General features: G+C 34.0%; 86 protein-coding genes, 3 pseudogenes and 5 riboswitches (1 of these 94 running past the window's edge). Of the genes and pseudogenes, 21 read left to right on the top strand and 68 right to left on the bottom strand.

Annotation, left to right across the window (positions count from 1 at the left end; genetic code table 11):
• Both BKP45_RS23050 and BKP45_RS22640 read left to right on the top strand, forming a co-directional pair.
• Window positions 1-365 (top strand): annotated as a pseudogene (locus BKP45_RS23050) (hypothetical protein); the annotation flags it as partial.
• A 538-nt stretch (window positions 366-903) separates the two neighbouring features.
• Window positions 904-2,922, top strand: a complete 2,019-nt coding sequence (locus tag BKP45_RS22640) for a methyl-accepting chemotaxis protein (RefSeq protein ID WP_071390354.1) — start codon at window positions 904-906, stop codon at window positions 2,920-2,922.
• A 153-nt stretch (window positions 2,923-3,075) separates the two neighbouring features.
• Here BKP45_RS22640 and BKP45_RS14210 read toward each other — a convergent pair whose 3' ends face one another.
• A complete protein-coding gene (locus BKP45_RS14210; RefSeq protein WP_071390353.1) occupies window positions 3,076-4,263 on the bottom strand; it encodes a glycosyl hydrolase family 18 protein in 1,188 nt (395 codons plus the stop codon).
• Between the two features lie 164 nt (window positions 4,264-4,427).
• Between BKP45_RS14210 and BKP45_RS14205 the strand changes: the two genes are divergently transcribed.
• The 3 genes from BKP45_RS14205 to BKP45_RS14200 all read left to right on the top strand — a co-directional run bounded on the left by BKP45_RS14205 (window position 4,428) and on the right by BKP45_RS14200 (window position 6,715).
• Window positions 4,428-4,937, top strand: coding sequence for a hypothetical protein (locus tag BKP45_RS14205; protein ID WP_071390352.1), 510 nt, complete (start codon window positions 4,428-4,430; stop codon window positions 4,935-4,937).
• A gap of 233 nt (window positions 4,938-5,170) precedes the next feature.
• Complete coding sequence (locus BKP45_RS22635) at window positions 5,171-5,332, top strand: hypothetical protein (RefSeq protein WP_169824130.1); 162 nt, start codon at window positions 5,171-5,173, stop codon at window positions 5,330-5,332.
• A gap of 327 nt (window positions 5,333-5,659) precedes the next feature.
• Window positions 5,660-6,715, top strand: coding sequence for an LLM class flavin-dependent oxidoreductase (locus BKP45_RS14200; protein WP_071390351.1), 1,056 nt, complete (start codon window positions 5,660-5,662; stop codon window positions 6,713-6,715).
• Window positions 6,716-6,843: 128 nt separating this feature from the next.
• Here the strand turns inward: BKP45_RS14200 and BKP45_RS22630 are convergent, their stop codons facing one another.
• Window positions 6,844-6,981 carry a hypothetical protein gene (locus tag BKP45_RS22630; protein ID WP_169824119.1) on the bottom strand — a complete coding sequence of 46 codons (138 nt, stop codon included), beginning with the start codon at window positions 6,979-6,981 and terminating at the stop codon, window positions 6,844-6,846.
• A gap of 237 nt (window positions 6,982-7,218) precedes the next feature.
• A riboswitch (ZMP/ZTP riboswitch) is annotated at window positions 7,219-7,298 on the top strand.
• Between the two features lie 332 nt (window positions 7,299-7,630).
• Between BKP45_RS22630 and BKP45_RS14195 the strand changes: the two genes are divergently transcribed.
• Both BKP45_RS14195 and BKP45_RS14190 read left to right on the top strand, forming a co-directional pair.
• Entirely contained in the window at window positions 7,631-8,830 is a 1,200-nt protein-coding gene (locus BKP45_RS14195; protein ID WP_071390350.1) for a phosphoglycerate dehydrogenase, read from the top strand.
• 523 nt (window positions 8,831-9,353) lie between these two features.
• Entirely contained in the window at window positions 9,354-10,088 is a 735-nt protein-coding gene (locus BKP45_RS14190; protein WP_071390349.1) for a sulfite exporter TauE/SafE family protein, read from the top strand.
• An 840-nt stretch (window positions 10,089-10,928) separates the two neighbouring features.
• Here BKP45_RS14190 and BKP45_RS14185 read toward each other — a convergent pair.
• From BKP45_RS14185 to BKP45_RS23580, 7 genes are all read right to left on the bottom strand, one after another.
• Window positions 10,929-12,158: an RtcB family protein gene (locus BKP45_RS14185; protein ID WP_071390348.1), complete on the bottom strand. Its 1,230-nt coding sequence runs from the start codon at window positions 12,156-12,158 to the stop codon at window positions 10,929-10,931.
• 168 nt (window positions 12,159-12,326) lie between these two features.
• Window positions 12,327-12,758 carry a DUF3139 domain-containing protein gene (locus BKP45_RS14180; protein ID WP_071390347.1) on the bottom strand — a complete coding sequence of 144 codons (432 nt, stop codon included), beginning with the start codon at window positions 12,756-12,758 and terminating at the stop codon, window positions 12,327-12,329.
• Between the two features lie 244 nt (window positions 12,759-13,002).
• The gene (locus BKP45_RS14175) at window positions 13,003-13,467 is read right to left on the bottom strand and encodes a DUF523 domain-containing protein (protein WP_071390346.1); all 465 of its coding nucleotides are present in this window, start codon (window positions 13,465-13,467) and stop codon (window positions 13,003-13,005) included.
• A 282-nt stretch (window positions 13,468-13,749) separates the two neighbouring features.
• Window positions 13,750-14,019, bottom strand: coding sequence for a colicin immunity domain-containing protein (locus BKP45_RS14170; RefSeq protein WP_071390345.1), 270 nt, complete (start codon window positions 14,017-14,019; stop codon window positions 13,750-13,752).
• Window positions 14,020-14,242: 223 nt separating this feature from the next.
• On the bottom strand, window positions 14,243-14,485 hold the full coding sequence (locus tag BKP45_RS14165; RefSeq protein WP_071390344.1) for a hypothetical protein: 243 nt from the start codon (window positions 14,483-14,485) through the stop codon (window positions 14,243-14,245).
• A gap of 328 nt (window positions 14,486-14,813) precedes the next feature.
• Window positions 14,814-16,214 carry a threonine synthase gene (gene thrC, locus BKP45_RS14160; protein WP_071390343.1) on the bottom strand — a complete coding sequence of 467 codons (1,401 nt, stop codon included), beginning with the start codon at window positions 16,212-16,214 and terminating at the stop codon, window positions 14,814-14,816.
• A gap of 191 nt (window positions 16,215-16,405) precedes the next feature.
• A complete protein-coding gene (locus BKP45_RS23580; protein ID WP_407639606.1) occupies window positions 16,406-16,537 on the bottom strand; it encodes a hypothetical protein in 132 nt (43 codons plus the stop codon).
• 324 nt (window positions 16,538-16,861) lie between these two features.
• Between BKP45_RS23580 and BKP45_RS14155 the strand changes: the two genes are divergently transcribed.
• Window positions 16,862-17,080 carry a hypothetical protein gene (locus BKP45_RS14155; protein WP_071390342.1) on the top strand — a complete coding sequence of 73 codons (219 nt, stop codon included), beginning with the start codon at window positions 16,862-16,864 and terminating at the stop codon, window positions 17,078-17,080.
• 184 nt (window positions 17,081-17,264) lie between these two features.
• On the top strand, window positions 17,265-17,831 hold the full coding sequence (locus BKP45_RS14150) for a hypothetical protein (protein ID WP_071390341.1): 567 nt from the start codon (window positions 17,265-17,267) through the stop codon (window positions 17,829-17,831).
• A 616-nt stretch (window positions 17,832-18,447) separates the two neighbouring features.
• On the opposite strand, the gene BKP45_RS23345 is transcribed toward BKP45_RS14150, so the two are convergent.
• The 6 genes and pseudogenes from BKP45_RS23345 to BKP45_RS14130 all read right to left on the bottom strand — a co-directional run bounded on the left by BKP45_RS23345 (window position 18,448) and on the right by BKP45_RS14130 (window position 22,457).
• Window positions 18,448-18,579 carry a hypothetical protein gene (locus BKP45_RS23345; RefSeq protein ID WP_281243174.1) on the bottom strand — a complete coding sequence of 44 codons (132 nt, stop codon included), beginning with the start codon at window positions 18,577-18,579 and terminating at the stop codon, window positions 18,448-18,450.
• 47 nt (window positions 18,580-18,626) lie between these two features.
• Entirely contained in the window at window positions 18,627-19,157 is a 531-nt protein-coding gene (locus BKP45_RS14140; protein WP_139193838.1) for a GNAT family N-acetyltransferase, read from the bottom strand.
• Window positions 19,158-19,557: 400 nt separating this feature from the next.
• On the bottom strand, window positions 19,558-20,646 hold the full coding sequence (tnpB, locus tag BKP45_RS14135; RefSeq protein ID WP_071390338.1) for an IS200/IS605 family element RNA-guided endonuclease TnpB: 1,089 nt from the start codon (window positions 20,644-20,646) through the stop codon (window positions 19,558-19,560).
• Between the two features lie 9 nt (window positions 20,647-20,655).
• Window positions 20,656-20,811 carry a transposase gene (locus BKP45_RS21685; RefSeq protein WP_407639604.1) on the bottom strand — a complete coding sequence of 52 codons (156 nt, stop codon included), beginning with the start codon at window positions 20,809-20,811 and terminating at the stop codon, window positions 20,656-20,658.
• A 173-nt stretch (window positions 20,812-20,984) separates the two neighbouring features.
• Window positions 20,985-21,134, bottom strand: a pseudogene (locus tag BKP45_RS21680) (transposase); the annotation flags it as partial.
• Between the two features lie 27 nt (window positions 21,135-21,161).
• Window positions 21,162-22,457, bottom strand: coding sequence for a voltage-gated chloride channel family protein (locus BKP45_RS14130; RefSeq protein WP_071390337.1), 1,296 nt, complete (start codon window positions 22,455-22,457; stop codon window positions 21,162-21,164).
• A 385-nt stretch (window positions 22,458-22,842) separates the two neighbouring features.
• Between BKP45_RS14130 and BKP45_RS22625 the strand changes: the two genes are divergently transcribed.
• Window positions 22,843-22,992: a hypothetical protein gene (locus tag BKP45_RS22625; RefSeq protein WP_169824129.1), complete on the top strand. Its 150-nt coding sequence runs from the start codon at window positions 22,843-22,845 to the stop codon at window positions 22,990-22,992.
• A gap of 84 nt (window positions 22,993-23,076) precedes the next feature.
• Window positions 23,077-23,565: a phosphatase PAP2 family protein gene (locus tag BKP45_RS14125; RefSeq protein ID WP_071390336.1), complete on the top strand. Its 489-nt coding sequence runs from the start codon at window positions 23,077-23,079 to the stop codon at window positions 23,563-23,565.
• Window positions 23,566-23,767: 202 nt separating this feature from the next.
• Here BKP45_RS14125 and BKP45_RS14120 read toward each other — a convergent pair whose 3' ends face one another.
• The 7 genes from BKP45_RS14120 to BKP45_RS14090 form a co-directional block, all read right to left on the bottom strand.
• Window positions 23,768-24,160, bottom strand: coding sequence for a thiol-disulfide oxidoreductase DCC family protein (locus tag BKP45_RS14120; protein WP_071390335.1), 393 nt, complete (start codon window positions 24,158-24,160; stop codon window positions 23,768-23,770).
• A gap of 66 nt (window positions 24,161-24,226) precedes the next feature.
• Entirely contained in the window at window positions 24,227-25,159 is a 933-nt protein-coding gene (locus BKP45_RS14115; RefSeq protein ID WP_071390334.1) for a D-2-hydroxyacid dehydrogenase, read from the bottom strand.
• Window positions 25,160-25,404: 245 nt separating this feature from the next.
• Window positions 25,405-26,253, bottom strand: coding sequence for a GHMP family kinase ATP-binding protein (locus BKP45_RS14110; protein WP_071390333.1), 849 nt, complete (start codon window positions 26,251-26,253; stop codon window positions 25,405-25,407).
• A 35-nt stretch (window positions 26,254-26,288) separates the two neighbouring features.
• Window positions 26,289-26,849 (bottom strand): cob(I)yrinic acid a,c-diamide adenosyltransferase, encoded by a 561-nt coding sequence (gene cobO, locus BKP45_RS14105; protein WP_281243172.1) that lies wholly within the window; start codon window positions 26,847-26,849, stop codon window positions 26,289-26,291.
• 11 nt (window positions 26,850-26,860) lie between these two features.
• Window positions 26,861-27,907 carry a nicotinate-nucleotide--dimethylbenzimidazole phosphoribosyltransferase gene (cobT, locus tag BKP45_RS14100; protein WP_071390331.1) on the bottom strand — a complete coding sequence of 349 codons (1,047 nt, stop codon included), beginning with the start codon at window positions 27,905-27,907 and terminating at the stop codon, window positions 26,861-26,863.
• Window positions 27,900-29,420, bottom strand: a complete 1,521-nt coding sequence (locus tag BKP45_RS14095; RefSeq protein WP_071390330.1) for a cobyric acid synthase — start codon at window positions 29,418-29,420, stop codon at window positions 27,900-27,902. The genes cobT and BKP45_RS14095 overlap by 8 nt, the downstream gene beginning before the upstream one ends.
• Window positions 29,413-30,789: a cobyrinate a,c-diamide synthase gene (locus tag BKP45_RS14090; RefSeq protein WP_071390329.1), complete on the bottom strand. Its 1,377-nt coding sequence runs from the start codon at window positions 30,787-30,789 to the stop codon at window positions 29,413-29,415. Before BKP45_RS14090 ends, BKP45_RS14095 begins: the two co-directional genes overlap by 8 nt.
• A gap of 88 nt (window positions 30,790-30,877) precedes the next feature.
• A riboswitch (cobalamin riboswitch) is annotated at window positions 30,878-31,038 on the bottom strand.
• A gap of 176 nt (window positions 31,039-31,214) precedes the next feature.
• A riboswitch (cobalamin riboswitch) is annotated at window positions 31,215-31,405 on the bottom strand.
• A gap of 164 nt (window positions 31,406-31,569) precedes the next feature.
• Here BKP45_RS14090 and shc point away from each other — a divergent pair.
• On the top strand, window positions 31,570-33,453 hold the full coding sequence (shc, locus tag BKP45_RS14085) for a squalene--hopene cyclase (protein WP_071390328.1): 1,884 nt from the start codon (window positions 31,570-31,572) through the stop codon (window positions 33,451-33,453).
• Between the two features lie 167 nt (window positions 33,454-33,620).
• On the opposite strand, the gene BKP45_RS14080 is transcribed toward shc, so the two are convergent.
• The 6 genes from BKP45_RS14080 to BKP45_RS14055 form a co-directional block, all read right to left on the bottom strand.
• Window positions 33,621-33,848 carry a hypothetical protein gene (locus BKP45_RS14080; protein ID WP_071390327.1) on the bottom strand — a complete coding sequence of 76 codons (228 nt, stop codon included), beginning with the start codon at window positions 33,846-33,848 and terminating at the stop codon, window positions 33,621-33,623.
• A gap of 207 nt (window positions 33,849-34,055) precedes the next feature.
• Window positions 34,056-34,466, bottom strand: a complete 411-nt coding sequence (locus BKP45_RS14075) for a UPF0175 family protein (protein ID WP_071390326.1) — start codon at window positions 34,464-34,466, stop codon at window positions 34,056-34,058.
• A complete protein-coding gene (locus BKP45_RS14070; RefSeq protein ID WP_071390325.1) occupies window positions 34,448-34,765 on the bottom strand; it encodes a hypothetical protein in 318 nt (105 codons plus the stop codon). The genes BKP45_RS14075 and BKP45_RS14070 overlap by 19 nt, the downstream gene beginning before the upstream one ends.
• Before the next feature lie 144 nt (window positions 34,766-34,909).
• Window positions 34,910-35,218 carry a BC1872 family protein gene (locus BKP45_RS14065; protein ID WP_322788164.1) on the bottom strand — a complete coding sequence of 103 codons (309 nt, stop codon included), beginning with the start codon at window positions 35,216-35,218 and terminating at the stop codon, window positions 34,910-34,912.
• Between the two features lie 151 nt (window positions 35,219-35,369).
• The gene (locus tag BKP45_RS14060; protein ID WP_071390324.1) at window positions 35,370-36,341 is read right to left on the bottom strand and encodes an aromatic acid exporter family protein; all 972 of its coding nucleotides are present in this window, start codon (window positions 36,339-36,341) and stop codon (window positions 35,370-35,372) included.
• 478 nt (window positions 36,342-36,819) lie between these two features.
• On the bottom strand, window positions 36,820-37,566 hold the full coding sequence (locus tag BKP45_RS14055) for a DUF2161 domain-containing phosphodiesterase (protein ID WP_071390323.1): 747 nt from the start codon (window positions 37,564-37,566) through the stop codon (window positions 36,820-36,822).
• Between the two features lie 258 nt (window positions 37,567-37,824).
• On the opposite strand from BKP45_RS14055, the gene BKP45_RS14050 reads away from it, so the two are divergent.
• Window positions 37,825-38,229 (top strand): hypothetical protein, encoded by a 405-nt coding sequence (locus BKP45_RS14050; RefSeq protein WP_071390322.1) that lies wholly within the window; start codon window positions 37,825-37,827, stop codon window positions 38,227-38,229.
• Window positions 38,230-38,302: 73 nt separating this feature from the next.
• Here BKP45_RS14050 and BKP45_RS14045 read toward each other — a convergent pair whose 3' ends face one another.
• From BKP45_RS14045 to BKP45_RS14005, 9 genes and pseudogenes are all read right to left on the bottom strand, one after another.
• Entirely contained in the window at window positions 38,303-38,899 is a 597-nt protein-coding gene (locus BKP45_RS14045; RefSeq protein WP_071390321.1) for a polysaccharide deacetylase family protein, read from the bottom strand.
• A 57-nt stretch (window positions 38,900-38,956) separates the two neighbouring features.
• The gene (locus BKP45_RS14040; RefSeq protein WP_071390320.1) at window positions 38,957-40,597 is read right to left on the bottom strand and encodes a GMC oxidoreductase; all 1,641 of its coding nucleotides are present in this window, start codon (window positions 40,595-40,597) and stop codon (window positions 38,957-38,959) included.
• A gap of 210 nt (window positions 40,598-40,807) precedes the next feature.
• Entirely contained in the window at window positions 40,808-42,751 is a 1,944-nt protein-coding gene (gene cdr / locus BKP45_RS14035) for a CoA-disulfide reductase (protein ID WP_071390319.1), read from the bottom strand.
• A gap of 69 nt (window positions 42,752-42,820) precedes the next feature.
• On the bottom strand, window positions 42,821-43,105 hold the full coding sequence (locus tag BKP45_RS14030) for a rhodanese-like domain-containing protein (RefSeq protein ID WP_071390318.1): 285 nt from the start codon (window positions 43,103-43,105) through the stop codon (window positions 42,821-42,823).
• 21 nt (window positions 43,106-43,126) lie between these two features.
• Window positions 43,127-43,490, bottom strand: a pseudogene (locus BKP45_RS14025) (rhodanese-like domain-containing protein).
• Between the two features lie 124 nt (window positions 43,491-43,614).
• Complete coding sequence (locus BKP45_RS14020; RefSeq protein WP_071390317.1) at window positions 43,615-43,875, bottom strand: metal-sensitive transcriptional regulator; 261 nt, start codon at window positions 43,873-43,875, stop codon at window positions 43,615-43,617.
• Entirely contained in the window at window positions 43,859-44,260 is a 402-nt protein-coding gene (locus tag BKP45_RS14015) for a rhodanese-like domain-containing protein (protein WP_071390316.1), read from the bottom strand. The genes BKP45_RS14020 and BKP45_RS14015 overlap by 17 nt, the downstream gene beginning before the upstream one ends.
• A 20-nt stretch (window positions 44,261-44,280) precedes the next feature.
• The gene (locus tag BKP45_RS14010; protein WP_245747496.1) at window positions 44,281-44,673 is read right to left on the bottom strand and encodes a rhodanese-like domain-containing protein; all 393 of its coding nucleotides are present in this window, start codon (window positions 44,671-44,673) and stop codon (window positions 44,281-44,283) included.
• A gap of 231 nt (window positions 44,674-44,904) precedes the next feature.
• Window positions 44,905-45,522: a hypothetical protein gene (locus tag BKP45_RS14005; protein ID WP_139193837.1), complete on the bottom strand. Its 618-nt coding sequence runs from the start codon at window positions 45,520-45,522 to the stop codon at window positions 44,905-44,907.
• Between the two features lie 417 nt (window positions 45,523-45,939).
• Here BKP45_RS14005 and BKP45_RS14000 point away from each other — a divergent pair, with 417 nt between their 5' ends.
• Window positions 45,940-47,034: a tyrosine-type recombinase/integrase gene (locus BKP45_RS14000; protein WP_071390314.1), complete on the top strand. Its 1,095-nt coding sequence runs from the start codon at window positions 45,940-45,942 to the stop codon at window positions 47,032-47,034.
• A gap of 240 nt (window positions 47,035-47,274) precedes the next feature.
• Here the strand turns inward: BKP45_RS14000 and BKP45_RS13990 are convergent, their stop codons facing one another.
• The 7 genes from BKP45_RS13990 to BKP45_RS13960 form a co-directional block, all read right to left on the bottom strand.
• A complete protein-coding gene (locus BKP45_RS13990) occupies window positions 47,275-48,051 on the bottom strand; it encodes a 3-oxoacyl-ACP reductase (RefSeq protein ID WP_071390312.1) in 777 nt (258 codons plus the stop codon).
• Between the two features lie 9 nt (window positions 48,052-48,060).
• The gene (locus BKP45_RS13985; protein WP_071390311.1) at window positions 48,061-49,110 is read right to left on the bottom strand and encodes an ABC transporter substrate-binding protein; all 1,050 of its coding nucleotides are present in this window, start codon (window positions 49,108-49,110) and stop codon (window positions 48,061-48,063) included.
• A complete protein-coding gene (locus BKP45_RS13980; RefSeq protein WP_071390310.1) occupies window positions 49,107-49,874 on the bottom strand; it encodes an ABC transporter permease in 768 nt (255 codons plus the stop codon). Before BKP45_RS13980 ends, BKP45_RS13985 begins: the two co-directional genes overlap by 4 nt.
• A gap of 9 nt (window positions 49,875-49,883) precedes the next feature.
• Window positions 49,884-50,639, bottom strand: a complete 756-nt coding sequence (locus tag BKP45_RS13975) for an ABC transporter ATP-binding protein (RefSeq protein ID WP_071390309.1) — start codon at window positions 50,637-50,639, stop codon at window positions 49,884-49,886.
• Between the two features lie 14 nt (window positions 50,640-50,653).
• Window positions 50,654-52,144: an acyl-CoA reductase gene (locus tag BKP45_RS13970; RefSeq protein ID WP_071390308.1), complete on the bottom strand. Its 1,491-nt coding sequence runs from the start codon at window positions 52,142-52,144 to the stop codon at window positions 50,654-50,656.
• Window position 52,145: 1 nt separating this feature from the next.
• Entirely contained in the window at window positions 52,146-53,264 is a 1,119-nt protein-coding gene (locus tag BKP45_RS13965; RefSeq protein WP_084787954.1) for a LuxE/PaaK family acyltransferase, read from the bottom strand.
• Window positions 53,265-53,405: 141 nt separating this feature from the next.
• Window positions 53,406-53,510, bottom strand: a riboswitch (TPP riboswitch).
• A 114-nt stretch (window positions 53,511-53,624) separates the two neighbouring features.
• Window positions 53,625-54,788: an iron-containing alcohol dehydrogenase gene (locus BKP45_RS13960; RefSeq protein ID WP_071390307.1), complete on the bottom strand. Its 1,164-nt coding sequence runs from the start codon at window positions 54,786-54,788 to the stop codon at window positions 53,625-53,627.
• A gap of 646 nt (window positions 54,789-55,434) precedes the next feature.
• Between BKP45_RS13960 and BKP45_RS13955 the strand changes: the two genes are divergently transcribed.
• A complete protein-coding gene (locus BKP45_RS13955) occupies window positions 55,435-55,692 on the top strand; it encodes a hypothetical protein (RefSeq protein ID WP_071390306.1) in 258 nt (85 codons plus the stop codon).
• A gap of 96 nt (window positions 55,693-55,788) precedes the next feature.
• Here BKP45_RS13955 and BKP45_RS13950 read toward each other — a convergent pair whose 3' ends face one another.
• The 3 genes from BKP45_RS13950 to BKP45_RS23045 all read right to left on the bottom strand — a co-directional run bounded on the left by BKP45_RS13950 (window position 55,789) and on the right by BKP45_RS23045 (window position 57,276).
• Window positions 55,789-56,655, bottom strand: coding sequence for a DUF6671 family protein (locus BKP45_RS13950; RefSeq protein WP_071390305.1), 867 nt, complete (start codon window positions 56,653-56,655; stop codon window positions 55,789-55,791).
• A 295-nt stretch (window positions 56,656-56,950) separates the two neighbouring features.
• Window positions 56,951-57,040 carry a hypothetical protein gene (locus tag BKP45_RS23575; RefSeq protein WP_407639605.1) on the bottom strand — a complete coding sequence of 30 codons (90 nt, stop codon included), beginning with the start codon at window positions 57,038-57,040 and terminating at the stop codon, window positions 56,951-56,953.
• The gene (locus BKP45_RS23045; protein ID WP_071390304.1) at window positions 57,001-57,276 is read right to left on the bottom strand and encodes a hypothetical protein; all 276 of its coding nucleotides are present in this window, start codon (window positions 57,274-57,276) and stop codon (window positions 57,001-57,003) included. Before BKP45_RS23045 ends, BKP45_RS23575 begins: the two co-directional genes overlap by 40 nt.
• 222 nt (window positions 57,277-57,498) lie before the next feature.
• Between BKP45_RS23045 and yyaC the strand changes: the two genes are divergently transcribed.
• A complete protein-coding gene (yyaC, locus tag BKP45_RS13940; RefSeq protein WP_245747494.1) occupies window positions 57,499-58,110 on the top strand; it encodes a spore protease YyaC in 612 nt (203 codons plus the stop codon).
• Between the two features lie 313 nt (window positions 58,111-58,423).
• Here yyaC and glgP read toward each other — a convergent pair whose 3' ends face one another.
• The 4 genes from glgP to BKP45_RS13920 all read right to left on the bottom strand — a co-directional run bounded on the left by glgP (window position 58,424) and on the right by BKP45_RS13920 (window position 63,602).
• Window positions 58,424-60,037, bottom strand: a complete 1,614-nt coding sequence (gene glgP, locus BKP45_RS13935; protein WP_071390303.1) for an alpha-glucan family phosphorylase — start codon at window positions 60,035-60,037, stop codon at window positions 58,424-58,426.
• Between the two features lie 241 nt (window positions 60,038-60,278).
• Complete coding sequence (gene pckA / locus BKP45_RS13930) at window positions 60,279-61,850, bottom strand: phosphoenolpyruvate carboxykinase (ATP) (RefSeq protein ID WP_071390302.1); 1,572 nt, start codon at window positions 61,848-61,850, stop codon at window positions 60,279-60,281.
• A 342-nt stretch (window positions 61,851-62,192) separates the two neighbouring features.
• Window positions 62,193-62,780: a class I SAM-dependent methyltransferase gene (locus tag BKP45_RS13925; RefSeq protein ID WP_071390301.1), complete on the bottom strand. Its 588-nt coding sequence runs from the start codon at window positions 62,778-62,780 to the stop codon at window positions 62,193-62,195.
• A gap of 330 nt (window positions 62,781-63,110) precedes the next feature.
• The gene (locus tag BKP45_RS13920; protein WP_071390300.1) at window positions 63,111-63,602 is read right to left on the bottom strand and encodes a DUF4352 domain-containing protein; all 492 of its coding nucleotides are present in this window, start codon (window positions 63,600-63,602) and stop codon (window positions 63,111-63,113) included.
• Window positions 63,603-63,984: 382 nt separating this feature from the next.
• Here BKP45_RS13920 and BKP45_RS21670 point away from each other — a divergent pair, with 382 nt between their 5' ends.
• Window positions 63,985-64,176 (top strand): DUF1657 domain-containing protein, encoded by a 192-nt coding sequence (locus tag BKP45_RS21670; protein WP_084787951.1) that lies wholly within the window; start codon window positions 63,985-63,987, stop codon window positions 64,174-64,176.
• 79 nt (window positions 64,177-64,255) lie between these two features.
• On the opposite strand, the gene BKP45_RS13915 is transcribed toward BKP45_RS21670, so the two are convergent.
• Window positions 64,256-66,175: an oxidoreductase gene (locus tag BKP45_RS13915; RefSeq protein WP_071390299.1), complete on the bottom strand. Its 1,920-nt coding sequence runs from the start codon at window positions 66,173-66,175 to the stop codon at window positions 64,256-64,258.
• Between the two features lie 162 nt (window positions 66,176-66,337).
• Between BKP45_RS13915 and BKP45_RS13910 the strand changes: the two genes are divergently transcribed.
• Window positions 66,338-67,852: a PucR family transcriptional regulator gene (locus tag BKP45_RS13910; protein WP_071390298.1), complete on the top strand. Its 1,515-nt coding sequence runs from the start codon at window positions 66,338-66,340 to the stop codon at window positions 67,850-67,852.
• Window positions 67,853-67,900: 48 nt separating this feature from the next.
• Entirely contained in the window at window positions 67,901-68,077 is a 177-nt protein-coding gene (locus tag BKP45_RS22620; protein ID WP_169824128.1) for a hypothetical protein, read from the top strand.
• 330 nt (window positions 68,078-68,407) lie between these two features.
• Here BKP45_RS22620 and BKP45_RS13905 read toward each other — a convergent pair whose 3' ends face one another.
• Window positions 68,408-70,675 (bottom strand): EAL domain-containing protein, encoded by a 2,268-nt coding sequence (locus BKP45_RS13905; protein ID WP_071390297.1) that lies wholly within the window; start codon window positions 70,673-70,675, stop codon window positions 68,408-68,410.
• 230 nt (window positions 70,676-70,905) lie between these two features.
• Here BKP45_RS13905 and BKP45_RS13900 point away from each other — a divergent pair, with 230 nt between their 5' ends.
• Together BKP45_RS13900 and dapA are read left to right on the top strand one after the other, a co-directional pair.
• Window positions 70,906-71,418 carry a DUF2062 domain-containing protein gene (locus BKP45_RS13900; protein ID WP_071390296.1) on the top strand — a complete coding sequence of 171 codons (513 nt, stop codon included), beginning with the start codon at window positions 70,906-70,908 and terminating at the stop codon, window positions 71,416-71,418.
• A gap of 94 nt (window positions 71,419-71,512) precedes the next feature.
• A riboswitch (Lysine riboswitch) is annotated at window positions 71,513-71,695 on the top strand.
• 162 nt (window positions 71,696-71,857) lie between these two features.
• Entirely contained in the window at window positions 71,858-72,745 is an 888-nt protein-coding gene (dapA, locus tag BKP45_RS13895) for a 4-hydroxy-tetrahydrodipicolinate synthase (RefSeq protein ID WP_071390295.1), read from the top strand.
• Window positions 72,746-72,937: 192 nt separating this feature from the next.
• Here dapA and BKP45_RS13890 read toward each other — a convergent pair whose 3' ends face one another.
• The 15 genes from BKP45_RS13890 to BKP45_RS13820 form a co-directional block, all read right to left on the bottom strand.
• Window positions 72,938-73,198 (bottom strand): metal-sensitive transcriptional regulator, encoded by a 261-nt coding sequence (locus BKP45_RS13890; protein WP_071310777.1) that lies wholly within the window; start codon window positions 73,196-73,198, stop codon window positions 72,938-72,940.
• Window positions 73,199-73,497: 299 nt separating this feature from the next.
• On the bottom strand, window positions 73,498-74,229 hold the full coding sequence (locus tag BKP45_RS13885; RefSeq protein ID WP_071390294.1) for an HAD family hydrolase: 732 nt from the start codon (window positions 74,227-74,229) through the stop codon (window positions 73,498-73,500).
• Window positions 74,230-74,508: 279 nt separating this feature from the next.
• Window positions 74,509-74,802, bottom strand: coding sequence for a Dabb family protein (locus tag BKP45_RS13880; RefSeq protein ID WP_071390293.1), 294 nt, complete (start codon window positions 74,800-74,802; stop codon window positions 74,509-74,511).
• A 336-nt stretch (window positions 74,803-75,138) separates the two neighbouring features.
• Entirely contained in the window at window positions 75,139-76,488 is a 1,350-nt protein-coding gene (gabT, locus tag BKP45_RS13875) for a 4-aminobutyrate--2-oxoglutarate transaminase (RefSeq protein WP_071390292.1), read from the bottom strand.
• 15 nt (window positions 76,489-76,503) lie between these two features.
• Window positions 76,504-77,784 (bottom strand): peptidase, encoded by a 1,281-nt coding sequence (locus BKP45_RS13870; RefSeq protein WP_071390291.1) that lies wholly within the window; start codon window positions 77,782-77,784, stop codon window positions 76,504-76,506.
• Between the two features lie 308 nt (window positions 77,785-78,092).
• Entirely contained in the window at window positions 78,093-78,752 is a 660-nt protein-coding gene (locus BKP45_RS13865) for a 3-oxoacid CoA-transferase subunit B (RefSeq protein WP_071390290.1), read from the bottom strand.
• Entirely contained in the window at window positions 78,737-79,411 is a 675-nt protein-coding gene (locus BKP45_RS13860) for a CoA transferase subunit A (RefSeq protein WP_407639603.1), read from the bottom strand. The genes BKP45_RS13865 and BKP45_RS13860 overlap by 16 nt, the downstream gene beginning before the upstream one ends.
• Window positions 79,412-79,426: 15 nt before the next feature.
• A complete protein-coding gene (locus BKP45_RS13855) occupies window positions 79,427-80,785 on the bottom strand; it encodes an aspartate aminotransferase family protein (RefSeq protein WP_071390288.1) in 1,359 nt (452 codons plus the stop codon).
• Between the two features lie 315 nt (window positions 80,786-81,100).
• Window positions 81,101-81,961: a putative beta-lysine N-acetyltransferase gene (gene ablB, locus BKP45_RS13850; RefSeq protein ID WP_071390287.1), complete on the bottom strand. Its 861-nt coding sequence runs from the start codon at window positions 81,959-81,961 to the stop codon at window positions 81,101-81,103.
• Between the two features lie 165 nt (window positions 81,962-82,126).
• Complete coding sequence (locus BKP45_RS13845; RefSeq protein WP_245747501.1) at window positions 82,127-82,372, bottom strand: YokU family protein; 246 nt, start codon at window positions 82,370-82,372, stop codon at window positions 82,127-82,129.
• A 31-nt stretch (window positions 82,373-82,403) separates the two neighbouring features.
• A complete protein-coding gene (kamA, locus tag BKP45_RS13840; protein ID WP_071390285.1) occupies window positions 82,404-83,807 on the bottom strand; it encodes a lysine 2,3-aminomutase in 1,404 nt (467 codons plus the stop codon).
• A 386-nt stretch (window positions 83,808-84,193) separates the two neighbouring features.
• Complete coding sequence (locus tag BKP45_RS13835; protein WP_071390284.1) at window positions 84,194-85,603, bottom strand: sigma-54 interaction domain-containing protein; 1,410 nt, start codon at window positions 85,601-85,603, stop codon at window positions 84,194-84,196.
• Between the two features lie 294 nt (window positions 85,604-85,897).
• The gene (gene fabF, locus BKP45_RS13830) at window positions 85,898-87,139 is read right to left on the bottom strand and encodes a beta-ketoacyl-ACP synthase II (RefSeq protein ID WP_071390283.1); all 1,242 of its coding nucleotides are present in this window, start codon (window positions 87,137-87,139) and stop codon (window positions 85,898-85,900) included.
• 28 nt (window positions 87,140-87,167) lie between these two features.
• Window positions 87,168-88,112 (bottom strand): beta-ketoacyl-ACP synthase III, encoded by a 945-nt coding sequence (locus BKP45_RS13825; protein WP_071390282.1) that lies wholly within the window; start codon window positions 88,110-88,112, stop codon window positions 87,168-87,170.
• A gap of 340 nt (window positions 88,113-88,452) precedes the next feature.
• On the bottom strand, window positions 88,453-90,439 hold the 3' portion of the coding sequence (locus BKP45_RS13820; protein WP_071390281.1) for a sensor domain-containing protein. The gene runs 269 nt beyond the window's last position; only the last 1,987 of its 2,256 coding nucleotides appear in the window; its start codon lies off the right edge, out of view — the gene reads right to left on this strand; it ends in the stop codon at window positions 88,453-88,455.

Genomic DNA, 90,439 nt, shown 5'->3' with positions numbered 1-90,439 from the left:
ACGTGGAGCCAGTCTTCGGATTTTTGAAGGCTAATTTGCGTTTCACTCGAATGTCTGTGAGGAGCAAAGAGAAAGTAGAAAATGAATTAGGCTTCGCGTTTATGGCGGTGAACTTAAGAAAGTACACCGCCATAAACGCGAACGGAACTAATGGTCATGAAAATAATCCAATCGAAAAAAGGTTCCGATCATCAAATACAATAATCGGAACCTTTTTTCTTTATTTTTGGCTAGTTATGTCCCAGCCTCATAGTTTTGTTGATTATGATTTTAAGATATCATGTTCGACGTATCGTTCACTGTTTAGGTGGGTAATAACATTAATAGGAACTTATATACCGTCACCTGTTGTAATGATCGTATGAACACTAACACCAGCTATTGTTCCAGCTTCCCAAATTCTTTCAATGTTCGCTTTTTCTTCGTTATCAACCACAATGACCTTTTTATTTGAAAGGTAAATTCTCTTACATTGTCTTAAAAAATAGTTAGGTTTTTTATCGATATACAAAGTGAATTTTTAGTAAAAAATGTTTATTGATTACGCTATTTTTATCAATTTCAAAAAGGGAATTTGATATGAAGTACAGATGCACAATCTATAGATGAATATATTTTTGATTTTAGTTCGTACTTTGTTCCTTCATAAAACAAACATTTATAACTTTTATCCTTATGTACCATATTTGTTTTATCAAAAGTAAAAAAATGAGTAAAAATATACACAAATACTTAATATTAGCTAATAGAAAACTTTACAATATCGAAAATTGGTATAAAATAGAGAATGTAAGCGTCTATAATTCAACTAGGACCTTTTAACTGTAAAAAAACCAATTAGGAGGTGGTAGATTTAGAGATAGAAGTATTTTTCTCACAGTTAATATGATTAGGAGGAGGACTATGCTTAAGAAAAAAGGAAAAAACAGTACGCAATTAAGAAAGAGGAATAATAAAAATTTTATCTTTAATAATGCTACATTAAAAACGAAATTAATAGTGTCTTTTATACTACTTGGTGTGATACCAAGCATTATTATCGCTAGTTTTGTATTTTCAGTTTCCAGGAACACTATAGAAGATAAAGTAGCAGAGATGACTCATGAAATAGGCTTTCATTTAGCAAATAATATTAATACAATGATTAATGAAATCGTACAAACTACATTAATTCCTTTTGGTAACTCTGAATTGTTAGATAACCTTGTTGGAAGTGAACAAAGCTTAACAGAATATGAAATATTTCAGAAAAACAGAAATGCGACAGATGGATTAACTGCAATCACTAATACTAATAGAAATCTTGAAAATTTACAATTTGTACGGAATGATGGAGTTCGCTACGGTCCGCAAAACATTTATTTAAATATACAAGAATTCATTAATTCAGACATTGAGAAACAGGCTTATGAACTAAATGGTACTTTATTATGGCGTCATGGCTTTCAAAATGATCATGATAATATTTACCTATTTAAAAGTGCTAGAGACTATTCAGGGAGAGATCGGGGAGTATTTATTTATACAATAGGCAGCGATATCTTTAACGATGTTGTAGGATCGGATGTAACTTTAGAAAAAACAATTTATATTGTGAATGAGGAAAATCAAGTTATTGCAAGTAATAATTCTGAAGAAATTGGGAATCTATATACCGGGCATTTAAATATGAACAACAGTAGTAGTGAATTAATTTCACATAATGAATTATCAAATGGTTGGCAAGTAGTTATTTCTACACAAAAGTCTTATTTAATGAAAGAAATTAATAGTGTTGTGTATTTAGTTTATTTAATCGTTTTTATTTGTATTGTTATTTCTATTTTTGTAGGCATTAAGATTACATATAGCATAACAAAACCGTTAAGTAAGATGGTAGCATTGATGAGTAAAGCAGAACATGGAGATTTAACTGTTCAAACCGATTACCTTCGAAACAATGAAATTGGTCAATTAGGACAAAGTTTTAATAATATGCTTGCAAATATAAAGAATATTATACAAGAAAATAAAAAGGTTTCTGAAAGCGCTGTCGAAAATGCCGATCATTTAAAGAAGATTTCTAATGAATCATCCGAAGCAGCAGAACAAATTGCAACGGCCATTGAAGAAGTCGCAAAAGGGTCAGTGGAACAAGTTGATTATGCTGAAAAAACAAACCAAGAGATGAAAGGATTATCTCAAGAAATCTTAGACGTAACTAATAATGTAGAGAATGTGACAATAGCCACTGCTAAAACAAAGGATTTAAGTAGTAATTCAATTAAAAATATGAATGAATTAACTACACTTAATAAAGATGTACAAGAAAAAATTTACGAGATTGAGCAAACAATTGTAAAACTCGGTAAAGATGTTACCGGTATTCAAGGAATAATAAAAATTATTAAAGATATAAGTGACCAAACCAATTTATTATCATTAAATGCTAGTATTGAAGCTGCAAGAGCTGGAGAATCCGGAAAAGGATTTGCTGTAGTAGCTAATGAGGTTAGAAAGCTTGCAGAACAATCAAAAGTATCGACCATGAATATAGAGAAAATTATTAATCAAATTTTACGCCAAACAGAATGTTCGGTAGATTTAGTTAGGTCCTCAACAACATTATTTGATATTCAAACAAATTCAATTAATAAAACTAGAGATTCTTTCGAGCATATTTTAAATGATACAAATGTCATTATTAATGATGTTTCTAGAATCGGAAATTCTATTGCGAAAATTAATGTGAGCAAAGAAAAAGTTGAGGAAGCAATTGTAGAAATGGTTAGTGTAGCAGAACTTTCATCATCAACAACAGAAGAAGTTACAGCTACAACAGAAGAACAATTTGCTGCAGCGGAAGAACTCGGTCACTTATCAGAAAGATTGTCTAATACAATTTTAGAATTAGAGAGAATGATTAATAAATTTAAAATTTAATTTATCATACTTAATGTTTACTATTCTATAAAACTATAAAGCTGAACTTCAATCAGTGGGGATCTCACTGCCCCTTAAGAGTAGGGTAAAAAATGACCAACAGTAAAAAGCCTCTGCATTAGATAGAGGCTTTTTCTTTTGAGATTGTTTACATCACAACATCTTTTGGATTGTAAACATTTCCGAAAGTAATGCCCAATTTTCCGGGAAACTACGGCCTAGTATAAAGTAGCTAGCACCTCTGAGTGAATATTCATTAATTAGATCTAATTTTGCTTTCATACTTCTAGCGTCTTCAAACCATACGATATGTTCATTACCACCTGTGTCATAGTAAGTGAAAAATGGTGCTTGCACGTTGTAGTCATATTGGATAACGGCTCCAACTTCTCTTGCTAGATTAACCGCTTCTCTTGGTCCGATTGTTTCTGCAAAATCAACAGTTGGATCAAATGGTAACTGCCAATCGTATCCGTAAAGTGGGAGTCCTAACATTATTTTATCGTTAGGAATAACCGATGTTGCATAGTCTAGTACAGCACGCATGGTTGGTAAAGGTGAGACGGCCTTTGGCGGACCACTAAACCAACCTCCAATATCATATGTCATCAAATTAACAAAATCAACAATTTGGCCATGGGCTGCATAATCGTGATCAAGCCCTCCGAACCAAGCAACAGGTTCACTAGGCCCGACTTTTGGGGCTAACGTAGTAGAAACTAACACTCCTTGTTCTTTAATTCTCGGTGTAATCTGCCGTAGGAATTCATTATATAATTCTCGATCTTCAGGATAATTCTCTTCGAAATCAATATTTACAGCAAAATACGGCTTTTCTGCTAAAACCGCTACTAAATTAGAAACAAAGCGTTCTCTAGCTGTTTCATTCGTAAATAATTCTCTAGTGATATTAGGTGAAAATTCCTCGCCAGTAAAATTAGTTATGACAAGCATCGGTACGGCATCAGTATCTTCAATTGCATTCAAAATTTCAACGTCATCTATTCGAGTAAGCTCACCACTAAATGTTACACGGTAACTTGAAACATTGAAGTTAGTCAAATATGGTGCGTATTTATAAATAATATTCACTGCATTTGGATCATCTGCACGAACATAAGCATTTACTTCAATTGGTCGAATTCGATAATACACCGGAGTTTGATAAAAAAACGGATTGATAAAACGATTAGTTGTTGGGATAACTAATGTTTGGCCTGGAACTAAAAGGGTTTTTGGACTAATTTCATTTACATTACTTAATATTTCCAGAGGTACACCATAACTATTAGCAATCGACCAAAGTGAATCTCCACTACTTACAACAGCAATTTGAACCATATAATCACTCCTTACTTATTCAAATTAAAATATTCCGTTATTCATTTAGTTGTGCAAAGAACACGATATCTTCGTTTATTCCATAAATAAAACAAAATGGTGGTGTAACTTATTTTTTTGTTCACCGTCTAAAGAATGAATAGTAGTTTTAAGGGGGAAAAGAGATGGGGTTTAAAATTCTGATAGTGATGATTACTTTGTTTCTTTTTGGAATAGGAGTGACTGGATGTGGGATCAGTGATAACCAAGACTTAGCTTTGTCTAGTAACGTAATAAAAACTGAGAAAACATTACCAACTTCCTTTTACGAGTTAGCTGAGCAAGGTACGGTAGCGTACAAAGTAACAAGTCAAGATGCTTTTAATGAGCATTGGGATTATTTTGGGTTAACAGGAGTTCCAAAAAAAGTTGATTGGGATAGTCAAGCTATCCTGTTTCTAGGGATTATTGAATCAGGGTCATGTCCATTTGAGTTTTATACTGTTGAATTAAGTACTGATAAGTCGGAATTGATTATTCAACTTAAATTAGAAACCGAACGTGCTTGTACGGATGATGCAACTCCAAGAACATTTGTATTAGCACTTGATGCAGAAGAAGTAGCCGAAGTCTCTTATATAAACGTTCATTATTATTATGGATTAAACCCAAGAGTTAAAATTCATGAAAATTAAAAACAAAAGTTATTAATGAAAATTCATTATTTTTGCCAATAGGATACTGTAAATAACATCGTAGAAGCGATTCTATATAGTTTCATGCAAGACATTTTTGGCAAATATGAATTCACTCACATAGAAACATTATCGCTAAAAAACTTGATTAATTTCATTGGAAAAAGTAAAAAGCTACAGTTGTAAAATAGTGAAGAGATATAACTATGTTAAGTTTTGAGAGGAGGGATGAAATGGAAAATCAATTTTTTGTTGGTTGGGGTACACTGGCATTAATTAATGCTGGATTAGCACAAGGAAAGAACAGATCTGGTCTTAACTGGTTTTTAATTTCATTGTTTCTTGGTCCGTTAACTACCTTCTTGTTATTACTACAAGAAAAGTTGCCAGAATAATGTTAATCAAACAAGTTCACGAAACTTGTAATGAAGAGAGGAAAGCATCAGAATAAGGATATACTATTGGATTTATCCCACTCTTATGGGGAAAGTAAGACCCCCACCTCAAAACTTAAGGAAATCAAGAAGTTTAGGTGGGGGATAAACTGCCCCTAAAGGTCCGATATAGAATAACTTTCATCAGTGATAGCTGATGATTAGTTATTCTTATGCCTGTGGTATAAGTTGAACTAACAATCAGTGGGGGATGAAGGAAAACCCCCACTGATTGAAGTTCAGCTTTATTTAACTATTTGTTTACAAAATGTATTGGAGGAATGATAGATGGAGATTGGTGTAAGTACGTTTGTTGAAACGACACTAGATGTTCAGACTGGCGAGGTGATAAGTCATGCACAGAGATTACGTGAGGTTGTAGAAGAAATCGTGCTTGCTGATCAAGTTGGCTTAGATGTATTTGGTGTCGGCGAACACCACCGAGAAGATTTTGCAGCGTCTTCACCTGCAATCGTCTTGGCAGCAGCTGCTCCACAGACGAAACGAATAAGGTTAACTAGTGCAGTAACCGTGTTATCTTCCGCTGATCCGGTTCGTGTATTCCAAGACTTTGCAAGTCTAGATGGTATTTCAAACGGTCGTGCAGAAATTATGGCTGGCCGGGGATCTTTTATCGAATCTTTTCCGTTGTTTGGCTATGATTTACAAGATTACGATGAGCTATTCAATGAGAACTTAGAATTGTTGTTAAAAATACGTGAATCTGAAAAAGTGACATGGAGAGGTAGTCATCGTCCAGCTATTAACAACTTAGGTGTTTACCCACGCCCAGAACAAAACCCATTACCTGTGTGGATTGGTAGTGGAGGTAACCCAGAATCAGTCATCCGTGCAGGGGTACTCGGATTACCTCTAGTATTAGCGATTATTGGAGGAAATCCAGTAAATTTTGCGCCGCTTGTACAGATCTATAAGAAAGCTGCCTCAAAGGCAGGCCATGATATATCTAATTTGCCCGTGGCATCACATTCGCACGGCTTTATCGCAGAAGATACGGAGACTGCTGCAGATAAATTTTTTCCCTCGACACAATACGTAATGAACGTACTTGGGCGAGAACGAGGTTGGGGTCATTATGATCGATCGAGTTTTGATGCGGCACGTAGCTTTGAAGGTGCACTATATGTAGGAGACCCACAAACGGTTGCTAATAAAATTATACATCTACGAAAGAACGTAGGTATAACACGTTTTATGCTACATGTACCAGTCGGCTCAATGCCACATGATGATGTAATGAAAACTATCGAGCTTTTAGGAACGGAAGTGGCACCGAGAGTTCGAGAGGAAATCTCTAAATGGGAAAGCGGAGTGAATAATTAACTTGATCTAAGATGGGGTTTGTTTATGTATATTAGATACTTTATCAATCGCTCTTAAATTAGTTATAGGTTATTGGGACCCTGTTTTGGTCATTGTGAAACACTTATATAAGTAAAATATTTAAACAGCTATTCTGTTTCTTTAAGAAATCCCTTTTTCTTGCCAAGGATAATTTTTGCCTCATTATAAGATAACCCTGATTGTTTATTCAGCCGTTTAACTTCATCTATATCAGTCCCAGCAATGGTTAATTTTCTTTTATCCATGATGTTCACTCCTTTTAAAGTAGTTTTGTTTTGCTTTTTTAAAATATACTATATGTTTAACAGTAGTTTTTGTGTAGGTCTGCAAATGGCTAAAGAGATAGGAGTAACACTTGAAGAAAATATGAATGCCGTACCTGTATCTCATTATAATTTTGATCGAACAAGCTTCATCGATAAAGTATATAAAAACTTATAGTTGAAGATTTAAAAATAATTTGATAATATTAAATAAACTAAAAGGCTATGTGTAACTGGCGAAAACGGATAACCGTAAGGGAGCACATAGTATCGAACAGCCGTTCGCCTGGGCAGAGGTAAGGGAATTATTCCCTTACCTCTTTATGCATATAGGAGGAGATAGATAAACAACCAGAGAATAATTCAACATTAATTGTATGTAAAAAAATCAATATCATGTTACTATAACTTGTGCTTTAACTTAATATGTATTTTCAAATGGTTTATTAAAATGTTATTGGGCATGATATAATTGGAAATATTACGTTTTTTATTGTTGAAAAATGTTAAAAAATTTGTAGATTTTTCAAAAATTTTTAAAAAATACTATTATTTTAATAGTATCTGCTTTATGATAAAATAATAATTTAGAAAATTTTAAACTATCAAAAAGAAAGAGGCGTTAAACGGAATGAGCACAATTACTGTAGACAAAGTAAACACAATTAAAACATTAAATAATATTGCTGAAAGTGGACTTAGAATATTTAACAAGGAACAATATACTATTGATAACGATAGTCAAAATCCTGATGCTATAGTTGTTCGTAGTGCAAATATGCACTCAATTGAATTCAATAATGAATTAAAAGCAATTGCACGTGCAGGTGCAGGTGTTAACAATATACCAGTTGATCAATGTACAGAAACTGGAATTGTTGTTTTTAACACTCCAGGAGCAAATGCAAATGCTGTAAAAGAGCTTGTACTTACTTCTTTGATCGCTGCATCTCGTAACCTTTTTGATGGTGTTGCTTGGGCAAAAACATTAGGAGCTGAAGGGGAAAAAATCCCAAAGCTTGTTGAAGAGGGGAAAAAGAATTTCGTTGGAAAAGAAATTCGAGGGAAAACTTTAGGGGTTATTGGTTTAGGCGCGATCGGTGCGCTTGTAGCCAATGATGCACTTGATTTAGATATGGATGTAATTGGTTTTGACCCGTTCATCTCTGTTGATACAGCATGGAATTTATCGCGTAATGTACACCGTGCTATGTCAATTGAAGAGTTATTTGCAAAGTCTGATTATATCACTGTACACGTTCCATTAACTGCAGATACAAAAGGTATGTTTAATGAAGAAACATTTAAAATTATGAAAGAAGATGTTTATATTTTAAACTTCTCACGCGGTGGACTAGTAAATGAAAAAGATATTGCTGTTGCACTTGAAAGTGGAAAAGTTGGTAAATACATTTCAGACTTCCCTAACGAAGATGTATTAAAAATGAAAAATGCTGTGCCAATTCCTCACCTTGGTGCATCTACTGAAGAATCTGAAGAAAATTGTGCAGTTATGGCAGCTCGTCAAGTGAAGGAATTCCTTGAAACAGGAAACATTAAAAATTCAGTTAACTTCCCAAATGTTTCTCTACCATATACAGGTAAACGTCGTGTGGCTGCATTCCACAAAAACGTTCCGAACATGGTTGGTCAAATTACTTCTGCTATTTCAAACTATAATTTAAATATCGCAGACATGATTAACAGCAGCCGTGGGGATTATGCATACACAATGATTGACATTGATAACAAGGTAGACAATGACGTTATTCCTAGCCTAGAAGAGAAAATCAAACAGATCGAAGGAATTATTGGAGTTCGACTTATTTAACTCTTATAATTACAATTTTAAGAAAGACGCTCTCCCATTTTAAATGGATAGCGTCTTTCTTGTATTTAATCATCGTATATTTTTGACGTTTAGAAATTTCTGAAGAAATAATACAGGTATATCGCGACTTAGATATCTAAAACTGGATTTTTCATCTCATTTCCAACTAGTTATACATATCAGCGCTAGATTATTGAATTTATGAATTCGCTTTATTAATTTTAAAAATAAAGGTGAAAAAGAAGTAAAGCAATATCAAATTTAGGGACTGTTAAGTATAATTGGAATTATTAACAATTTATCTTAAATAGTAAAGGCGGCAGGACGGACGATAATGAATTAACAAAATAAAATTAGTTTTATTTAAAGTTTCTATAATAGAAATTACTTGAAAGAATGCACTTTTAGCAACGAAGGATACGTCCATTATAATATAAATAAGATTACATATTAATTCAAACAAGATTAGGTCACTATAAAAAAGAAAATATTAAACGTTCGACTAAAAAGAGGAGCAATCATAATGTTTACTGAACTTTTAATTATCATCATCATTATTCTTATTGGAAGCTTTATTCAAGGTGTTAGTGGGTTTGGCTTTGGATTATTTGCCATGGGCTTTATACCACTTTTTTTCTCAGTAAAAGAGAGTGCGTTGTTTGTTATGTCCTTATCATTAGTTGTTTCGGCTAGTATTATCTTTAGAAACTATAAACATATTTTCGTAAAAGCACTTCTAATTATTTTAAGTGCATCACTTACTGGACGAATAATTGCCTTTTTTATTTTAAATGCTTATGGGGAAATGGATTTTATGAAAAAGGTATTAGGATTATTCTTAATATCTATAGTTTTTTATCTGTTACTGAGTAATAAGGAACCCTCTGCAGCTATGTTAAAAACACCTATTATTCCAATAATATTTGGATTTTTCGGTGGCTTTATTGGTGGAATATTTGCTGTTGGTGGACCTTTTTTTGTTTTTTACTTTTTATTGATTTTTAAAAATAAATATCGATATAGTGCAAATTTACAAGTAGTATTTTTTGTTAATAATACCTTTTCATTAATTCTACATGGAGTAAATGGTGATTTTAATTCATCGTTTCTTTTATATTTTATAGTCGGAGTTGTCACAGTTATTATTGGAACAACACTTGGCTTGAAGATGTTCGATAGATTACCACGTGGAACGATCAAAAAGGTTGCGATGATTATTGTTTCATTAGCAGGGTTAAATTTAATTATTTTTTCATAAGGAAGTAAACAAAGTACCGTTAACATTCTCATCTATTAGTTCAAATGTTATCATAGTATGATGAAAATAGAAGCCAAGGGGATCATAAAGAATGAATGAGGCCTTTTTTTTAGAACTGTAGCATGATGGATTAAGTATTTTTAGTATCATAGCAGCTCATTGAAAAATAGATATTAGAGTGGAGACTGACTAAACCAAAATGTTTGTAAGGTAATTGAAACAAAATTAAAATAATTGGTTAAAATCTAATTTCACCAAAACGAAACAGTTACGATTTAAGGTGACGAAAATGAATAGTTATAAGTAACGGAATGTTTATTGGAAATATTAAGGCGTAATCATTTTGGTTAATAAATTTTAAAACCTAAATAATCAACAACACTTTTATAAATTTAGAATTTTATTTTAAATGAGCGAACTTTATAATTACAAAACCGAACCACTAAGATAATGATGGATTATGAAATTCGTTAGCATACAAAGTTCTTAAATTTTTTTCTGTCTCAAAATTAGAAGTTTACTTCTTATTTGAGACTTTTTTTACTTCTGTTCTTTTGGTCATCATAATATATATTATGTAAACTAGAATAAAACTTTAAGTACATCGCTTCATGTACAAAAAAATCTAAACTCCTTCTTTTATCATTGTTTTTATATAAAAATCTAAGTTATATTAAATTCTACTCAATCTGGTGCAAGGTTTAATGAATAATGAGCACTATCCTTATTACAAGAAAGCCCCCTATTGCCGAATATGTAGAACACAAATTTTTTGTCTCCTTGTTTCCTAATATAGTAACGAAAAAAAAGAGACTAAAATAAGTCTCTAAACTATTAACACTATGATCTTTTATATCTTCCAGGTGTATACTTTTCACTTGCTTTGAAGTTATAAACTGGTTTAATAAAGCATGCAATCTCAGATGTTTCTTCGATTTTTTCTAAAATTTCATTCATTGGCTTGTATGCCATTGGCGCTTCATCAAGTGTTTGTTCAGAAACTGATGTTGTCCAAACACCTTCCATCGTTTTATGAAAGTCGTTCATGTTTAAGGTTTTTATTGCTTTTGTTCGACTCAAGACGCGGCCTGCCCCATGTGGTGCTGAAAAATTCCAATCCTCATTGCCTTTACCCACCGCTAAAATTGAACCATCTCTCATGTTGATTGGAATAATAAGTCGTTCTCCTTTTTGCGCGGAAACGGCTCCTTTCCGTAAAATCAGGTTCTCGGTATCAATATAATTGTGCACCGTATCAAAACGGTCCAACTCCTCTAAGCTCGTATTTTCAATAATCGCTCTTGCAATTTCTTCACGATTTGCTTTTGCGAACGCCTGGGCTAATTTCATGTCATGCATATAATGATCAAAATCCTCACCTTCCAAATAAGCTAAATCATTCGGAATGACAGGCTTCTTTTCTTTATAGCTTTCAATGACAGTTTGAATTTCTTTTTGACGCCCTTCAGCTTTTAATTTCTCAATGATCTCTGTTAAATCTTGGCTCCGAAGATTAGAGATGGCCACTTTTGTATAATAGGTGGCAATCTTAGCTCCTACATAACGGCTGCCTGTATGAATGGTTAAAAAATGATGCCCATCAGAATCAACAGAAACTTCTATAAAATGATTACCTCCCCCAAGCGTTCCTAAGCTATAAAGGCTTTTTTTCTGGCTCAAAATGTGTTTAGCTTTAAACTCTTTAATGTTTGGAAAACTCGTGTTAATAAACCCCACAGTCTCATCAGTATGAATCTCAATTCCACTAGGTACATAGGTTCGAATGACCTGATCCAGTTTATTAAAATCAACCTTTTTATCTTGTAGCTTGATAGTTAATACTCCGCAACCAACGTCTACTCCAACCAAGTTCGGGACAACGTTATCCTTCAACTGAATGGTTGTTCCAATCACACAACCTTTACCTGCATGATAGTCTGGCATAATACTAATCTTCGTATTCTTTAAAAAAGCTTGATTACACAACTCTTGGATTTGCTCAAGCGCCGTTTCCTGAGGATAATTAGAGAATACCTTTGCTTCTGTTTGTGACCCGGTTATTTTTATCACGAGTCCTTCCTCCTTTTATAAAAATAGCTTAATATTAAGCTAGCATGGGAAATCCATTTAAGCAATGGATAATCGAACGACAATAAATTACCGTTAAATATCCTTAAGTGAATAATTAAGACCTACTCCATTTTTGTTACCTTCTATTAAAATGGTTTTATCAAAGAATTACTTTCTATTTTCTAAGTAACCTATACATTCTTTTTCGCTATGATTGGTTTTCTCTATTGTCATATCACCGTAAGTATTTTTTGCAATCAAAGTTTCTTTTTCACAAAATTGCACTACATTTTTCCCTCTTTTTGTCACACCATATAAATATTCCAACTGAGGTTCATCTTTAAAAATCACCATATAATGACCATGATAGACGGTGTTATTGATTCCGTGTTTAGGCTGTATATATGATTGTTTAATTATTTCGTCATCGGTGTACCCCATTGTTTCCAAATGAGTAGGGATATACTTATTGACAATATATTTTTCATAAGGGTTTCCATAGTTAAGAATATAAATGGTAGCAAAAGGAACCAACAAAATTATCATAAGAATAATACTTAATGTTATTTTTAAAAACTTCTTATTAGTAATAAAACTCATAATATCACTTCTTTCTTCTGAACGATTTAAAATTTTTCTTAAAATAAACTGTCCTATTGCTTAATACCAATTATTTCAAATTCAAGTGGATAACTCAATACTCTATTACATTAAAAATTGGTGTCTTTTTATCATAAAGGTCCTTCAAATGCTCCTCCTATACTAGAAGTTCTTTTCTTAAATAAGGAAGCTTACTATATATACGAGTCTTTAACAATTATTTCAAATGTCTCAACATTAAGTTCTAATTCTCTTCAAGAAAATCAGTAATTCTCTCTTCTGAAACTACTTGAATTCCATTTCTTTCAAGTAGGGCAGTTGTCACTCCATTTCCAACAATTTTCTTACCTTTAAATTCACCGTTGTAAATCATTGAACTTCCGCAGGAGGGGCTAAATTCCTTAAGAATAACTATTGTGGCACCGACCTCTTGAGCTTTTATTAGCGTTGAGTAGGCTCCTTTTATATACATTATTGTAACGTCTTTACCCGATTTTCCGATCACTTTAGCTTTACCATCAAGGACATCTTCCCCATTACCACCAACAATCTCAGCTGGTTCTCTTGGTGTTGAAAAACCACCAAGTAATTCTGGACACACAGTAATTGCTTGTTTTTTTTCAATCATTTGGCGTATCTTTTTATCTAAACAATGCGTACCATTATATCTTACCTCTAACCCTGCTAAACAAGAGCTAACTAATATCATTGTTATCACCTCAATCTAATACTATCGTATTTCCTTCTTTAACTAAATTGCATCCGTCAAATAATAATGTTTTTTACATATACAAAAGAATTCCCAGAAACCCCTGATTTAAATGTAGACCTGGGTAATGAGGTATCGAAGCCTAATATAAAAAGTAAGCCACCAAATAAAGCTGAAATTGAGGCTATAACCCAAATTATCACCCAAAAATCGAAAGCGAATTTTCTAGTTGATTAATCCATCGTATTCCGCTCCTATATTTGAATAAAATTTATGGGTTATTCAATAACTATTTAATTTGACCAGTGCTTCACTTACTTCTTTTCTTAATTGTTGTTCGGATATTTCAAAGGCAGTTTCTTGTCCAGGAAGACATTCGTGCCAATAACAATCAACTGCTTCAAAAACTCTGTTTAAGATTTCGAATAACAGGTTATCCATACTTTCTATCTCATTTTTAAATGTATTTAGATAGTCCCGTTCAAAATCCTCAACAGTAATTACTTCATTTATAAAATCCTGCATTAACCTCTTATACTTATAAACAAACATTTCTTTGCCTCCTGTTTAGTTTTCTTCAATCCGTTCTATTGATATTCCTTCATCAAGTAAAATGCTTCTTCAATAAAAAGGAGCGTATATCCTGCTGGATTATCGCTCCACATACATTTCTTCACAAGTTAAGGATAATGAATCCTTCTTAATTAATACCCCTGTTACATTTCACAATATATATATAAGCTAATATCCAAACTAAAAAAAATCAGTCCTTGTGTTAGGACTGGCTTCTCTTCTCTAAGCTATTAATTTTTGTATCGTATTTACCTGTTTTCTCACTTAAATAATCAACGTCATACATAATACCGTCAACCTTCTTAGAAATTAAATGAAGAGCACCTTTAACATCTTCCTGTTGACTTCTCTCTATTCGATCAAAACTATTTAACACTTCTTTAAACTGAAGGTCTACTTGATCAAATCGTTCTAAGAGAATCTTGAGCAACTGTTCATTCTCCATTTTATCACCACTTATATTAATCTACTGAGTTTGATTATATCATAGATGCTAGTGCTTTTCATTTATAATTCTCTAACTGGATTAACCCCTTAATTTATCCCACGCTTAAGGGGCAGTAAGACCCCCACCTCAAAACTTAAGAAAATCTAAAAGTTAAGGTGGGGGATAAACTGCCCCTAAAGGTCCGATATAGAATAACTTTCATCAGTGATAGCTGATGATTAGTTATTCTTATGCCCGTGATATAAGTTAAACTAACAATCAGTGGGGGTGAAGGAAAACCCCCACTGATTGAAGTTCAGCTTTATATGCGTAGTTTGAATGGGGATTACTTTTCGTCCTGAAAATGTCCCTTTAATTTCTGAATAATTTCATCATTGTCCGCCTCGACCACTTCTAAATATTGTGGTTGATCAAACAACTGCCTAATTTCTCCAGGGAAGGTTTGTTCAATATCACAAAGCTCGATCGATTCATTGAATTTTGCCGGATGTGCTGTTGCAAGTGTAACACATACTTCGCTAGCTTCATTACATGCTTCATATGCAGCAACTCCACAAGAAGTATGCGGATCAAGTAAATAATTAGTTTCAGTATAATATTTGCTGATGGTCTGTAGGCATTCTTTTCCTTCTACTCCATATGCAGCAAAATCGGCTTGTACTTGACGAAGCTGCTCCTCATCTACCACAATTTTTCCTTTTGCCTTGAAGTTCTCCATGACAGCAGTGACTGCATTTGGATTTTCAGCAAGCAAGTAGTAAAGATATCGCTCGAAGTTGCTGGCTACTTGAATATCCATAGATGGGCTATATGTACTGCGGAACTCGCCAGGCTCGTACACTCCATCCTTAATAAAACGTTCTAAAATATTGTTCTCGTTCGTTGCAACAATAAGTTTACCAACCGGAAGACCCATTTTCTTCGCCAGAAAACCTGCAAAAATATCCCCGAAATTTCCAGTCGGTACACTGAAGTTAAGGCTCTCTATGTCTCTTTCTTTTGCCACTTGGAAATACGCATAAAAATAATAAACAGTTTGCGCTAAAATACGAGCGAAGTTAATGGAATTAATCGCACGCAGATGATAGTTGTTTTTGAATTCCAAATCTGCGAAGATTTCTTTGATAATTTTTTGACCATCATCAAATGTTCCCTTTATCGCTAAATTCAAAACACTTTCATCATGAACAGTTGTCATTTGTAGTTCTTGGACCTTACTTACTTTTCCATGAGGATGCAAAATACAAATACGAATTCCTTCTTTTCCTCTTACACCCTCAATAGCTGACGCGCCTGTATCCCCTGAAGTTGCTCCAAGGATATTGATCGATACTTCCCTCTTCTTTGCTATATAGGAATACAAATTCCCTAGAAATTGCAGAGCAACGTCTTTAAAAGCAAAAGTTGGACCATGGAACAGTTCAAGTACATACATATCATCCTTTATTTTTTGTAAAGGTGTTACCTCAGGATCACGGAAGGTTCCATAACTTTTCTCGATTAATTCCTTGAGGTCCTTTTCTGGTATTTCACCATCAACATAATGGGAAATAATTTCGTATGCCAATTCTTGATAAGACAACTTTGAGATTGTCTTCATCTTTTCATTCGGAATTTGTGGAATTTTTTCAGGAACTAAAAGTCCTCCATCTGTAGCTAGTCCCATTAAGACTGCATCAATAAAACCAATTTCATTTACATTACCGCGTGTACTAATATATTTCATAACATCCTCCAAGAAAAAAATTATATATTCATATCCTTACCTAGATTGAGCTATCAGTCAATGTTTAATTTAAGAATAATCTAAAAAAAAGCTTTTTTTTTTAGTTTTTCCAGAAAATCATTAATTTCGTATCTAAAAAGAAAGATTAATCCAACTCCATAAATGATAAATTCTGTTTTGGACGCTTGAACTTAGGAACAATTCAAGAAATTTAAAGGAACGTCGTTTTTGTCATATATTATGAATGCCGGTGCTGATGTAAAATCACTAATAACAGCTTGTGATAGAAAGTTGACTAAAAATACTAACCGCAATACACCAATAAACGTTGTTGTCTCAATTGATTTTCAATTAAAGAAAGCTAATACTTTAGAGTATTTCCGAAGATAAATCCATTAAAACGTTTTGATCTTTTTGGGTAATAACTGGATCAGTCCAAGCGATATTTTACGTCTTCCTTCTCTTCCTATATCGCACTTAAAAACGGCTTATACCTGTCCCTCTATAATTCACTCTATTTTTTCATTTACAAATATAATTTCAATATATTTTGTCCAATTCTATGAATTATTCAATTTTATAGAGAATATATTTCTTCTATAGCAACTTTTCTAGTAAAAATTTGAATAAAAAGGAGAAATCAAACAATGACAGTTGTTCATTTTTATGAAAAGAATTCAATCGTTTTAAGTCAATTACGCCAACTTATTCCTTCAGTAGGCGAAAATATCAAGGTTAAGGGGCGTAAAGCAAAAGTTTTAAGTGTTAATAAGATTGATGATTATCTTGTTCGTATACAACTAGAAATTGAACAAGTGGCCAAAAAAGAGCCAACTAAGGAAGAGACTAAAAAGAAGAAAAAATAATTAGCAATACTAACAAGACCCACGGCTTACGGCCGTGGAGTTTGTTATCTGTGAATTCTTTTCTCCTGTGTTAAGCATCCGTATTTTCATTTCATATGATAAATATCATCCCCTTATTACGAAGAAACGTATCCAATTAGGTTTTTACAACAAAACAAGGTAATCTAGCAGAGGTGAATTTGCTATGGCTTTATCCTTTTTAGAATATAAAAATACATTACTAAAGGAATATGATTGGTTGAAAACTACTTTTCCGATAAATGGTTTTGTATTAAGAAAATTAAACATCTACAATTGCAAAGATTATAATAAAAAGTATGCAAATGACCATCAAGAAAAATATAAAGAAAAAGATATCGATGCTTTTGTAATGGAAAAGATCTCGTTTGATAAAATCGAAATGTCTATTTTTATGATACTCGATGAAGAACATGAATTAGATACCATTGATTTAATGGTTCTAGAAAAAGGCAAAATCAATCCAGACCATTTGTTTTTTTGGATGTTATATCATGAATACGGTCATATTTATCAACTTCAAAGAACGTTTCGATTAAAAGGTTATGATGGATTTTTAGACGAAAGAGATGAAAGCGAGGAATTAATTAACCAATTATATGACCAGTACTGTCGGGGTGAAATCCTAAAAAAAGACCTAGATAAAGCCTACAGAAATTTATGGTTTGAAAAAGAAGCAGATGATTTTGCTAACCATGTTTATCAACAAAGAAAGCACACACTACCAAAATAATTGTGATAGTGGTTCTTTATAAGCTTTGAGGCAGCCTATAATATTCAAGGTCAACCAAATTCTTCACGTTTGTTTGTTTTGCTTTTACTTCGGTGCAACCATTATCATAAGTACCTGTTGGTTGGAGTACGCTCCATGCCCCCTCGAAGAACAAGAATGCGTTGTTATCAGAGGCTGCACCTATTTTGATAAAACGTATCGAGAACATTTTTATGTAAATTTAGTAAGTTTTGTAAACTTGTTAACTTATTTTATCGTTAACTTATTTCTAATAAAATTAGGCTAATATATCTTTTTTGATAAAATAGCCTATTGAGAACGTGGGGGCTCTCTAATTGGTAAACTCTCTTCTGGATCAACAAATATTTTTATGTCGTCAACTCCCAAATTTTTTTGCATATATTGTTTCCATAATGTATGCAAAGATCCCCTTCCCAACATCCATTGCTTTGAATGTTGTTGTTTCCACAGTAGGTTAAATCCACAATACAATTTGTTGAGCGAATATCCCAACAAACCACATGAAATTTTACATTTCTTAAAGCCTTTATTTGTACGAATGTTCATTCTACTTTATTAAAATCCAAAAAGCACCATCCTGTTTAGGAAGTGCTTTTCAAGAGTTTTTGATGTTTTTTCTATAAAAATTTGCTTTATTTTTTGCTGATTTTTGATTTTTTTCTGATCGTTTCTTGAATTTTTTTGCATCTAATCCAGATAACTTTGGTTTCTCTCTTTTATTTATCATAAAAACACCACCTCAATAAATGTTATGTAAGGTGGTTAAATCTTAGACTATCCTGTTAATTCATCATAAAACGTTTCAACTAATTCAACATCGTACAAGTCCCTATACATGTATACCAAGCCATGTTCGTTACTAACAATATGTTCACTTTCAACCAAGGGAATAAAATTTCTATTAATATACCAATCTGCTTTTTCAATTAAGGCATCAAGAACGATATACCGATAATTAACACTTCTAGCTAAATTAACAATGTGTAAAAGCATAAAGGTACCTATACCACGCCCTTGATAACTTGAAGAAGTAGCAATTCTAGAAATTTCTAAACATATCACATGTTTAATGCCCTCTTCCTCATCTTCTACCTCTATTTTATCCGGCTTCAATGTAAAAAAACCAACTAATTCATTTTCATAAAAAACAAGACTAGTACTAGCATCCATTTCTATAGTCGATGGATAAGCCTCATTTTTAAGAAAGGCCTCGATTGAACGATTATTACATGTAAAAGATTTTAAATGGAAACAATCATTTAGACGAATTTGTCGAACAGATATTTTCTTGTGATCTATAGTCATTTCTAACACTTTTTAAATAACTCTCTTTTCTTTTTTTTATAAGTTCGTCATTTCTCTTTGACCTATTGATAAATTTACTTGCATCTTTCCCTCTAACTACAGGTATTTTCCTCATACTAACTGCCATATTTACCAACTCCTTATCAATACAGGCCCCAACATTAGTAATCTATCTAGGTTAATTATACCAATATCGCGTTAAACTTGTCCATGGTTAGCAAGTGTTAGTCAATTAACAATTATATATTTGTTTCTTTCAGTTACTGGGTGAACTACTCACCACTTATCCGACCTTACTGTCTGATTGAAGTGGGAGCTTCTTGGGAACTAGATACTTTTACTAGCTATCTATATTTACCAAGCTTTAAGGGTAGTCCCTACCCCTTTAGAAAATACCAAATTACATGGCTAGTTTTAGCAAGTTGATACTTGCGTTTATATCTCTGTCATGATGGGTTTTACATTCTGGACAAGTCCATTCACGAAGATTCAGGCTTTTTACATCTTTGTTTTTGTAGCCACAGCAAGAACATAATTGACTACTTGCATAATTCTTAGGTGCGATGATCAAGTCACGGCCTTTCCACGTTGCTTTATAGTCTAGATATTCTCTGAATTTAGACCAAGACACTTCGCTGATGGCTTTCGCTAACTTATGATTCTTTTGCATATTCTTCACTTTCAAGTTCTCAATCACAATAACTTGGTTTTCGTTTGTGATTTCGTTACTTATCTTGTGAAGAAAATCGTTACGTTGATTAGCAATCTTTTCGTGAAGTTTTGCTACTTGTAGTCGAATCTTGTTTCGATTCTTAGAACCTTTCTTTTTCCGTGACAAAGAGCGTTGCAAAAAAGCTAATCTTTTTTCAGCTTTTCGCAACCATTTTGGGTTTTCATATTTTGTGCCATTAGACAATATGGCGAAGTCTTTCAAGCCAACATCAATACCCACTCTTGTGTCGATTTTAGGAAATAGTTGTTCATTTTCCTTAACAAGAACGGAAGCAAAATATTTGTTAGTTGGTGTTTGGGATATGGTTACAGACTTAATCAAACCTTGGAATAATCGATGTTGCTTGATTCGTACCAGTGTTTTTAGTTTTGGTAGCTTGATATAGCCATTCTCAATGTAGACTGTTCCTTTTTGGTTGTTCGTTGTGTAACTACGATAATTGTCTTTTTTACTTTTGAATTTTGGAAATCCAACAGATTTGTCACGAAAGAAATTAGTGTATGCTTTGTTTAGATTCATTTGGGCATTGGCTAAAGCAAGGCTATCTACTTCTTTTAGAAACGAAAATTCAGCTTTATATTTTGCAGGTGTAGGATATTTGATAGATTTATCAATTTTTTCTTGAGATTCCTTATAAGAATCAATTCTATCAGAAAGCATTTTGTTATACACAAAACGTACACATCCAAAAGTTTTTGCGAAAAATAGTTTCTGTTCCTCATTTGGATAAATACGATATTTATATGCTTTCACCATTCTCTACACCTACTTTTTGCCTTGTTTTTCAATATATTGCTTGATTGTTTCTATGGAAGCACTGCCTGTTGTAATCAAGCAGAAACTTCTTGTCCAAAACATTTCTTTCCAAAGTTTATTGCGGATAATAGGGAAGTCACGTTTTATCCCACACTTAAGGGGCAAGTAAGACCCCCACCTCAAAACTTAAGAAAATCGAGAAGTTTAGGTGGGGGATAAACTGCCCCTAAAGGTCCGATATAGAATAACTTTCATCAGTGATAGCTGATGATTAGTTATTCTTATGCCTGTGGTATAAGTTGAACTAACAATCAGTGGGGGATGAAGGAAAACCCCCACTGATTGAAGTTCAGCTTTATCAAGCGAGAACTTGCACTTTTGTACGCATTTAGAAACTTTGACAATTCACTATTAGGATGTGCCTTGAACATTACATGAACATGGTCTTTGTCGTGCTTCCAGTCTTCAATCGTAATGTTATATGACTGTCCTTACAATATCACTCATCCGTACACTTAATGCTTTTTCTTTTTTTCTATCGTCCCAATTGATTCTCCATTTACTGTATTGTAAAGTCGGCTTTTCGGTGCAAAGACTGTTTGAGATGGCCAAAGTCCGTGGTGACCAGAGAATATATAACTAACTATACACGCGACAAAAAAATATTCTACCCCTTTTCCATTAAACATCTCAACGCTTAAAAGAAAAACTGCTAAGGGTGTGTTAGCACCGCCACAAAATACCGCTATCATACCTAATGCGGCAAGAAAGGACATTGGCATATCAAAATATGGCGATAAAGCATTCCCTAATGTTGCTCCAATAAAAAACAGTGGGATTGCTTCTCCTCCTACAAAACCACTTCCCATTGTAACCGCTGTAAAAATTAGTTTTGCAAAAAACGCAAAAGGAGGAATGGCTTCTTTAAACGATTCTTCAAGCATGTCTAAACCTCGCCCATTATAGTCTGTAGAACCTACAATAAGCGTTAAAATGACTATTACACATCCTCCGAAAAAAGCTCTTTTTATATGGTTTTTCTTAAAGTATTTTTCTGAAACAGTTTGTATACCATGCCTTAATTGGCAATAAGTAACGCTGACAAGACTAAATATAATGGCCAAAATAATAACTTTAGAAAACGACAAAATCGATAGTTCAGGGACAGATTGTATAATAAAGTTTTCGTGCCCTACTCCCCATACTTTTTCTGTTACGTAGTGTCCAACAAAACTTGCTACAAGACAAGATAGTAGTGCTTCGTACTTTAGTTTACCAATAGCAACCATTTCCATTCCAAATATAGCTCCTGTAATAGGAGTACCAAAGGCAGATCCGAACCCAGCACTTATTCCACTCATTAATAAAATCTTTGTATCGAGTATATTTACTTTGAAATATTGATTTACTGTTTCTGCAACACTTCCACCCATTTGAATTGCTGCACCTTCACGTCCTGTTGATCCCCCAAATAAGACAGTAATAAATGTTCCTAAATAGACAAATGGTCCCATTCTTCGTAACACTTTTGAAATTCCATGCACACCCTCTATTACAAGGTTATTTCCTTTTGCTATGTCATTTCCATTACTTTTTCCAAAATTCATATATATGTAACCTAAAACAATCCCACCTAAAGGAAGAAAAAAGATTAACCATGAATTTTTCTCACGTATTTCATTGCCAAGAAAGTCGTTAGTAGTTAATAAAAAAGCGGTTGTTGAACCGATAATAGCTCCAATGATTGCAGCCCAAAATCCCCATTTAAACAAAGTTGATATAAAGATTTTATATTTTAGTTTTGTATTCATAATATATTACTCCCAATTCGTAATAGACTGAAGTTGATTAAAGTATTAAAAATCTTGTTTTTTCGTATTATGCATTATAAGGGTTGGACCTATTACGTTTAAAAGTTTTCCTTAAAGCATAAGTAATTTTCCTCTTTTACTCATATCATTTTTATAATTAATTAAAATAGGAAAATTATTCAAATTCAACCAAAGTTATTACAATTTTCATACCACCATCTTATACTTTATCTTCATTATTCTTTACAAGACTAAAAGAGGACTGCATGACAGCCCTCTTTTAAGATTTAACATTTTATTTTACATAATAAAAGGATTACACTTGCATAAAAAGCTTCACCTTTTAACAAATTAAACTCAATATATAAAGAATGGGGTGATTCATTTGACAAGCGAAAACAAAGATGTACCAAATAATACAATGAAATATAGCATATGGGAAACCCAAACGGATAAAAAGCAACTTAAATCTATTGAAAAATCTCCAATAATAAAAAAAGAAGTAATACTTCTTTCAAATAAAAAAACCATTTAATAATATCTCAACCCTTTTTTCCATTTTCTCATACAAAGTAACTACAGAACATACTAACTAATACTAAAATAAGGAGATTAACTTATGGATGACCAAATATTTAAAGCAATCAATGGCTTAGCAGGACGATACCCATTAGTAGATAAGTTTATGATAGAAGTTTCCAAAAAATCTAATTTTTTATTTATATTCATTTTAATTCTTATATCTTTGCGAAGTTTACACATTAAAAAATTAACACGACAAACAATACTATCCATTGTATTTTCTTTTTCTATTTGTTCTTTCATAAACTTATTTTATTATAAACCACGTCCATTTGTTAAACGACGTATTGGGATTCTTATTCCCTCTAAGCTGACGTCATCATTCCCAAGTAGACATACTTTGTTGGCATTTGCAGTATCTACTTCAATATTCCTTCATAAACGAATAGTAGGCTCAATTCTTATGGGATTTTCAGCGCTATCGGGTATATCACGTATTTGGGTAGGACACCATTATCCTACTGATATTATTGGTAGTGCTATTACTAGCAGCTTAACTAGCTTTATTATTAATAAACGTTTATGAAAGACGTCCTATAATATAGAAACGAATAGAGTGTAAACAACAACATGATCCTTTAGATAATGTTCATTAAATTATCTGTAAGGTACACCATTTCTGTAACTAGTAGCAATTGTTTCGCGTATTTAAGGATGTTATTCCGCTAGTGAACCGAAATTTATGAATAAATATGTAATATTCATTGTAAGGCTTAATACGTAGGATTTCATGTTAAAAACCGCTTTTTCAACTCGGGCGACGGTAGTAAACAACTATCTGTTTGCCCGAACCATTTGTATCTATTTTTTGCTACTATGTGATAAAGATAATTTCGGATTGGCCTTGGAACTACTAACAAACAATATAGTAACTTCCATGCACCTTTTAAATGCTTACATATCTTTAATGCTGCTGTTGATTGATAGTAGCATTGATTATTTTCAATAAGGATTAAACTATCTATATTTGTAGGAATATTATGTTTACTTACTAATTCCCGCCCAATATTACTCTGAAGAGAAGCAAACTTATAAACGGCATTCTTGTCTCTTTTAATAATAAATCGAACACTGTGATTACAAAAGTTACATATACCATCAAATAATATGATGTTATCCATATTTATCCCTCTTTTAGGTTTTATCAAATCCATAAGAAACTAAGTCATTTAAGCTTAACAAACTTTTTAAAACCCTTTATTTGTATCAACTTTGTTCAAAAGCGGCTTATTTGCTTCGATATTTCCAAGTGTCTTAATAAAACAATCTACCCCCTCATCTGGAGTTGTTACAGCTGAGATGTGCGGTGTTATCCATACATTTGGATGACTCCATAACGGGTGCTCGTCAGGCAGTGGTTCTGTAGTAAAAACATCAAGAACAGCAAATCGAACATTTTTATGATTTAATGCGTCGAGTAATGCATGTTCATCTAGTGATAATCCTCTACCAACATTTAAAAACCCGATGTTTGATACACAAGAAAACAAAGAATTGTTAAATAGGAGTGCCGTTTTTTCTGTTAACGGTAACGTATTAATCATATAGTGTACCTCATTTAATATAGAGTAATGATCATCTATACGAAACACTTCATTAAACGGATGCTTTTGTTTTCCACTCAAGGATACTCCGTATACGGTTACCCCAAATGAAGCGAGAATCTGTGCTGTTTTCAAACCGATTTCTCCAGTTCCATAAATTAATACTTTTTGTTCACTTAATAATTTAGGAGTTTTTTGCTGCCAGTTTCTTTGTTTCTTAAAATCACGAAATAGATCATGGAATTGAACATCTTTTAGAATATAACTTAAGCAATATTCTCCTATTCGTTGCCCAAAAGAACAAATGGTTCTCGTTAATAAGACATTGCCAGGCCACTGTTTGTTAAATAAAAAGCTATCGACACCTGCCCCAAAAGAATGAACCCATTTAACTTTGCTATAATCATAAGTAGATTTTAGATTAAAAGCTACAAATGCATCGGCCCAATCTAAGTGGTCGTCATTCATTTCCTCTTCTGATAAAAATTTAACATTTTTTTGTATTTCTTTTTTGTTCATAATGTCTTCGATTTCTTGAAACTTTGGACTAACTACTAATATGTTTTCGATCTTCATCTTTTACTCCTCTTACACGTTATGATTTTCATTACTTTAAACTATGGTATAAAGTAAACACTGTATGAAAAAGGTTAAATATATCACCAGATCATATGATCTATCTATATTTAAACACCTTATGACTACTAAACTATATCATAAATATTGTAAACTAAAAAAATAAACCAACCAATTCATTCCAGAAATGGCTAGTTTAATCTAGATAATATTGAATATTGTTTTTGTGTATTCACAGATTTTTTCTATGTTAAAACTTTCATAATAAATGGAGGACTTCCTGTTATTTCTCCTATATCCATTAATAACCTTTTCAGCTTGCCATTTTGTTTGTTTGGATCCATTAAAATTCCAATAACCGTACCACTATGCGCAACTACAAGACCACCCCGATAGACTTTAGATAGACGTTCCATTTCCTCAAAATGTTTCTTTGGAAGTACTTTTTGATTAATTTTTGCACTTATCATTGAGGCCTTAAAAATACTTGAAATATGACCTTCAGTTAAACCTTTCTTAGCTAAATCATAAGCCTTTTTTAATCGTAATTTATCATCAATCGAATAATTTTTTTCTTTTAGATTAAACTGCTGTGTATCAATGAAACCACCTATATCTACTCCAAATAGTAATAGTTCTGGAAACTTACCAAATGTTTCTATTACGGTTCCGTTGAGATAATTATAGGCTACAATTTCATCATACATAATTCCATCTGTTGGTTCGATTTTTGTTGCGATTTCTGAAATAAGTTTTTCTGTTAAGGGTAAAGATAAGCAGTCGGCTACTGCACGTAAGGAAGCAACTATATCAGCGCTACTACTTGCCATTCCTTTACCGGTAGGTAGTTGAGATTGAACCACTAAATGACCACCGTGATTCAGTTGATAATAATCAAGAAGAAGTTGGCAAGCAAAGCTTGCCTTACATTTATTTTTATTTGCTTCAATTTCTTTTACGTTGTATCTTGGCAAGAAAACAGCTTTGCTATAAAGTTGTATTGGTAATGGTATTAAAAACGGATCCTTTTCATTAATGATACCCTGAACAAGCTCTCCAAATGTACCATGACAGTAGCCTATGCCTATTTTCATTTTTAATGACACCTTCTTCTCAAAGCAGTTTAACGTTAAAATTCAATTCCCTTAACAGCAGGAATGCCTTTATCATAATAATGTTTGATCGGTTTCATTTCGGTTACTAAATCAGCGATTGCTACTATTTCCTCTTTAGCGGAGCGACCCGTTATAATGAGATGTATTTTTTCATGACGATTTTGGATGATATCAACCACTTCATTTAACGATAGGACGTCATCTACTGGAAAACTATTAATAGCAAGAGCATTGTTTAATTCGTCTAAAATAATCACATCATATTGTTCTGATAAGATCTTCTCTTTTGCAAACGCCCATGCTTCTTTTAATGCGACGCGATGCTCTTCAGGCGTTTTCGTCCACGTAAAACCTATACCTAGCTGATGCATCTCGATCCCAATTTCTTCGAACATGATCTTCTCCCCGTATGTACGGTCTTTCGATTTAATAAATTGAAGCATCAACACTTTTTTTCCTTGGCCTTTTGCTCGAATGGCTAGCCCCATAGCTGCAGTTGTTTTACCTTTTCCATCACCTGTATAGACTAACGTCAATCCTTTATCACAATTTTCCATTTCCTTCTTTCCCTCCACGTTGTTTAAATTTATGCTTTATCACTAACGCCTGCTGACGTAAATGTGGCCATTTCTTTTAACATTAAGGTAGCAGATTGTAAGATCGGAAAGGCAATCGCAGCACCACTTCCTTCACCAAGACGTAAACCTAAATCAATTAATGGCTCTTTTTCTAAAAGCTTAATTGCTGTTTGATGACCTGGTTCAACGGAGCGATGACTAACGATCATATAATTTGCCACGTCAGCATTAATCAATTTCGCAACTAGTGCAGCTACGGTACAAATAAATCCATCAACTAGAATTGGGATTCGATTACTCGCTGCAGCAAGCATTGCGCCTGCCATTCCGGCAATTTCTAAACCACCAACTTTAGACAGGATATCAATGGCATCAGTAGGATTAGGCTTTCTTATTTTTAGTGCTTCTTCAATGACTTGTTGCTTATGAATGATTTTATCCTTTGGAATGCCCGTTCCAAAGCCAACGAGCGCGTGTACTTCTTTCCCACTAATAGCAGCCAAAATCGCACTGCTTGTTGTCGTGTTGCCAATCCCCATTTCACCTAAAATAAGGCATTTTATCCCTTTTTGAATAAGTTTTTCTGCCTCAACAAAACCAACTTCAATCGCTTTTTCTGCTTCCTCTCTAGTCATTGCATTTTCTTTAGAAAAATTGCCAGTTCCGTAACGAACCTTTTTTGATATTAATGCTTCGCCTTCAATATCAGCTGCAACACCAATATCGACAATTTCAAATTGAGCAGAAATTTGCTTGCTAAATACATTAATTGCCGCACCGCCAGCTAAAAAGTTTTTCACCATTTGACCTGTTACTTCCTTTGGAAATGCTGAAACGCCTTCATCAGTGATACCATGATCCGCTGCAAATACAATAACCCCAGGTGGTGTAACAATCGGAAATGGGTTTGAAGTCATTTCGGCTAAATTTCTTGCTAACTCTTCTAATCTCCCTAAGCTCCCTGGCGGCTTGGTTAGTGTATTCATATATTCGTTGACCTGATGACCAGTATCTTTATCAAGTGCGGGCATAGTATAGTTGCTATCGTTAGTCATTTGTTTTCCTCCTCAAATGAAACTCCTTCATTTTCTCATTTATTTTGTCTAATTGCACATGCTTGCGTACATGATCAGCTAGTCGATCAAAGGCTTGTTCGCGGATTTGTTGGTACGACACTCGATCATTCATTTCATGCAATCCTTTATCTGCACGTATTTGATTTAAAAGATTTTTTCTAAACTCATCATTGTGAAAAATGCCGTGAAAATACGTACCAAGAACACGTTCATCTGCATTTTTACAACCTTCTTCTCTATCTTCCATCTGAATGAACGGTTCATAATCTCCTACAAATGATGTCTTTCCCATATGAATTTCATAGCCTGATACTTTTGTAAAATACTTTCCAAATGAAAGGGTTCCTTCTGATAAAATCGTTGTTTTTTCCTTTGTTATTGTCGTTTTTAATGGCAATAAACCTAAACCAGTTTCTATTTGAAAATTTGATTCTATTTCATAAGGGTCTTCAATCGATAAGCCAAGCATTTGATAACCACCGCATACCCCAAAGATGAAAGGCTTTTGATCGTTATGTAAAGCTAAAATTTTATCCATCAATCCGGTCTTTTTCAAAAACAGTAAATCTTCAATTGTATTTTTACTTCCTGGTAAAATAATGAGATCAGGCTGCTTTAATTGATCTGCTTTTGTAATAAAACGAACATGGCAGTCTGACTCAACAAAAAAAGGATCGACATCTGTAAAGTTTGAAATTTTCGGGTATTGAATAACCGCTATATCAATGTCCTTAGATTGATCTACACCAGGTTTATATCGATCCAGAATAACAGAATCCTCGGCTTCAATATTCAAGTTTGGTAAAAAAGGAATCACTCCTAGAACGGGTTTGCCTGTATATTGTTCAAACCAAGTTAAACCAGGCTCTAAAAGCTTAATGTCTCCATGGAATTTATTGATGATCACCCCAATGACTCGATCACGATCACTAGCAGACAAAAGTTGCAGAGTTCCTACTAAACTAGCAAAAACGCCTCCTTTATCAATATCACCAACAAGAATAACCGGGGCATCTGCCATATTTGCCACACGCATATTGACAAGCTCTCGATCATTTAAGTTAATTTCAGCGGGACTACCAGCCCCTTCTATGACAATTCTTTCATATTTTTCAGATAAAGATGTAAGAGCTTCTTCGATCAGCTGTAACCCTTGATAAAAAAATTCACTACGATACTGACCTGCTTGCATATTTTTATACGGCTTTCCATGGACGACAATTTGCGACTCATTTGCTCGATTTGGCTTAATTAAAATCGGGTTCATATCGGTTGTAGCAATCACACCACTAGCTTCAGCCTGAACACCTTGAGCTCTTCCAATTTCTTTTCCATCTATAGTGATATATGAATTTAGAGCCATATTTTGTGATTTAAAGGGGGCAGTAAGATAACCATCCTGCTTAAATATCCTACAAAAAGCCGTCACAATGACACTTTTCCCCGCATCTGAATGAGTACCTTGAATCATGAGTGGTAGAGCTTTACTCATATCGTTTTGTCTCCTTACATTTTAGTATCCAATTTTCTACCATTTCAGGACAAGAAGCAAAATGAAAATGAGTGTAACCAGCAACCAAATTTTTCATCATATAACCTTCAAGTGAGACACCACGCATTCCTTTTGTTTCATATGCATAAGGGATTTCGTTTTTTGAATGAAAGGTTGAATAATGAAATTCATGTCCTTTTGCCTGTAAATCATTTGGTAAAAAGAAATTGCCACTTTTTCCAGTTATCTCACGGTATCCAAGAGCAGCTAGTCTTATTTGCATCGTTACTTTACCTGGAATGATCCCTACCATTTCATATTCTTCATTACTTGTTGTCTCAATTGCTTCTGTTAAGTACATAAATCCACCGCATTCAGCAAGAGTTGGCATGCCAGATTGGATTGCCGTTTTTATTGATTGTTTTACGTTATCATGGCTAGAAAGTTCATCAACAAATTCCTCTGGAAACCCGCCACCAAGATATAAACCGTCAATATTTTCTGGTAAAACTTCACCTGCCAAAGGTGAAAAATAAACGATTTCTGCTCCGAATGCTTCAAGAAGTTCAATATTTTCCTGATAATAAAAATTAAAAGCAGCATCTTTCGCGACAGCTATCCGACAAGCCTTCTCCTCTTTTTTATCTAAAAGTGTAAATGTCTCCTCAATTTCTAAAGGTTCCGTTTTTGAAATTTCTAGTAATTTGTCAATATCGATGTTTTCTAAAATTAAATCACCAAGTTGATTAAAAAAGTCATCAAGCTCACCGCGTTCAATGGAAGGGACTAACCCTAAATGTCTTTCAGGCATCTCAATATCTGACTCTCGCTGTAAATAACCAATGACAGGAACTTGACATTCTTGTTCAATCGCTGTTTTTACAAGACTAAAATGTCCAATACTTCCGACACGATTAGCTATCACACCGACAACGTTTACCTCTTCAGATAAACACTGAAATCCCTTTACAATTGCTGCAGCACTACGAGCCATACTAGAACAATTAACGACAAGGATAACTGGACTGTTTGTTAAGATACTAATGTCTGCTGTACTTCCTTTATCGCTCCTTGGATCTTTTCCGTCATAAAAGCCCATAACCCCTTCAATGATTGAAATGTCGGCTCCTTTACTTCCATTTACTAATATACCTTTTACGGTTTCTTCATTTAACATCCAACTATCAAGATTTCGAGAGTTTCTTCCTGTTACAGCCGTATGGTAAGTAGGGTCGATATAATCTGGTCCACATTTAAAGCCTTGAACCACATAACCCTTTTTCTGTAATGCGGCCATTAATCCAATTGTGATCGTCGTTTTTCCTACCCCACTACCCGTACCTGCAATAACTATTCGTCTTTCTGTCAATTTCTTTCCTACCTTTCTAAAAAGGGATAACGGCAACAGAAATCGTGACGTTCCCTGATTTTTCTTTGTTAGTGATAGTGACTTGCTCCACTATACAAACGAGCAGCTGGTTCACTAACTCCATAAGACCCTGTAAACTTAAATACTGTTTGAGAATCTTCCCATTACAGTGGCGGGAACCGTGACGGATTTACACCATCTTCCCTTTTAAACGTTACCTTTAAGGTCACGTACCTTTTTGTAAGATATTTAATTGTTGAAATGTCTATAAAGCTGAACTTCAATCAGTGGGGGATTTATTGCCCTTAAGAGTGCGAAATAAGAATAAAAAACCCTTAACGAGAGGTTAAGGGTTTAGAACACATAAATAGATAAAGTAAAATAACTTATATATCATATGAATTCTATCCCTCCCACCGAAGAATAAAGAAACAACTTTAAAAGCAGGTCTCCTGGCTTACGCTTCTTTCTACTCTTGCCTCCTTCCCAACTTAAACGTCAGTGGTTACAGACAATTTCATCAGCGAATACAGTAGCGGGGGCTGCATCGGACTCTAACCGATTTCCCTATTATCTTCACATTTTAATATGAAGCACTCTTAAATGAAATTATTAAATTTTCTAAATCTATTAAATAATATTTATTATCGTTTTGCAAGGAATAGATAATAAAACTAATTTTTTCTTTAAAATGTTTAGTATGTTGAGATTAATTTTTCTGTTTAAATATGCATAATAAGCGTCCTATTACTATACGTTTGTATGTAGGAGGTGTTTAATTTGAAAGCTACTATTCACCACACAATAAATTATCTAGTTGATAAATTACGCACTCACCAAAAAGCTGATGGGTCTTGGAGATTTTGCTTTGAAACTGGCGTAAAGACAGATGCCTATATGATTATATTATTAAAATCTTTAAACCATCAAGATGAGGAGCTAATAAAAAAAATAGTAAAGCGACTTCTTTCAATTCAAAGCACTAATGGTGTTTGGAAGGAATTTTATGACGAAGAAGAAGGTAATCTTTCTGCAACAATTGAAGCTTATTTCGCGTTACTTTATTCAGGCTATGTAAATGAAAAGGAAGACCGTATGCTAAAGGCGAAATCGTTTATTATGAAAAAAGGTGGTCTCGCAAGTGCCCATGATTTAACAAAGGTTATCCTATCTTTAACTGGACAAATTTCTTGGCCTAAAGCTTTCCAAGTTCCAATTGAATTTATATTGTTACCTCGCTCTGCTCCAATTAGTTTATATGACCTTGTCGGATATGCTCGGGTTCACTATGTACCGATCCTTATCGCTTCAAATATGGATTTCCATCTAAAAACGAAAGAAACTCCGAATTTATCTGAATTACTTGGAGAGCGACACCTCAATGACCGTCCACTTGATTTTTCAAAAAGCATTATTGAGACGATAAAAAGGGAAATAAAAAAACTTATCTACTTACCGAAACAGATTCGTAGTCTTGCTTTTGAACAAGCAAAACAATTTATGTTGAAGCGAATCGAACCTGATGGAACGTTATATAGTTATTTTAGTGCAACTTTCCTTATGGTATTTTCTCTACTTTCCCTTGGCTATTCAAAAACGGATCCAGTAATTGTAAATGCTATCAACGGCCTAAAAGGTCTTATTTGCAGAACAAAACATGGGTATCATACTGAAAATTCTACTTCAACCGTATGGGACACCGCCTTAATTAGTCATTCGTTACAAAAAGCTGGCGTTGAACCATTTGATCCGATGATTGTAAAAGCAGGTAACTATCTTTTATCAAGACAGCACACGAAATACGGGGACTGGGCATTTAACAATCCGAATACACTTCCGGGGGGGTGGGGTTTTTCAGATATTAATACCATTAATCCTGATGTTGATGATACAACAGCAGCTTTGAGAGCAATAAATGAACTTGCGAGTAACTATGTAAATTTTTCAAATAGTTGGTCTAGAGGTGTTCATTGGGTATTATCGATGCAAAATAATGATGGTGGATGGGCTGCATTTGAAAGAAACACTGATAACTTCATGGTTACCTTCATACCAATTGATGAGGCGGAACGAACATTTATTGATCCTTCAACAACGGACTTAACTGGAAGAACGTTAGAGTTTTTAGGTAATGATGTGAATTTACATGTGATTTATCCACAAATACGAATGGGCGCTCGTTGGTTAGTTCGAAATCAAGAAGAAAACGGTTCATGGTATGGTCGTTGGGGCATTTGTTATATTTATGGTACGTGGGCAGCTATTACAGGGTTAAGAGCTGTTGGCATTAGCCAGAATCACTCTTCCATTACGAAAGGTATAGATTGGTTACATTCCATTCAAAATAAGGACGGGGGGTGGGGAGAGTCTTGCTATAGTGACGCATACAAAAAGTATGTTCCCCTTAATGCAAGTACACCTTCGCAAACGGCATGGGCATTGGATGCGCTCATTTCCGTATTTGATCAGCCTACTACCATTATTGATAAAGGAATAGAGCGACTTATTCAAAGTGTTCAAGAAGACAGTTGGAAGACAGACTATCCAACAGGAGCTGGTCTACCAGGAGCCTTTTACATTCATTATCATAGCTATCGCTACATTTGGCCTCTACTTACGTTAAGTAATTACCGAAACAAGTTTTTATCGCAATATGAACTATAGATAGCCTTAAAATATCTATTTTAATATAGTTATTTTTCTTTAATATGAAAAAAATATCGGGGTTATAGATCGGATTTTGTATTTTAGAATAATAAATTCACTCCCCGGAAAAACTACAACTTTAAGCGTAATTTCCACAAAACCCATAAAGGATCTAGCATTTTAAACTAGATCCTCTTTCTAACGTCATCCCTTATTGCATCTATTACGCTTTCTGATAAATGAGCTGGAATGGATTTGTTTTCTTCAAAAAGCCACGTGTTGATTGTTTCAAGGTCGGATTTATTGAATGTTACACTATAATCTTTATTATTATAGGAAAAATCAGCTGTTACGTATTCTTGTCCATCAAAATGATCATCTATAATCATGTGTTTGATTTTATACTGATCCATGATTAACCACCTTTTATCTTTTTTATATAGAATTAACTATCTATTATTGTTTATACATGTTTAACTATATTCATCGATCTAACGATAGTCAGGAATTTTCTTTTTTGTTCATCAGTTAACTTTTAATAATATTGATCAAGAATACCATTTTCACGTTTTCTTGTTTATTTTTCTCCTTATCGTTCATTTATTAACCTATCTTAGCCACTACTCTTCTTTATGGTTATAACTGGCCTCCTCAAATATTAATGACTGTAAACTTGATTGATGGTCAAAATGACTGTCTTCTAAATCTGTATTCCAAGGGATATGATTTGAAGTTAATAGGTTAATAAAGTCAGTAAAGTTAAGCCCAGCTACAGTCGCTGCCTCCGATAAGGAAAGAGATTTTGAGACATACAAAGTAATAGCGATTGAATATTGAACTAAATTTTCTAGAGGTTGGTTATGATCAAGTTGCCGAATTAATTTAGTTGTGCTTTTTGGCAACTTGATCATAACCTCATTATTAAGCAAATCAGGCGGAACACGGTTCAAATTTTCCGTTTTATCCCATTCCTCGTGAGTAATCCCAATAGGCGCTCCCCCTTCAGTATAATCTACGATAAAGGCAAACATTTCGTCTGAATCAAAATCATCCTCCAAATATGGTTGATGTTTTCTTTTACGTGCTTTTTTTTTTGAGATCTTTTTTCTTCTATTTCTTTCATAATATTTTGTTTATATTCTTCACTGAAAGAGTGACCAAGCATTTCTAACTCTATTAATGCACAAAGCTTATCAACGCCATACCACTGACAATAGGATGGCAAGATATTTTTTGAAGTTATTGTTTGTGTTAGCCAATTCTTTTTAGCGTCTTTTAATCGTTGTTTTCTTTTTAGTCTTTTACGTTTTTGTTCTAAAGATCTTCCCATCTTACTCTCCTTTTGTAATCATTAGCCGTTTAAAAATAAAGCGTAATCGTCAACAAACTATGACTAGATTAATAAAAATAACCAAAACTCTCACACATTTTAAAAAAGATGCATGAGTTTTGGTTAATGTTGTTTCATGTATGATTATAGCCAATCATCAGATATTGAGCTATTTTCTGCTAGTTGATACGCTGCATTAGTGATCGCTTCTGCTAGTGTGTTTCCCGTTCCGTATATGTCGTTAAAACCAACCTCAAAATCACTTTTCTTAGTGTATGTAAATCCGAACTGTTGTAGTCTTTCTACGATAAGTATCGCTTGATCTAGATTTTGATCAGGCTTAAATTCTGAATCGCTAATGAAAGTCCGTTTTTCAAGGTCGAACCACTTACCTGAACTATTTAGACTCCATCCAAATATTCTACGTGCTATTACATCTTTTTTATTGATCATACTCTGTTCTCCCTTTGTTCTATTTTTTTTATTTTACCACTTTCATCGCTAGAAGCCTATTAATAAGCCGTAAAATCATGTGCAAAATCCATTAAAATAAGGTCCAGAGAAAATCTCTGCACCATTACTTTTAAATCATATTCCAAATAATTTAATTATATGCCAATTTTTTACGACTGGCATTCATTTTGGTTGTAATAGAAAGATAATACTCTAATTCTCTTACTATTAGTAGTAAATGTGCTCTAGCTTCAAATGTCTCCCAAGTTTCTGGTAGAGGAACTTTTTTGAAATCTTCTTCCACTCGTTTGAGTTTTTTAAGACAAATAGTCTTGTCTGTATCTGAGTGGAAATAGGAGCTAACAAATTCAATAAAGTCAGCAATAAGATATCGTTGTTCTACCATTGGGTGAATATGTTCCATATTAAGTATTAATCTCTCTATTATTTCCATTTGCTTTTCTCGAATGGTGAAATACCGATAATAATAATCATCTTTTTTAGAAAGTTGATTTTCTAAATTTCGATAAGCAAGAGATTTTGCCTCTCTAATTCCCTTTACACAATCTGTAATTTCTTGTTCTGTCCAAAGCTTTTGATTGGTCCTTAAATATTCAGCGATCTCACTAATAATATGTTGGATGTTCGTTTCAACTTCTTCTTGTTTCTTTTGTAACTGCCTTTCTAAGTTAGGCATATATAGATTTACTAACAACGCCGATCCTACTCCTATTAATACCAAGGCAATTTCATTTAATACAATTGACCAAGAAACATGCCCAGTCAGATAAATATGCAAAATAATAACCGTACTCGTTACCACTCCTTCGTTAATTTTAAGAAAAACAGTTGTAGGGATAAAAAATAGTAGTAAGAGTCCGATAACTGGAGGAGAAAAACTTATACCTTCGAAAAAAACATACGTAAAAGGTATTGCAAGCATACAGGCCATAAACCTAGCTGAGGCGCTCTCTAATGATTTTTTCTTCGATGTTTGAACGCAAAGTATCGTAATGATTGCGCTAAAAACATAAAACTGCAAATCAAAATATTGACCAATCGTAATCGCAATAGAGACTGCAGCAGCTGTTTTGATGGTTCGAAAGCCTATTTTGTATTTCATAATAGAAAGGACTCCTTTTTCTTCGATATAAATAATAAAGTGAGTGATATTTCCCTAGTACTTTTTGGGTTTCTCTTCAATTAACATTAATAAGTTAGTGCACTACTATATCTCAGTACTTTTTGTAAATCATCTAACACAACTTGTAACTTTGTTAATTGTTGAAATGATTATAGTACAAAAAAAGAAACAATAACTACATTTCCATTAGAAAATCTAACATTCTATTTCATTAGTGAGAAAAGAACAAGGTACCTATTTAGGCTTTTAGCCCTTTCACTGCAAATAATATACGAAACTAAAGACCTTTGACAGAGGCATCTCTTTGGCTACTGTGAAAAGGTAAGAAGTGGCCGAGATCGTAGCCTTCTTGCGCTAGACAGTTTCCAAGTTAGAAATTTATAGTTTGTGATTATGTAAAAAAACAGAAACACACTTTGTGTTCCTGTTCGCTCTCTCGTTAATTTATAAAACTACACTAATTTTCTCCTTTATTCACATCGGTATTATTCATTAATTCTAGATAATAAGTAACAAGCTCAGGATACTCTTTTATGTCTTGTTTCCCTTTTTCACTAATGATATATATCCCCCTTTTAATTCTTTCAAACCATTGGTAAAAGTTTTTTGTTAAAATTGAAGAAGTTTTCGCTCCCGCCCCCATTTCAATTAGTCTTTTGGGCGATAAAGGGCCGAATTTTTCTAAATAGCATGCAATTTGTATACAATTCTCTTTATAAGCGGTCATAATTTTCGTTCGATTACTCCCACCTAGATTATAATCTGCACTTCTGCCGTTAATTTCCGCTAGTAACCTTTTTCTTTTTTGTTTGTTTTGACGTGTATTTTTACTCTGATTAAATGGAGTCGGATGAAAGATAATTGCAGCTTTTTTACGATTACCTGTAAATGATACAATAATTAATCCGAGCTCAAGCCTTTTAATTAAATGACATAGATCTGTCCAACGTTTGGATCGTAAGCTGTATTTCGGTTTAGGTACTGCGACATAGACAAACTCTGTTAACCGCTGCCGTTTTGTGGCTTGGATAAGGAGATCAACATTTAAGGTAAGTTTTAATTCGATAACAATTAATTCATCTTCTTTGATAGCGGCAATGTCACAGTCATTAACTTCACCATAAACCTCATATCCTTCTTTAATAAAATACGTTTGGATTGGTTTATATAAGTCAACCTCTAATAGCTTTTTCTTCTCTTTCATAATATATAAACACCAGCCAATTCTAAAAAAATAGTTGCAGCTTCATCTCTCCATTTTATCATTAATTATTGATTATGGGTCCGGATATACCCTAATTTCGCTTTTCCAAGTATGTATTTTTCTATGTAGTAAAAACTTCTCATTCCTTTTCGGTATATTGTCCAATAAATGTTAATAAAAATCTACTAAAGAGAAGTTTAGATATTTTCTAATGATAACAAGAAAAATATGACTACTACCTATTTGGAGTGAGGGTTTATGGAGCTTGAAACTTTTATAAAACAAGTAAAACACGAAAAATCATTAATGGTCGGCGATAATAACAATTCGGTTGAACAATTACTAGTACAAAATAGTAAGGATTGTAGAAGACAAATAATTTTGGTGTTCTATTTATTATCAGATCAAAAAATGATGAGAAGCTTCTTTCATGCTTCAGAATATTTACTATCACTGAGAAGGTTACGAGATCAACTCCATTTAGCTTTGATTCGCATCAAAAGAAATCCAAATCATGGTCCTGAAGCGATAAAAATTGCTAATTTACTTTTAAAACGTGCTTTTAAAAAACAAAGTGTTTGCTTTCACCATTCCTCTAATGACATAGTCCTCGAGATGGAACATTTTCTATATCGAATTACTAATGAAAATGAAAACAGCTAAACGCCCATAAAAAAATAGAGCATTAAGCTGTTTTTTCGTTATATATATTTAGTAATACCAGAAATTTATCGGTCTATAGTAGAGAAAATTCAAACCCTTTATCTCTAATGTTATCAATAAGCTCCAGAAGAATAGAAACAGTTTGTTCTAATTCGTGAAGTAGGATTATGGAGCCATCCATTATATGTTCAATGACATTACATACAATTTTATGGGGATTTTGCTTATTTTCCCAATCATAAGAGGTAATTTCCCACATAATTGGCGTTAATTCAAATTCTTTTAAAATCTCCATTGTATCTTCGTTATATTGACCAAATGGCGGGCGGAAATATCCTACCTTTGATCCAGTCACGTTTTCTATAATCCTTATACTATTATTTATTTGACGAAATTGTTCACCTCGGGTCAATTTCACTAGATTTTTATGATTGTGAGCGTGCGAAGCAATCATATGGCCTTCATCTATCACCCGCTGCCACGGTCTCTCGTGATACAATAATTTGGATTGCCAAAAAAATATCGCTTGAACATTCTTCTCTTTTAAGATATTCAATATCGTATTTAAGTGCCTGCTCGGACCATCATCAAAAGTAAGTACAACTTTCTTATTAGCTTCTTTTACCTGTTTCAAGTTTTTTATCCAACGCTCATCTTTTAGATCGTACACGATCCCCTCAGAAACTACTCATGGATTTTTCATGATTCTAATTCCAACTCCCATTTATTAATTAGTTTGTGTAATATAATCAGCTGTACGAAGAGCTAATGCCATGGTTGTTATAACTGGGTTTGCGGCCCCAGTGTTTCGTAATACACTATTATCAGCAACAAAGAGTCCACGAACATGATGAACTTGCCCGTACTTATTTGTAACCGAAGTTTCAGGATCATCCCCCATTCTACAAGTTCCCATCTCATGATAGTCAAGCCCAGGTGGTCGTAAAGATATTTCTTCGTCTTTCTTTCCATTTATGATTTTTAGAGCGTATTCCATTTGGTTATGAATATAAGAAATTAATCGATAGTCTTTTTGGCTATATGAAAAATTAACATCAATTGTCGGGTAGCCAAATCTATCTTTTTTTGTTGAATGTAGCATAACTTTATTTTCGTACCTAGCTTCAACTTTTCCGAAACCTTGTACAAAAAAAGGAATTCTATCTTGCTCAGGCAATTGATTTTTATAATAGAAAAAAAAGCCACCTAAACCGTATAATTGAAGTTGAAATGGAATTTCCCTCGTCTGCGGAACTAAAATTCCAAGATTACCAAAATTTTCTAGGAAGTCAAAGCGATTAAAACTACCGTTAACTTCTAAAAAAGAATGATTTACTAGATAATGCCCGATTGCTTTTCCTTCAATTCCTGAATTTAATAAGATTCTTGGAGTTTCAAGTGCACTAGCTGATAAAATGATGTTTTTTGCTCGAATAATATAGGGTTGCCCCTCAGGAGTTACAACTTCTATCCCAGATATTTTGTCATTATTTACGATAACACGTACTCCTTTAGTATTAATTGAGAGATCAAATGGATTTAGTTCAAGTGACCTTGCAAGAAAATCTATCGAACTAAAGTATACATCCGATTTGATTGTACCAAACTTTGTCTTTGAAATGTCAGTGGCTATCGGTACTCCAGTAGCCTGAGGGAAACCATTTTCCCTTAGTCTTTTTAATGTAATATCTGTTATAGAAGCATCTTTAGTAAAGTCGTTAGTTACCCCCATAACCCTCTCAAGCTTATTATAATACCCAATTAAATCATCATAAGAAATTGGCCAATCATTAATTGGAAATTCTATTTTATGCATTCTTGGTGTAACGGCAGACCAAAATAAGGTTCTTCCACCTAAAGCATAAACGATTCTCGCTCCAGGAAATTCGGGAAGTTCCCAACCTACCGGGGTGCTAATATTCGGGTTTAAGAAGTACTTAGGAAATCTTTCATTTTCCAAGGTGGAAATATTATGCGCGTGTGTCGGTAGTAATAATCCACCAGCTTCTATCATTCCAATTTTCTTCCCTTTTTTACTCCATTGTTCACATACACGGTATAGTGCTGCTGACCCACCAGCTCCACTACCTACGATAAGAACGTCATATTCTTCAAGTACCATTTTTTCAATTGAAGTCGTTGGTATCCAATGATTGATAAATTCTTCTGGCATTTTCGGATAGCCAAATGGAGGAATTTTGAAATGATTATTTAATTCAGGGGGAATATACACTTTCATATTCGTGATATCTCCATCAGGATCATCAATATGAGCATTAACTCTTAATAATGAATGCATATCTATATTTTGTGAATGAGCAATTTTCCTCAATGTATCAGTACTTTTAGCAATTATTATTTTCAACATTATTCCCCCCCCACTTTACGGACTCTTTTAATATTTATTTTAAAAAAACCAAAATATACATATTATAAATACTTTAATTTAGTATTAAGTCTAATTACCTAACAAACAAAAAAACGCTAAAGTATAGCGTTTTCTTAGTATTATATAATTAGACTACATTTGGTCCCATTTTCTGTTGTTCTTCCTATTTTCGGACACCATTCTGTAATATTAATCTATTTTTTGAATATACGTTTTCACCATCTTTTTTTCATTTAATTGCTTGAAAATTATATAACCATTGCACTCACACCAAGTAGATAAATCTTTTATAAAGTTGACATCACTAGCTGTTATTTCCAAAACTTGTCCATCCATCATTTCATTCATTGCTTTCGATACACTCATAATCGCGCCTGGGCACTGAATACCTGTAACATCTATTGAAACATCTATTTCCTCTAATTCTTTTTGTCTAATAGCTACACCTTCATCGTTCGTTATAGTAACATGATTGTCAACATTAGTATGACTGAAAACTGAAGAATAAGTTTTCCATCCACCGTCCAAGTTTTTCACGTTAAAACCATTTTCCTGTAGTATTCGAGTAGCTAAATAACCACGTAATCCAACCTGACAGCTGACATAAATCGTTTCATTTTTTTGTAGTTCAGCTAACCGATCACGTAAATCATCAAGCGGTATATTTTTTGAACCTTTGATATACCCCATTTCTAGCTCTATTGGATTACGAACATCTATTAAAGTTCCACCATTAGTAACAATTTCATCGATCTCATTCCATTGAACTGTTTCAAGTACTCCTTCAACGATATTGGTCGCTACATAACCAGCCATATTAACTGGATCTTTCGCAGACGAATACGGAGGTGCATAGGCTAACTCTATATCGACAAGATCCATTACTGATAAATTTCCTTTGATGGCAGTAGCAATTACGTCAATTCGTTTATCAACTCCGTCTTTTCCAACTGCTTGTGCTCCATAAATTTTCCCCGTTTCTTTATCAAAGATGAGTTTTAAGGCAATTGGACTTGCTCCAGGATAGTAGCCTGCATGTGAGCCAGGGTGTAGATGGACCACTTGATAAGGAATCCCTAGACGTTTTAACGTTTTTTCATTATTTCCAGTCGTGGCTACCGTATAATCGAGAACTTTTGCTATCGAGCTGCCTAGCGTCCCATTATAACGAACATTTTTCCCATAAATATTATCAGCAACGATTCTTCCTTGACGATTAGCTGGCCAAGCCAGTGGGATCATCGTTGGTTGTTCGTTAATATAATCTTTCACTTCAATCACATCACCAATTGCATAAATCGTAGGATCACTTGTTTGTAAATATTCATTCACTTGAATACCACCACGTTCACCAACATTCAAGCCTGCCCGAACTGCAAGTTCATTTTCAGGACGTACACCTATAGAAAGGATGATCATGTCTGTTTCAATTTCCTTTCCGATTTGTGTCACGACCTTTTTCCCTTCATCTTCAAAAGACTTTACCCCATCACTTAATATAAGATTAATTCCTTTATCCTTAAGGTGTGTGTGTATGATCGAGGCCATTTCATAATCAAGAGGCGCCATCACTTGATCGGCCATTTCGATAATCGTCACATATAGGCCACGCTCATATAAATTTTCAGCCATTTCTAAGCCAATAAAACCACCACCTACTATGACAGCACGTTTCGGATTTTTATGATCAACGTACGATTTAATTCGATCAGTATCTGGGATATTTCGTAACGTAAAAATGGCATTTGCTTCTTTTAACCCTGGTATAGGTGGGACAATCGGGCGAGCTCCTGGTGATAGAACTAATTGATCGTAGCCCTCTTCATATTGCTCTCCTGTACGTAAATCTTTGACAGTTACAGTATTGTTATTACGGTTAATATCAATAACTTCACTTAAGTTTCGAATATCTAATTTAAATTTATTAGACATTCCTTCAACAGTTTGAACTAATAACTTTTCTCGATCGGTAATCGTTTCACCAATGTAATAGGGTAAACCACAGTTAGCAAAAGAAATATGTTCCCCTTTTTCAAACATAACAATCTTAGAAGTTTCATCTAATCTTCTTAAGCGAGCAGCAGCCGTTGCACCACCTGCAACACCACCAACAATCACTATTTTTTTACTCATTTATACTTCCTCCCTTATATTTTAACTTCAATTAGTTATACGCGTATAGGTATTTAATCTTAAAAAAAATTAAACCACTATCCCTTTCCAATCTAGCATTCCGCCAACCATATTGATGACATTGTACCCATGATTTAAGAGAAAACGTGTAGCTAATATACTTCTGGCACCTGAATGGCAAACAATGATATATTCTTTAGCCTTGTCTAAATCGTACATTTTAAACTCAAGGATACTAAGTGGTATGTTAATGCTCCCCGGTATTTTACCTGTTCGTACTTCGTCGTCCTCACGAACATCAATAATAATTGGATTTTTTAACTTTCCGACTTCTGTTGATCTGATTTCCCTCATGAAACCACGCCCTTTATAAAATTAGTACCATGAACTCATACCGCCCTTAACATTTGTAATCTGTTGAAAACCCATTTTCTTTAACAATTTTGCTGCTTTATTACTTCGCATACCACTTTGGCAGATAACAACAACTCTTTATCTTTCGTTAATTTTTCGGACTTTATAGTTAATTCATGAAGTGGAATGTTATTAAAGCTTTTTATGTGGTTGCTAGTAAATTCTCCTAAAGTTCGAACATCAACAAATTGAATGTCTTTTCTTTTTAGTTTCGTTTTTAATTCTTCCGTTGTAATTTGATTAACACCCTTAACCGGTACGAATCGATTGAATAAAAATATATACCAGCAATAACAACGAGTACTACGTTTATAATTACATCCATTTATTTCACACCTTCTCATTCGTTTTCTTTAACCTATACTCGTATAGGTAATAGGTAGACAAAAAAATTTTAGTTTAGTAAATTAGTTACATTACTAATCCACTTTCCAAGAAACCGCTAAACTTTATCTACTTTTTACGAGTAGGTTAACGGCTTCTTGAATAAATGCTTCAGTCTCTTCACCTTTCTCAACATGCTGTCTGACGCAGTGCTCCAAATTTGAACTAACGACTAAACCTATCGTTCGATCTAAAGCACTTCTAGCTGCAGATATTTGTATGACTAGTTCTTTACAGTCTTTCCCTTCTTCCATCATTCTTGAAATCGCTTTTACTTGTCCCTCAATACGTTTGATTCTATTTTTCATTTTATCCGTGTACTCCATGTATGACCCTCCTGTTCTTGCAATTTTGTATATTGGACTTTTTATTTGGATGATGAATTAAATAGAAGCCATTTATTTTAATCCCTTTTCTAAGTAAGAAGCGACTACTTATGTTTACATCTACAATATTTGAAGCTATAATATATACATTCTTTTCGTTTAACCCTCGATAATTTCTCTTTAAATAAGCCAATGGAATATTTATCGTTCCTTTTATTTGATGATGATGAGCCAATTCATAATCTCTAATATCAAGAATGTATGCATTGTTTGTTTTAACTATTTTATCTAATTTGATACATTCTATCCCTTTAACTGGAAAATGTCTTCTGTATAGATAGTAAACCTTAAGTAAAATAGTTACACTAATAATCGTGAAATACATCATTTAATCACCTATTTCCCTTATTTCACCACTTCACCTTTCCAATCAAGAATCCCACCCTTTACATTGACCAAATCTTTGTAACCAATATCTTTTAAAATATTAGCAGCTTGCAAACTTCTGTTTCCACTACGACAAAAGATAACAACTGTTTTCTCTTTAGGAATTATGTCATAATTATTTTCTAACTGACTTAATGGAACATTCACCATGCCGTTAATATGTCCATCCTGAAATTCATGTGGTTCACGAACATCAATATAAAATACATCATTTTGGCCATCGCTCTCTAACATTTCAGCTAATTGATCTGTATTAATTTGTTCAATTCCTTGAGCTTGGAACTGCTTATAGCCAAAAAATAACAATAATAGTAAGAATAATAAAATGAAATGAAAATATTTTTTGATCACTGAATAACTACTCCTCTCGTCATTTGATGTTTTTATTTTATACCTGAGGGGGTATAAAAGTCAATAGGGAGATTTAATCATCATTCAGAGCACCAATCAATTTATGGTTGGTGCTTGAGGTTGGTGGGTTCGTTTAAATGAAGAGAGTACGAGGAACAAAACATTTTATTAATTAGGCTTGATTTTTTTCATAAGAGTGAAATTGGTAAATAACAGTACTTACTAATAAAATTATTGAGAAGTCTCAGTCTTGACTTCAACATCAAATAATCTCTGGTTTAATACTTTTATTTGGCAATCTTTTTGATCTACTTGTTTTTTTACATGCAGTAACATGCCAACAATTGTTTCTTCCTGATGCTTTTCGATGCGGAAAACCGCTGTTTTAATTTCTTTAATATCGCCTTTCATAGTAGAGAAATCGGTCTGTAGATTCTTCATATTGCCTTTTACAGTAGAAAAATCGGTCTGTAAATTCTTCATATTGCCTTTTACAGTAGAAAGATCGGTCTGTAAATTCTTCATATCGCCTTTCATAGTAGAAAAATCGGTCTGTAAATTCTTCATATCGCCTTTCATAGTAGAAAAATCGGTCTGTAAATTCTTCATATCGCCTTTTACAGTAGAAAAATCGGTCTGTAAATTCTTCATATCGCCTTTCATAGTAGAGAAATCGGTCTGTAAATTTCTCATATCGCCTTTCATATTAAAGATTTCATCTTTAATATTGTTGATATCTCCTTTTATGTTATGGAGTTCACATTTCATTTCAGATCGTAGGCTATTTAACTGATTTTCTGTTTTTGCTTGTCCATCTAAAATCTTTAGTAGCAATTCTTCCATGTTCATTCACCTCCCTTTTAATTATATCATATCATTATTTTACCTTAAATCATGATTATAGTAATATTATCTAACCTATATAATTCTTATATTTTACAATTTGTCCCTTTTTCTAATTTGTTCTAATTCTCTTGTATCCAAATAATAGCTAGTTTAAAAAACAACTATCAATGACGATTTAAAAAGTGGATTGGAAAATGAATTTATGGGACCAAATTCAGTAGTTCCGCTATCTCCGCAAAATTGGCTGCTTTTTAAACCTTCATGGGCACAAGCTCCCCTAATTTGTTGAAACCACAGAAAAAACCAACCCACCTAATATCGCCACTTATTACATAGTTACAAACACGACCTTAACGTTCTGTGAAATAACTATTTCACAGAACGTTAATTTTACGATAAACTAGAATTGAGGTGATAATAGTGTCATTGTTTGCAAGATTAAATGCGATTCGATCAGAAGAAAAAAATACAAATAATTTCCAACATGAAGCATTGAAAAATGAATATAACCGAATTGAGCATCTACCCTTTTTTATTCAAGACTATTTAATCAGCAGAATTACACTCGGATATTCTAAAGCTACCATCCAACGTTATATTTATGATTTTTGTGATTTTTTTACATATGTAATGAAACAAACGGAAAGCAAGTTAGAAGATATTATTCAGCTTCCTTTAGAAGATTTTTTAAAACTAGAAACGTCCTCTGTTCAACTTTATGTAAGTTACCTTTCATTAGAAGTTGAAAATGAAGCACGTACGATTAATCGTAAACTATCAGCCCTGCAATCCTTATTTGATTATTTCATTGAAATAGAAAAAACAACAACTAACCCAGTTACAAATGTGAACAGACCGAAAATTGGAAAGCGTGAACCTATATTTTTAACACAAAGAGAAGTGCGCCAATTACTAGACTATATTAAAACTGAACAACCTGAAAAAAATCTACGAAAACGGCTTTACCATGAAAAATTAAAACACCGTGATTACTTAGTTTTTTATTTATTAACGTCAACAGGCTTACGCATTTCTGAACTTTCTGCTTTAAAAATGAAGGATATACAGTTTGAGCGCCAAACGTTAACTGTACGAGGAAAAGGAAATAAGGAAAGAACAATTCCACTTACGAGTGAAACGATAAAGACTATTCAATTTTATTTACATTCACTTCCTCCTTCATCAAGAAGAGAAACATCACGTGCTTCACTGATCATCGGCTATGACTTTAAAACAAATTCATATACAGAATCAGTTACATTAAGTGCATTACAGAAAATGATCCAACGTACGATTGAGCGAGCAAAATCACATGTTCCTATTTTAAGAGATAAGCCAATAACTGCACACAAGTTAAGACATACATTTGCGACTGCATTAATTGAGAATGGTGTTGATGTGTTGACGGTTCAAAGTTTACTCGGCCATGAATCTGTTGCAACAACACAGGTATATGCCCATGTTCAAGATCATACACGAAAACAAGCAATTGAACGTTTAAGTTTTTCCTTATAAAGAGTTTAAAAGAACGTAAAAAAAACTTACCCTTGCTCGGTAAGTTCCTTTACTACAATTGTCTTTAATTTCATAATCATCGTCACTCTTTCTCCAAAAAGAGTGGCATGTTTTTTCTTTTACCTCCTGTCTCCTTTTTTGAGACCAACCACTCATCACAACAATTACAATGTAAAACATCATCTACCTAAAAACTAAAAAATAGGACCGTTCACAGTTGAACAGTCCCATATAAATATGTTATTTCATGACCAATCCACCGTCAACGACCATGCATTGTCCAGTAACAAACGTTGACCAGCTGCTTGCAAAAAATAATACACTACCAACAACATCATTAGGTGTAGCAATTCTATGAAGTGGGGTTTGCTGCTTTATCAATTCTTTTATTTCCTCTTTTGTTGTTCTACTTGCATCAGTCGGATAAACAAGACCCGGTGCTACGCAATTGACATTGATACCAAAAGTTCCAACATCTACCGCTAAGTTTTGAGAATACGTAAGGACGGCTGCTTTAGCAGTATTATAATCATGGTATGGTACAATTGGACGATAAACAAGGTTACTAACCATGTTTATAATCCGTCCCGCTCTCTTTTTCTTCATAATAGAGATTGCATGTTTGCATACATTATACGTCCCCTTTAATGCGCCATCGATTTGTCGTTGGTAATCTTCCCATTCAAGTTCCCAAGCGAGCTTTCGTTGTTCGGGATCGAACGCATATGCATGTAGAGCGTTGTTGACAACAATATCAATCGTATCAAATTCAGAGATAACCTCCTCAAACAAAGATTTCATATCTGCTTCATTTGTTACATCACCTTGTACTGTATAAGCATCAACATCATACTTCTCGATTAGTTCATTTGCTAGTTGCTCGGCCCTCTCTTTATTTTTCAAATAATTGATGACAACCGTTGCCCCTTGCTCTGCAAAACCTCTTGCGATCGCAGCTCCTATCCCTCTACTTGAACCTGTTATGAGGACAACTTTTTGTTGTAATTGTGTATCCATATTTATCACCTAGTTTAACTGTTCCACCAGTTCATTTGTCGTAATCGTTTCAATATAAACTCTTTCATTTAGTAACCCTAAGTTATAATACGTTTCTTCTACTTCTTTTAATATATCAAGATCCAACCAACCTAACCCTTTTTCTTTCATTTCTTCATTTATCGAAGTTTGGTTACGGATATGAATAATTCCAAGGTTTCTCTCTACGTTTTGCCCATCGATCGCATGTGAAACAGCAATTTCAGCTGCTTCTTCAGGGTTTTCCATCGTATAGGCAACACTATCACGATACACTTGTAAGAAACGGAGCAACATATCTTGTTTTTCATTGAACACTTTTTCCGTTACAACAAAAACGTCAGCCGGTGTGTTTAAAACATCTTTAACTTCTATAACATCTACCTCTCCTAACCCTTCTAGCTGCGCACTAAAAAGTCCAGTATCTGTTGCGGCTGTAGCTGCTACTTGATTGTTCATTAAAGGACCAAAATTTAAAACACCAGCATCTACGATCGTAATATCATCTTCGGTCATTCCTGCTTTGTGAAGTAAAACAAGCAGGTTATCATACGTCCCACTTGCACGGCTATACACGCCAACATTTTTCCCACGTAAATCTTCTATTGAAGTAATGTTGTTTTCTTTTAGAGATACTAGGTTAAAGACATTTTCAGGGTAAATATTATAGATGACACGTAATTTCTCTCCTTTTTCAAGCGCTAATAGAACAGCCTCTACATTAGCAAAAGCAATATCAGCATTCCCTGCAATGATATTTCGAACCGCATCTCCACCACCTTGGCCTGGGATGTATTCGAACTCAAGACCCGCTTCTTCAAACCATCCTTTTTCCTCAGCGACATACAGATTGCTTTGTTCGGCAATTGGGTTACTCCAAGAAGCCATTCTTATTTTTTCAACGGTTTGTTCTTCAACTACTTGATTGTCTCCTTGTTGTTCTTCTTGAACATCCTCATTAGCTGCACCACAAGCAGCGATAGTAAATGTTAGTGCACTAAATAAAAATGCTACACTCATTTTCTTTACAAATCGTTTCATTTTGTTTTCCCCCTAGAATAAATATATTTTTTTAAAAATAGTTTTTCAATCCAATAAATCGATTGATACAATAACATGCCTTTCATGGTTAATAAAATAAAAACAGAAAACGTTAATGTTGTATTTAACATCCCTTGTGAAGCGATAATTAAGGCCCCTAATCCTTTGCTCGCACCTATAAACTCGCTTACGACTGCACCAACAACACTAAGGACAATGGCTACACGTAAACCGGAAAAAATATATGGTATAGCTGTTGGTAAACGAAGCTTTATTAACGTTTGAAAAGAGGTTGCTTGTAACGAATGAAATAATTGTAATTTTTCTCGACTCACGTATGTTAAGCCTGTTACCGTACTTTCAAATAATGGAAAAAAACAAACAAGTGCAACAATGATAATTTTAGGTGTGTACCCAAATCCAAACCAAAGGACAAGCAGCGGTGCTAAGGCAAGCTTTGGCATTGCTTGGGAAGCAATGATGTATGGTTGTAAAATTTCTTGAGCTGTTTTCGACTGGGATACAAGAAAACCTAAGCTGATTCCAAGAAAGGATCCTAGAAAAAAACCACCAAGTACTTCAACCGTTGTTGCGTATATATGAGGGTAGAAGTACCCACTTTGAAAATTATTTATGAGATTAATGACAATATCAGAAGGAGCAGGTAAAATAATCTTTGAAATTTCTCTTACATGGACAACTAGTTCCCAAATACTTATGAACGTAATGAATAGTAAAAATGAAAGAAATTTATTTTTATTCATGCTTTATCCTCACTTTAACCCTTCGATCTCATCATAAATTTCTTTCACGATCTTTGTAAACGAAGGTTCAAACTTCCAGTCTTTCAGTCGCGGTCGTTGAAAAGGAACTGAAAATTCACGAATGACCTGGGCAGGATCTCCACCTAATAACACGACACGATCTGCTAAATAAACAGCTTCAGATAAATCGTGTGTAATAAAAATAACTGTTGTTGAAAATTGAACAGACAGTTCCACTAACTCTAACTGCATCTGCTCCTTTGTCATAGCATCTAGTGCTGAAAACGGCTCGTCCATTAATAAAATTTCCGGTTCGGTTAATAGAGCTCTTGCTAATGTAACTCTCGAGATCATTCCGCCTGAAAGTTCATGGGGGTATTTTTTTTCGTGACCGCCTAAACCAACTGTTTCAATCAAGTCTTTTGCTTTTTTTCTATCAACTTGATTTGGACGACGTTTTAATTCTATAGGTAATAATACATTCTCTAATACATTCCGCCATTCTAGTAGTACTGGCTTTTGGAACACATACGTCATTTCGTCAATTGGACTTTTGATAATTTGTCCATTTACTAAGATTTCACCTTTTGAAGGTGCAAGTAACCCACCAATCATTTGTAATAAACTCGTTTTTCCACTACCACTTTTTCCGATGATACTAACAAATTCACCTTGATTTATTTGTAGATTAATATTCTTAAGGATCGGTTTATGTTCTCCATCAAATTTCAAATCAACATCTTGGCAATCGATAATCGCTGTCATCTTTGTCCCACCTCTCACTCTCTATTAGGGTCAAATTGATCCATTTGATCTTCAAGTGAAGATTCTACATCACAAAAACGAACCAAATCTGCTAAATGGAATCTACCGTCATGGTGCCACCCTGGCTGTGGATGAGGCATAGAACCTAACGCACAAATGCGGTTAACACCGCATTGCCCTAATAGTGAAATGATTGATGAAAACTGTTTTGGAGAACAACCAACCCCTACCGTTTGAATATGACCTTCAATATTTTTACTATACTCTTTTATCTCAAATACGTTTTCAATAGGAATAATCGTAACAAAACGATTAAGTGGAGAAAAAGGAAAAAGAGTATCCCCTATAGATTTGTTTTCACCCATATCACGATAAACGACGGTCCAAGCAGTACTGTTCTCACATTTGATTAACTCTACTTTATTATTAGTAAAACTTTCAAATTCAACGTTTAAGCGATGCTTTAAAATTGCATGTTGTTCTTCTTTTGTTAATGATGCTCGTGGATGTGTCGTTTGAAAGTTTTCCATTTCATTTGCTAGCATTTGAGCAAGTTCACGAGGTGAGTATTTGCCACCACGCTCAACAAAAAACACATGAGGTGATAAGCAGCCTTGTTGATCAAACCAAGAAACATCATAAGCCGCTAATTTGGCGGTTTGCCATGCTTTCGTTGTTGCTAAACATTCTTTGGTTACAACTCCAAAACTAATTTTATGACTATGAGCATGAAAGCTTACGTGAGAAGGAACCTTTTGTTTGATGTTATTAATGGCTTTATCGCCTCCATATGCGATGACTGCATTTGAATGAGAAAAGCTTACATCCTCTAATTCACTATTGCCGCCCTTCCAAGATAATATGGCTATACTTTCAGCAAGCTCTGCATCAATTTCTCTTAACGTCTCAGCAAATAGTACAGGAAATAACGGTTCTGAAGAGGATACTTTTCCTAAAGTTGCAGATTTAAGCAATAAACCTGCTGTTAAACTCCAAAGTGGTAAAGCCGGTACATTTCCTGAAAAAATATGGGTAATAACATTTGGTCCATATGCCCTGTATAATCCGCCAGATTTTCGCGGACGAAATTCGTCTAATATTAGCGGATTAGGAAAGTCCTCATCAATCATTCTTTGTAATTTCGGTTTACGAAATTGTCTCAAGTAACGACTTAGAAACAACCGAATCATTTCATGATCATATCCAGTAATAATTGGCAATAAGTGCTCAGCATATTGCCTCCGTTCGTATTTTGGGTCTAGCCATTTTTGAATGGCTTCATCCATGATGTCGATAATTTCATTTGTCCTTAAATTTTGCATATATTCTAATTGTTGTTTTTTAATTAACTTAATAACCTGTTCGATAAGCTCTGGGTTAAGGTTAGGAACTAGTAATTCAGCTTTTTGTCCATGATTTTCAAACGTTAATGTTTTTAGTGAAACATTTCCAAACAATCGTTTACTTTGTTCCGGAACGAAATAACATGGAAAGGGTGTTGTCATTTTACAATGCCCCTTTAGCATTTTGTGATGAAGCCATAAATTGTTCAACAGCTAATGAGCAACCTTTTGCCTCCGCACCTTTTGCTCTACCTAATAAATAAAATCCACCGTCACCTTGAACACCAATATCTTCAGTAAGAATACTTGAAACCGAATTAATATTAGCAAGGTCATAATGAACAATAAGTCCCTTTTCTCCTAACGGTTGTTCTCTCATTTCTTCTATATCCATGATAACGGTTTTAACCCAATGAGGTGATACCTTAGTCGTATGAATTTCGTTTTGATGAAAATAATCAAAAAGATTTCGGTCATAAATTTGTGAGCTTAATTCCGTCATCCCATACATGTTGACACACATTTCTAAAGGGACTTCACACAGTTCACTAATCTTTTCTTTAAACTCAGTTAGTTCAATTTCACGTGAACGTCCCTTTGCACCACCTGTATCCATAATCCTACTATTTGGCGGCAATTTAAATTGAATGTTGTTCTTTTTACATTCATCTAACAAATGAATAAATGAAAATGTTGCACCAATTAGCATAATTGGCTCCCCTTTTTCTTCGGCTAATTGAAGATCGTCAATTAATGTTTTTATTTGAAAACCTTCATTAGTAAATGCATATTTACTGTCACTGGTACCAAATGTCTCTTTTGCAATATGTAAATAATGAGCTAACGAAGAGTTTGGCATCTCATCTTGTGTTGGGAAGAGAATAAACATTTTCATATTATCTAATTCAGGCATCATAAAAGACTTAAAATGGGTTTTCATCGATAAATCATAAAGTTCTAAATCAAGGTGATAGTTTTTCCCTCTTCTGTCTTGGTTCGTTGTTCCACTCGTCATAAAAACAGCGCTAGTCTCTTCTATCGGAAATGAAGATAACGTCGTCAATTTAAATGCATCAATTGGAACCGGTGGTATTTCTGTAAAGTGTTTAATTGACCTAGGTAAAACGCGACGTTTCCTACAAAATTTTCGGTAAGGCTGATTGTATTCATATTGAAACTGAAACAATTTTAACGCCATTGTATTAAATTGTTCGTCAGTTGATGAAGGTTGGCTGATAAATGCCTTCAATTCCTGTTGTAGTTGCATATATGTATGTAACAAAGTAGACCTCCTCAGAAAAAAATTATAACAAACTATTTTGAAAACCTTATGTAAAAAACAAAAAGATCACCTTCTACTTAGAAAGTGATCATCATTCGTTATTAACTAATTTTATATAGAAACTCTCATATAAATAGCTCTAATCATGATGTTCCACTTCCCTCCGCTATAATGAGATAGTTCAGGTTCAAAGGGTCTTAAAGCTAGGCTTTAATCTCAGTCAAATAGACACCCCTAGTGGTTCAATGCTGTATGTTATTAATTATATTAAATTTACCATAAACGTTCAGTATGTCAACTAAAACGATTTTTGTATTTATAAACCAAAGCCTCATATAGTTACGAGGTTTTTCTATTACTTTATTTGGCTAATTGTAAAATTTGACGAACATCTTCCTCATATAATTTCACAAAATTACCGAGGGGGCCTCTTTCAGTTCCTTTTTTGGCCATTTCATCAATATGTTCATCAAAAATATTTACTTCCGTTAACGATATCGGCATACCAATTGAACGGAAGAATTCTTCAGTTTTCTTAATACCTGCTAATGCTGTTTTTTCTAAATCAAAAGGATCAATTTCAACATTCCAAACACGATGAGCGTATTGAACAAATCGATTGATGTCATGTTTGTAAACATACTTCATCCATGCTGGGAAAACAATCGCAAGTCCTGCACCATGAGCGATATCATAAATTCCGCTAATCTCATGCTCAATGTCATGGCTAGCCCAATCACCTACTCTTCCAGTGCTTAACAAATCATTATGTGCAATTGTTCCGGACCACATAATCTCTGCTCTTGCATCATAACTTGTTGGATTTTCTAAAACTGTATGAGCATTATTAATAATCGTTTTTAAGGTAGCTTCACATAGTCGATCTGTTAACTCCACGTTTCTTTCATTTGTAAAATATCTCTCCAAAATATGTGCCATCATATCTGTAATACCGCATGCTGTTTGAAATGAAGGTAATGTATATGTAAGCACTGGATTTAAAATTGAAAACTTCGGGCGCAAGTTGTTATGCCCCATTGCTCGTTTGTAAAACCCATCTTCATTTGTAATAACAGTACCAGCACTCGTTTCACTACCTGCAGCAGGTATAGTAAGAACAACACCAATCGGTAAACAGTCTGACACACTATTTTTTCCAGTATAGAAATCCCAAACATCACCTTCGTATTTCGCTCCTGCAGCAATAGCCTTAGCTGAATCAATCACACTTCCCCCACCAACCGCAAGAATTAAATCAATATTATTTTCTTTACAAATTATGACCCCTTCTCTAACAAGGCTAACCCTAGGATTAGGCTTTACTCCAGCTAATTCAAAAATTTCAATATCTTCTTCACGTAATGAAGAAACAACTCTATCATATAAACCACTGCTCTTAATACTTCCTCCACCATAATGTAAGAGAAGTTTTTTTCCATATCTAGTAGATTCTCTTCCTACATATTGTTCCTGATCTTTTCCAAATAATATCTTCGTCCCATTTTGAAACTCAAAATCTCTCATTTAATATCCCCTCCTCTACTATTATAGTAATCTTAAAAACCTACAAAAGCAAGCGCTTGCACAAAATGAATTAATAAAGCTGAACTTCAATCAGTGGGGGGGTTCCTTCATCCCCCACTGATTGTTAGTTCAACTTATACCACAGGCATAAGAATAACTAATCATCAGCTATCACTGATGAAAGTTATTCTATATCGGACCTTTAGGGGCAGTTTATCCCCCACCTAAACTTCTCGATTTTCTTAAGTTTTGAGGTGGGGGTCTTACTTGCCCCTTAAGTGTGGGATAAATAAAAATTTGTAATTATTTGAGTGAATTTCATAATTACCTAAATTGAGATACATAAGTCTAAATGTTGTTGGAAACGGTCTTTTTCCAACACATTTAGGATCAGGGTAGCGAAAATAAACAATTATGAAATTCATTAATTTACTTACTATTAACCACTCATTTTCTCCTGATTCTGTCTCATCTAATAACGAAGTTCTATAGAACGGGATGATCATATTGCTCTGGGTAAAAAGACCATAATTAAAATAATTCTATTCATTTAGCTATGAAATTACTTTTTTTATCAAAAAATCTACATCATTTCTTCAATATTTCATTTTAATCTTACATTAGAAAATAAAAGGAGATGGTGTTAATGAAAAAAACAATCGTCGTAACTGCACTATCAATAGGATTACTAGTTTTAGGGGCAGGTAACACACTAGCGATGGAAGAAGAAACTCAAAACGGAAATGCATATGGTACATTTAACTTTGGCCAGAAATTATCGAAACATGAGAATATGACAGTACATGAAGTAAAAGAAATGTATGTAAACCACCATGGTACTGTCGGAGCTGCACCAAGTCAGAATTTCAATGAACATAAACAATGCATGATGATGGAAGAATAGGGTATCAGTCAACAGAATTAATAGATACGAACCAAATCTAAGAATCCAAAGAAAAATAGAGCCTATGCTCTTTTTTCTTTGGATTCTTTCGTTTAATCATGGATTACAAAGTGGGCATTGTGAAGGGTCTGCATATTCTTTTCCTTTAGGATAAAGTTCTTCTTCTTGATGATTACACTTTTTACATTCAAAAATGTGAGAACGAACTAACTCTGTTGGACAACCACAATATTCACACTCTAAACCTTTTTTAGATTCAGTTACTTCAAAACCAGGAGATGAACAATTCGGACATAATGAACGTATTTTTGACACAAGGTCGATTGTTGCTAGTTCAATATTTTTCATACGAGTAGGATTGTATAGAGCCCTCATATCCGTTTCAATATATAATGAATCTGCAGATTTTGAAAATAAGTTGTGTAACACATGATGTAGATGATTCACATCGGTTATCCCTTTAACCATTTCGTCCATTTTTGTCGTAGATGAATTGGTTTTTACAATAACACCATGTGTGGGAAAGCCAATTGATAAGGCAAACTCATAGGCTTCCTCAACAGTTTTTATGACTTTTTGAGCGTAATTTGTGTTGCTATTTGCAATATGTCCCACAATTTCCAGTTCCTGTTCTTGATCTACCAATAATACGAGCTCCCTATTATAAGGTAAATAAGGTATGAATGGATGTGGTCCAAATGAGCCTTCACTTGAAATTCCTATACCGACATTACTTTGTTTCATAGCTTTTTCAACTTTTTTTCGTGCAGCTTGGAGCTGGTCTCCGGCTCTTTCGACTTCGTTTGTAAATGTACCAAATAGATCTGTATTAAAATTTTTAGGTACTGTAACACAAATACCTAATTCTTTCTCTAAAATAGGGGCAATTACTTGTTCTTTTTTATGCATCGTTGCAATTACAGCTTGTCGATTTAGAAATAAATCCTTAACCGTTGTATCCATAGTCTTTAATTATTCTCCTTTTATACTATAATGGATCAATTTTTTATTTATAGTATATCATCTTTATGCGTCTCACGTTTAACTCCTAAACGTGATCTTTGTTCTAAGTAGTATCATTTTCCAATGCTTTTAATATTGAGGGGATTATAAAGCTGAACTTCAATCAGTGGGGGTTTTCCTTCATCCCCCACCTAAACTTCTCGATTTCCTTAAGTTTTGAGGTGGGGGTCTTACTTGCCCCTTAAGAGTGGGATAAAAAAAGAGAGCAACCAATTGGTACTCTAAACAAACAATGCTAATTTTGTTTTGTTTTAACGAAGGCTTTCAATTCTATTGCTGGCTTTTCTAATTTATTGTCAGGAGCGGAGAGGTAAACTTGTACCACTTCTCTACTAGACATATCTCCACTATTTTCAACTGTAACAGAAACCTTACTTTATCTTTAATTTTTTTCACTTTAACTTTAGGAAAATGAAACGTTGTGTAAGATAATCCATAACCAAATTCATAGGTTGGCTCAACATCAAGGGTTGAAAAATATCGATAACCCATAAATATATCTTCTTCATAGATAACTTTTTCTGGGTCTTCCTCAGGGATACCCGGAAAATCCTCATGCATATTGACATGATTAGCCCTTTAATGGTCTCTTCATTTAAATCCAAATAAAGGTTAAACTTTAATCATTATGGAAATAATTAATGATCTATATGTGGAAATAGACTGACATAATAATCTTTTGTTTTACTTTAAAGGATTTTTTATAAATGCGAAGAAACTAATTATAGTTAAGATAAATCAGAAAAATTTATGAAGGGCAAAAAGAAGCTACGGAGGACGAACATGGAAAAACGATTAGAGGTGAGCAACAATTTAAATAAAAATACGAAACTAAACATGTACGATAAAGTTATTCCATATAACAACAAATTGGCACCTTTATATATACGTAACAGCTTATTTACACTTTTACCTGAGGGGATAGAACATATTTATGTAATAGGAATTGGCTCGAATCTTATCAATGGAGATAGTTTAGGCCCTTTTGTTGGAACGTTATTAAAGAATTTATATCCTGGCCATTTAACCGTCCTAGGAAGTCTTCAAACACCAATAGATGCAACAAACGTTCCTGAGATTTCACGCCTTAATCTTCCAAACAATAGTTTCATTATTGCAATTGATAGTGTATTAGGGAATCCAAAGATTGTTAATTCTATAGTTGTTCGAAATGGTTCTGTGCTACCTGGAGCTGGCCTTGGGCATGATCTTCCTCCTATAGGTGACTGTAGTGTTATGGGAGTAGTTTTAGAAAATGACCCTAGTGTAGAAAATTCCCTTTTCTACACGAATTTAAATCTCATCTATACTATGGCATTACAGATTTCAAGAGGTATATCCTTGACTGTGAGGCAATATTTTAACTATCCATCTGATCAGCCCATTTTACTTTAGTTTTATCGGGAGAAGTTGTCTTAAACTATACCTTTGAAACGAAAGCCAAATGCATATAAAAGCGCTTAGATAGCCAATAATAATCTATTGTATGGAAAAGGGGCGAATCTAATTATACCGGATCGCCCCTAAATTTATTTACCAAATCATATGAAGTGTATCAACTTAAAACTTAGAGAACTCGTTCTAGCTTCGCTAGAACATCGAAAATTCAGGTGGAGTTGAGACTCCACCTGAATGGAAGTTCCCACCTACGCTTTGCTTAGAGGTGGGGTCTATGACCCTTAAGAACAAATCATTTGAGAAATCAAGCCTACTTTTTATATAACTTTTGATAATATTCTTCAAGCATTCGTTTCACATCAAACTGATCCTTTGTGCTTAGAATACTATTTTTCATCATTTTAATCCATTTAGCACGGTCCTCGTAATACGTTGGAATAACTTCTTTTAACAAAACTTTATAGAGTTCCCTTAAATCACGTTCATCTTGTTTCTTCTCATTTTCACACTGGAACCCATCTCCAAACTGCCAACCATTTTTCCCATGTACACAAGCTTCAGGCCACCAACCGTCAAGGATACTAAAGTTTAGAACACCATTCATTGCTGCTTTCATCCCCGATGTTCCGCTTGCCTCTTTTGGTCTTCTTGGATTGTTTAACCATACATCAGATCCTCTTGTTAACATTTTACCAATTTCCATATCATAGTTTTCTAGGAATACGACAGAGTTTGGATATTTTTTTGTCATTGCAACTAGATTAGCAACGATTTCTTTACCCGTGTCATCTAAAGGGTGCGCTTTTCCTGAAAAGATAATTTGAATTTTACCGCTATTTAACAATGGTCCAATTATAGTTTCATCTGTAAAAATAAAATTACTTCGTTTATAAGGGGCTGCACGTCTAGAGAATCCAATAATCATATTGTTTTCATTAAGTACTACACCATTTTTATCTTTAACAAATTGAATTAAATTTCTTTTGTTCCTCATATGGTTGCCCCATAAATCTCCATCGTTTACAGCAGCATCAATCATTTTTTCATCTACCCATGTAGGTTTATGAATACAATTAGTAATTCCAGTTATTTCTGACCGATCTTTTACGCATGCCCACATTTTATTTGCTGTTTTACTGTGAAGTTTTGCAACAGCATTTGAATGACGTGCAAGCCTCAAGGCTCCAACTGTCATATTAAATGGTGAACCACCAATCCAAACTAATTGTTCAATTGTTAATCCATTATTTGCACCCATATACATTAAACGATCTAAGTAATGTGATTCGTTTCCTTGAATCACTGGAGTATGTGTTGTAAAAACAATCTCCTCTCTCGACTTTAAGACTGCATCCTCAAAACCCATACCTTGATCGATCTTTTCTTTAATTAATTCAAAGCCAGCAAAAAGTGCGTGACCTTCGTTAAAGTGATACACATCTATATCATATCCTAGTGCTCTTAAAACTCGAACCCCGCCTATGCCAAGTACCATTTCTTGAGCAATTCGTTCCTCTCCAAACCAACCGTATAACTGACCAGTAATCCAACTATCTTCATTTCCAGGTAAATCGGTGTCTAAAAGATATAAAGGGGCATTTTGAAACTTGTCAACTTTCCACACCTTACATATAACATCTCTTTGTCTAATTTTTACCGTTACACTTATCCCAGTATCTTCTAAATACTCATATTGATGGTTCGAATAAGCATCATATGGTTGACCGTTTTCATCAATTTTTTGATCAGAATAACCTTGTTTCCATTTTATCCCGATCCCTATGATCGGATAATTGTAATCCTTCGCCCCCTTTAAATAGTCACCAGCAAGAATTCCAAGGCCACCTGCATACATTTTCATTTTTGAATCTAATCCATACTCCATACAAAAATATGCAACTTTAGGATATGATTTGTTATCCATCATCTTCCCCCCTTAAGTATTAAATCATATGGTCAAATGTGGTTTTTATACTATATAATTGTGATTAAATATGACAAAAGCTTGAATTTACTCACATTATTTATAAAAAATAATAGTAATCAAATCATTATGAACCAAATAAATATACAATTAAGGTGAAAAAGTAAAAAGCACCTTCACGTTTATGATGAAGATGCTTTTTCTTCTATTTATTTAATAATTTATGAATTTAAAATCCTTTTTAAAACTTCATGGATTTAATAGTTGGATCATTACTTTCTAGTTTCTCAAAGTTCTTATTAAAACGATCAGCTAAATCTTTAGCTTGTTTATCATAGTCCTCTTTATTTGGCCACGTGTTTCGAGGATTTAAAACATCTCTTGGAACACCAGGGCAAAACTCCGGTATTAGTAGACCAAATATCGGGTCAGGATTAAATGCAAATTTATCTAATTCTCCTTTTAAAGCTGCTGTAATCATAGCTCGTGTAAAACTTAATTTCATCCGTTTCCCTACTCCGTAAGGACCACCAGTCCAGCCGGTATTAACAAGGTAAACAGTTGTATTATATTTATCAATATTTTCACCTAGTAGTTTTGCATAAACGCTTGGATATAGTGGTAGGAAAGGTGCGCCAAAACATGTAGAGAATGTCGCTTGAGGTTTTGTTACTCCTCTTTCTGTCCCAGCAAGTTTGCTAGTGTATCCAGAAAGGAAATGGTACATAGCTTGTTCTTTTGTAAGCTTAGAAATTGGTGGTAATACTCCAAATGCATCTGCAGTTAAGAATATAATAACGTTCGGGTGTCCAGCTAAACCTGGAATAATTACATTATCAATATGGTTAATTGGGTATGCAACACGAGTATTTTCAGTTAAACTATTATCATCATAATCTGGCACTCTTGTTTTGTCATTAATAATAGCGTTTTCAAGAATGGCGCCAAAACGAACACTTTTATATATTTCTGGCTCAGTTTCCATAGAAAGATGGATTGCCTTAGCATAACAGCCACCTTCAAAGTTAAATATTCCAGCATCACACCAGCCGTGTTCATCATCTCCAATTAGATAACGATTTGGGTCGGCGGATAATGTTGTTTTTCCCGTCCCAGAAAGACCAAAGAATAGTGCTACATCATTATTTTCTCCAATATTTGCTGAACAGTGCATTGGTAGAACGTCATTATCTGGTAAGATCGTATTCATTACACTAAAAATTGACTTTTTCATTTCACCTGCATACTCAGTACCGCCAATTAAGACCATTTTCTTTTTGTAATTTACAATAATAAAAGTTTCTGTTTTTGTGCCGTGTTTCTCTGGTTTGGCTTGGAAACCTGGTGCATATACGACTGTAAATTGAGCTTTATGATGTTTTAATTCCTCGTCAGCTGGGCGTATAAATAACTGATGAGCAAATAAATTATGCCATGCATACTCATTTACAACAGTAATCGGTAAACAATACAAGTCGTCAGCACCTGCAAAGCCGTCAAACACGAATAGTTGTTTTTCATTTAAATATTGCAGAACATCTGCAAAAAGAGCTTCAAATTTTTCTTCTTCTATTGACTGATTGACAGCTCCCCACGCAATTTTTTGTTCTGTAGTAGGTTCTTTTACAATGTATTTGTCTTTAGGAGAACGTCCTGTATACTTTCCTGTAGATACTCGTAAAGCTCCAGTGTTAGTAAGCTTTCCTTCTCCTCTTTTTATCGCGACTTCTACAAGCTGGGGTACAGATAAATTGCGATAGACCTCAGTATTTGTTAAAAGTTTTTCTAATGAGATGTTACTGTTTTTACCCATAAACATCCACCTCTTTTTATAAAATTATAACCACATGTACTACTCTTTTAATTTTGCTAAATCTAGAATACTTTACATTTAAATAATATGCTGCACCTACTTGTATTTGTGAACCGTTTCACAATTTATACAAAATTATTATTGCTAGTAAATGTACATTCAGTGAATGTTTAAAATTACTAATGATAAATAATCATTCTAGTTTTTTTAATTATTAAAAAATGTAGTTTACATAATAAAATTATGAGAAACTAATTCTTTTTCTTAAAAAAGAAAGAAATAGAATTAGAGTTTCACTCATTTCATACTTAAGCTAAAATCTTATAATCAAATAACATAGATTTATTCCAGGGCATTTGAAATAGACTTGTTTTTTACTAGTATTGTTTGTCGTCCCTCTTTTTCATTTTCCTCATAATAAAGAACTTGCCAATCAGTAAAGGTAGATAGTAACTCATTAGAATGTAGCTTGTATTTATTTGATATTCCAACTTTCTTTGTTTCTTCTGATAAATAAAATGTTTCCATAAAAAAGTATCCATTATCTTTAATGATTGATTTAACATATGGAAAAATGTCGCGATCAAGGTAATAAGTAATGATTACTAGATCAAATAAATTCTTTTTAAAATTCAGATTACTTAAATTAGTTAGATCAATTGCAGTAGCAACTATATCAAGTTGCTTTTCCCTCGCCTGGTCTCTAACATATTGTGTAGCTACCTCCGAAATATCCAATGCTTGTATGTTATAGCCTAATTGAGCCAGAAAGAGACTGTTTGCTCCAAGGCCACAGGCAAGATCTAGGCCTTTCCCACCTGTAAAATATGTGGATAAGTTTTCTAACCTTTCATTCGGTTTATTTTTATTATCTATAAACTTTTTAATACGGTCTTTATATTTATCATTCCATTTAGTTCGCAAATCCAATGTATAACCTCCATTTTTAGTTGTGCGAGAACAATAATCAGAATATTAAGTATTAAGTAAAGAGCAAGCGCCTTGGTCTCGAGCAGCTGCTCCTGTGCCACTCCGTTTGCTCGTCGCAAAGCAGCTTCGAAGTAATTCGAGTAGTAGCTTCACTGGGGCGGCCTTTGACAGAAGCCGCTCTTTGGCTTCCGAAAAAGGCCTGAAGTGACCGAGCTCGTACGCGCTGAAGCTAGACAGTTTCCAAATTAGAAATTTATAAATTTTGATTATGTAAGAAAAACTACATTTACATATTCGAAAATATATGTGAATGTAGTCTAATTTCGTTTTTTATTCTGAAAGGTCAATAGACCAATACGCCTCACCCGTATAAAATGGGTTTCTAAATGTAAAATTGTAGATGCCTAAATCCTCAATTTCAAAAATGATTTGCTCATCGTGAACCTCAGCTGGATTAATGGTAATTGTTGGTACTGCCCTTTTTTCATTAGCAATAATTCTACACTGATTCTTTCCTTGATGATTTAATAATTTCATGTTGTTACCTAGAACATCAATTTCCTCTTCCGAATGATTAAAAATAGATACGTTGAGTATTAGCCTACGCCCATCACCATGGTCCTCTGTTACTGTTAGTGATTGAACAGTAACATCTAATCCACCAACATTAGCGGTTTCTCCAATTTTATGAATACGAGAACTACTTTCTTCTTCAGTAGTTTCTGAAGTCATAGTTGCAAAAGCATCGTTAGGAAATAAACTAAAACTGAAAACCATATAACTGAATAAAACTGATAATACAAGAATAATTTTTTTGTTCATTTTAACAAACCCCCTTTATGTTAATTTCCCCTATTCCATGAAAAAATACGAAAAATATAAAGCTGAACTTCAATCAGTGGGGGTCTTACTTGCCCCTTAAGAGTGGGATAAAGTTAATGAATTTCAATTTCATAATTGTGTATTTTCGCTACTATGATACTAAATATTAATGGACGAAGAGCATTTCCAACAACATTTGTTTTATGTAGCTTCATTTAGGCAATTATAAAATTCACTCAGTAAGAGAATTTTGCAAAATAAGTAACCTTTTAAAAGTATTTATTACCATGTTTATTATGATTGAGTTTTACGAATCTTATTTTTGTATCATACTTACCACTAAATTTTCATGGGGGTTTTCTAATTTACTGTACAAACTCAAATTCAACAAGCGTTATCTTCTGCTCAAAGTGTGGAGGCTAGCTTAACTCAGTTTAGCCTTGAAACTCAAAACCAACAAGCAAAACAGTTGTATGAAAGCCTATCTCAACAACAAAAAAATATTGTTCAACAACTACAAACACGCTATGACCAAGTCATTAAAGAAGAACCACAATTTAATAAAAACCAATAATTAATTCTTACTTTCCTTTTTCTTAATAGCAAAACAAAAGGAAGTACGATGTATACTAAATCGTACCTCCTTTTGTTTCTTATGAATTTTGTAAACGTATTGTGTGAAACGCTTCATGAACAGCATCTAAAATTTTACCTGGTCTTACACAATCACCTACAGAGGCCAATGGGACTTTATCTTCTAAAGCAGATACAAGATCACTTTCAGGTAGGTAGCCTGTGGCGATAACAACTGAATCGCAATCGAATAACTCTTCATTTTCATTGGTTTTCAAGGTGACATTTGTATAACATATCGATTCAACTTGTGTTTTCGTTTTAATCGTTATTCCGTTTTCTGCGAGTAAACTTCTAAGTTTCATTGTGTTATTTAAGGAATGACTGTCTTTTTGTAGTATATCATCAAGCATCTCAACTATGGTTACTTCTTTCCCTTGTTGTTTTAAGAAAAGGGCTGTTTCACAACCAACTAAACCGCCACCAATGACTACTACTTCATCACCAGTTATTTCTTTACCTAGTAATACATTATTTGCATATTTAACATGGGCCTTATCAATCCCAGGAATAGGTGGTGTTGCTTCTTTCGCCCCTAAAGCAAGTATAACAAGGTCATCTTTTCGATTGATGATATCAGTAACTGACCCTTCTTTAAGTAGTTTTAAATTAATTGGGTGCTTACTTACTTGTGTTTTTAAATAATCAGTATAATTTATAACATCTTTTTTAAATGAAGGTGCACCAGCTGCAAGTAAGTTCCCACCTAAATGGTCTTTTTTCTCCCAAAGCTCTACCTTAAAACCTCGCTTTGCAGCAGATATCGCTGCGGTCATTCCTCCTGGTCCACCACCAACGACTAAAATTGATTTTGTTTTTTTCGCTTCTTCAAGCTTGTATTCGCTTTCATAACCGCACGTAGGGTTAAGTGCACAGGTTGTGTTTTTACCTGAAAACCCACCTAAGAGACATTCATTACATCCAATACAAGGAATGATATCGTCTATTTTTCCATCAGCGACCTTATTAACCCATTCAGGATCAGCTAGTAGTTGATGACCAAGTCCAACAAAGTCTGTCTTCCCTTCTTGTAATACTTGCTCTGCAAAAGCTGGTTCACTTAACTTCCCTTGTGCGAGAACCGGTATTTTCACTGCTTTTTTAATTGAGTGAGCAAGGCTAATTTGGGCGCCTTTTTCTTCATAAACTGTTGAGATTGCATGATACCATGCTTCATAACAACCTTTATCTACATGAAGTGCCGCCACACCCGCACTCTCTAATATCTTAGCTATTTCAATACCTTCTTCAAGTTCGCGTCCATCTTCTACACCATGATATGGAGTGAATTTAAATATGATCGGAAAATCTTTTCCACATGTTTTTTGAACTTCTGTTATTAATTCACGACTAAATCGTGTTCTTCCTTCTAAGTCTCCACCGTATTCATCCGTTCGTTTGTTCCATAAAGTTGAGTGGAATTGATCTATCAAATAACCTCCATAACCATGAATTTCAATAGCATCTGCACCTGCCTGCTTGGCTAGGCTTGCTGAATATCCAAAAGCCTTTATAAGATATTGAATATCTTCAATAGTAAATGGTTTACAAGTTAAAGAGGGAAACCAAAAAGCGGGAACTGGACTAGGGGCGTATGGTGGTGTAAATGGATCCACAAATGAAACGCGACCTAAACCAGGACTTAATTGAACACATACTTTTGCACCATATTGATGCGCACGTTCTATTAAAAGATTTAATCGACCAACTTTATTGAAATGGTCAAGGAGATGACATGGACGAGGTTCATATTTATCAGTCACTGTATTTGCACCAGTAATGATGAGGCCTATTCCACCTTTTGCACGAGCGGTGAAATAATGAATATTTCGATCAGAATATCCACCATCAGGATCTGTAGTCGTTCCCATTGGTGCCATAAATACACGATTACGTAATTTCATCTTACCAATGTTCGCTTTACCTAACATCTTCAACATGACAAAACCCTCCCTCAATCTTTATTTACTTCGATTATATTAACTTGTTAAATGTTTCACAATGTCAATTTTCATAATTTAACCAATTACAATTGTGCAATTTTAACAACTGAGATAAAATATGGTTGATATAACTAATCTTTAGGCTGCGGAGGATTTTGTATGAAAATATTACAACTTATTGAACGCTTACAAGAATTAGCTCCATTGAAACAGCTTAGTTATCCAGAACGCAGTATTGCAAACATTGAACCCTTACATTCAAATTTGCAAAATTTTGAGTTAAACACACTTTATTATGGCAGCACAAAAATATTGTCCACGCTTCCCCAAAATGCAAACTTTTTATTTCAAAGTAATCTTGCTAGCGACTTGATTAACATAGACAATAATAATTTGATCTACGTAGCTGACCATAAATTTGATATTGCTATATCCATTGTAAAAATGGCCCTTGCAGAAAAGAAAGTTATACAAGACGCAAAAGAACGTCTTTTTGATGAAGTAATCAAAGAATCTAGTATCTCTTCAATCCTTTATACAGCATTTGAATTATTGGGAAACCCCATTGCATTAACAGATCCTACATATAGATTGCTAGGCTTCTATCCAGAAAAAAAATTAAATGATCCAGTATGGGATAGTCTTTATGTAAGGGGATTTTTAGAACAGGATTTTGTTATGATGTTTGAAACAGATAAAACAAAAGAAAAGTCATTAGTTAGTGATAGGCCAATTTATTTAAATTGGAGTTGGGCACAAGAAATACCAAGACTTTCTGCAACAGTTATTGATGGAAAGAAAATATATGGTTATTTAGGAATTATTGAATACAATAAACCTTTTTCACAGGCAGATTATGAAATTACCCATTTAGTATGTAAGGTTTTATGTTCGATTCTAAAAAGAAAAACAACACCAGCTAGTGAGCCATCTATTTTAAAACAAACATTTCTTGCAAATCTTTTGGACGGTGGAATTTCATCTGAAGATACACTTCAAAAAACAATGGCTCGAGCTAAACTACCGTTTAAAGCACCATATTGTATTTTCGTTGCACCTCTAAATTTCACGAAAGAAAATACATCATTACTAACTATTGCACATAACCAGCTTACGTTAAAAATCAAAAATTTCCATTTAAGTACTCACAGCGGTTATCTAGTTCTTCTATTATTTGGAATAGGGATTGAACGGTCTATAAAATTTACAGTGAACATCCTTAAAAATCTTACTATTCATTTTGGAGTTAGTAATGTCTATTACGAATTAATCGATTCTTCTATTTATTATCGACAAGCCATAGTTGCAAATAAAATTGGACGAAAAATAGATAGAAAGAAAAACTACTATAAGTATGAAGATTATGTCTACCAACACTTAATTGACTCTGCTTTAAAAAAAGAATCCTCATTAGTTTTTGTGTACCCTGGTTGTAAAACTCTTATTGAATATGACCATACAAATAAAACAGATTACGCAAAAACACTTCACTTATACCTTACAAAATATAAAAATATTAACGATACATCTAATGAATTGAACATACATCGTAACACCTTAACTTACAGACTTAAAAAGTGTGAAGAAATTGCAGGTTTCAAGTTAACTAATGAAATACATTGTAAGCATCTCCAAATTTCATTAGACATCTTGTTATATAAGGAATACTTGTAACTATTCTTTCTTTATATAGTGTATAATTTAATAGAGGAGGTGAATGATATGAAAGTTTCTTACGAAATAAAAACAGAATTTGATATAAAAGATGTAAAAGAACTATTAAAACCGTTTGGTGGTAGATGTGCAAAAGTAGATGGTACTTCATTAGTCTATCAAATTAAAGATGAAAATGAAAAAAAAGCATTTGAAGCGCTCAAGGAAAAAGGATACATAGGCTAAAAAGCTTACATGCTTTTTATAGCAAACAAAAAAGTAGTTCACCTCCATTGGTGACTACTTTTTTGTATTAAATTCAAAACTACTATACAATTATTCTAAACATAAAGCTGAACTTCAATCAGTGGGGGTTTTCCTTCATCCCCCACTGATTGTTAGTTTAACTTATACCACAGGCATAAGAATAACTAATCATCAGCTATCACTGATGAAAGTTATTCTATATCGGACCTTTAGGGGCAGTTAATCTCCCACCTAAACTTTTTGATTTTCTTAAGTTTTGAGGTGGGGGTCTTACTGCCCCTTAAGAGTGGGATAAACAGAAATTACTCTTTAGTTGGCTTGTATCATCATTTGCTTTTTTGACTCATTCGTCCATTTTCCTAAATGTAGAAATTCTAAAAACTTTTCTTGTTTTAGTGGTTTACTACATAAGTAACCTTGAAATTCCTTGCAATCTAATTTTTGAATAATTGAAAGTTGTTCATATGTTTCAATTCCTTCAACGACCACCGATTTATTTAACTTATGACACAAGCGAATCGTAGCTTCGAATATGTCATAAGTTTCATTATTACTTAAAATGTCGTTTATAAGGCTTTTATCAATCTTTATTGTGTCACATGGTAATTTTCTTAAATAATTTAAAGATGAATAGCCTGTCCCAAAGTCATCTAGTGCTAGGGCAATACCCATGCTTTTTAATTCCTTTAATGTCTTTAATACATGTTCTTCTCGATCGATTATGACACTTTCCGTTATTTCAAATTCTAAGTAACTTGAGTCGACGCCCTCTTCATTCAATATTGTCGAAACCGTTTGAACAAAGTCAGATTGGAATAATTGAAGGGAAGAGATATTGATCGATATCTTCTCAAAGTTTATGCTTTGTTCTAACCATCCTTTAATTTGACGACACACTTCCCTTAGGAGCCATTCACCCATCTTTACAATTAATCCTGATTCTTCAGCTAGTGAAATAAAATCAATTGGAGAAACAATGCCCCATTTCCGATGATTCCAGCGCATTAGCGCTTCTGCTCCAGTTAACTCAAATGTTAATGGGTTAATACGTGGTTGAAAGTAAATAAGGAACTCTTCTTTAACTAAAGCTTTTTTAAGATCATTTTTAAGAGTGAACATTTTAAAACTATTTAAATTCATGTCTGGGGAATAAATTTGAAATTGATTTTTCCCCTCTATTTTTGAATGATACACTGCAGCACCAGCATGTTTTAATAATTTTTTTATTGTATCTCCAGAAGAAGGATAGACACTAATTCCTATACTAGCTGAGATGAAAAATTCATAATCATCAATTTTAAATGGATTTTCGTCAAATAAATTTACTAATAATTTCCCAACCTGATGGATTTCATCAAAATTATTGGTATTAGGAAAAATTAAGCCATACTCATCTCCACCTAATCTACCGCAAAATAGTTTTCTGTTTAACACATTTCTTAACCGTTGTGAAACTTCTCTAAGAAGTTTATCACCTACATCATGCCCAAAAGAATCGTTAACGTACTTAAATCCATCTAAGTTTATTAATATAACAGCAAACTGTAGATTTTCTTCTTTTGAGCGAACGATTTCTTCAGCCAAACGCTTTTCAAAACTTCTGCGATTATTCAACCCAGTTAAATAATCATAATATGACAGGTGGTTCACTTTTTCGTTCACTTTCTCTTGTTCGTTAATAGTACGTAAATTGAAAACTATTCCGTTTATATAAGGATCATCAATATAATTAGTAGTATTTAATTTGCACAAAATCCACGAATTATTCTTGTGTCTTACATTAATATGAAAATCCAATGATTTTTCCTGTTTTTTTACGATATTTTTTAACTTTTTTGTTTTGGTATCGTCATTATTAAAGTAATCAAATAGATTTGTTCCTATTACATCATCAACTTTGTAGCCCATCATTTGTTCTACTGCATTATTTTGATACATTATTTTCATATCTTTATCAATAATGCCTATCACATCATTTGAATTCTTTGTAAAAAAATTTAACATTCTCTCTTTTTGTATGGCCCGAAACTCAAACTCTTTTTTTTCAGAAATATCTTCTCTAAGAGTTAAGAATTGATAAGGATTTCCTTTTGCATCTACTAACGGAAAAATCGTCATTTCATTCCAAGTTGTTGAGCCATCTTTGCGTTTAATTTTAATTTCTTCTTTCCAAATGTCACCTAATAAAATAGTGTTCCACATATCTTTAAAATATTCTTTTGAATGAAAACCAGAATTAAAAATTCGAGTGTGTTTTCCAATTATTTCGTCTTTTTCATAACCTATTACTTTGCAGCACTTTTCGTTAACAAAAAGAATAACTCCCCCGATATCGGTAATTAAAATCTTAGCCTCATTATTAATAACAGAATTTATTCTTTCGATATCAATCGTTAAATGATTCTTACTCTCATTTCTTAACATTTTTTCTATTTTGTCATATTCATTTAAAAGGTGGTCAAGCTTTTGACTAACTTTAATAGTTTCATTAGAGGATAATCCTTTCATAGATGCATGTTTAATCATAAGTTTTCTTGTATGTTCGATTTCCTTTAGCAATTCAGTATTGTTGCGCATGTTACCACCCTCTTACTTTAAATAAACCACATATTTATAACTATAATCACATTATGTCAAAAAAACATAAACTTTTGAATACGTTCGACAAAACAAGACATTATCTTCACGCCCTAAATTTTTTCTAGTACATTTTTGTACAAATAAATTAATAATTTTTACCGAAGTAGTTTGAATCATGTCATAAAAAGATATATTCTAAGACTAGATACTGTAATGGTTGGTGAACTATGTTAAATAAACAGCTAAGAAAACTTAAATATCTCTGTCTTAGGTTATTACGGATTAATGATAGAGCTCATAGTATAGCAGGAGGCTTTTCGATTGGATTTTTAATAAACTTTGTACCATCATGTGGCTTTGGCCCCTTTCTTTCCACTATAGGACCTAAATTAGTGAAAGGAAATCCTGTTGCAGGATTAATTGGATGTCTAGCTTTTATTTGGGCGTTCCCGTTATTTTTTTATTTAAATATTATCGTCGGTGAATCCTTAATACCTATACAATTTGAAAATAACATCGAAATCATAATTGAGGAAATTGAAGTCGGCCCCGTTGAACCTGAAGAGGTTCTTGAAGCAGGCTTGAAAATTGGTAAGACATTTATCGTTGGTATGTTTGTTAATATGATCATTTTTGGTATCATTCTATACTTTTTCATCTATTACATCATTAAGAAATATCGACGAGCTCTCCTTAGATTAGTGCATAAAAAATGGCGGTTGAAAAAAGGGTATTCCTAAAAGAAATCTTTTATTTTTTCTTCAAATTGTATTGCAAAAGAGGCTAGAATTTGTTAAGGTTTACAAAAGTTCATATTTTCTCTACTTCATTTTTTGAAGTGATAGAGGCGCAATGACCATTAGTACAAACTTTAAGGAGAGTGAGCTCCGTTGACGGGTTTGAAAAGGGGGAATTGCCGAAGCGACGAGTTTCTCATTGGCTTTGTTGCTGGGTCTGTCATTGAATAAATGCAGAACTGTCGTATAGTTATTTACTATATGGAGGGCTATCTTACGCTAGAATAACCGTTGATTTTTTCCTAGCAGCAGCGATTCCCTCGTTGTTGTTTTTGTTTTTTCTAAAGGTTTACGGTGATCTTTGCGATTTAGCTCTATTCAGAACTTAACATCGTCATTAATAACAATGGCGAAAAAAATCTAATGAATAGAGGTGTTCTACATGAATTTTGGGCAATTATTAACTGCGATGGTTACCCCATTCGATCAAGAAGGAAAAGTTGATTTTCAAGCAACAAACTCATTAATTAATTACTTAATAGCAACTGGAACGGAAGGTATCGTTGTTGCTGGAACAACAGGTGAATCTCCGACATTAACTACTGAAGAAAAAACTGAATTATTTAAATATGTTGTAGAAGTAGTAGACGGGCGTGTTCCGGTAATTGCAGGAACTGGATCAAATAATACAGTTGCATCTATAGAGTTAACAAAAATTGCAAGTTCTGTAGGGGTCAACGGCATTATGTTAGTCGTACCTTATTATAATAAACCAAGTCAAGAAGGACTCTATCAACACTTCAAAACAATAGCTGAATCAACAGAATTACCAGTAATGCTTTACAATATTCCTGGACGAAGTGCTGTTAATATGTTACCTGAGACAATTATACGCCTTGCTCAAATTGATAATATCGTTTGTATTAAAGAAGCTAGCGGAGACTTAGAAGCAATTGCTAATATTATTCAACACACGCCTGAAGATTTCCTAGTTTATACTGGAGATGATAGTTTAACGCTACCATTAATGTCAATTGGTGGTTACGGTGTAGTAAGTGTTGCTTCTCACGTTGTTGGTCTTGAAATGAAGCAAATGATTACCGCATTCCAAAATGGCGAATATAAACAAGCCGCCCAAATGCATCGTAATCTATTACCAATTATGAAATCAATGTTTATTGCCCCTAACCCAACTCCTGTAAAAGCTGCACTTGGAATGCTTGGTCAAAACGTTGGGTCAGTACGATTACCGTTAGTTCCACTTACTCTAGAAGAATCACAAATTGTCCATTCTGCATTAGAGCCAAAGATTTTATCTTCAGCTGTATAAATGTATATCGATAAAAGAAAAGCGCAAGGCGCCCGCCTAATGGCGACAAACACTGGCAGGTCGGCAAGAAGCGGTCTGCTCCTTGACCTAGACAGTTTCCAGGTAAGGAATTTTATCCTTTCTTACATTGTAAAAAAGAAGCTTCCAAGCTATATTAATAGCCTAGAAGCTTCTTTTTTATGGAATTACTCTTTATCTACTTTTCACTAATAGTTCCACAGCTTCTTGGATAAATTTATCCGTTCCCTCCCCCTTTTCTATTTGATCTCTGATACATTTTTCTAAGTTTTCACTTACTACAACACCAATTGCGCGATCAAGAGCATTTCGTGCAGCTGACATTTGAACAACCAATTCTTTGCAATCCTTTTCTTCTTCCATCATTCGCAAAATTCCTTTAATTTGCCCTTCAATTCTTTTTACTCTATTTTTAACCTTATCATCATATTTCATTTATTTTTCCACCCTTCATGTAATACTTATCAAATGCTAATCGCTACAAGAATAATTCTCAATCCAATTATATACCCCTTGCAGTATTAAAGCAAGGTTCTAAATAGGAATTCCTATAGGAGTTGTCAGTTTTATAATTTATTGTGGAATTCTTCAACAGTATTAGCCATAATAGAATCTAAATTGTTTCAAGGAATTTACTCATTCCCGACAGCAAATCAAAATACAAAAAGTCTGATCACCATTTCGGTAGTCAGACTTCTTTTATGTAATGTACTCTTAATTGCTTCCTTTAGTGTTTAATCTATTTCTCTAGCAAATATCCCTAATTTTCCTTTCAACTTATCGTATAATTGTTCCAGTGTCCCCTCGTCATTGATTGGATAGTTCGGTTCACCGCGATCAATGACATAACCATGAACTAGAAATGTTTTCATTCCTATTTGTGATGCGGACATATCCTCTTGCTTGTCATTTCCAACCATTATACAATCTTCTGGCTTCACTTCTAGGCGGTGACAAATATTTCGGTAATACTCAACATGTGGCTTTGTATAAACACTTTCTTCATATACAGTCACGATATCAAATGTTAATTCGTTGATACCAGCCCAACGTAAACGCTCATAAATAGCTGCTTTTGGAAATAAGGGATTAGTAGCAATGACAATTCGGTAACCTTGATTTACGGCTTCTTCAACTACTTTTTTTGCGACCGGTGTAGGTTCCGTTAAGTAATTTAAAGTAGGAAATGTTTCTTCATAAAATTTATCTAATGTCGGCCAAATTTCTTCTTTATTAAGATTCACTAATGATAGGAATGACTCCGTGAAGACTTGTTCATTTGTTTTTTCTTCCTCTAGATTACGTATCATCGCATCTGTACCAGCAAGTAGAGCTTTTGTAAATTCATGAGGATCAAGTATGTGTGATACTCTTGATCCTAATTTCTGTATATAGTTTTTCACAAATAAATCCGTGTCCATAGGAAGCAATGTACCATCTAAATCAAATAAAATTACTTTTGACATCTCTTATTCGCCTCACCTTAGTTTTTTATATAATTTATTAATTTCTAACTTGGAAACTGTCTAGCTCTAGCAGCCTATCGTTCGTGACCAAGGCGCTTGCGCTTTTCTTGTACTTTAAGAAAGTTTAACTTCGCTAAAGGATTAAAGTATAAGAAAAACTGAGGCTTTCGCTATAGGACTTGACGATACGCAGAGTTTTCCTAAACAATACCAAATATACCATACACAATTGTAAAAAGCCTAACGAAAACATTAGGCTTTATTAATCGTTAAACTTTATTAAATTTCGATGTCTACTCCGATACTGTCTACTCTTCCAACCTCTTTAATATAATTAGCAACAGCTTGGTGATTAGGGTCTGTTACATAGGCATCAAGAGCTGCACGGTCTTCAAAACGAACCATAAGAACGACTTGATATTCTTTGTTTCTTTCAGAAATATTTAGTCCAGCATGAAGTTCAGCAATACCAGTAAGGTGATCTTTCAATGCTTTAAATCGTTCAATCACTTCAAGTAATTGATCGGCAGTGGTTTCCTCGGAAAATTTAACTAAAACTATACGTTGAATCATTTGGTGCTCCTCTTTTCTTTCTAAAATTTTATCCCACTGCTCATTTTAACGATCAATTAGTAGATATGCAATTTTTTTGTTTGAAACATTAATATAAAGCTGAACTTCAATCAGTGGGGCTCCTACTGTCCCTTAAGAGTGGGATAAATATTGTAAAACGTAATAGAACCTTGTTTATTACTCTTAATCAAACTGATTTGAACTTAAGGGTCATAGACCCCCACCTCTAAGCGGAGCGTAGGTGGGAACTTCCATTCAGGTGGAGTTGAGACTCCATCTTAATTTTCGATGTTCTAGCGAGCAACAACGAGTTCTCTTGCCGTTACACAGATATTACTATTCTACTTCGCGATTAATAATTTCATCTATGACTTCTTCAATCACTTCTAGACCTTCATGGAGTTGTTCATCAGTAATAACAAGTGGACATAAAAAACGTAATACATTACTGTATAGACCAGCCCCTAAAATGACAACTCCACGTTTATTTGTTTCTTGAACAATTCTTCCAACTAACTCTTTGTTTGGTTCTTTCGTATAGGGATCCTTTACAAACTCAATTGCAGTCATAGCCCCCAACGTACGAATATCTCCAATTTGTGGGATAGCTTTCTTTAGTATTGAAAATCGATTCACAATTTGTTCACCAATAGATTGCGCCCTGTCATAAAGTTTTTCTTTCTCTATCATATCAATAACGTTCAATGCGGCGACACAGCCAAGTGGACTCCCTCCGTATGTTCCACCGATCTCACCAGAATAAGGTGCATCCATAATTTCTGCACGCCCTGTAACTGCACTAATCGGTAAACCAGCAGCAATTGATTTTGATAATGTCATTAAATCTGGAATTACATCATAGTGCTCGATTGCAAACATCTTTCCTGTACGACCAAACCCTGTTTGCACTTCATCAGCTATGAATAAAATTCCATATTTTTCACATAATTTTTTAACTCCTTGAACGAAACGAACCGATGGCACAATAAACCCACCTTCTCCTTGTACGGGCTCCATAATAACTGCAGCTACATCTTCAGCAGAAACTTCACGTAAAAAAAAGTCTTTAAACTGAGATAAAATAAGGTCATCGACATCATCGTTTGTCATTGCACTTGGCTTTCGATAGTAATACGGATAAGGCATTTTATACGTATCAGTTGCAAATGGACCAAAACCATTTTTATACGGTTTTACTTTACTCGTTATGGACATTGCCATATACGTTCTACCATGGTATCCACGCTCAAAAGAAATAATTCCTCTTCGCTTCGTGAATTTCCTAGCAATTTTAATCGCATTCTCTACTGCTTCGGCACCACTATTTAAAAAAAATGTTTTTTTATCATGTGTTCCAGGTGTAATCGAATTTATTTTTTCTGCTAATGTAATATACGGTTCGTACATCATGACATGAAAGGAAGTATGCAAATAATCGCTTATTTGATGCTTTAGTGCATCTACTACTTGTTTAGGACAATGTCCAACATTCATTGTTCCAATTGCACCGGCAAAATCTATAAATGTATTTCCATCAACATCAGTAAGTAAGGCACCACGACCTTCTTTAACAAAAGTCAGTGCTGTATTAAAGGGGCCTCTAGGAACATTTTCGTAACGACGCTCTAATAAAACCTTTGCTTTAGGTCCAGGTATTTCAGTTTTTAAATCAATGAACTTTTTCAATGGGTCACCTCACAATCATCGTTTTCTTATTTTTGCAATTTGGCACCAATCAATAATCGTTAGCGCTATAATTTCAGCTGTAAGGAAAATATCATCTAATTCAATATACTCATTTGGAAAATGGGCCTTACTGGAGATGCCTGGTCCAAAAACAATGGATGGTGTTTTCCCTACTTGTGTAAGTAAACCACCGTCTGTACCCCACGGAGATGCTTCTATGACTGCGTCGAGCCCTACGACCTCCTTATACTTTGCCTTTAAAATTGCCATTAAAGGGTGGTTTTCATCGATACATCCAGGTACCCATTGTGCTCCAAACCACTCTAATTCTACGGGGTGTTTTTTAAACCACGGATCAATATTTTCAAGTTTTTTTAACCATTCTTTGAACTCTCTTTGGACGTCCTCGATTATTTCATTTGGGGCAATCCCAATTCGACCTTCTAATAATACGAGATCTGCTACTGATGAAGGCCATTCTCCACCTTTAATTGTACCGATATTTATTGGGACTGGAATGGGGATATTAGCATAAAGTGGGTCGTTAATGCGTTGGTTACGAACGGTTTCGAGTCCTTCAATATGTTTGACAACTATTGCACTTTTTTCAATTGCACTGACTCCGTGGTATCTTGTTCCACCGTGGGCAGAGCGGCCTTTTACGCGAATTCGAAACCACTTGGAGCCTTGCTGTTTTGGAAAAATTTTCATATTTGTTGGTTCTGGGATTATCGCTGCATCTGCTGTAAACCCCTTCATTACTGCAGCTAAAGTTCCCGCACCACCACTTTCTTCTTCAACTACGCTTTGTAATATGACATCCCCTTTTAATTGAATGCCTAACTCTTTAATAGCTTTTACTGCCAAATAACTTGAAAGATTACCACCTTTCATATCAGTCGTACCACGTCCATACATTTTTCCATCTTGTACCACACCATGATAAGGATGATTTTCCCATTGCGAAAGATCCCCTGCCGGTACTACATCGACGTGTCCATTTAAAATCAATGATTTCCCATTCCCTTTCCCTTTTAAAACACCAATCACATTTGGGCTTTCTACAAAAGATTCGCGTGTAGAAAAGAAATAAGGGTGTTTTTTTAAATCCTCACCATCAAGTTCCCACATATGAACTTCTAGACCCATTTGTAAAAAATTTGTGGCAATAACCGATTGGATAAGTCCTTCATTACCTTGAGTACTTGGAAGTTTGACAAGATCTTGTAAAAATATAATCGCTTGTTCACGGTTTTCGATTAACCATTTGTGGATATTTTCTTGCGTTCGGTTCATTTCAGAGCCTCCTTCAAAAAAATACAACTGATTACAAAAGCCAATACTCTACAGCTCTATACGTAAAAAGCTAGACTTATCGTTAACAAAGTTAGATGAGGTAAGGTGACTAGTCGTTAAGGCACTGTAACTAGACAGCTTTTTAATCAAATTGATTTGTACTTAAGGGTCATAGACCCCCACCTCTAAGCGGAGCGTAGGTGGGAACTTCCATTCAGGTGGAGTTGAGACTCCATCTGAATTTTCGATGTTCTAGCGAAGCTAGAACGAGTTCTCTTTATACTCTTAATCTTTAAAAACCAATTCGACTACATTTTTTTTAAGTTAGAATTAACTGTAAAGTCACAACCAGTATGGTTGTAAACATCAGCAACGGTATAAGGTTTCATAATTTCTAGCAATAATAAACCATCTTTTGTTACTTTAAATACCGCTAAGTCTGTAATAATTAAATTGACACAGCTTTGAGCAGTTAATGGAAGACTACATGTTTGCAAGATTTTAGGACTTCCATTTTTATTTACATGGTTCATAAGCACGATTACTTTCTTCGACTTTTGTGCGAGTTCGATTGCCCCACCCATACCAGGGACTTTTTTTCCTGGGACAATCCAGTTAGCAAGATCTCCTTTTTCACTAACTTCTAACGCTCCTAAAATAGTGACATCTACTAACCCTTTCCTTATAATTCCAAACGCAGTAGCACTATCAAAGTACGAGGCTCCAGGAACAACAGTTATAGGAAATCCTCCAGCATTACACAAATTAGCGTCCTCATTACCTTTTCTGGGACTAGGACCAGTTCCTAAAATTCCGTTTTCAGCATGGAACATTACATTTACCGATTTAGGTAAGTAGTTTGCTACTAATGTGGGGATACCAATGCCTAAATTGACGATCATCCCGTCTTTTATTTCCTCAGCGGCACGCATAGCAATTCGCTCTCTTACACCTACTCCCATACCCATTTCCAATCGACTCCCTCGGTTTGTATGACGATATCGACAAATGCACCTGGTGTAATAATCTCTTCTGGCTCGAGTTGACCAACTGGTACAATTTCCTCTACTTCCGCAATCGTTAAATCACCAGCCATTGCTATAAGTGGATTTGTATTTCTTGCACTCTTGTCATAAATTAAATTGCCGTAAGTGTCTGCTTTTTTTGCAAAGACGATAGAAATATCAGCAGTTAAAGCTGCTTCAATTAAATACTGCCTTCCATCAACCTCGACTACTTTTTTATTCTCTGAGAAACTAGTATTCATTCCTATATCAACGAGAACACCACCTATTCCCATCCCACCTGAGCGAATGCGCTCTACTAATGTTCCTTGTGGTGAAAATTCTACATCTAATTTTCCATCACTCATTAATTTCCCGGCCACTGGGTTAGAACCGATATGAGAGGCGATTAAACGTTTCGCTCTCCCTTGACTTATCAACTTCCCAATCCCAATGTTAGGGAAACCAGCATCATTTCCAATTAACGTCAACTCTTTACTACCTTTAGTCAGAATTCCGTTGATTAGTGTAGGAGGATTACCGACACCACCAAAACCACCGTACATGATAGTCATGCCGTCTTTAATATTAGTTAGGGCCTCATCTAATGTAAAAACTTTCATGAGTTTCATCCCCTCTTATTTCTGTAAATCACTCTTTATTTGGTTTAATTCTTTATTTACTTCAGTTAAAGCTGATTTTAGTCTTATAATAAGTTCATCAACTTCCTTCTTTGTAATAACTAATGGTGGAGAAATAATAATCGCATCACCACCAACCCCTTCATCACCAGAATTGGCTGGGTACACTAATAAACCTTTTTCCATACATTTTTGAATAATCAGAGTTGTCACCTTAAATTGTTTTGGAAATGGACGTTTTTGTTGTTGATCTTCTACAAATTCAATACCGAGAAGTAAACCTTTCCCTCTAACATCCCCTATCATCGGATAATCCTTAGCAAGTGTGAGTAATTGAGTTCTTAAATAATCGCCAATTTGTTCAGCCTGCTTTAATAAATCTTTTTTTTCTATATAGCTAATTACTGCTAATGATACAGCTGCTGACTGTGGATTGGCACTATATGTGTGGCCACTCATGATTATTTTTGACCCTTTTAAAATCGGTGCCATAACTTTGTCACTTACTAATGTCGCTGCCATTGGCGTGTAACCGGCCGTCATACCTTTTCCGAGTGCAACAATATCAGGGGCAACATTCCAATTTTCCATTGCGAGCATTTTTCCAGTTCTGCCTATTCCGGTCATCACCTCATCAGCAATGAAAAGAACATCATTTTTTTCACAGATTTCTTTGATTTTTTCGTAATATCCCCTCGGAGGATCAATAGCGCCACCTGCTGCACCGATAATTGGTTCAGCAATAAACGCCGCGATATATTTTTTCCCAATACGTTTAATCTCTCGTTCTAGTTCAAGTGCACAAAGAAGATTGCAACTAGGATACGTATCGTTATACGGACACCGATAACAATAAGGTGCAGACACACTTGGGAAATCCTCTAATAATGGAACAAAACGCTCCCTTCGCCCGACATGTCCTGACATCGATAATGCCCCTAATGTAATTCCGTGATAACTAATCCAACGCGAAATGATCTTATTTTTCGTATATATTCCTTGTTCTTGCCAATGTTGAATTGCAATTTTCATAGCCGTTTCAGTTGCTTCAGAGCCACTATTAACAAAAAAAGCCCAATTTACATCTCCTTTTGTAATTTCACTTAATTTTTTTGCTAATAATTCGGCTGGTTCACTTGTAAATTGAGCGCGGTAAACAAACGATATTCTTTTTGCCTGTTCATAAAGAGCTTCAATTATTTCTGGAACCCCATGACCGATACTTGCAGTTACTGCACCAGAAGAACCATCTATATAATCTTTTTCATTAGTGTCAAAGAGATAGACCCCTTTACCATAAGCAATAGTAGGATAGACACCGTCTAACAGTGGTTTAATTAAATGGCTATGTTCCATTCCTTTCCTCCTCTTGCCAATACTTACTAGCAAATGTTCCAAAAAATCCTAGATAACGTAAAAACTATTAACAAAGCTGAACTTCGACCATTGGAGTTGTTCCTTTATCCCCCATTGATCGTTAGTTTAACTTATACCACAGGGATAAGAATAACTAATGATAAGCGAAAGCTATTCTATATCGTACATTTAAGGGCAGATATCTCACCTAATTTTTTCTGTTTTTTTGAGGTTTGAGTAAGGTAGGGTTCTTACTGCCCCTTTAGAATGGGATAAAAGAGATATTTGATCAAAATGTAAGATCAATTAACTAAGTTAGATTAACTTTTTTACCCAAACATTCATATTTTCATATTTATCGCTTATAGAGCAGTTATTAGTTAATCTCCCATTGTATTTATAATCAAGTTTTTTTAAACATGCATTTATGCCATAAGATCCCGCTCTTGCTAACGAATAAGAGCAGAAAATCTTTCTTTTTACTAATTCTTTTTCTAATTTTGAGATTAGTAACTTCATAAATCCATAGCTACGATATCCTGGAAGCGTTGCACAATCGGTTATTTCTGCATTTAAATACGTAGTATTTACCTCTGCACTTGCCGCACTCACAATACTTCTGTCCCATTCCACTACGTAAAAAATCGATCCTTCTCTTATAGCAGTTTGAATATACATTTCATCGTTTATAGGGGTAGGGTACGAGCTAAAAACCTGGTTATATAAGCTGGCTAATGCCGATGCATCTTCTACATTTGCTAGTCTAATTGTGTATTCAGTAGGTAATGGATCTACTGAACTTGAAGTTGGCAACTCATATACTTTTTCAATTAACTCATCTTCCTTTTTCCATTCTCGGCTTGTTCTTCTTTTATCTGACAAATAGTAGGCCATAAAGTAAGCATTTTGACCTTTAAAATAGTTATCAATAACACCTTCTAAGAAAAAACCTTTTGAAAGTAAAAAGCGCCAATCTTCAACTCGAGACTTCACAATAATTTTTGAAAAAGACGATTTCTTCGAAAGTTTTTTTAACATTGAAACCATTTCTTCCATATTTCCTTGATAATCATCGACACGTAATCGTTCGCTCACAAAGTCATAACACACTTGCATCGAATAACTTTGACCTTTTTCCCATTGGGTAATATAGGACAGATAAATTTTTTTTATCATTTTTTTCTCCTTTCTTTATTGAAGTTTAGTCTGTAATTATTGTAAGAGTATAGTTATCAAACTATTTAAGGAAATCATGTCCCTATCAAACCGTTAGAAAGTTTGACTAAAATTTAACGAAGTGTATGAACGATTACTTCCAATCGGTGAGGTAAGTACCCACTATTAAAACGTAGCTTTATAAGGCGCATTAATTAATTCCTCATAAAGAATTTCTTTTTTTCTAGTGGGTAGGTTCCGTGTATATAAAGCAAAGTCTATCTCATGATTCATTTCATCTGTTAAATAAAGACCACAGTTTTTGCATGAAAGGGCTGGTACTTGTAATATTTGAACGGAGGACAAACCATCAGGCAGGATCCAATAACAATCCTTTTTTGCTTCTTTTATCTGGTTATTTTCACACCACATACAATTCACAATCTCTCCCCCTTCTTTTTTATTATTGCGTTTCGGAATTGCCCTCCGCTTTTTTTTCTTTCGACTTTATCAACTTTTCTTTCATTTGATCTCGTTTTTCACGTCGATCCTTAAGGCTCGTGTGATTTTCTGATGAATAATACTTTTTTCGTTTATTTAAGCGCTCTAACCCATCTGGAACTAAATTAAATTGTTCATCATTGAGTAAACCAGAAATACCAACGGCTTTTTCTTTTTTCATATTGTATATTTCATTAAAATACTCATCAGCACGCCCTGCAACGTAACCTTTTGGTTCAGGATAGGAAGTAATTACACCTTCGAAATTACGAAGCACAACTTTATCGGGACTTTGTGAAATGATATAGTTTGGTTGAATGGCAATCTTTCCACCACCACCAGGAGCATCAACAACAAAGGTCGGTACAGCATATCCTGATGTATGCCCACGTAAACCTTCAATAATTTCTAACCCTTTAGAAATTGGAGCGCGAAAGTGACTAATCCCCTCCGATAAATCACATTGATAAATATAATAAGGACGAATACGATTACGAACAAGATCGTGCATAAGTTTTTTCATAATTATCGTACTATCATTAATCCCAGCTAATATGACGGCTTGATTTCCTATCGGTACACCCACCATAGACAGCATGTCACAAGCTTTTATAGCTTCTTCAGTTAATTCGAGAGAATGATTGAAATGTGTGTTTAACCAAATTGGATGATATTTCTTTAAAATATTACAAAGTTTTTCAGTAATTCGTTGAGGAAAAACAACTGGCGCTCGTGTACCAATTCGAATAACTTCTACATGAGGAATGGAGCGTAAATTTTTTAAAATATATTCGAGAATAGTGTCATTAATTAATAGTCCATCGCCACCAGAGATTAACACATCACGAATTTCTGGCGTATTACGAATATAATTAACAGCAACGTCTAATTGTTTTTTAGGAACTCCCATTCCAACTTGCCCAGAAAATCTACGACGAGTACAGTAGCGACAATACATTGAACATTGGTTCGTTACCAAAAATAAGACTCGGTCCGGGTATCGATGCGTTAGACCAGGTACTGGAGAATCTTCATCTTCAAACAAAGGGTCTTCTAAATCATATTTCGTTTTATTTATTTCTGCTGATAAAGGTACTGACTGCATACGAATAGGACAACGTGGATCTTCTGGATTCATTAATGATGCATAATAAGGAGTGATATTTAAAGGGATAGTTTGAGTTGAGATACGTACCCCTTCTTCTTCATCAGGAGTTAAATTGACAACTTTCTTTAGGTCATCTAACGTACGTATGGTATTCGTTAATTGCCACATCCAATCATTCCATTTTTCTTCTGGGACATCTTTCCATAGATCTATCTCACTGTAATGACGTCTAACAATTTTCCCACTTTTGTTTATCATACATTTACCCCCTACTTTTCAATGCAATCTACTTACCTTTTATCATTGCAAGAAACGTGCCAAGGGGTAAAACCGTATAAAGAAAAGTAGTTAAGTAGCTAATTTTTATATAATGCAAAAAAAATGGCAGCAAATGATTTTTCATTACTGCCATTTTTTTTGCATCTAAGTGAATTTTCCAATTCAATTATTCAATCGATATCCATCTAGTTAAAAACGTACTAATCCAACTAGATATAATCTAAGCCGCATAAAGCTGAACTTCAATCAGTGGGGGGGCCTTCATCCTCCACCTAATCTTATCGATTTTCTTAAGTTTTAAAGTGGGGTCTTACTGCCCCTTAAGAGTGGGATAAAGCTATATTTTGGAATTTAGAAATCTTACGTTATTTTTCTATTCCGTATTTATTTAATTTATATTGTAACGCCTGTCGTTTTATACCTAATGCTTTGGCTGTTTTCGAAATATTACGATCATTATCATTAAACATCCTGAAAATGGTTTCTCGCTCAAATTCTTCTATAATATTTGGTAGATCGATTCTTTCTTTTATTGGTGAGAATCTAGCTGTTTCAGGAATTACTTGTGATGCTGTATTAAAAATATGAGAGGGCAAGTGGTGTTTCTCTATCATTTCATAACCAAAATCAATAATATTAAATGCAGATTCGATTGCATGGTCTAACTCACGAATATTACCTGGCCAATCGTATTGACTTAAATATTGTAATGCTTCTATACTTACTTCTTTAACTTTCAACCCAAACAAATCATTACACTTTTTAATAAAATGGTCGATTAAAATAGGGATGTCTCCTTTTCTATCTTTAAGGAGAGGTAATTCTATATGGACGACATTTAATCGATAATATAAGTCAGATCTTAGTATTTTTTTCTCTAGCGCTTTTTTAGGCTTTATATTCATCGCTGAAATAATTCTGACATCGACCTTTTTTTCTTCATTTCCACCTAATCTTCTAATCCTTCCATCTTGAATAACTCGAAGTAATTTTGCTTGAAGTAAAAGATGAAGACTATTTAACTCATCAAGAAATAGCGTTCCACCATCAGCTTGTTCGAAAATACCTGGTCGATCAATTGCACCAGTAAAAGCACCTTTACTCGTACCAAATAATAAACCTTCCAACAATTCTTTTGGAACTGCTGCGCAGTTTAATGCAATAAAGGGCTTTTGGCGGCGAGCACTAGCATTATGAATGCTTTGAGCAACTAATTCTTTTCCTGTTCCAGTAGCTCCGTAAATCATAACTGGTGAAAGTGAACGGGCAGCCCTTTTTGAGATTGATACCGCCTGTTGAAAATTTGGATTTTTACCGATCAAATCACTGAAATGATAAACTGCAGATCCTTTAGATATTCGTTCTAATTTTTTCGATTGAAATAACTGCTTTCTTAACTCAAGTGTTTGGTCATACATACTTACAATTTGAGTTATCTCCTTGGCTGTTTCTACAGCTCCTATAATTAATTCACCTTCATATAAAGGATAAGTGCTATTAATCGTTGTAATTTGCTTGCCCTGCAGATTTACATAGGTTTGCATCACATCTACAGTTTCACATCCTTTACTTAAAGCTAAGTTCAAAGTGCTCGTCTCACTTGTTAAAGAGGGATAAAGTTGAAATATATTTTTACCTAACACTGTTTCTCGAACTAATCCATCTATATCAGCCATGGTTTGGTTGTAAAAAGTAGTTACACCTTGACTATCCACGACATGAACTCCAATATTAACTTTATTTAATATCCATTCATAATGTTTTGATAACTGCATGAACAAGATCCCCTCCTTATTCTAGCTTATGTTCAAGATGCGGATGGTTATAAGAATATGGTCATCAATCTATATTACATAATTATATGAAAGGATAGGGAAATGTTTCATTTATTTAAACGCTTTTCGTAAACATTGTTGTTGAACCGTTTATTGAAAAGGTTTTACGTGACCGCTTTTCATGATTTTTCCTCCCCGCGGTGACGCATCAACTCTTTACGTGACCGCAACCTTTAAGCAAACAACAAAAGGGCACGTATTGTCATAATACGTACCCGTTCTTTTATAATAAATTTAAGCTTCATACTTTTTAAATGCTAATGAAACATTATGTCCTCCAAACCCTAATGAGTTTGAAATTACGATATTTACGTCGGCTTTTTTAGCGGTATTTGGCACGTAATCTAAATCTAAATCCTCATCAGGCGTTTCGTAATTAATGGTAGGTGGGATAATACTATCTTTAATTGCTAATAGGGAGAATAGTGCTTCAATTGCTCCTGCGGCGCCTAACAAATGTCCTGTCATTGATTTCGTTGAACTGACGGATAACTTGTAGGCATGCTCTCCAAACACTTCTTTTATAGCAATCGTTTCATATAAATCATTATAATGTGTACTCGTACCATGAGCATTAATATAGTCAACTTGTTCAGGAGAAAGATTAGCATCTTTCAATGCTAGTTTCATTGCTCTTTGTCCACCTTCTCCATTTGGTGCTGGAGTGGTAATATGATGAGCATCTCCCGTAGCCCCGTAACCAACAATTTCACCATAAATTTTCGCCCCACGTGCTAATGCATGCTCTAATTCTTCTAAAATCAGTATCCCTGAACCTTCTGCAATGACAAAGCCATCGCGATTTTTGTCAAACGGACGACTTGCAGTATTTGGATCAGGATTTGTAGATAATGCCGTCATATTTGAAAAACCAGCGATTGTCATTTCTGTAATTGCAGCTTCTGTTCCTCCAGTAACCATCATGTCTACATCGCCATTCTGAATGACACGGTAAGCATCGCCGATGGAATTAGCACCTGAAGCGCATGCTGTAACAGAACAGTTATTTATCCCTTTTGCACCTAATTCGATTGAGACACGTCCAGATGCCATATCCGGAATAAGCATTGGGATAATAAATGGGCTAACACGCTTTGGTCCTTTAGACAAGAACTTTTTATGTTGTTCCTCAAATGCGTCTAATCCACCAATTCCAGAACCAATCCAAACACCAATCCGTTCTGGGTCTACATCCTTACCAATTTCTACACCAGAATCAGTAACAGCCATTTTACTAGCAGCAATAGCTAACTGTGTAAATCTTGCCATTCTTCTTGCTTCCTTACTATCCATATATTGTTCAGGAGTAAAATCTTTTACAACCGCAGCAACTTTTACATTAAAGTTCTCCGTATCTATCTTTGTTAAAGGACCAATGCCAGAGACACCTTTTTTAATCTCTTCCCATGTCGTAAAAATATCGTTTCCTAGAGGTGTTACTGCTCCAATTCCTGTAATTACTACTCTTTTTTTCATTGTAAACTCTCCCCTCAAAATATTATTATTATTTACCCCATCTTAAACAAACCGAGCCCCAAGTTAAACCGCCACCAAATCCAACCATGACGACGATATCACCATCTTTTATTAGGCCCTTTTCAACCTCAGAGAATAATGCTAACGGTATAGAAGCTGCTGAAGTATTACCGTGTTTCGTGACAGTCGTTGAAACTTTTTCTTTGTCAAGACCAAGTCTCTCTCTTGCTGCATCAATAATGCGTATGTTCGCTTGATGTGGAATGAGAAAATCGACATCTTCTTTTTTTAGTCCAGCTTTATATACTACGTTCAAGCTAGATTCAGGCATTTGTCGAACAGCAAATTTGAAAACCTCGCGACCATTCATTGTGACAAAATTCGATTTATTATCAACAAGTAAATGTTTCCCGCCTGTACCATCTGCTCCTAATTCAAAAGATAAAATACCCTTACCAGAGGGAACCTCGCTAAGTACAACAGCACCTGCTCCATCACCAAATAAAACTGAAGTATTTCGATCTGACCAATCAGTAATTTTAGAAAACTTTTCACTACCTATAATTAAAATATTTTTATATGTATTTGTTTCGATGAATTGCTTAGCAGTCACCAGTGCATATACAAATCCTGAACATGCTGCACTAAGATCCATAGCCGGAATATTCGGTATTTCAAGAGCCTCTTGTACCATACAAGCTACAGTTGGAAAAACATAATCTGGTGTCGCAGTTGCAACCAAAATCAAATCAATATCTTTAGCATCAAGTGAAGCATCTGCTAGTGCTTTTTGGGCTGCAATTACTGCCATATCAGATGTATCCATATCGCTATCAGCAATCCTACGTTCTTCAATTCCAGTTCTTGTGCGAATCCACTCATCAGTTGTATCAACCATTTTTTCTAATTGTTCATTAGTAACTATATTCTCTGGAACATAGGCACCAATACCAACGATACCAACACATTTCATTTTACCACCCTAACTTTTCCTTATGACTAGGTCATAATATCTCATATATATATTTATTTTACAGGAAACCACTAAAAAAAAAAAGTTATTTCATTGAATTTCATCATTCATTATACTCACCATTAAGATACTTATAGCTAGTCACAGCGTTCACAACTTATATAATGTTACGTGGCTCAGTTTTGGTAATTAAACTCATTCATTTAATAACATTTTGAATCAGCTGGTCTATACGTTCAAAAGTATTACAAATATAAAATATTGAATTTTAAAACAAAAGAACAAGGAAATAATCTATTATCTATGCCAGTTGCTTGCTAGTGTCTTAATTTCACTTAATTTAATCATTTTTTACAATTTTGTTAATCCATTTTTTATTTTTAATAATCTCAACAAACTCAGTTTCTTCAACAGGCTTACTAAACAAGTATCCTTGAATTTCGTCACACTCAATTTTTTGCAAACTTAATAACTGTTGAGGTGTTTCAACCCCTTCAGCTACGACTGTTTTGTTTAACTTATGACAAAGCGCAACAATCGCTGCTACTATTTCAAAATTTGTTACTTCTATTTGCATATCCTTTACTAAACTCTTATCAATTTTAATAATATCACATGGTATTTGTCGTAAATAATTAATCGCAGAATAACCTGTCCCAAAATCATCTAAAGCTATCGATATACCTAGCTCTTTAATTTGAGTTAATGTTTTTAGTACTTGTTCTTCTTTATCAATGATTACGCTCTCAGTAATTTCAAATTCTATCCATTTTGCTTCTAACTCAGTTCCTCTTAACATAGTTAGTACCTTCTCAACAAAATTAGATTGAAATAATTGTATAGCTGATAAATTAATAGAAATCTTTACAGGGGTGATCAACTGTCTTTGCCACATTTTACTTTTGGTACAAACTTCTCTTATCAACCATTCACCAATTTGGATAATTAGTCCAGTTTCTTCCGCAATAGGAATAAATTCTAACGGTGAGATCATCCCCAATTCTGGATGGTTCCAACGGATAAGTGCCTCTGCACCAGTTACTTCATATGTAATAGGGTCAAATCGAGGTTGATAATGGATAATTAATTCATCGTTCATTACTGCTTTTTGTAAATCATTTTTCAACATAAATTTTTTATCACTAGCTAAATTCATTGAAGGGGAAAAAATTTGATATTGATTTTTCCCATTATATTTTGCACTATACAAAGCCGAGTTAGCATGCTTAAACAGTTGTTGCATACTCTTTCCAGAATATGGGTAAACACTAACGCCAACACTAGCAGTTATAAAAAATTCATAACCTCCTATTTTAAATGGATGGTTACCGATGCTTGTAAGTAGTTGATTTGTCGCTTTCTCAATGAGTTCAAATTCCCCTACATTTGGTAGTAATAAAGCAAACTCATCACCACTCAATCTACCAATGATTGCAGTATCACCAAAATTTTGTTTCATTTTATTTGAAACTTCCTTTAACAGCAAGTCTCCTATTTTATGTCCTAAACTATTATTAACATGTGTAAATCCATCTAAATCTAGTACCATCATCGCAAATTGTGATTCTTTTTCTTGAGCAATTAATAACTCTTGTTCAAAAAGCACTTCAAAATGCCTTCGATTAGGTAAATCTGTTAAATAATCAAAATAAGCCATATAATGGGTTTTTTCATCTATTTTCTTTTGTTCTGTTATATCTCGTAAATTAAAGACAACCCCATTTATAAAACGGTCTTTTAAATGATTAGTAGCACTTATTTCACACCAAACTAAATAGCCATTTTTATGTTTTATTTTCAGTTCAAATCGAAACGAATTGCCAGTCTGGTTTAAGATATTTTTCAATCCACTTTGTACACGTATAATATCTTCTTCAAGAATGTAATTAAAAATTGGAGATCCAATAACCTCAGATAATCTATAACCTAAAATTTTTTCAACAGAATGATTAACAAAAGTAAGTGTTCCACTCACATCAAATATACCAATCATAAGCTTTGAGTTTTCGATAATAGAATGCATTTGCTTTTCTGTTTGCATAAGTTTTAATTCCATGATTTTCTTTTCAGTAATGTCAGTTCTAAGTGTTAAAAACTTTAATGGACGCTGTTTCTGATCAAGAATTGGGAAGATAGAAATAAAATTCCATATAGAAGAACCATTTTTCCTTTTTATGTTCATTTCCCCTTTCCAAACTTCTCCACTTAGAATTGTTTTCCATAGATTTTTATAAAAGTCTTTACCGTGGTAACCTGAATTAAAAATTCTAGTGTGCTCACCGATTAGTTCTTGCCTCGTATAACCGACCACTTGACAACATTTTCGA

The organism is Anaerobacillus alkalidiazotrophicus (assembly GCF_001866055.1).
Note: the sequence above shows the minus strand (reverse complement) of the source record. Positions and strands in the feature narration are given on the sequence as shown.

What these genes read in the sequence shown, in the direction of transcription:
- BKP45_RS13950 (WP_071390305.1), bottom strand. Translation starts at nt 56,655, where the DNA reads ATGGATACAACGGTTAAGGATTTATTTCTAAATCGACAAGCTGTAATT.
- BKP45_RS14130 (WP_071390337.1), bottom strand. Translation starts at nt 22,457, where the DNA reads ATGAATACAAAACTAAAATATAAAATCTTTATATCAACTTTGTTTAAA.
- tnpB (WP_071390338.1), bottom strand. Translation starts at nt 20,646, where the DNA reads ATGGTGAAAGCATATAAATATCGTATTTATCCAAATGAGGAACAGAAA.
- BKP45_RS14015 (WP_071390316.1), bottom strand. Translation starts at nt 44,260, where the DNA reads ATGTATTTCACGATTATTAGTGTAACTATTTTACTTAAGGTTTACTAT.
- BKP45_RS14005 (WP_139193837.1), bottom strand. Translation starts at nt 45,522, where the DNA reads ATGAACATGGAAGAATTGCTACTAAAGATTTTAGATGGACAAGCAAAA.
- BKP45_RS13920 (WP_071390300.1), bottom strand. Translation starts at nt 63,602, where the DNA reads ATGAACAAAAAAATTATTCTTGTATTATCAGTTTTATTCAGTTATATG.
- pckA (WP_071390302.1), bottom strand. Translation starts at nt 61,850, where the DNA reads ATGGGTAAAAACAGTAACATCTCATTAGAAAAACTTTTAACAAATACT.
- BKP45_RS14175 (WP_071390346.1), bottom strand. Translation starts at nt 13,467, where the DNA reads ATGATATTAGTTAGCTCTTGTTTAGCAGGGTTAGAGGTAAGATATAAT.
- BKP45_RS14020 (WP_071390317.1), bottom strand. Translation starts at nt 43,875, where the DNA reads ATGGAGTACACGGATAAAATGAAAAATAGAATCAAACGTATTGAGGGA.
- BKP45_RS14080 (WP_071390327.1), bottom strand. Translation starts at nt 33,848, where the DNA reads ATGGATCAGTATAAAATCAAACACATGATTATAGATGATCATTTTGAT.
- BKP45_RS14205 (WP_071390352.1), top strand. Translation starts at nt 4,428, where the DNA reads ATGGGGTTTAAAATTCTGATAGTGATGATTACTTTGTTTCTTTTTGGA.
- BKP45_RS14195 (WP_071390350.1), top strand. Translation starts at nt 7,631, where the DNA reads ATGAGCACAATTACTGTAGACAAAGTAAACACAATTAAAACATTAAAT.
- ablB (WP_071390287.1), bottom strand. Translation starts at nt 81,961, where the DNA reads ATGATAAAAAAAATTTATCTGTCCTATATTACCCAATGGGAAAAAGGT.
- cobT (WP_071390331.1), bottom strand. Translation starts at nt 27,907, where the DNA reads ATGACTAACGATAGCAACTATACTATGCCCGCACTTGATAAAGATACT.
- BKP45_RS22630 (WP_169824119.1), bottom strand. Translation starts at nt 6,981, where the DNA reads ATGGATAAAAGAAAATTAACCATTGCTGGGACTGATATAGATGAAGTT.
- BKP45_RS14115 (WP_071390334.1), bottom strand. Translation starts at nt 25,159, where the DNA reads ATGAAGATCGAAAACATATTAGTAGTTAGTCCAAAGTTTCAAGAAATC.
- BKP45_RS14200 (WP_071390351.1), top strand. Translation starts at nt 5,660, where the DNA reads ATGGAGATTGGTGTAAGTACGTTTGTTGAAACGACACTAGATGTTCAG.
- fabF (WP_071390283.1), bottom strand. Translation starts at nt 87,139, where the DNA reads ATGAAAAAAAGAGTAGTAATTACAGGAATTGGAGCAGTAACACCTCTA.
- BKP45_RS14095 (WP_071390330.1), bottom strand. Translation starts at nt 29,420, where the DNA reads ATGAGTAAAGCTCTACCACTCATGATTCAAGGTACTCATTCAGATGCG.
- BKP45_RS14165 (WP_071390344.1), bottom strand. Translation starts at nt 14,485, where the DNA reads ATGGAGAATGAACAGTTGCTCAAGATTCTCTTAGAACGATTTGATCAA.
- BKP45_RS13905 (WP_071390297.1), bottom strand. Translation starts at nt 70,675, where the DNA reads ATGCGCAACAATACTGAATTGCTAAAGGAAATCGAACATACAAGAAAA.
- BKP45_RS13915 (WP_071390299.1), bottom strand. Translation starts at nt 66,175, where the DNA reads ATGTTGAAGATGTTAGGTAAAGCGAACATTGGTAAGATGAAATTACGT.
- BKP45_RS14170 (WP_071390345.1), bottom strand. Translation starts at nt 14,019, where the DNA reads ATGTTTGTTTATAAGTATAAGAGGTTAATGCAGGATTTTATAAATGAA.
- BKP45_RS14210 (WP_071390353.1), bottom strand. Translation starts at nt 4,263, where the DNA reads ATGGTTCAAATTGCTGTTGTAAGTAGTGGAGATTCACTTTGGTCGATT.
- BKP45_RS14050 (WP_071390322.1), top strand. Translation starts at nt 37,825, where the DNA reads ATGGAGCTTGAAACTTTTATAAAACAAGTAAAACACGAAAAATCATTA.
- BKP45_RS13900 (WP_071390296.1), top strand. Translation starts at nt 70,906, where the DNA reads ATGTTAAATAAACAGCTAAGAAAACTTAAATATCTCTGTCTTAGGTTA.
- BKP45_RS14065 (WP_322788164.1), bottom strand. Translation starts at nt 35,218, where the DNA reads ATGATCAATAAAAAAGATGTAATAGCACGTAGAATATTTGGATGGAGT.
- BKP45_RS23045 (WP_071390304.1), bottom strand. Translation starts at nt 57,276, where the DNA reads ATGCATGAGGATTTTCCGGGTATCCCTGAGGAAGACCCAGAAAAAGTT.
- BKP45_RS13990 (WP_071390312.1), bottom strand. Translation starts at nt 48,051, where the DNA reads ATGGATACACAATTACAACAAAAAGTTGTCCTCATAACAGGTTCAAGT.
- BKP45_RS22640 (WP_071390354.1), top strand. Translation starts at nt 904, where the DNA reads ATGCTTAAGAAAAAAGGAAAAAACAGTACGCAATTAAGAAAGAGGAAT.
- kamA (WP_071390285.1), bottom strand. Translation starts at nt 83,807, where the DNA reads ATGATAAACAAAAGTGGGAAAATTGTTAGACGTCATTACAGTGAGATA.
- BKP45_RS14110 (WP_071390333.1), bottom strand. Translation starts at nt 26,253, where the DNA reads ATGAAAATAGGCATAGGCTACTGTCATGGTACATTTGGAGAGCTTGTT.
- glgP (WP_071390303.1), bottom strand. Translation starts at nt 60,037, where the DNA reads ATGGATAACAAATCATATCCTAAAGTTGCATATTTTTGTATGGAGTAT.
- BKP45_RS14040 (WP_071390320.1), bottom strand. Translation starts at nt 40,597, where the DNA reads ATGTTGAAAATAATAATTGCTAAAAGTACTGATACATTGAGGAAAATT.
- BKP45_RS13835 (WP_071390284.1), bottom strand. Translation starts at nt 85,603, where the DNA reads ATGCAGTTATCAAAACATTATGAATGGATATTAAATAAAGTTAATATT.
- BKP45_RS14070 (WP_071390325.1), bottom strand. Translation starts at nt 34,765, where the DNA reads ATGGGAAGATCTTTAGAACAAAAACGTAAAAGACTAAAAAGAAAACAA.
- BKP45_RS14060 (WP_071390324.1), bottom strand. Translation starts at nt 36,341, where the DNA reads ATGAAATACAAAATAGGCTTTCGAACCATCAAAACAGCTGCTGCAGTC.
- dapA (WP_071390295.1), top strand. Translation starts at nt 71,858, where the DNA reads ATGAATTTTGGGCAATTATTAACTGCGATGGTTACCCCATTCGATCAA.
- BKP45_RS13880 (WP_071390293.1), bottom strand. Translation starts at nt 74,802, where the DNA reads ATGATTCAACGTATAGTTTTAGTTAAATTTTCCGAGGAAACCACTGCC.
- BKP45_RS13890 (WP_071310777.1), bottom strand. Translation starts at nt 73,198, where the DNA reads ATGAAATATGATGATAAGGTTAAAAATAGAGTAAAAAGAATTGAAGGG.
- BKP45_RS13955 (WP_071390306.1), top strand. Translation starts at nt 55,435, where the DNA reads ATGAAAAAAACAATCGTCGTAACTGCACTATCAATAGGATTACTAGTT.
- BKP45_RS13885 (WP_071390294.1), bottom strand. Translation starts at nt 74,229, where the DNA reads ATGTCAAAAGTAATTTTATTTGATTTAGATGGTACATTGCTTCCTATG.
- BKP45_RS13865 (WP_071390290.1), bottom strand. Translation starts at nt 78,752, where the DNA reads ATGGGTATGGGAGTAGGTGTAAGAGAGCGAATTGCTATGCGTGCCGCT.
- BKP45_RS13825 (WP_071390282.1), bottom strand. Translation starts at nt 88,112, where the DNA reads ATGAAATGTGTTGGTATCGTTGGTATTGGTGCCTATGTTCCAGAGAAT.
- BKP45_RS22620 (WP_169824128.1), top strand. Translation starts at nt 67,901, where the DNA reads ATGAAAGTTTCTTACGAAATAAAAACAGAATTTGATATAAAAGATGTA.
- BKP45_RS14155 (WP_071390342.1), top strand. Translation starts at nt 16,862, where the DNA reads ATGACAGTTGTTCATTTTTATGAAAAGAATTCAATCGTTTTAAGTCAA.
- BKP45_RS13845 (WP_245747501.1), bottom strand. Translation starts at nt 82,372, where the DNA reads ATGTGGTGTGAAAATAACCAGATAAAAGAAGCAAAAAAGGATTGTTAT.
- BKP45_RS14140 (WP_139193838.1), bottom strand. Translation starts at nt 19,157, where the DNA reads ATGACTATAGATCACAAGAAAATATCTGTTCGACAAATTCGTCTAAAT.
- BKP45_RS14125 (WP_071390336.1), top strand. Translation starts at nt 23,077, where the DNA reads ATGGATGACCAAATATTTAAAGCAATCAATGGCTTAGCAGGACGATAC.
- BKP45_RS13860 (WP_407639603.1), bottom strand. Translation starts at nt 79,411, where the DNA reads ATGAAAGTTTTTACATTAGATGAGGCCCTAACTAATATTAAAGACGGC.
- BKP45_RS13970 (WP_071390308.1), bottom strand. Translation starts at nt 52,144, where the DNA reads ATGACAACACCCTTTCCATGTTATTTCGTTCCGGAACAAAGTAAACGA.
- thrC (WP_071390343.1), bottom strand. Translation starts at nt 16,214, where the DNA reads ATGAAATATATTAGTACACGCGGTAATGTAAATGAAATTGGTTTTATT.
- BKP45_RS14120 (WP_071390335.1), bottom strand. Translation starts at nt 24,160, where the DNA reads ATGGATAACATCATATTATTTGATGGTATATGTAACTTTTGTAATCAC.
- BKP45_RS14150 (WP_071390341.1), top strand. Translation starts at nt 17,265, where the DNA reads ATGGCTTTATCCTTTTTAGAATATAAAAATACATTACTAAAGGAATAT.
- cdr (WP_071390319.1), bottom strand. Translation starts at nt 42,751, where the DNA reads ATGAGTAAAAAAATAGTGATTGTTGGTGGTGTTGCAGGTGGTGCAACG.
- BKP45_RS14075 (WP_071390326.1), bottom strand. Translation starts at nt 34,466, where the DNA reads ATGTTTGCCTTTATCGTAGATTATACTGAAGGGGGAGCGCCTATTGGG.
- BKP45_RS13960 (WP_071390307.1), bottom strand. Translation starts at nt 54,788, where the DNA reads ATGAGAGATTTTGAGTTTCAAAATGGGACGAAGATATTATTTGGAAAA.
- BKP45_RS13855 (WP_071390288.1), bottom strand. Translation starts at nt 80,785, where the DNA reads ATGGAACATAGCCATTTAATTAAACCACTGTTAGACGGTGTCTATCCT.
- BKP45_RS14180 (WP_071390347.1), bottom strand. Translation starts at nt 12,758, where the DNA reads ATGAGTTTTATTACTAATAAGAAGTTTTTAAAAATAACATTAAGTATT.
- BKP45_RS14055 (WP_071390323.1), bottom strand. Translation starts at nt 37,566, where the DNA reads ATGAAAGAGAAGAAAAAGCTATTAGAGGTTGACTTATATAAACCAATC.
- BKP45_RS13975 (WP_071390309.1), bottom strand. Translation starts at nt 50,639, where the DNA reads ATGACAGCGATTATCGATTGCCAAGATGTTGATTTGAAATTTGATGGA.
- BKP45_RS22635 (WP_169824130.1), top strand. Translation starts at nt 5,171, where the DNA reads ATGGAAAATCAATTTTTTGTTGGTTGGGGTACACTGGCATTAATTAAT.
- BKP45_RS13910 (WP_071390298.1), top strand. Translation starts at nt 66,338, where the DNA reads ATGAAAATATTACAACTTATTGAACGCTTACAAGAATTAGCTCCATTG.
- BKP45_RS14190 (WP_071390349.1), top strand. Translation starts at nt 9,354, where the DNA reads ATGTTTACTGAACTTTTAATTATCATCATCATTATTCTTATTGGAAGC.
- BKP45_RS14030 (WP_071390318.1), bottom strand. Translation starts at nt 43,105, where the DNA reads ATGAGGGAAATCAGATCAACAGAAGTCGGAAAGTTAAAAAATCCAATT.
- BKP45_RS13870 (WP_071390291.1), bottom strand. Translation starts at nt 77,784, where the DNA reads ATGAACCGAACGCAAGAAAATATCCACAAATGGTTAATCGAAAACCGT.
- BKP45_RS23345 (WP_281243174.1), bottom strand. Translation starts at nt 18,579, where the DNA reads ATGATAAATAAAAGAGAGAAACCAAAGTTATCTGGATTAGATGCAAAA.
- BKP45_RS13985 (WP_071390311.1), bottom strand. Translation starts at nt 49,110, where the DNA reads ATGAAACGATTTGTAAAGAAAATGAGTGTAGCATTTTTATTTAGTGCA.
- yyaC (WP_245747494.1), top strand. Translation starts at nt 57,499, where the DNA reads ATGGAAAAACGATTAGAGGTGAGCAACAATTTAAATAAAAATACGAAA.
- BKP45_RS13980 (WP_071390310.1), bottom strand. Translation starts at nt 49,874, where the DNA reads ATGAATAAAAATAAATTTCTTTCATTTTTACTATTCATTACGTTCATA.